Raw genomic sequence first — 115,343 nt, 5'->3', positions numbered from 1 at the left:
GCAGAAGCAGTTGTCGTGTGGACGCAGGCACCGGTGGCCCGCCTATTCAGTTGTGAGGTCCGTGCCCGGCGCGGCGGGCGAAGTCTGTTGTCAGACCTGTACCCCGCCGGCGGCAAGATCGATCTTGAGCTGCTCGATCTCCTGTGCGGTCAGTTCCACCATGGGCGCGCGCAGCGGGCCGCCGGGCAGGCCCCGCAGGGCGAGGGCGGCCTTGGTGGTCATGACGCCCTGGGTGCGGAACATGCCGGTGTAGACGGGGAGCAGCTTCTGGTGGATCTCGGTGGCCTTCTGGACGTCGCCCTCGGTGAACGCGTCCACGAGGGCGCGCAGTTCGGGGGTGACGACATGGCCGACGACCGAGACGAAGCCGACTGCCCCGACGGAGAGCAGGGGCAGGTTCAGCATGTCGTCGCCGGAGTACCAGGCGAGGCCGGAGCGGGCGATGGCCCAGCTGGCGCGGCCGAGGTCGCCCTTGGCGTCCTTGTTGGCGACGATCCGGGGGTGCTCGGCGAGGCGGACCAGTGTCTCGGTGTTGATGGGGACGCCGCTGCGGCCGGGGATGTCGTAGAGCATCACCGGCAGTTCGGTGGCGTCGGCGATGGCGGTGAAGTGGCGGTAGAGGCCCTCTTGCGGGGGCTTGTTGTAGTACGGCGTGACGACCAGCAGGCCGTGTGCGCCGGTCTCGACCGCCGCGTGCGCCAGCTCGACGCTGTGCCGGGTGTCATTGGTGCCGACCCCGGCCACGATGTGGGCGCGGTCGCCGACGGCCTCCAGTACCGCGCGCAGCAGCTCCGATTTCTCCGCGTCACTGGTGGTGGGCGACTCGCCGGTGGTGCCGTTGATGATCAGGCCGTCGTTGCCCGCGTCGACCAGGTGGGTGGCGAGCCGCTGGGCGCCGTCGAGGTCGAGCGCGCCGTCCGCCGTGAACGGCGTGACCATGGCGGTGAGGACCCGCCCGAAGGGGGTCTGCGGAGTGGAGGTCGGAGCCATGGGTTACACGCTACTCGTTGCTCATCCGTGGGTCTGCCCTCGGGGGGCGCGAAAAGTCCGGACAAAGGGGGAGCCCGGCACTGCCTGCTCGGGGGTTCAAGCAGTGCCGGACCCGTTTGATCAGGCTAGATGAACTTCACTAAATGCCGCAATACGGACACTTCATGCGGTTGAACCGCACATCTGTCCCAGCTGGTGAAACGGGTGCGCGTTACGGAGCCACACGACCGTTCGCGTTGAAGGCGGCGTGGGTCAGCGGCATGAGCCGGGCCCACTCGGCCTCCATCTTCTCGCCGACCATCTCGATCTCCCGCTGCGGGAAGGACGGGACCTTGGCCAGCTCGTGCTGGGTGCGCAGGCCGAGGAAGTGCATCAGCGAGCGGGCGTTGCAGGTGGCGTACATCGAGGAGAACAGGCCGACCGGGAGCACGGCGCGGGCGACCTCGCGGGCGACGCCCTCGGCGAGCAGCTTCTGGTAGGCGGAGTACGCCTGCTGGTAGGAGTCCGAGAGGACGTCGCGGACCGCCGCGTGCTGCGACGGCGTCCCCTCGACGAAGACGTACTTGCCGGGGCGTCCCTCCTGGACGAGCTTCCTGGACTCGTCAGGGGTGTAGAAGACCGGCTGGAGCTCGCGGTAGCGGCCGCTCTCCTCGTTGTACGAGTTGTGCACGACGATGCCGTTGGCCAGGAAGTTGTGCCAGGGGCCTTCCACGGACAGGTCGTACGTCATCTCCTCCCCGTCCGGCTCGATGGTGACGACGGGGTCCGGAACCGCCTCGGCCGCCTTGCCACCACGGCTGGCCAGAGACTGCTCCCCGCCGCTCTTGGCGGTATGGCAGGGCTCGCACGCGGGAGCGAGGTTCCGCTCGTCAAGAGCCCGGGTCAGGTCACCCGCCACCGGAACGACGTGGTCCAGTGCGAGCGCCGCACGGGGGAAGTCCTGACCGCAGAGGTGGCAGACGTCCACATCCTTGATCAACCTCTGCCGTTGCATGGACGTCCACACCCCGATACCGCGGCGCAGGCTCGGTGGGATGAGCGCTTGAGACGGCCGGGGAGCAGTTCCGGCCACCATGACCCGGTCGCCGACGCCCAGCTCCCCGGCCTTCGCCCAGCCCTCGGACGTGAGGATGGCGTGATCGACCGTGCAGCGGAGCGCCTTACCGGACGCGGTAGTGATCTTGATCAGTTGTTTGACACCCGATGCGATCACGTCGACGATCCGTGCCCGCTGCGCGAGCAGGGTCTCCTCGTCGTAACAGCGCACGTGGTTGCGTCGGACCGATTCGAGCTTGCGGATTCGCGTGCTGGGGTGCTCCTCCCTGAACTCCGCGACGGCGGACTCGGCCGCCTCGCGGTTCTCGTACAGGCCGAGATAGTGGTTGCTGGCGCCGCGCCGCACCTGTGCCATCCACTTGCCCGCCGGACTGTGCCAGGTCACCCCACCAGCGGAGTGAGGGAGGCGATCCTCGACCCCCAGATGCCAGAGCTCATGGAGTTCGGCGATGGTACGCCGCCGGAGATTGCCCGCCTCGCTCTCCAAGGTGATCTCGGTGTCTCCGGCGATGCACCAGCCCACCCGGTGCCGCATGAACTCCCGGAAGACGAAGATCGGGGCGCTGATGAAGAAGGTCATCGAGTTGTGCTCGAAGGGGCTGCCGTGCCGGTCCCGCATGAGGTAGTTGATCAGGCCCTTGGACCGCTCCGGGTCCTTGTCCAACTCGTCCAGCGAGTGCTCACCAAGAGTGGAGACCCGGGCGGCGAACAGCACGTCGGCGTCCGACGCGCTGGATTTCACCAGCTCGACGGTGACGTCGCTGCGCGTCTCGACATCGCTGTGGGAGGTCGGGTTCCGGTCGTGGTCGGCGGCGGTCACAGGGGTCCTTCCGATCGCATCGTGCGTGCGCGCCCACCTTACGGGCCTCTCCCCGGTCGGCCGGTCGTCCGTGGTGACTCGTACGGACCCCCGGAGGTGGTGGGTACGGACCCGGGTCGATAGCCTCACCGGGCACAACCCGTGGATGGAACGAGTGAGGACCAGCCGTGCCCCTGCCCTTCCTGACGGCCGACCGCGCCTTTGACGCAGCGGACGACGTCGCGTTGCCGTTCGACGACCGAGACCGCTGGCGCCGCCCCTACCGCCCGGGGCCCTGGCGGGTCGGCACCGCCGCCGTCACGCTGCTGCTCGCCTCGTACGTGCTGTTCGCGGGGGTCATCATCGCCCTGACCGGCGGCGTCTCCGGCGCGGGCCCGGTCTTCGTGATCGCCGGCCTGATGATCGTCGGGGCGCTGCGGATGCTGCGCATGGGCGTGTGGGTGAGCGCGCACGGGCTGCGCCGCGTGGGCTTCCCGCGCACGCGGACCGTGCGCTGGGACCGGGTGGTCTCGGTGCGGACGGTGCAGCAGCCGGTGCGCTGGCTGGGGATGCCGCGGACGGTGCAGGGGCAGGCGGTACTGCTGGTCGAGCGGGGCCGGTCGGGGCAGGACATGCCGCCGCTGCTGACCAGCCACAACGCCGACTTCCTGGCTCGGCCGGGGTCCTTCGACCGGGCGGCGGACTCGGTGGAGGTCTGGGCCGACGAGTACCGGCGGGGCTGAGCCCGCGGAGGTGTGACGGACAGCGAAGGGGCCGCTCGCGGTAGCGCGGGCGGCCCCTTCTGCGTCGTGTCCGGGTGCCAGGTGGTCAGACCTGGACGGGTCTGCCGTCGTGCAGGGCGATGGCGCGCTGCATCGCCCTGCGGGCGCGCGGGGTGTCGCGGGCGTCGTGGTAGGCGACGGCGAGGCGGAACCAGGTGCGCCAGTCCTCCGGCGCGTCCTCCGTCTCGGCCTTGCGGCGGGCGAAGACCTCGTCGGCCGAGTCACGGTCGATCCGCCCGCTGGGCAGGCGCCGCAACTCGTCGACGGGCAACCCGCCCTCAGCCTCCAACTCGGCGGCGAGCTGGTTGGCCCTGCGGACGAACTGGGTGTTCTTCCACAGGAACCACAGCCCGATCACCGGCAGGATCAGCACCGCGATGCCGAAGGTGACGGTGAGCAGCGTGCCGGTCCTGATGAGCAGCACGCCGCGGCTGCCGACCAGGACGAAGTAGAAGACGAGGACGGCGGCCGTGACGAGGTAGGTGATCTTCGCGCGCATGGTGACGTGGTTCCCGGGCTCGGTCGAAGCGGCTCAGTCGATGTCCAGGAAGTGCTCCAGGCCGAAGGTGAGGCCCGGAGTGGTCACCACCCGGCGGACACCCAGCAGGATCCCCGGCATGAAGCTGCTGTGGTGCAGGGAGTCGTGGCGGATGGTGAGGGTCTCGCCCTCGCCGCCCAGCAGGACCTCCTGGTGGGCGAGGAGGCCGCGCAGCCGGACCGCGTGTACGGGGACGCCGTCGACGTCGGCGCCGCGGGCGCCGTCCAGCGCGGTCACCGTGGCGTCCGGCGCGGGCGCGCTGCCCGCCCTGGCACGGGCCTCGGCGATGAGCTGGGCGGTGCGGGTGGCGGTGCCGCTGGGGGCGTCGACCTTGTTGGGGTGGTGCAGCTCGACGACCTCGACGGACTCGAAGTAGGGCGCCGCGAGCTGGGCGAACTTCATGGTGAGGACGGCGCCGATGGAGAAGTTGGGGGCGATGAGCACGCCCGTCTCCGGGGACTGGGCGAGCCAGGTCCGCAGCTGCGCGAGGCGGTCGTCGGTCCAGCCGGTGGTGCCGACGACGGCGTGGATGCCGTGCCGGACGCAGAAGTCGAGGTTGCCCATCACCGAGGCCGGTGTGGTCAGTTCGACGGCGACCTGGGCGCCGGTGTCGGCCAGTGTCTCCAGCTTGTCGCCCCGGCCGAGGGCGGCCACCAGCTCCAGGTCCTCGGCGGCCTCGACCGCCCGTACCGCCTCGGCCCCGATCCGGCCCTTGGCGCCGAGGACCGCCACGCGCAGCTTGCTCATCTTCTTCGTTCCTAACGGGAGGTACGGCAGGGGTCAGGCGACGGCGTCGTGCAGGCGGGACGCCTGGCGGTCCTTCAGCGGGCCTATGACCGACAGGGACGGCCTGCGGCCCAGGACGTCGCGGGCGACCGCGCGGACGTCGTCCGGCGTGACCGAGGCTATCCGGGTGAGCAGGTCGTCCACGGACATCTGCTCACCCCAGCACAGCTCGCTCTTGCCGATGCGGTTCATCAGCGCGCCGGTGTCCTCCAGACCGAGGACGGTGGAGCCGCGCAGCTGGCCGACGGCGCGGTCGATCTCCTCGTCGGACAGGCCGTGCTCGGCGACCTGGTCGAGTTCGTCGCGGCAGATCTTCAGCACGTCGTGGACCTGGGACGGCCTGCAGCCCGCGTAGACGCCGAACAGGCCGCAGTCGGCGAAGCCCGAGGTGTACGAGTACACGCTGTAGGCCATGCCGCGCTTCTCCCTGACCTCCTGGAACAGGCGCGAGGACATGCCGCCGCCGAGGGCGGTGTTCAGCACGCCGAGCGCCCAGCGGCGGTCGTCGGTGCGGGACAGTCCCGGCATCCCGAGGACGACGTGCGCCTGCTCGGTCTTGCGGCCGATCAGCTCGACGCGGCCCGCGGTGCGCAGGGTACGGCTGCCCGCGCGCGGGGCGATGGGCCGCGCGGCCGGGTCCTTGAGGGCGCCCGCCTTCTCGAAGGCCGCGCGGACCTGCCGTACGACCTTGTGGTGGTCGACGTTGCCCGCGCAGGCGACCACCAGGTGGGTGGGGTCGTAGTGCTTCCTGTAGAAGCGGCGGATGCGGTCGGCGGTGAGGGCGTTGACGGTGTCGACCGTGCCGAGGACGGGGCGGCCGAGGGCGTTGTCGCCGAACATCGTGTGCGCGAACAGGTCGTGCACGCAGTCGCCGGGGTCGTCCTCCGTCATCGCGATCTCTTCGAGGATGGCGCCGCGTTCGACGTCGACGTCCTCCTCACGGATGAGGGAACCGGTCAGCATGTCGCAGACGACGTCGATGGCCAGCGGCAGGTCGGCGTCGAGCACGCGCGCGTAGTAGCACGTGTACTCCTTGGCCGTGAACGCGTTCATCTCGCCGCCCACGGCGTCCAGCGCCGCGGAGATGTCGAGGGCACTGCGCCGGGCGGTGCCCTTGAACAGGAGGTGTTCGAGGTAGTGGGTGGCGCCGTTCAGGGCCGGGGTCTCGTCGCGGGAGCCGACGTGCGCCCAGATGCCGAAGGTCGCGGAGCGCACCGACGGCAGGGTCTCGGTGACGACGCGCAGGCCCCCGGGGAGGGTGGTCTTGCGGACGGTGCCGATGCCGTTGGTGCCCTTGATGAGGGTTTGGGTACGGGCGACGGCCCGCGCCTCCGAAGAGGGGCGGGCCGTCACCTTGGAGCTACGGGACGTCACTTGGCGGCGTCGTCCTTCTTGTCGTCCGAGGAAGCGTCTTCCTCGCCCTCGATCACCGGGATGAGGGAGAGCTTGCCGCGCGAGTCGATCTCGGCGATCTCGACCTGGACCTTCTGGCCCACGCCCAGCACGTCCTCGACGTTCTCCACGCGCTTGCCACCGGCGAGCTTGCGGATCTGCGAGATGTGCAGCAGGCCGTCCTTGCCCGGGAGCAGGGAGACGAAGGCACCGAAGGTGGTCGTCTTCACGACCGTGCCCAGGTAGCGCTCGCCGACCTCCGGCATGGTCGGGTTGGCGATCGAGTTGATCGTCGTACGGGCGGCCTCGGCGGCCGGGCCGTCGGCGGCACCGATGTAGATGGTGCCGTCGTCCTCGATCGTGATCTCGGCGCCGGTGTCCTCCTGGATCTGGTTGATCATCTTGCCCTTGGGGCCGATGACCTCACCGATCTTGTCGACCGGGATCTTCACGGTGATGATCCGCGGCGCGTTGGGGGACATCTCGTCGGGCCGGTCGATGGCCTCCATCATCACGTCGAGGATGTGGAGACGGGCGTCGCGGGCCTGCTTGAGGGCGGCGCCCAGGACGGAGGCCGGGATGCCGTCCAGCTTGGTGTCGAGCTGGAGGGCGGTCACGAACTCCTTGGTGCCGGCGACCTTGAAGTCCATGTCGCCGAAGGCGTCCTCCGCACCGAGGATGTCGGTGAGGGTGACGTAGTGCGTCTCGCCCTCGACCTCCTGGGAGATCAGGCCCATGGCGATACCGGCGACGGGGGCCTTCAGCGGCACACCGGCGTTCAGCAGCGACATGGTGGAGGCGCAGACCGAGCCCATGGAGGTGGAGCCGTTGGAGCTGAGCGCCTCGGACACCTGGCGGATCGCGTAGGGGAACTCCTCGCGCGTCGGCAGCACCGGCACGAGGGCGCGCTCGGCGAGGGCGCCGTGGCCGATCTCGCGGCGCTTCGGGGAGCCGACGCGGCCGGTCTCACCGGTGGAGTACGGCGGGAAGTTGTAGTTGTGCATGTAGCGCTTGCGGGTCACCGGGGAGAGGGTGTCCAGCTGCTGCTCCATGCGGAGCATGTTCAGGGTGGTGACGCCCAGGATCTGGGTCTCGCCACGCTCGAACACGGCGGAGCCGTGGACCCGCGGGATGGCCTCGACCTCGGCGGCGAGCGTACGGATGTCCGTCAGCCCGCGCCCGTCGATGCGCTTCTTCTCCTTGATCACGCGCTCGCGGACCAGCTGCTTGGTGAGCGAGCGGTACGCGGCGGAGATCTCCTTCTCGCGGCCCTCGAACTCCGGCAGGAGCTTCTCGGCGGCGAGCGCCTTGACGCGGTCCAGCTCGGCCTCGCGCTCCTGCTTGCCCGCGATGGTCAGCGCGGAGGCCAGCTCCGGGCGGACGGCGGCGGTCAGCGCCTCCAGGACGTCGTCCTGGTAGTCGAGGAAGATCGGGAACTCGGCGGTCGGCTTGGCGGCCTTCGCGGCGAGGTCGGCCTGCGCCTTGCACAGCACCTTGATGAAGGGCTTCGCGGCGTCCAGACCGGCCGCGACGACCTCCTCGGTGGGCGCCTCGGCGCCGCCCTCGACCAGCTTGATGGTCTTCTCGGTGGCCTCGGCCTCGACCATCATGATCGCGACGTCGCCGTCCTCCAGGGTGCGGCCCGCGACGACCATGTCGAAGACGGCGTCCTCGAGCTCGGTGTGGGTCGGGAACGCCACCCACTGGCCGCGGATCAGCGCGACGCGGACGCCGCCGATCGGGCCGGAGAAGGGCAGACCGGCGAGCTGCGTGGACGCGGAGGCGGCGTTGATCGCCACGACGTCGTACAGGTGGTCGGGGTTGAGCGCCATGATCGTGGCGACGACCTGGATCTCGTTGCGCAGGCCCTTCCTGAAGGACGGGCGCAGCGGGCGGTCGATCAGGCGGCAGGTGAGGATGGCGTCCTCGGAGGGGCGGCCCTCACGGCGGAAGAAGGAACCGGGGATCTTCCCGGCCGCGTACATCCGCTCCTCGACGTCGACCGTCAGCGGGAAGAAGTCGAGCTGGTCCTTGGGGTTCTTGGAGGCGGTGGTGGCCGACAGCACCATGGTGTCGTCGTCCAGGTACGCCACGGCGGAACCGGCGGCCTGCTTGGCCAGGCGGCCCGTCTCGAAGCGGATGGTGCGGGTGCCGAAGGAACCGTTGTCGATGACGGCCTCGGCGTAGTGGGTCTCGTTCTCCACTAGCGTTTTCTCCGTTACTTGTCGTCTTTTGTCCCGGGCCGCCCGTGTGGCGGGGGGACGGTGGCGGAGAAGCGCCGCTCCTGGTGCAAGCCGGTCTTCGATCGAAGCACCCGGGGTCCGTTCTTCCCGGGGGCCACTACCGAGGACCGGCGGCGGCGAGGTGCGCTTCTCCTCGTTCGTGTCGTTCGTGTCGTTCTTGTCGTTCTTGTCGTTCTTGTCGTTCGCGTTGTGCTACCACACTACAAAGGGGCGGTGACACCGCGCACGTACAGCAAAGGGAGCGGCCCCCGAACTGCGGGAACCGCTCCCTCCACGGCGTCTTACTTGGCGCCCGCCGCACCCCGGCGGATGCCGAGGCGGTCGACCAGCGCGCGGAAGCGCTGGATGTCCTTCTTGGCCAGGTACTGGAGCAGGCGGCGGCGCTGACCGACGAGGATCAGCAGGCCACGGCGGGAGTGGTGGTCGTGCTTGTGGGTCTTGAGGTGCTCGGTCAGGTCGGAGATCCGACGCGACAGCATGGCGACCTGGACCTCGGGGGAGCCGGTGTCACCCTCCTTGGTACCGAACTCGGAGATGATCTGCTTCTTCGTAGCGGCGTCGAGCGACACGCGTACTCCTCATGGTCTGGAAAGAGGCCACCGAGTGCCCCCGGTCTGTGTCTCGGGGGAGCTTCCGTGACTCGGAAGGCGGGGATCCGCTGGGCGCGGCCTCCAGGGCGCGAGGGCTCCGGGGGTGCGTACACAAACGGCCGTCACCCAGAGTACCAGCAGGTTCGCCCGCCTCTTACCGCGGCCGGAGAACGGCCCGGGCGGCGGGTGCGCGGCCACTAGGGTGACCGGTTGGACTGTACGTGCGTCTGGAAGGGGTCGCCCAGCGATGGCGGAGACGGAAGCCGAGATGAAGGCACGCAAGGAACGGGAGCGGGACGAGCTGTACGCGCTCGACATCTCCGGCGTCGAGTGGCACAGCGCGCCGGGCACCGAGGAGCACGAGGAGCGGGTCGAGATCGCCTATCTGCCCGAGGGCGCGGTGGCGATGCGGTCCTCCCTCGACCCCGACACCGTGCTGCGGTACACGGAGGCGGAGTGGCGGGCCTTCGTGCTCGGGGCGCGGGACGGGGAGTTCGACTTGGAGCCGGAGCCGGAGCCCAAGGCGGACTGAGGGCCGTAGCCGGGAAGTCGGCCGGGGCGGGACGCACGCGCGTGTGCGCCCCGCCCCGGCCGCGCCCCGCCCCGGCCGTGTACCCGCGGTGCCTCAGCCCGTCAGTGACCGCACCGACGCGTAGACGTCGAAGACCGCCAGCGCCAACGGGACCAGGGTGAGCAGGACGAAGCCCTCGGCGATCTCCAGGAAGCGGCCCCAGAAGGGGGTGAGCCCGCTGCGGGAGGCGACCAGGCCGAGGCCGGTGATCAGCGCGGCCGCCACCGCGATCGCCGCGACCAGCCAGACCGTCCGCATGTCGAGGTCGGCGCGGTCCCCCCGCAGCGCGTCGTGGACCAGGGCGCCGGGCGGGTTGAGCGCCAGACCGAGGCCGAGCGCGACCAGTGAGCCGAGCCCGGCGGCCAGCAGGGCGGCGACCTGCGCGGTGTAGCGGAACAGCTGGGCCCGCATCAGCAGGGCAACGCCGGTGGCCAGGGCGAGCAGCTGGGCCCATAGGTCGGCGGTGAAGCCGAGGACGAGGGCGGCGCCGACGGCGACCAGGGAGCAGCCGCCGACCAGGCCGACGAGGAGTTCGTGGCCGCGCCGGGCCTGGGCCTCGATGCGCTCGGCGTCCACCGGCTCGGGCGGCTCGGGGTCGGCGCCGTAGGCGCTGCGCGGGGCGGCGTCCGGGGCGTCGAAGCCGATGGGCAGCCGGGCGAAGCGCATGGACATGCCCGGCAGGAAGGCGAGCGCGCCGACGGCGACGGGGGCGCACAGGGCGGCGATCTCGGCCGGGGTCCAGTGCTTGTAGAGCGCCGCGCAGGTGGCGACCAGGCCGAGGCCCGAGGCGACGGCGAAGGCGACGAACGGGCCGTCGCCGCGCGGTGAGCACAGGGTGAGGATCACCGAGGCCACCAGCACCGCCGCGCAGGCCAGCAGGAACTGGAGCTTGCCGATGCCCTGCCCCTCGGACAGCGACAGCAGCCCCGACCCGGCCACGCCCACGTTCGGCAGGGCGCCCAGGCCCAGCGCGACGGCGGAGGCGCGGTCGTCGTAGACCCGGGCGCGGACGCAGCCGAGGACGACCAGGAGCACCCCGGCGACGCCCGCGAGGATGCCGGGCAGGCTGTGCATGTCGTGCCGGGGGTCGGCCGTCCAGGCGACGAAGGCGAGCAGCGCGGGCAGGACGCCGCCGCCGGTCAGTCCCGCGGCGCGGGTGAGGTCGGCGTGCCACAGGGCGCGGTCGCGGGTGACGGCGGAGGCGACCGCCTCGGAGACGTCGTCGAAGACGGCGGGCGGCAGCGACTCGGAGAACGGGCGCAGGGTGAGCAGTTCGCCGTCGAGGATGCGCTGCGCGGTGAAGGACCGGGAGCTGTCCAGGACGGTGCCGTCGCGGCGGACGAGGTGGTAGCCGACCGGGGCGCCCTCGGCGGCGGTCTGCCGGGAGAGCCGGAGGATCTCGGGGTAGAGGTCGGCGACCGGGATGTCGTCGGGCAGCGCCACGTCGATCCGGCTGTCCGGGGCGACGATGGTGACCCGGCAGAAGCCGAGGCCGGTGATCGCGGCGCCGGTCGTGCCCGGCGTGGCCGCCTGGCCGGGTCCGCCCGGTCCGCCGGGTCCGCCCGCGCCGGCGGCCGCCGTGGAGGCCGTGATGCTCACCTGGTGCTCCCCCTCAGTTCAGTTCCGTTGCTCGGTCGCGCTGCCGTGCCCCCGGCCCGGTGTCGCCCGGGGGATGGCGGTGTGAAGGTCCTGTGCCGCTTTACCGCCGGTGCCCGTCGCCGGGCGGGCCCGGCGTTCCGTGCCGCGCCCCACCGCGTGGAATGCCCCGTCCCTGTCCCGGGTACGTCCCGTGTCTCCGGCCGGACTCTCCTGTGCTCGCGCGAACATCCGGCACCCTACCGCCCGCCAGTGTGTGGTGGGATCAGTAGGATCGCGCGGCGGCCCCCGTTCGCCTGACACGGGGTGGCGGACGGAAACGGCGCGGGCCGACAAGGGAATTGGTGAGCAGTGAGCCAGATCGTCGTGAAGCGTCCACCGCGGGCGCTGCCGCCGGAGGTGCCCACGGGCGACGTCGTCGTACAGCCGCCGCCCGAACTGCCACGGGGTCACCAGGACAGCGTCATGATGCAGTTGCTGCCGACGCTGGGCATGGGCGGCTCGGTGGTGTTCTTCTTCACGAGCGGTCAGCCGTTCATGCGGATCATGGGCATGATCATGATCGCGTCGACGATCGCCATGTCCATCGCCATGGTGGTCCGCTTCCGTCGCGGCTCGCAGGGCCAGTTGGCCGACCTGCGCCGTGACTACCTGCGCTATCTCTCCCAGACCCGCCACGCCACCCAGGACACCGCGCGGGCGCAGCGCGACGCGCAGTACTACCTGCACCCCTCCCCCGAGCAGCTGTGGGCGCTGGTCGCCGAGGGCAGCCGGGTGTGGGAGCGGCGGCCCGGCGACGAGGACTTCGCGCAGGTCCGCATCGGCCTCGGCCCGCAGGCGCTGGCGACCGCCTTGATCGCCCCGGACCCCGGCCCCGTGGAGCAGTTGGAGCCGCTCACCGCGAGCGCGATGCGGCGCTTCGTCGCCGCCCACGCCACCCTGGACGACCTGCCGATGGCGGTGTCCCTGCGCGCCTTCTACCACGTCACCCTCAGCGGGGAGCCGGAGTCCGTACGGTCCTGCGCCCGCGCCCTGACCGGTTCGCTGGCCGCGCTGCACTCCCCCGAGGACCTCGTCGTCGCGGTCGCGGCGGGCCGGGAGTCGTGGCCGCACTGGGAGTGGGCCAAGTGGCTGCCGCACGCGCAGCTGACCGGCGTCACGGACGGCGCCGGATCGCGCCGTCTGATCAGCGCCGACCCGCGTGAGCTGGAGGACCTGCTGTCCTCCCGGCTGACCGGCCGCCCCCGCTTCCACCCCGACGCCGCGCCGCTGCCCGACACCGCGCACCTGGTCGTCGTACTCGACGGGGTGTCCCTGCCGCAGGACTCGATGCTGGCGAGCCCGGAGGGGCTGCAGGGCGTCACGGTCATCGAGGTCGTGCCGGGTGAGCAGGCGGGGGTCCGCGGGGACCTGTCGATCGCCGTACGGCCGCAGACGCTGCGGCTGGAGTCAGCGCACGGGGTGGTCTACGAGGGGACGCCGGACGGGCTGTCGCAGGAGTCGGCGGAGGCGCTGGCCCGGCAGCTCGCGCCGCTGCGGATGGCCTCCGGCGGGGACGACGACGAGCCGCTGCTGGCGAACCTGGAGTTCACCGACCTGCTGAACCTGGGCGACGCGGCCTCCATCGACACCCGGCGCACCTGGCGGCCCCGGTCGCAGGCGGAGCGGCTGCGGGTGCCGATCGGCGTCGGCGAGGACGGCCGTCCGGTGATGCTGGACATCAAGGAGGCCGCGCAGGAAGGCATGGGTCCGCACGGGCTGTGCGTGGGCGCCACCGGTTCCGGCAAGTCGGAGCTGCTGCGCACGCTGGTGCTCGGGCTCGCGGTCACGCACTCCTCCGAGACCCTGAACTTCGTCCTCGCGGACTTCAAGGGCGGCGCGACCTTCGCCGGGATGGCGCACATGCCGCACGTCGCGGCGGTGATCACCAACCTGGCGGACGACCTCACGCTCGTCGACCGCATGGGCGACTCCATCCGCGGTGAGCTGAACCGCCGCCAGGAGCTGCTGCGGGACGCGGGCAACTACGCCAACATCCACGACTACGAGAAGGCGCGCGCGGCGGGCGCCCCGCTCCAGCCGATCCCGTCGCTGCTCCTCGTCATCGACGAGTTCAGCGAGCTGCTGACGGCCAAGCCGGACTTCATCGACATGTTCGTGCAGATCGGCCGGATCGGCCGCTCGCTGGGCGTGCACCTGCTGCTGGCCTCGCAGCGCCTGGAGGAGGGCCGTCTGCGCGGCCTGGAGACCTACCTGTCGTACCGGATCGGTCTGCGGACCTTCTCCGCGGCCGAGTCCCGGGCCGCGCTCGGCGTGCCGGACGCCTACGAGCTGCCGAACGTGCCCGGTTCCGGGTTCCTGAAGTTCGGTACGGGCGAGATGCTGCGGTTCAAGGCGGCGTACGTCTCCGGCGTCTACCGTTCCGGTGCCCAGCGGTCGTCGTCGACGGACGGCGCGCTGCCGGTGGACCGGCGGCCGGTGCTGTTCACGGCGGCGGAGGTGCCGGTGGCGTTCGTGCCGCAGCAGGCGACGCGGGCCGAGGGGCCGGGTGCCGGGTCGGACGAGGTGGACGACGCGCTCGCGGACACCGTGCTGGACGTCGTCGTACGCCGTCTGGAGGCGCAGGGTCCGGCGGCGCACCAGGTGTGGCTGCCGCCGCTGGACAGCCCGCCGTCGCTGGACGCGCTGCTGCCGGGTCTGACGGCGGTGCCGGGACGCGGCCTGACCCAGCCCGGCTACGAGGGCGCGGGACGGCTGGTCGTCCCCGTCGGCATCGTCGACAAGCCGTACGAGCAGCGCCGCGACCCGCTGTGGGTGGACTTCTCGGGCGCGGCGGGCCACATGCAGGTCCTGGGCGGCCCGCAGTCCGGCAAGTCGACGCTCCTGCGCTCCCTGATCTGCTCGTTCGCGCTGACGCACACCCCGCAGGAGGTCCAGTTCTACGGCCTCGACTTCGGCGGCGGCGGTATGTCGGCGGTGGCCGCACTCCCGCACGTCGGCGGTGTCGCCTCCCGCCTGGACCCCGAGAAGGTGCGGCGTACGGTCGCGGAGGTCTACGGCATCCTGGCGCGCCGTGAGGAGTACTTCCGGGCGTCGGGCATCTCCTCCATCGCCGAGTTCCGCACCCGGCGCGCCCGTGGCGACATCTCGGTCACCGACCAGCCGTGGGGCGACGTCTTCCTGGTCATCGACGGCTGGGCCAACTTCCGCGCCGACTACGAGGCGCTGGACCAGGTGGTCCTGGACATCGCGGCGCGCGGTCTCGGCTACGGCGTCCACCTGGTGATCTCGGCGTCCCGCTCGATGGAGGTGCGGGCGGCCCTCAAGGACAACCTGCTGAACCGGCTGGAGCTGCGGCTCGGCGACACGATGGACTCCGAGCTGGACCGCAAGGTCGCCGCGAACGTGCCCACGGGCGTGCCCGGGCGCGGTCAGGCACCGCGGAAGCTGCACTTCATGGCGGCCGTGCCGCGCATCGACGGCCTCACCTCCGACACCGACCTGGCGGAGGCGACGGCGGCGCTGGCGACCGAGGTGACCCGGCACTGGGAGGCGCCGGGGGCGCCCAAGGTACGGCTGCTGCCGCGCGAGTTCCCGGCGGAGCAGCTGCCCGCGGGGGACCGTTACCCGCGCCAGGGCGTCGCCTTCGCGCTGGACGAGAACAACCTCGAACCGGTCTTCGTCGACTTCGACCAGGACCCGTTCTTCCTGGTCTTCGGCGAGAGTGAGTCCGGCAAGTCGAACCTGCTGCGGCTGCTGGTCAAGCAGCTCACGCGGCGCTACTCCGGCGACGAGTGCAAGCTGTTCGTCGTCGACAACCGGCGTTCCCTGCTGGGCGTCACCCCGGACTCCCACCTCGCCGAGTACATCCCCATGTCCAACGCCATGGAGCACCACATGGTCGCCCTGGCGGACCTGATGAAGCGCCGGACGCCGACCGCGGAGGTCACCGCACAGCAACTCCGCGACCGCAGCTGGTGGCAGGGGCCGACAGTGTTCGTCGTCATCGACGACTTCGACCTCGTCTCCACGTCCAGCGGAAACCCGCTCAGCGGCCTGACCGAGCTGCTGCCCTTCGCCCGCGACGTGGGCGTGCGCTTCATCATCGCCCGCTCGACGGCGGGCGCGAGCCGCGCCTCCTACGAGGCGTTCATGCAGCGCATCAAGGAGCTGGGGGCGCAGGGCGTCGTCCTCGCGGGTGACCCTGGCGAGGGCGACGTCCTGGGCGGGGTACGGCCCCGGCCCATGCCCGCGGGGCGCGGGGTGTTCGTGTCCCGGCGGCGGGGGCGGCCGTTGGTGCAGGTGGGGTGGGTTGCGGAGGAGAACCTCTGACCGGCGGGGATCGGGCACCGTCCGTATGACAGGCGCCTCCGCCTACCGATCCTTTCCGTGTTCCGGTACGGGGTACCACCGCGTGTCGGACACCCTCCGCAGGGGGCTCCGGGCCGTGATCCGCGACCTGGAGGCGATTCACCCGGTGCCCAGTCATGGAAAGCGGGCTCATGACATGGGACGAGTGGGAGCGATGAGAGGCGCAGCCGGTCGAACGCCAGCCATTGGGTACACGGCTGACCCCATTGCCTCCCGGCGGGGCGCCTACCGGGCGGAGTCGGGCGAGGATGCCGCGATCCGCCGGAAAAGGGCCACGCCGGACCGACATCGCGCTGGGAACGGCCCTGGCGATCGCGGTGGTGGCCTCCTGCGGTCCCACCCGCGGAGCGGGAGTATGCCGTGCCCACGAGCCTGTGCGGCGCGGGAATCCCGGTCTCTCGCCGAAACGCCGTGCTGCCTCCCGGGAAGAGAGCCAGCGATCGCGGTGCACCGCTGTCGGCTAGATGTGGACGACGAGTTCGTCTTCTCGGGCAGCATGGAGCAACGTCAGCCGACGTCTCCGCGAGTGACGTCGCGGGGACCGCGCTGGGCGTCGACGCGGGCGGCAGCAGCGCGGACAGAGGGCGCTTCATCCACTCGGCGACTGGCGCCGCAGTCCAGGACGGAGCACGACTGTCCCGTCGTAGTCGGTCTCTTGGAACGGGGAGGGCACAGACATGGCCTGGGATGAGTGGGAACTTCTGAAGACGCAGGCTGCCGAGCGCCAGACCACTGCCATGCAGTTGAATCAACTGCCCCCTGGAGACGGCAAGCAGCCTTCTATGAGGGTTCCAGCCAAGTACGGCGACCTGAACGTGAAGCAGCACGAACTGGCGAGGATCGGCGGAAACGCCTTCGACCTCTACAACGACCTCTGGGACCAGGCCCGCAAGGCAGTGCCCAGCAGCGAGAAGGCGGCACGGACGCTGACTCTGGCGAGCTTCGCCCTGGGCAGTGCTCTCCAACACGTCGCTACGCGCTGGGATGAGCAGTTGTCATCCCTCATGGACGCCTGCGCTCACATCTCCAACCACATGACGGTCACCAAGCGACTGCACGCGGATGACGACCACTACATCCGTCGGCAGATGAGCAGCATCGACCTTCTCGACGCGGGCTTCGACGAACGGGTCGGCGAGGCCGGGCCAAAGAACGAGATCTACGGCCCGGCCAACAAGCAGAAGGACCAGAACTGATGGATCTCACGGATCTCAGGGACATCGATCTCAGTCTGCTCGGTGACGCCATCGACGACTGGGCAACGGTCGTCGGCAACCTTGAGGATCTCAAGAAGGCAGCGGAAAGAGGGCTGCACGGCGCCGCCAACAAGGCCGACTGGGCGGGGGTCAATGCCATGGTGTCCAAGGAGTTCATCGGCAAGACGGCCGGTGAGTTCGCGGATGCCCACGGCCAAGCCAGAAGCATCTACCTGATTCTCAAGGACACCCGGGACGAACTGGTCAGATATCAGACACAGCTGACCGATGCCATGGAGCGCGGGCGGCAGAAGAACCTGACGGTGATCGGTTACGAAGGCGGCTTCAGCGTCACGTCGAACGTCCCGCCGGAAGGCCGCGCCGCACAGGACGAAGACAACAAGGCAGACATCACGGCACTGCGCGACGAACTCCAGGACATCGTGGAGAGAGCCACGGAGAGCGACACCTCGGCCAGTACCGTCCTCAAGGCCATCGCCGACCAGAGCAGGCTTGGCTTCTCCGACGCCCGCTACAAGGACCGGGACTCCGCCGCCGAGGCTATCGAGCAGGCCGACCAGTTGGCCGAGCTGGCGACGAAGAACCCGGAGGAGCTCACGCCCAAGGATCTTGACCGCCTCACCGCCGGTCTACGGAAGTACGCCGGAGACGGGCTGTTCGCGGAGCGTTTCGCCAGCCACCTGGGTGCCGAGGGGACGCTGAGCTTCTGGGCAGGCATCAATGACCCGCAAGTGGCGTACGCGCTGGGTCACAAGCGCGGCAACACGCATGACGAACTCCAAAAGCATCTGGGTCTTACCCTCGCCACCGCCTCACAGAGCGACTCGGCCACCATGGCCGACTGGCGGAACAAGATGGTCGACATGGTGGACAGGCCGGTCAGCCCTGGCAAAGGCTTTCCGCTCGGCGCCCAGGTGATGAGCAACCTGATGCGCTGGGGCGACTACGACGACCGGTTCCTCGTCGACTACGGCGACAAGCTGATCGCGACCGAGAAGAAGTACACGGGCAACGGCGAACACGGCGCTTGGGGGCGGGTGGGTTCCGATCCTCTTCTCAACCGCACGGGCAGTGACTCGGGCTGGGATCCAATGACCGGATACCTCAAGGCCCTGTCCAAAGCCCGGATGCCGCGACGACGTTCTTCAACGGGGAGTTCATCAACAAGAACGACGAGAACAATCCCTTCGAGCGTGACACCGACGGCAACGGCAGGAACGGGAAGGTTTCGCTCACCAACTTCCAGTACCTCTTCGAAGAACGCGCCTGGCCGCATGACTTCACGAGCGAGGGTGAGGAGAGCATCGCGGGCCGTAACACGTTGGCACTGGCGTTGGAGGCCGCTACGACCGGGCATCCGGCGGGAGAGATTCCTACGGCGGACACACCGCCGCACACCCGGGAGCAAGCCCGTCTGGTGGAGAGTCTGGTGGCATCGATCGCGGATGAACCGGAGCGGTTGACATCGCACGGCTACATGACCGACAGCATTGGCCAAATCACCTCTGAATATCTGCCGGACCTTAACCGAGCCATGACGGACGTAGAGCGAGACCCGGGTTCCGAGAAGTGGCAGGACATCGAGAAGCTCTACCCGATCGCGGGAAGCGAGGCAAGACTGGAGCATTCCGATGTGACGAAGCTCCTTTTCGCTGTCGGTCAGAACGAAGAGGGATACGCAGCCGTTGAAGTGGGACAGAAAGCCTACATGGGCAAACTGATGGAATACCATCTGAACCCTGACCTGCCCGTACATCTACGGATGTCAGAGAATTCCAGTCTTCTCGTCGAACAGATCGCGACCCAGGCTGGCGAAGTATCCGGAACGTTGGCGCTCGGCGTACAGGAGGCCCTCGGCGCCGAGGCATCGGACAAGGACAAGCAGTACGAGCACGCGATCGCCCAGCGCAAGAACTGGGTCTCTGGTGGGGTCGGCACCGTCGTCGGCGTGGGTACCTCGTTCGTCGCGACGCCGTGGGTCGGCGCGGCGATGGGTGGCGGTGCCGGGACGGTGACGAGCGTGGTTCTGGAAGCCGTCTTCCAGGACGCGGAGGGCCAGGCCCTGAGCGAGGCCCAGAGGACCGGGGGACAGTTCTGGCAGGACGGCCTGTCACGGAACGAAGCCGTTGCGGAGGACGCTGCGCGGGCAGCGGCGGACGCGTACCCGTCGATCGACGCGGGCGATGCCGGAACGGCTGCCCGTGCGTCAGCACGTCAGGGGTATTTCAACGCACGCCTGATTGTGGACGGACAGGCTCCTGGAATTCTTACGGACTACTGACGACCGCGACCGGACCCCGACCTGACCGAGAGGATCACGTGATCCATCACTCGACCACCATGCGCCCTGTGTCAGCGGCTCTCACCATCGCGTTTCTCCTTCTGACTGCCAGTGGCTGTGGAGCGGGCGAGAGTGAACGCAAGTACGCCGTTCCCGACTCACTCTGCGAAATCTCCGTCGGCGCCGACGACCTCGCTGCCTTCCTACCCTCAGGGAACAAACTGCGGGTTCAGGAAGAGGAGGTCTCGGGTATCAAGACATGCGAGGTAATCGTCGACAGGACTGTCGTCGCTTCCGCTATGCGCGCGTGGGAGGAGGAGATGAATCTGACGGCCTACGCCGTCGGACTCTCGCAGGAACCTCCTACGCGTTCAGCCAGGAACGGTAGGTTCGTGTACTCCGGCAGGTCCGGCTTCGGTAAGACACAGGGGTGCACAAGTTCCCGGTACCGGAGCGACAAGGGCGACCACGTGCTCTACACATCGATCCAGATGTGGACCTCGAAGCATCAGGACGCCGATGCCATGAAGCGCCTCATCATCAGCTACACCGAAGAGGTGGAGAAGTCGGCCGAGTGCGCCAGGTGACATGCGCCACTGGGTGAACCGCCCCCAGCACCCCCGAGAACCGGCCAAGTTGTTAGCCTGGCGAGTGCACGCCAATCGACTGGACGGGGGCAGGGAGACATGACGGAGCCTGTCGGGGAGCGGACCGTGAGCCAGGCCGGAGGGCCGGTCGGTATGCGGCTCAACCAGTACCCGGCCGATCCAGGGGGCTCGCCCGGTGGGCCCACGGGACCGGGGCTGGGCGGGCAGCCGGACTTCGGCTCCAGTCCCGCCCAGAAGAAGGCCGCCGCCAGGGCGATCGAGGAGCACATCGAGCCCGACACCAAGAAGGCCGGCGAGGTCGCGGACGAGGAGTCGAACGCCGCGGTCAAGGCGTTCGCGGCCAAGGACGGGCACGGCTGGGTCACGTCGACAGCGCTGAAGAAGGCGCACAAGACGTGGGGTGAACAGGTGCAGAACCTGATGAACCGGCTGGGGTCCGAGAAGACGGCCCTGCGCAGCACGAACACCCTGTTCCAGACCACCGACCTCGGTGTCGGGAACGGGGTGCGCAAGTCGTCCAGCCTCGACGGCTTCTGAGTCGTCGACGCCGAGCCACCGACCCTTTCCGCACCTCCTTCACCTCCTTCAGCGCGCACCAACGGGGACCCATGCCGACGTACCACGAGATCATCACGACCGACCTGGCCACGCTCACCACGGCTGCCGAAGCCTGGGACGACATGGCCAAGAAGTTCCACGAGCAGGAGACCGCGTACAAGCGGGATGTGCACGGCATCACGCTGGGACCGCTCTGGCTGGGGCTGACCGCGGACGCCGCCAGTCGGCGGTTCGACGTCACGCTCACGGAGTACCAGAACGCCCAGGTCGAGGCGAAGGCGATCGCCTCGCTGCTGCGGGACGCGCACACGCAGTTCGTCGACATGCAGGGCAGGCTCAAGACGGCCCGGCAGGAGGCGATCGACGCGGGGATGGCCGTCTCCGAGCAGGGGCGGGTGTCGTTCGACACGGCACGGCTCGACGAGGGCACCCGGACCGCGTACCACCACGACCCCGACTACCAGGACAGCGTCCGCAAGTCGGTCAGCTCCTGGCAGGCACGTATCGACGGGGTCGTCGCGGACGTCACCGACGCCGACAAGGGCGTGGAGATCGCGTTCAACGCGGTCGTCGTCGACTCCGACATCATGGACGGCACGTCCAACGGGTTCAACGGGCAGGCGCAGGGCGACATCGAGAAGTACGAGGCGGAGAACGCCGAGGACATCGCGAAGCGCCTCGCGGACGGCAAGAAGGTCTCCGCCGCGGATCTCGCCGAGCTGGACCGGGCGTTCCGGGACAACTCGGGCAACAAGGTGTTCACCCAGTCGCTGCTGACGGGGCTCGGGCCGGACGGCACCATCAAGCTGACCAACGAGCTGAACGACCTCGCCTACGACGACGACAAGAAGAACAAGGCCCAGTACCTGGAACTCCAGGGCGGCCTCGCGGACACCGTCGCCAACGCCACCCACGTGCCCGGCTCGGTCGCCGACGCGCCACCGGGGTCGCAGAAGTTCAAGGACTGGCTGGCCAGCGACGACGGCAGGTTCTACCGGCAGTTCACCGAGGGCCTCGACAAGTACGGCACCAAGAACTACGGCTCCAACACCCAGCCGATGTACGGCTACCAGTCGTTCGTCAGCATGATGCAGCACGGCGACGCCAAGTTCGACGACCAGTTCCTGTACGAGCTGGGCGACGACCTGATAGCCGCCGAGAAGAAGCAGCCCAGCATCTTCACCGAGTGGGGCGCGGGCCACGACGGCATCCGCGCGGACGCCCTCGACGGGCTCCTCGGCGTCATGAGCAAGAACCCCGACGCGGCCACCGCCTTCTTCGACCCGGCGGGCAACGGCTCCGGCTCCGACCACGTCGACAACGACCACCTGAAGTACCTGCTCCACGAGCGGGAGTGGCCGCAGCACAGCACGGTCGCCGGTCCCACCGTCATCACCATGGACGACCCGCTCAACCGCACCGGCCTCGGCGCGGCCCTGGAGGCGGCGACCACCGGGCGCGAGCCCAACTCCGAGGGTGCCGCCTTCGACCACCACACCGAGGCCCAGTCCCGGGTGATGCAGGAGACCATCACGCAGCTCGACAAGGACGGCAAGGGCGACTCCATCCCGCAGAACCTGAAGGTGCCCCTCGGCCGCGCCCTCGCCGACTACACCATGGACACCCACGCCATCCTCAGCGGCACCGAGCCGAGCAGCCCCGCGGGAGGCTCCGGCATCAACGCCAACGGCGACGACTCCAGCATCACCAACAGCAAGCACAGCCTGCTCCGGGTGATGCGCGGGGTCTCCGACGCGGCGTACGGCACGACGGCGGACGGCGAGCCCGTCCTCGTCTACGACATGCTGTACGAGAACCAGAAGGTGTACTCCGCCGAGTACCTGGACACCACCCGGGACGCCTCCCCCGAGCAGCAGGCCAACGTCGTCGGCGACTGGGACAACAAGGCCCGCCACGTCGGCGAGGTGTACGGCTCGATGACCGCCATCGGGTCCGACATGATCCTCGACGACCGGGACACCAAGGTCGGTACGATCAGCGACCAGATGCGCTACACGTACCACGGGGTCGGCGGCCTCTTCACCCAGATCCCCGTGGTCGGCGACCCCGTCCAGCGGATGGTCGACGCGGCCACCTACGAGTACCAGAAGGACGTGACGGCCGCCGCGGAGGACGCCGCCCGGTCCCAGGACAGCACCTCCACCTCCGCCGGGATCGGCGGCACGAACGCCCTCCTGGACGCCTGGGGCGGCGAGCACGGCATCAGCGGCAGCGAGGCGCACGAGCATGCCAAGGGTGAGGCGAAGCAGAGCTTCATCACGGGGCGCGAGGACGCGTACTCCGCGCTACGCACGAGGAAGTGAGATGACGAACGGAAGTCGCCGGGCCGGTCTCGGACGGAAGATCATCGCACCGGCCCTGGCGGTCGTCGTCCTGGCGGTGGGCGCGCACCTGTGGCTGAACACCAACCTCTTCGGCGACGACGACGTGTGCGGTGGGCTGGTCTCCGCCGACGCGGCCGAGGACGTCTTCTCCCACTCCGGGCGGCTCTCCGACCGGGACGGCCCGGACGACCGGCCCGGCGACCTGCTCGCCTTCACCTGCCGGGTGGAGACGTCGTCCTTCCTCCCGGGTTCCGACGACGAGCACCTGACGATTCTGGCGACCCGTGAGCGCGGCGACTTCCCGTTCACCGACGACGGCCGGTGGCCGAACCCGGCCACCGTGTCCTTCTTCTCCGGCAGCGGCACGCGTGCCACCGGCGCCATCGGCGCGGACCACGGCTGGGTCCTGCTGCCCGACGCCTGCGCGACGGCCGACGGTCCCGCCGTCATCGAGGGGTACGCCCCCGAGGGCTCCGACCCGGTCCGGTTCGCCCGGCTCCTGACCGAGGTCGCCAACCACGCCGCCGAACGGGCCGACTGCGCGTCCGAGCGGCCCCTCACCGCACCCACTGCCCTCACCTCGGCCCCGAAGGCACGCCAGGTGGACGCCGGGACGGTCTGCGGTCTGAGAGGGCTGGAGTTCCCCGGGCCGGACGGGGTGACCGGAGCGCGGGAGACGGTCCAGGACGGCACCGGTCCCACCTGGTCCTGCGCGGTCCACGACTACGCCACCTACACCGTGACCCGGGACCCGCACCTCGTCGCGGGCATCCGGTCCTCCCCCGGGTACGAGGAGCAGCCGCGGGTGGCCGGACACCAGGTGTCGGGCTTCGACCCCCGGCACGTCGTCGCCGACTGCGCGGGCACCCCGACGTACTTCTCCCTGGACGCCGGAGACGACTACCTCTCCGCCCTTGAGGAACCGGGCGCCCCGCGCCTGCGCGAGCTGTTCGAGAACTTCGTCGACGTCGCCGGAGAGCGGTTCGGCTGTACCGCACCCTGACCCCACCCCGAGAGCACCGAGGACACGAGACACGTGACACACGTACGACACCGGCTGGCGATCGCCGCCGCCCTGACGGCCGCGGCCGTCCTGATGACCGGCTGCCAGAGTGACAGTGACAGTGAGGGTGACAGCGGTGGTGGGGGTTCGGCGGCGCTGAGTCTGGACGGGCTGGTCGAGACCGCGGACGGCGTTCCGGAGGACGGCGCGGACACCTGTCCGCTGCCCTACGACATCGCGGCGGCGGCGAAGGCCGCGGGCGTGGACGGCGAGGCCGGTCCCGGCCCGGTGCGGGAGGACGCGGAGACGCCCGTCGCCACGGGTGAGGGCGGCAAGCGCGCCAAGGGCAAGGAACCGCTGGCCGAGAATCCCGGTGCGTTGGTGAGCTGCACGTTCCACATCGGTCCGGACGACGTGCGGGTGCACACCGTCGCCACGGAGGAGCGCAACGCGATCACCATCCTGGCGCCGGTGGTCTCGGAGTTGACCCGGGTGGCCATCGACGACGTGGTCGCCTTCACGAACGAGGCCGCCACGACGGAGGAGACGGGCAAGGTGGTCACCGCCGACACCGGCAATGTGGCGACGGTACGGCTTGAGCTGGACGGTGAGGGGGACGCGGCCCTGTTGGTCGGTACCGTCGACGGGGAGTCCGGGGAACCGGACGCGGCGCTGGACCGGAAGCAGCTCGCCGCGCTGACGGAGGCCCTGGCCGGGCAGGTGCAGCAGTAGGAGTAGGAGTAGGACGGCTCGTCGCCGCCCTACCGCCAGACAGCGGCAGGGTGGACACCTCCCGCGCGTGTCCACCCTGTGTGCGTGCCGCCCTGTCGCGTCGGGGCTACATGAAGTAGCTGGCGCCCTTCAGGTCGCCGCCGCGGTAGTCGCCGCCCGCGGTGTGGACGCGCTGCGAGATGTTGACCAGGGCCGTGTGGATGCCCGTGGCGTGACGGTCCCACTCCTTGGTCTTCTTGGTGAACTCCTCGTACGCCTCGCCGCCCCAGCCCGCGGCGGCGTCGAGCACGGCCTTCTTCAGGGCCTCGAGGTCCTCTTCGAGCTTCTTCGCCTGGTCGCCGAGTTCGGTGGCGAGGGCGTCCATGGTGCCGTAGGAGACAGCCAGTTCGTCGTAGTGGGCTCCGGACATGGTTTCCTCGTTTCTGGGAGGTCAGCAGGTGGTGGTCGGTGGCGCGTCGGTCTCAGGGCCTCGTCAGTAGCTGCTGAGCGCCGAGGACTTGCCGCCGAGGTCCTCCACCGAGATCTTGGTGATGTCGGCGTCGATCTGGCCTTCGAGGTTCTGCTTGTCCTTGCGGTTCAGGTCGATGCCCTGGAGGAAGTCGTCCAGCATCCGGCCGATGGCGGCCATGTGGCTGTTGATCTCCGACTGCTTCTTGTCGAAGGCGAGGGCGCCCTGGCCCGTCCAGCTCTTCTCGATCATGTCGATCGTGCCCTGGAGGCGGGCGAGAGACTGCCGGATCGAGTCGTACCGGTCGATGACGTTCGTCTGGAGCTTCTGTACCTGGGCCTCGTAGAGCTTGCGGTCCGTGGCCATGTCGGCAGTCCCTTTCGTGTGGACGGTGGGGTAGTGGGTGGTCGGTGGCGGAGTACGGGGGTCATGCCCGGCGGCGGGAGCGGGCCACGGCGACGGCGCCGCCCCCGATCACCAGCACGGCCGCGGCGGCGCCCGTGGCGACCCAGGGGGTGCTGTCGTCGGAGGAGTCCGACTCGGCCGCCGCGGAGGTCTGGCCGCCGGAGGCGTCCTTGCCGGACGGCTCGGGGGACGGGGAGGTGGAGGCGGCGGGGGTCGCCGGCTTGCCGTCCTCGTCCACGACGCCCGCGGTGTTCTCCCTGGCGAGGGGGTCGGTGTCCGCGGCGCCGGGGTTGTAGTCGCTGTCCTCCAGCACCTTGCGGGGCCGGATCAGTCCGTACCCGAGGTACGTACTCGGGTCGTCCTTGGCCCAGTCCCGTCCCGCGGTGTCGATGAGGCTGGCGAGGACCTGGTTGGCGGTCCAGTCGGGGTGCGCGGACCAGACGAGGGCGGCGGAGGCGGAGGCGATGGCGGTGGCCTGGCTTGTGCCCTGACTCTCGCAGTAGGAGCGAAGGTTCTTGTCGCACCACGTGGGCACATCAAGGCCCGGGGCGGCTAGGTCAACGTAGTTGCCGTGCTCGGAGAACCTGCCGACCGTGCCGGATTCATCGGATGCGGCGATACCAATGACGTAGGGATAGGCAGCCGGATAGCCGATAAAGTTTTTAGTCTCGGCGTCATTGCCAGTACCCGCGAACATCAACTTGCCCTTGCTGTGGGCATACGCGATTGCCTCACGGATCGCCGCGTGATCAATGCTCGTACCGAAGGACATGTTGATGATCTCAACGTCGCTGTCGGCGATGGCCCTGATGACCGCCGCCAGGTCGGGCGCCCTCTCCCGCTCGGTCTTGTTGTCGAAGTCGTCCATCGCGATCCGATAGGGCACGATCTTGGCGTCCGGGGCCAGACCCTTCAGGGAGTCGTCGGCGCCGGTTCCCGCAATCAACTCCGCCATGCTGGTGCCGTGGCCATCGTAATCTTCGGTGGCCTTGTAACTCAGATGCTGTGGGACGCCGTCAGTAGTGACCCTGCCCCGCAATGACGGGGTTTCGCTGACTCCAGTATCCACTACTGCGACCTCGACACCCTCGCCAGTGCTGACCTTCCACATCTCGCTGGCCTGCATCGCTGACAGGTACCACTGCTGCGACTGGACGTCTGTGGCTACGGCACCGGGAGCAAAACCTGCCGACAAGACGGAGGCAGCGCCAAGTGCCGCACAGATGGTCGCGGCCCTTCTCGCGCACCGCCCCGCGAGCGTGCCCGACCTGTCGCGTCGTCTGATCCCTGACACCATGCTCTGCTCGTCCTCGCTTCTGTCCTGTCAGTCGGTCGTCGGCACGTGGCCACGCCGCTCATCGCGGCGCGGACGGTTCGTACCGGACCCTCGGTTGCCTGAGGCATCACGCGGCGTGCCAGCGCCGTCAGTGGCATTACCACTCACCGCGCGCGGAGTTCGTCCGCTTGGAGTGCCCACTACACCTTTGGAGCCGCCGGTGGGACGGCGAGCAGTCGGTGCCGCGCCCAATGTGGTGGGAGGTGTTCCGATCACCCCACGCTGGCCGGGGCTCTGCGCTTTCGAACTGGAGCGTGCGCCCTCGGCGCCGACGACCGTGCCGCGCGGCAGCTTGGATCCATTGCCGCCGGGGGTGGGCCCTGCGACGGGGCGCCCGCCGACGACCCCGTTGGGCGGACGCCTAGTGCCAGCGCCACCCCGACCAGCGCCTGGCGGCGCACCAATAACCCCCTTCGGCGCGCGGGCGGCACCGTTGACGGGACCGGTTCCCTGTCCCATCGGCAGTGGCTTCCCACCGACGATGCCACGCTGCACAGGAGCAGCGCCACGGTTGCCGATAGGCGCAGGTGCGGCCGTGCGCCCCGGTTGCCCCAGTGGGCCCACAGGGCCGACCCGGCGGCCTCCCGCCTGCGCGGGAGGGGTGACACGCCCCGCCTGACTCGTAGGGCCGATACCTGGACGCCCTGTCTGGCTGGTGGGGCTCGGAGGAGCACCAGTGCGTCCCTGAGCCACGGGGGGCACCTTCGGCACGTTGATACCGCCGGGGCGTGTGGTGCGGCCGGTGGCCTGCCTGACGGCAGGCGGCGTCGTACTCGGCACCATGGGAGGGACGGGCCCCGGTGGCGTAGCGGTGGGAGCGGTCGTCGGTGGTGGCGTGACCGTAATCGGTTTCACGGCCTCTTGAGGCGGCAGCGTTCCCACGCTGTCGATCTCTGTGCCGACAGGCTGTCGCGGCGTCGTGACGTTCCCGTCGACGGTCTGCTGCGGCGCCAGAACCTCCGCCGGACGTTCCCTCTCCGCTGCAGCAGTCACCGGGGCCTGGTGGGAAGCCGACGTCTCACTGACCGACGTCAGCGAAGCCGGGGTAGTGGGGCGCTTCTTGAACTTCCCGACGCCCGGCGGCGGCTCCGGTACCCCCACGTCCGGCATCTTCGGGAACACCGGCTCCTCCGCCGACTGCATCGTCCCGGCCGACACCGTGTAGAACGACGCCAGGCGGTACATCTGGTTGATGGCCTCCTGGCGGTGGGCCTCCGCCTTGACCGCTGCCGTGTACTCGTCGTTGGAGTCGACGCGCTTGGCCTCGGGGATGTCGTCGACGGACTTGCGGTCGGCGCGGTTGTCGCGGGGCGGCATGGACTTGCGGACGGAGGCGAGGCCGGAGCCCGCGGCCATGACCTGGGTGCCGATGGTGTCGGCGTAGGCGGCGACGCCCTGGGCCGTCTTGATGAGGCTGTCGCCCCAGTCGGTGAACGCGGTGTGGGCCTCGCCCTGCCAGTCGATCTGGCCGAGGTTCTGGCTCAGTTCCTCCGCGGCGTCGTTGATCGCGTCGCGGGCGTCGACGAGGGCCGTGCCCGCGGTCTCCAGGAGTTCGGGGTTGGCGGACTCGACGATGTCGATCATCTGGTTGAGGTCGTAGCCCTCGAAGCTCGTCGAGCCGAAGTGGATGCCCCGGCTGGAGCCGAACGGGAACAGGCGGGTCATGTTCATGACCGCGTCCAGTGTGCCGTTCTGGCTCATGGCCTCCTGGCGTTCCGGCGCGTGCAGGTCCGGCTTGTTCTTGTCCCCGTGGCCGCTCATCAGTACCCCGCGTCCGTGTGGTCGGCTCGGTTGTCGCGCTTGTTGTGCTCGGTCAGCATCTCTTCACGCGCCTGGTTGACCTCGGCCCGGATCTCGTGGAACCGGTAGCGCTGCTCGTCCTCGAGGTTGTCGAAGGTCACGTCGACGCCGTGCACCGCGATCTGCATGGCCTCCAGCTGGAGGCCCAACGACTTGGACAGCGCGGTGATGCGTTCGTGGACGCGCTCGTACTCCAGGTGGAGTTGCTTGCCCTCGGGAAACGCCCCGCTGCCGAAGGCGGACTCCGGCAGGCTGTGGGACGCCACCTTGGACGCGCCGCCCGCCGAGCCCTCGAACGCGGCGAGCAGGTCGTCCACGCGCTTCTTGAAGGTCGACAGCGCCATCACGCCCCGGCGCACGTCCGCCGCCGACGCACCTCCGCCCATGTCCGCAGGAAGCACGAAGCCATCCCTCCCCGTTGTCCCCGTTAACGCCTTGGAAGCGTTCATGACGGCGGTTCATGACCGCAGTCACCCACCACTCTAGTGACTCGCACCGACAGGCCCAACTGGCATAGGGACAACCGATGCTGTCACCACTCTTTACACGACGGTACGGATGTCGCTCCGGGTTGCGGGACCCGGGTGACAATCGAGCGGCGTTCGTCACATGTCGGTGACCTACGTCGCGGCCTGGCGCTTGTGGATCCCCGCGGCGCCACGCGCACGTCTGCGCGCGTCCCGGATCGCCACCGCCGCCCCGCCCAGGCCCGCGACCAGGACCACCGCGCCGACGGCCACGTACGTCGCGAGGCGGGCGTTGCGTTCGTCGGGCGTCTCACCCCGCGGGAACGGGGCGGCGGCCGGTGCCTCGGCCCCGCCCAGGCCCTCCTGCGGGTCCGGTGACTCGACCGGCTCGGCGTCGGCCGTCAGGGCGCGCACCGGGTCGACCACGCCCCAGCCGACCAGGCGGTCGTGTGTGGCGACGGTGCGCTCCGCGGTCTGTTCGATCTGGGCGACGACCTGCCGCTGCGTCCACTTCGGGTGCTTGGCCTTGATGAGCGCCGCGACGCCCGCGACGTACGGCGCCGAGAAGCTCGTACCGTTGTCGGAGCAGTGGCCCCCGCGCGGGACGGTGGAGATCATGTCGACGCCGGGTGCCGCCACGTCGACGAAGTCGCCGGACTGGGAGAACGACGCCCGTTCGTTGTTGCGGTCGGAGGCGGCGACCGCGAGCACGCCCTCGTAGGACGCCGGGTAGGTCTTCTTGACGTTGCCGCCCAGGCCGTCGTTGCCCGCCGACGCCACCACCACGATCTCCTCGGCCAGCGCCTCGTCGACCGCCGCCTCCAGGTCGGGGTCGGGTTCGACGGCGTCCGAGGTGTCCTGGGAGATGTTGATGACGTCGGCGCCCGCGTCGACGGCGTACCGGATGGACTTGGCGAGGGTCTCGGTGGTGCCGTGGCCCTCGGCGTCGTTCTGCTGGATCGGGATGATCACCGCCTTGGGGGCCAGGCCCACGAAGCCCGTGTTCTTCGCGGGGCGCGCGGCGATGATGCCCGCGACCTTGGTGCCGTGGCCGACGGTGTCGGTGGTGCCGTCCTCCCGGCCCCGTTCGATGGGGTCGCCGTTCTCGTCCTTGAGGTTCTTGGGCAGGTAGTTGCGGCCGCTCTTGACGTCGACGGCGTCCTTCAGCTGCGGGTTCTTCACGTCGACGCCCGTGTCGATGACCGCGACGCGGACGCCCTCGCCCCTGGACTGGCTCCACAACTCGTCCAGGAGGACGCGCTGGAGGGACCAGGGGCGGCCGGGATAGCTGGCGTTGGGGTACTCGCACTGGTCGGAGAAGGAGTCCTCGGCGGCGGCCGGGGACGCCGTCAGGAGGGTCGCCGCGGCCGTCAGGCAGAGGGCGCTGAGGGCGGTCAGGCGCGTCGTCATCCCGCTCCCCCTACGAGCCCTGCGGCTGGCGTGCCGCCGCCGTCGACAGCCTCGGCCCCGTCGGCAGGAACGCCGACCAGACGTCCGGGATCGGCGCCGGGTCCACGTCGGCGTAGCCGAGGCGCGACTGGGCCTGCTGGGCCTCCTGCTCCAACTGCTTGCGCTCCTCGGGCGACATGCCGATCCCGGCGTCGTCCGTGGCGCTGTCGGAGTTGGACTGCAGGACGTAGCGCAGCCCGGTGTCGGTGACCAGGAAGACGGGGCCGTCCTTGGTCTGCTCGCCCTTGAACTGCCGGTAGAGCTGGCCGGAGCCCGGCGTGACGTAGGCGCTGGAGGAACCGGCGGGCAGGTCGGCCGGGAAGTCGGTGCCCGCCCAGGTGCTCAGGGTGGTGGTGCCGCGCGCGTCGACGCCGCGCAGGACGTTGCAGACGGTGTTGCGGCTGCCCTTGGCGTCCGACGCCTCGTTGACGGCCTCGGGGGTGCCGGTCGGCCAGCGGTGCTCGGTGCCGAAGGGCTTGCCCGGCACGATCGCGCCGGGGCTCGTCTCCAGCGCCTGACCGGCCTGCCCGACCTGCGCCAGGTCCTTGCTGAACAGCAGCAGTTGGGCGACGAACGCCGAGACCGGCGCGACCCGGCCGGGCAGGACGACGTAGTACTGCTCCTCGTTGTTGTCGAACGCCTTCAGGACCGTGCCCACCTTGTCGGCCGCGGCGCCGAGCTGGCCGGGGGCGTTCGCGGGCGCGCCCGGGGTGCCGTCGATCTCGGGGAAGGTGACCGGGTCGCCCTGGTGGAGGGTCGCCAGCCACTCGGTCGAGACCCGCTGCGGCTCGCGGCCGGAGCCGACGACCGTGCGCAGCAGGAGTTCGAGGTCGTCGCCCGTGTCGATCCTGTCGACCTGGTACGCCGTCCCGCCGGTGTCCACGATGAAGCGGTCGCCCTCCGGGTCGACGACGTAGAGCAGTTCGCCGCCGCTCAGTTTCTGCTTGCCCTGGGTCAGGTCCTGCTCGCGGTCGGCGAGGACCAGTGCGGCCTTCTGGATGGACCGGCCGCCCGCGCTCGGGCGTTCGCACACGGCCCACCGCTTGGCGGCGCCCGCCTCCTCGGCGGAGGGGAGCCGGTCGGGGGCGTAGGGGATGCCGATGGTGACGCCGTGCGGGATATCGCCGTTGTCCAGGAGCGACTCGCTGACGGTGACCACGTCGCCCTTGCCGGGGGCGAGGAGGAGTTTGGCGGACGCCATGTTGAGTACGGGGTGCAGCTGGACCTCGTCGCCGGTCTTCAGGATGACGTACCGGGTGGTCGACTTGCTGGCGATGATCACCTTCTCGGCCGGGGTGTCCCAGCCGGAGGGCGCGGTGGGCCGGAACATGCCCCAGGCGCCGAAGACGGCCATGACGATGACGCCGATGATCAGCCCCGGCACGATCCCGCGCAGCGGGCGCGGCGCGCCCTCCTCCGAGCCGTGCGGGGACGACAGGACGAAGGCCGCCAGCAGGCGGCGCTTCGCGAAGGTGTAGGCGTTGAGCTGGTCCCGCCGAGATGCCATGGGTCCGTGTCTCTCCCCGTTGTTCGCGGTTGTCCGTGCCTCGTCCGCGTCGTTCACTTGGTGCGCGGGGCCGTCGTCCCCCGACCGCCGTTGTCAGACCGGGCCCCTACTATGCCTGGTGTCGGAGGTGGCGCGCGGAGCGGGTAGGGTGCCTGGGCCCTCAAGGGCCGGTGCGGTGCTGGGACGACCGCGAGTTGTGAGCGAACTGGGGGGATCGAGTGATGGCTTCCGCGACGCGGACCACGGGTCGGGGCCGGACCCGGGCACGCGGCTCGGCCGAGCCCGGCGGGCGGGCGGCACGGCAGCCGGCCGCGCGCGGCGCCCTCCACCTCAAGGTGCGCGGAGGGCGGCCCGGTTCGTCCCGGCTGCAACGGATCGTGCTGGTGGAGCTCGCCGCCGCCGTCCTCGTCACGGGCTGGGTGATCGGCACGCTCGCGATGGTGCCCGCCGCCGCCGTCGCCGTGCTCCTGGTCCTCCTGGCCTTCGTACGACGCCGGGGCCGCTCCCTGCCCGAGTGGATCGGCACGGCACGGGCCCTGCGCGCCCGGCAGAAGCGCGCCGCGGACCGCGTGGTGCCGCCGGGTACGGAACCGGGGCTGGCCCCGGCCGTGGAGTGTGACCCCAGCCTGCGCACCTACGCCTACGGCGGCCGGGAGCGGCGCCCGGTCGGCATCATCGGGGACGGCACCTTCGTCACGGCGGTGGTGCAGGTGGAGGCCGACGCGACCGCGCTCCGCGCCGAGCGGGGCAGGCGCCCACTGCCGCTGGCCCTGGTGCGCGACGCCCTCGAAGTGGACGGCATCCGGCTGGAGTCGGCGCAGGTCGTGCTGCACACCCAGCCCGCGCCCGCGCTGCACCTGCCGCGGCAGTCCGTCGCCGTCACCAACTACGCGCCGTTGCAGGAGCAGACCGGTGCCCCCGCGGTGCGCATCACCTGGATCGCGCTGAAGCTGGATCCCGAGCTGTGCCCGGAGGCGGTGGCGGCGCGCGGGGGCGGGCTGACGGGCGCCCAGAAGTGCGTGGTGCGCGCCGCCGACCACCTCGCCAGCAGGCTGACCGGCGCCGGGTTCCGCACCACGGTGCTGGACGAGGAGCAGCTGACCGCCGCCCTCGCCACCTCCGCGTGCGCCAACCCGCTGGTGACGGCGGAGGCCGGGCGGACCGACCGGCAGGAGCGGCGCACCGAGGAGTCCAGCCGCAGCTGGCGCTGCGACAACCGCAGGCACACGACGTACTGGATCCGCAAGTGGCCCCAGCTGGGCGGTGACCGGGCGCCGTCGCTGCCGCAGTTCGTCGCGCTGGTCACGGCGATACCGGCGCTCGCGACCACCATCAGTCTCACCCTCGCGCGCGCCGACCGGCAGGAGATGTCCCTCACCGGGCACCTCCGGGTCACGGGGCGCAGTGCCGAGGAACTGACCGCCGCCCGGCGCGCGCTGGAGGGTGCCGCCCGGCACGCGGGCGCCGCCCTGGCCCGGCTGGACCGGGAGCAGTTGCCGGGCGTCCTGGCCACTCTGCCCCTCGGAGGTGTCCGGTGACGGCCATGACCACCCACACGGCTGACGGACCGGGCGGCGGACGCGGCCCCGGGTACGGCACACCGGCGGGCACCACCCCAGGGGGTGTCCCGGACTCGGCGGGGCGCCGCGCCGCCGACCTGTTGCGCACCGGCTTCGGCCTGCTCGGCCCGCGCCACGGACGGCACGTCCTGCCCGCGGCCGAACTGGACACGCTGGCGCTGCCCATCGGGGACGACGGCGTCGTCATCGGTGTGGACGCCGATGGCCAGCCCGCCGTGCTCGGGCTGAACCGTCCCACGCCGTACGACGTCGTCCTCATCGGCGGTCTGTGGACGGCGCAGGTGCTCGCGCTGCGGGCCGCGGCGACGGGCGCGCGGGTGGCCGTGGAGACGGGCCGCGCGCAGGCCTGGACGCAGATGGTGCACGCCATGGGCGGCGGGCAGAACGGGCTCGCGGTGTACGACGTGGGGCGCGTGCCCCCGCAGGGCGCCTCGGCCGGTACACCGGTGCTGGTGGTGCGGGACTGCGGGATGCGGCCCCCGCGCGGGCGGGTGGTGTCCGGTCCCTGGCAGTCGGTGCTGACGCTGCTGCCGTACCTCAGCCCCGTCGCGCCCCGGCTGGTGCGGCAGGCGCGACTGGTGGGCGTCCAGCGGATATCGCCGGACGAGGCGGCGGAGCTGGGGCGCACGATGGCGCTGCCGCGGGCCGACATGGACTCGCTGCCGACGCTCGCCGACGGCGTCACGCTGTGGTGCGCCGACCGCGACCGGCAGTACGTGATGACCCAGCCGACCGACGCCGAGGTCGGGTTGCTGGGCACGCCGCGGCGGATGGACTGAGTTCCGGACTGGCTCCTTTCGTCACACCCGGCGGTGGATGGGCCTGCCGGGGTGCCGGTGGTGATGACTAGTCTGGGAGCGGGGGCGCGTCGCCAGAACCCGTGGACCGGGCGTCGACGTCCCGAGAGGGCCCCGGGCGCCTCGAACGACTACGGACGACAACACATGGTCACCACCGGCACGGCATGAGGGTGCTCGACCACACCAGGAGGAATTGTGAGCAGCGATCGGGACGGGATCCGCGGGGGCTGGGCGACGCCCGGCGACGACCAGCCCGACGCGGAGTCCTCCGTCGAGGCGACGGGCGAGTTCACCATCGACTACGCGCCGCCCGCCTGGTACACGCAGAACTCCTCGGGCGGGGCGGAACCGGGGGCGGCACCACCCGCGCCGCCGGCGGGTCCGCCGGTCGCCGTGCCCAGGCTGCCGGCGGGCAGCGAGTTCGAGCCGCAGCCTTCCGGGGAGGCCGGGGGCACCGGGGGTGCCGGGGATGTTCCGTCCGGTGAGCCTTCCACGCCGGTCGCCCCGCCTGCGGCACCGGCGGTTGCCGCGCCCGTCGCTCCGCCGGTCGCCACCCCTGTCGCGCCGCCGGTCGCCGCGCCCGCCCCTCCGCCCGTCGCCGCGCCGGTGGGTCCCGCTGAGGACGGTGACTCCGAGGGTCCCGGCAACGGGGATCTGGAGAGCGGTGCGACCATGCGGTTCTCCGCGGTCGCCCTGAAGCGGGAGATCGCTGAGCGTACGGCGGAGGCGGAGGCGGAGGCTGAGGCGGCGGCACGGACCGAGGCCGACGAGACGGACGACGCGGACGGTACCGACGAGACGGACGAGGCGGACGCCCCTGCCGCCGAGGAGCCCGGCGGTGACGACGCCGTCGCCGAGACGCCGGAGGTGGCGGACGCCGAGGCTGGGGCCACCGACGACACCGAGGGCGCCGACGACGCCGTAGCGCCGGAGGTGGGCGTTCCGTCCGACGACACCGCCGGGGCCGCGGACGTGGCGCCGGATGCGGTGAGTTCCGAGGAGAGCGCGCCGCAGGACGCGTCGTCCGGCTGGGCCGCGCCACCGCAGGGTGTGCCGCCGCTGCCGCCGTCGTACCAGCCCGCCGCCCCGGCACCGGCGGCCCAGTGGCCCGCCCAGCCCCAGACACCGGTACAGCCCCAGCCGCCCGCGCAGCCCGAACCGCCCGCACCACAGCCGGTGGCACCCGCGCAGCCGGTGGCCACCGCCCAACCCGAAGCAGCGCCCGCCCAACCCGAGGCCCCCGCCCAGCCCGTGGCGCCCGCGCCGGTCCAGCCGCCCGTGCCCCCGCAGCAGCCGGCCTTCCAGGCCCAGGCGCCGCACCCCGCGCCGACGGCGTGGCAGCAGAGCCCGGCCGTCCCCCAGCAACCGCAACCGCAGCCGCAGCCCAGCGGATACGGCTTCCCCCAGCAGGGCCCCGCCCCGACGCCTCCGGCACCCCAGGCGCCCCAGGCCCCCGCCCCCCAGCCCGGCTACGGCTTCCCGCAGCCCCCGGCGCCCGCCCCGGACGCCCAGCCCGGCCCCACTCCTCCGGCGCAGCCGGTCAGTTACGGCTACCCGCACCCCGCAGCACCGCAGGCCCAGCCGCGACACCAACCGCAGCCGCAGCCCCAGGCGCAGCCCCAGGCACCACAACAGCACCCCCAGCAGCCGCCCGTGGACCCCCGTACCGGTGCCGCCTGGCCGCAGCCCATCCAGCACGACCAGCGGCAGCCGACCAACCCCGGTGCCGCGCCGCTCGGTTACACGGCGGCCGTGGAGCTGTCCTCCGACCGGCTGCTCAACAACAGGAAGCAGAAGGCGAAGAGCGGACGGCCCGCCGCCGCCTCCTCCCGCTTCAAGCTGGGCGGCAAGAAGGAGGAGGCCGAGCGGCTGCGGAAGCTGGAGCTGATCCGCACCCCGGTGCTGTCCTGCTACCGCATCGCCGTCATCAGCCTCAAGGGCGGCGTCGGCAAGACCACGACGACCACGGCCCTCGGCTCCACCCTCGCCAGCGAGCGGCAGGACAAGATCCTCGCGATCGACGCCAACCCGGACGCCGGTACGCTCGGCCGCCGGGTGCGCCGCGAGACCGGGGCGACCATCCGGGACCTCGTCCAGGCGATCCCGTACCTGAACTCGTACATGGACATCCGGCGCTTCACCTCGCAGGCGTCGTCCGGGCTGGAGATCATCGCCAACGACGTCGACCCGGCCGTCTCGACGACGTTCAACGACGAGGACTACCGGCGCGCGATCGACGTGCTCGGCAGGCAGTACCCGGTCATCCTCACCGACTCCGGCACCGGTCTGCTCTACAGCGCCATGCGCGGGGTGCTCGACCTCGCCGACCAGTTGATCATTATCTCCACGCCGTCCGTGGACGGCGCGAGCAGCGCCAGTACGACGCTGGACTGGCTGTCCGCGCACGGGTACGCGGATCTCGTCTCGCGCTCGCTCACCGTCATCTCCGGGGTCCGGGAGACCGGCAAGATGATCAAGGTCGATGACATCGTGGCGCACTTCCAGACCCGGTGCCGGGGCGTGGTCGTGGTGCCGTTCGACGAGCATCTGGCCGCCGGTGCGGAGGTCGACCTCGACATGATGCGGCCGAAGGTGCGGGAGGCGTACTTCAACCTGGCGGCGCTGGTCGCGGAGGACTTCGTCCGCCACCAGCAGGCGCACGGCCTGTGGACGTCCGACGGCAACCCGCCCCCGGTCGCCGCCCCGCCCCTCCCGGGCCAGTCCTACCCCGGCCAGGGCCACCCCGGCCAGCCGATGCCGGGCGCCCAGCCCATGCCGGGCCAGCCCTCCGTCCCCGGCCAGGGCCCCCAGCCCGGTCAGCCCGGTCAGCCCGGCCAACCACCCATGCCGGGTCAGTACGCGCCCGCGCCGGGCCAGCCGCCCCAGCCCTACCCCGGCCAGCCCTACCCGCAGCAGCACCCGGGGCAGCCGTACCCGGGGCAGCCGTACCCGCAGCCGGACGGCACCCAGCCCCCGCAGCACTAGGGCGTGTGGCGGAAGTCCCGCCTGTCGCCCGACGTCTGGCACTCCCCCAAGCTCTTCGAGCAAGGGGGACGCCCATGACGCCGCTCGGCCCGCCCCGCGGGCGGACGGCGGGGCTTTCCCCAACACGCCCGAGGACACGAAGAGACACGAACGCGGCCGGTGCCCGCAGGCACCGGCCGCGCTGTCGTCACCCGCGCCCGGGGACTACTGAGCGGACTCCGCGGACTCCCCGGACGCCGCCACCAGCTCCCGGCACTTCCGCACATCGTCGCCCATCTGGTCCAACAGCGCCTGGAGCGTGTCGAACTTGGCCTGCCCGCGCACGAAGGCGAGGAAGTCCACGGCGACGTGCAGGCCGTACAGGTCCAGCCCCACCCGGTCGATGGCGTACGCCTCCACGGTCCGCTCGGTGCCGTCGAACTGCGGGTTGGTGCCGACGGAGATCGCCGCCGGCATCGCCTCCCCCGCGACGTGCAGCCAGCCCGCGTACACCCCGTCGGCCGGGATCGCGGTGTGCGGCAGGGTCTCCACGTTGGCGGTCGGGAAACCGAGTTCACGCCCCCGCTGCGCGCCCCGCACGACCACGCCCTCCACCCGGTGCGGACGGCCGAGGATCTCGGCGGCGCCCTCGACGTCGCCCTCGCCCACCAGGCGCCGGGTCATGGTCGAGGAGAACGGCTCGCCGCCGCCCGCCGCGCCGGTCACGTACAGGTCGACGACCTCGACCTCGAAGTCGTACACCTTGCCCTGCTCGGTGAGGAACTCCACGTTGCCCGCCGCCCGGTGGCCGAAGCGGAAGTTGGGGCCCTCGACGACCGCCTTGGCGTGCAGCTTGTCGACCAGCACCTTGACGACGAAGTCGGCCGGGGACAGCTTGGAGAACTCGGTGGTGAAGGGCAGGATCAGCACCGCGTCCACGCCCAGCTCCGCCATCAGTTCGGCGCGGCGGTGGTGCGGGGCGAGCAGCGGCGGGTGGCTGCCGGGGCGGACGACCTCGCTGGGGTGCGGGTCGAAGGTGACGACGACCGCGGGGACGCCCAGCTCGCGGGCGCGGTCCACGGCGTGCCGGATGATCAGCTGGTGTCCACGGTGGACTCCGTCGTAGGAGCCGATGGTGACGACGCTGCGCCCCCAGTCCTGGGGGATGTCCTCCAAGCCACGCCAGCGCTGCACTGTGACCGCTCCTCGAACCCGTGTCGGTACTTGCCGTCTGCCTGTTATGCAGGACTAAGGGTGCCATGCCGGGTGCCGTCGCCCCGCATCGGCGTCCTGAGCTGTGATCCGGCGCACGCGCCGCCCACGCCCCCGCAGCCCGACGCCCTCACGCGGGTACCCGTACCCCCGCCAGGTTCTCGATCATCCGGCGCGCGCTGGGCCCGACCACCGCGGCCCACTCCCCCGGTTCCCGCACCAGCCACCCGGCGAGCCGGACCGCGAACCCGGCGTCCCCGCGGGCCAGCTCGACCAGCACACGGTCGTACCGCGCCGCACCCCGAGGAGTGCGCACGAGCAGCAGCCCCACCCGGCGGACGAGGTCAGACAGCGCCTCACCACCGCCCGCCCCCTCACACCGCGCGGCCTCCCGCAGCACGGTCTCCAGCACGGCCGGGGACTCCTCCCGCGCCAACAGGGCCCCGCACAGCTCCCGGCGCAGCGCACGCGAGCCCTCCCCCGTCCCCACCAGCACCCTCGCCAGCGCGCACCGCAGCGCCTCCGGAGTCCAGTCGTCCAGCAACCCGCTGACCAGTGCCGGGATCCCGGCGAGTGGCCCGTCGTCGAGGCGCCGGTCGACGTACGCGGCGACGGCCCCGGCGATCTCCGCGCGCCGCGCCACCGCCTCCCGCACCAGCCCCACCGCCCGCCACTCCGCCCCGGGCACGAGCGCGTCCAGCACCACGCCCAGCACCCCGTCCACGTCGGCCCGGTCCCCCGAGGCCAGCCGGGCGCGGAAGGCGTCCAGAACCGGCTCGGGGTGCGTGGCGAGGGCGCTGACCAGCGCGCGGGGCGGCACCTGTGGATCACCCGCCGTGAAGTGGCCGAGGGTGCGCGGCAGATGGCGCTCACGGGTGCGCGGGTCCCGGACGAGGAGGGCGAGCGCGCCCCCGTGCAGGCTGGCGTCGGCGGGGCGGGCCAGCAGCGCGAGGGCGGCGCCCCGCAGCAGTTCACGGTCGGTCTCGGCACGCGCGTGCGGCGCGGCGCGCAGCCCGTACGCGACGGCCGCCACCCGCCGCGCGGGCCGCTCGTCCCGCGCCCACCGGTCGACGGCCCGGCACACGGCGGACGGCTCCTCCTCCGCGAGCGTGGCGAGCAACTCCTCGGCGTGCCGGTGGGCGCTGTCCACCAGAGCCTCCGCCAGGTCGTCGACGGCCCGGTGCCGGTGGGTGTGCAGCAGCGCCTGCGCGGCCGTCGCCACGGTCGCGTCCGGGGCCGCGGGCAGCGGCGTCGCGTCCGGGAACCACCGCACGAGGTGCGGCTGTACGGCGATGGGGTCGGTGTCGAGCAACCGCGCCACGGCGTCCAGATAGCGCGGGCCGCGGGCGTGCGGCGGCCCGTCGGCCACGACCAGGCGCCCGAGCAGGGCGCAGCGGTCGCCGACGGGCAGCGCGAGGCCCGTCCAGAAGTCCGGCCCGAACTCCTCCGCGCCGTGCGCCCGCCCGGCGGCGACGACACCGGCGAGCGCCCCCAGCACGTCCGTGTACGGCGTCGCGTCCGCCAGCCGCCGCAGCGTGCCGGACAGCAGCCGCGCCGCCCACCAGGAGCCCGGGTCGGCGGCCAGGGCCCGCACCAGCTCGGCCAGCCGGGCGGCGAGCCGCTCGGGCCCGCCGTGCGGTGGCCGGGCGAGCAGCAGCAGCGCCTCGACGACGGGGCCGACGCGGTGCCTCGGCACGGGCACCGGACGGCCGCTGGGACGGTGGACCAGGGCGCGCAGGGCCGCGTCCAGATCGAGGTGCAGGCCCTGGAGCCAGTCGGCCAGCTCCTCGTGGGCGAAGCGGTAGCCGCCGCCCGCCGGGACGAGCAGGCCCTCGGCGAGGACGGCGGACGCCCAGCCGGTGCCGCCGCCGAGCCGCGCCGGGGCGGTCCCCCACGGGAACACCGCCTCGAACGCCTCCCGGTCGAGCCCGCCCTGCCCGGGGCCGAGGCTGCGCCGGGCCGCCTCGTGGACCTGCCCGGCGACCTTCGCCGCGAGACGGCGTACGGCGGTGCCGCGCAGGCCCCGCACGGCGGCGAGGCGGACGGCGATCCGCAGGCACACCAGGTCCAGGTGGGCGGAGAAGACGTCGTAGCGGTCGGGCCGGGACACGCCGCCCGGCCCACCGGGCAGGGCGGCCCGCACCTCGGAGGCCAGCCGGAGGGTGAGGGGGTGCCGGGCGTCCCGTGGGTCCAGGTCGAACTCGGTGAGGCCGTAACGCGCGCGTGCCGCGCGGGCCTCCTCCTCACTGAGATCCCCGAACGGCACACAGCCGGACCCGCGTCCCCCACTCCCGCCCCACAGCGCCTCCCCCGAGAACCCCGCCCTCTCCCAGTGCTCCCCCCGGCACGCCACCACCAGCCGTACGCCGTTCTCCCGCAGCCACCTCGCCGTGCCCCCGGTCCAGTCGGCCAGCCGGTGGGCGAGTACCGGCGGCATCTCCTCGGGGCCGTCCAGGAGCAGCAGCAGGGGACGGCCGACGGAGCGGGCGAGGCGGGCGACGCGTTCGGGAGCGAGGTCACGGGGCTCGACGGCGGCCGGGGTGTGGGGCGAGGCGGCGAGGACCAGGGCCGCGCGGTGCAGTGCCCGGCGCACGGCGTCGGCCACGGAGGTGTCGTCGTCCCGCAGGTCCGCGCCGCGCAGCCACAGCGTGGGCGCCGGTTCCGCACCCCGGGCGCGGCGGGCGGCGAGGGCGGCGAGTTCCGTCGTACGGCCGCTGCCGGGCGGGCCGACGAGTCCGAGCACGACGGCCGGTCCCGTGACCGGCCCCTCGGCGAACGACGCCAACTCCCGTGCCGGTCCCGGCCGCTCGACCGGCGCCACCGCCCCCGGTTCCGGTACGCCGTCGCAGCCCAGGGAGGTGGCCGTCACCTCCAGCACCCCGGCGAGGTTGAGGTCGGCGCCGTACGCGGGGACGGTCGCGGCGTTGCGGGCGAACAGCTCGGCGAGCGGCCCCGCACCCGCGCAGGACACCGACAGCGGCACGGCGAACCCCCCGTGGCGCTCCCCTGACCCCGGGTCGGTCCCCAGCACGCCGACCACCGCACCGGTGGCGGCGTCCACCACCGGCCCGCCGGCCACCCCGGCGCCCCCCACCCGCAGGGCGTCCCGCGCGGCGGTGCCCATGGCCAGCTCCAGCACGGCGTCGGGCAGGTGGTGGCCGCCCGCGGCCATCCCCAGCACCCGGGCCTCCCACCACCGCCCCGCGAAGAACCGCACGTACCGGCCGGGCTGGGGGACGCCCTCCCGGACGCTGACGGGCAGCGGGTCGCTCCCGAGGCCGTCGGTGCGGACGAGGGCGAGACCGAGGCCGGGCAGCGCGGTGACCGCGTCGGCGGTGACGGTACGGGTACGGCGGCCGGCGGCGGCACACAGCGTCAGCCGGGGCAGCCCGTCGACGGTCTCCCGACCGGTGAGGACGGTGCCGAGGTGGTCCACGGCGAACCCGGTGCCGCGCGGCCGACCGGCGGGGTCACGGACGTACACGAGGGCCTCGTCGGCCACCATGGTCGAACCCCCTGCCCCGCACCCGTACACCGTGCCGCGTCCTCGACGTCATCGACTGTCTCCGACGTTAGGCACCGGATGATCAGGGCGACAGATCGCCGGGCGAACGCGCCCCCTTCCGCTCCCTCGGTTCACTCCGAGCGCCTGCCCGGACGGGTGAATGGGCGGTGGGCGATGGATACACCTTAGGGGTGGGGGAACCGAGGGGGGACCGTGGAGCGGCGACAGGCGAACCCCGTGATCGCCGCTCCACGGGCACAGCGCGACAGAGCCTCAGGCGAACACCGCGAGGCTCTTGGCCTTACCCCGCTGCTCCTCGACGAGGGCCAGCAGGGCGCCGTCGGGGTCGAACACGGCCACCGGGCCGCCGCCCGCGTACTCGTCCGGCATCTCCAGCCGAACCCCGTTGGTCAGCAGCCGGGCGCGCCGCTCGTCGACGTCCCAGCGGCGGAACGCGGCACCGGCGGCCTCCGCGACCGGCATCACGGTCAGCTCCTCCTGGAGCTGGTCGAGGGTCCGCGCGGCGTCCAGCCCGTACGGTCCGACCCGCGTCCGGCGCAGCGCGGTGAGGTGGCCGCCGACGCCGAGGTCGGCTCCCAGGTCGCGGGCGAGGGCGCGGATGTAGGTGCCGGAGGAGCAGACCACCGACACCACCAGGTCGAGCACGGGGGTGCCGTCGTCGGCGACGGCGTCCCTGACGTCGTACACCGCGAAGGACGAGACGGTCACCGGCCGGGCGGGGATGTCGAAGTCCTCGCCGTCCCGGGCCCGCTTGTACGACCGCACGCCGTTGATCTTGATGGCGCTGACCTTGGACGGCACCTGCATGATGTCGCCGGTCAGCTTGGCGATACCGGCGTCGACGGCGTCCCGGGTGACCCGGGAGGCGTCGGCGGAGGCGGTGATGTCGCCCTCGGCGTCGTCGGTGACCGTGGTCTGGCCGAGCCGGATCGTGCCGAGGTACTCCTTCTCGGTGAGGGCGAGGTGCCCGAGGAGCTTGGTCGCCCGCTCCACCCCGAGGACGAGGACGCCGGTCGCCATCGGGTCGAGGGTGCCCGCGTGGCCGACGCGGCGGGTGCGGGCGATGCCGCGCATCTTGGCGACCACGTCGTGCGAGGTGAAGCCCGACGGCTTGTCGACGATGACGAGGCCGTCGGGCGTGGTGTGCTGCTGGGTCATGCGGTGCTGTCGTCCGTCTCGTCGGAGTCGCCGGCGTCGGCCGCGCCGTCGCCGTCTTCCTCGGCGCCCGGCTTCCGGTACGGGTCCGGCTCACCGGCGTAGCGGGCGCCCGCGGACGCCTCGCGCACCTTGGCGTCGGACTGCCGCGCCTTGTCGAGGAGGTCCTCGATGGTGCGGGCGGTGTCCGGGAGGGCGTCGGCGACGAAGGTGAGGGTGGGGGTGAACTTCACCCCGGCCGCCCGGCCGACCTCGGAGCGCAGGACGCCCTTGGCGCTCTCCAGGCCCGCGGCGGCTGCTGCGCGCTCCTCGTCGTCGCCGTACACCGTGTAGAAGACGGTCGCCTCCCGCAGGTCGCCCGTCACCCGGGTGTCGGTGATGGTGACGTGCGAGCCGAGCCGCGGGTCCTTGATCCCGCGCTGCAGCTTCTGGGCCACCACCTCTCGGATGAGGTCCGCCAGCCTCTTAGCCCGCGCGTTGTCGGCCACTGGTCCGTCTCCCGTTCTTTCCTGTCATTGCGTTCTGTGGTCAGTCGTCGTGGTCGCCGTGGAAGCGGCGTCTCACGGACAGCAGCTCCACCTCGGGGCGCCCGGCGACCAGCCGTTCACACCGGTCGAGCACGTCGGTGAGGTGCCCGGCGTCAGCGGACACCACCGCCAGCCCGATGCCCGCGCGGCGGTAGAGGTCCATGTGGTCCACCTCGGCCGCGCTGACCGCGAACTTCCGCTGGAGTTCCGCGACGATCGGGCGGACGACGGAGCGCTTCTCCTTCAGCGACCGTACGTCGCCGAGGAGGATGTCGAAGGACAGTGTCCCCACGTACATGTGTGCCCGGTTCACCCGCCGGTACGGGATCGATGGCCCCGCCATCCACGGGCGGGGGCACCAAGAACGGTACCGTGCGCCCGCCGGGGGCTCGACCGGGTTTTCCACCGGCCACCGGCAACCGGCCGGCACCCGGCCCGCAACGCGCGGTGCCTGGCCCGGCGGGGACGGATCCCCGCCGGGCCAGGCACCGGACCGCTGGCCTTACGACCGCGGCTTCTCGCGCATCTCGTACGTCGCGATGACGTCGTCGACCTTGATGTCGTTGAAGTTGCCGAGGTTGATACCGCCCTCGAACCCTTCGCGGATCTCGGTCACGTCGTCCTTGAAGCGACGCAGGCCCTCGATGTTGAGGTTCTCCGCGATGACCTTGCCGTCGCGGATGAGGCGCGCCTTGGTGTTGCGCCGCACCTCGCCGGAGCGGATGAGCACACCCGCGATGTTGCCCAGCTTGGACGAGCGGAAGACCTCGCGGATCTCCGCCGTGCCCAGCTCGACCTCTTCGTACTCCGGCTTGAGCATCCCCTTGAGGGCTGCCTCGATCTCCTCGATCGCCTGGTAGATGACCGAGTAGTAGCGGACGTCCACGCCCTCGCGCTCGGCCATCTGCGCCGCGCGGCCGGCCGCACGGACGTTGAAGCCGATCACGATGGCGTCCGAGCCCATCGCCAGGTCGATGTCGGACTCCGTGACCGCACCGACGCCGCGGTGCAGGACGCGGATGTCGACCTCTTCGCCGACGTCGAGCTGGAGCAGCGAGGACTCCAGGGCCTCGACCGAACCAGAAGCGTCACCCTTGATGATCAGGTTCAGCTGCTGGACCTCACCGGCCTTCAGCACCTTGTCCAGGTCCTCCAGGGACACGCGGCGCGTGCGCTTCGCGAAGGCCGCGTTGCGCTCACGGGCGGCGCGCTTCTCCGCGATCTGGCGGGCCGTACGGTCCTCGTCGACCACGATGAAGTTGTCACCGGCGCCGGGCACGTTGGTGAGACCGAGCACCTGGACCGGGGTGGACGGACCGGCCTCGGCGACGTTGTTGCCGAGGTCGTCGTGCATGGCACGCACGCGGCCGTAGGCGTCGCCCACCACCATCGTGTCGCCCACGCGGAGGGTGCCTCGCTGCACGAGGACCGTCGCCACGGCGCCACGGCCGCGGTCCAGACGGGACTCGATCGAGATGCCCTGCGCGTCCTGGTGGGGGTTAGCCCGCAGGTCGAGCGACGCGTCGGCGGTCAGGACGACCGCTTCCAGCAGGTCGTCGATGTGCAGCCCCTGCTTGGCGGAGATGTCGACGAACATGGTGTCGCCGCCGTACTCCTCGGCCACCAGGCCGTACTCGGTCAGCTGACCGCGCACCTTGGTCGGGTCCGCGCCCTCGACGTCGATCTTGTTGACCGCGACGACGATCGGGACCTCGGCCGCCTTGGCGTGGTTGAGCGCCTCGACCGTCTGCGGCATGACGCCGTCGTTGGCCGCGACGACCAGGATCGCGATGTCGGTCGACTTCGCACCACGCGCACGCATGGCGGTGAACGCCTCGTGACCCGGGGTGTCGATGAAGGTGATCTTGCGCTCTTCGTCGTTGACCTCGGTCGCGACCTGGTAGGCACCGATGTGCTGGGTGATGCCGCCCGCCTCGCCCGCGATGACGTTCGTCTTGCGGATGGCGTCCAGGAGCCGGGTCTTGCCGTGGTCGACGTGACCCATGACGGTGACGACCGGCGGACGGACCACCAGGTCCTCCTCGTCGCCCTCGTCCTCGCCGAACTCGATGTCGAAGGACTCCAGCAGCTCGCGGTCCTCCTCCTCCGGGCTGACGACCTGAACCGTGTAGTTCATCTCGTCGGCGAGGAGCTGGAGCGTCTCGTCGGAGACCGACTGCGTGGCCGTGACCATCTCGCCGAGGTTCATCATGACCGCGACGAGCGACGCCGGGTTGGCGTTGATCTTCTCCGCGAAGTCCGTGAGCGACGCGCCGCGGGAGAGACGGATGGTCTCGCCGTTGCCGCGCGGCAGCATCACGCCGCCGACGCTCGGGGCCTGCATGGCCTCGTACTCCTGGCGCCGCTGCCGCTTCGACTTGCGGCCACGGCGCGCGGGACCGCCGGGACGGCCGAAGGCGCCCTGCGTGCCACCACGGCCACCGGGACCGCCGGGACGGCCGCCGAAGCCGGGACGGCCACCGCCGCCACCGCCGAAACCGCCGCCACCGGGACGACCGGCGAAGCCACCGCCGCCGCCCGGACGGGCGCCACCGCCGCCGCCACCGGGACGACCGGCGAAGCCGCCACCGCCACCGGGACGACCGCCGCCGGGGCGACCGGCACCGGCCGGACCACGGCCGCCACCGCCGCCGGGGCCGGGACGCGGACCCGCGGCCGGACGCTGCGGCATCATGCCCGGGTTCGGACGCGGACCGGCGCTACCGCCGCCGGGACGCGGACCGCCGCCCTGCGGACGCGGCATCGAGCCGGGGCTCGGACGGCCGCCGCCCGGAGCCTGGGGACGCGGACCGCCGCCCTGGGCGCCAGGCGCCTGCGGACGGGGACCGCCGCCGGGAGCACCGGGACCGCCGGGACGCGGAGCGCCCTGCGGACGCGGCGCCTGCGGACGGGCCATACCGGTGGAGCCACCGGAGGTGAAGGGGTTGTTACCGGGGCGCGGACCGGCCGGACGGCCACCGGGACGCGGCGCGGCACCGCCGGGACGCGCGCCCTGGCCACGGCCCTGACCGCCGCCGCCCTGCTGGCCCTGGCCGGGACGGCCACCGGGCTTGGGGGCGCCGGGGCGCGCGCCGGGACGCGGCGCGGCCGGAGCCGGGGACGACGCGGCGGGAGCCGACGGCGGGGCCGTGAACTCGGGGGTGGTCGGCGTCGCCGGAGCCGGACGCGGCGCGGGCGCGGGCTTGGGGCCCGGCGTCGGACGCGGACCGGGGGACGCCGCCGGCGCGGCCGGGGCCGCGGGCTGCTGGGCCGCCGGGGGCTGCGCCGCCGGAGGCTTGGGAGCGCCCGGCTTGGGACCAGCCGGACGTGCCGCCTGCGCCGGAGAGGGCGCGGCGGGCCTGGGAGATGCCTTCCGGGGGGCGGGCTTCGCACCGGACTTGCCGTTGCCGCTGCCCGCCTGGAAGGCGTCGGTCAGTTTGCGTACTACGGGCGCCTCGATCGTCGAAGACGCCGATCGGACGAATTCACCGAGTTCCTGGAGCTTGGCCATGACGACCTTGCTCTCCACACCGAACTCCTTGGCGAGTTCGTATACCCGGACCTTAGCCACTTCGCTCCTTTGAGGTCCGGGTTGCGGCCGGACCGTCGCTAGTTCATGGGCGTACTCATCGCGTACTCATCGAGTGCTCATCGCAATCTCGACCTGCTTTCGACTCGCGAGGTACCAGACCGCACGGGGTTCCGTACGGCATGTCTTTCTACCGTGTTGCCTGCTCGGCAACTGTTGTCCGCTCGACGTACTGGCGCAACGCCTTTGTGTCGAGCGCTCCCGGGGCGCGCAGTGCCCTCGTGAACGCCCGGCGGCGCACCGCCTGGTCGAGACAGACCGGGGCCGGGTGCACGTAGGCACCCCGGCCGGGCAGCGTACCGCGAGGATCAGGGACACATGCGTCCTCGATCGCCACGATGCGCAGCAGCTCCGTCTTGGCCGCTCGCTCCCGGCATCCCACACAGGTACGTTCCGGGCATAGGCGGGCCTGCGTCCGGCCAGACACTCCTTAGTCTACCTCCCCGCACCGACCTCACCCCTTTGGGGCAAGAATCGAACGGTTGTTGTCAGGGGGTTGTCGTGATCTCAGCGCCGTGCGGCCGGGATCTATTCCCCCGCCCTGTTCCCGGACCGCTCCCCCGCCCCGTCACCCGACCGGTCGGCGGGGCCGTCACCAGCCGGTTCGGTGTCCGGCCGGATGTCGATCCGCCAGCCGGTGAGCCGGGCCGCGAGCCGGGCGTTCTGGCCTTCCTTGCCGATCGCCAGGGACAGCTGGTAGTCCGGGACCGTCACCCGCGCGGAGCGGGCCGCCAGGTCCACGACCTCCACCTTCGAGACCCGGGCGGGGGAGAGCGCGTTCGCCACCATCTCGGCCGGGTCGTCCGACCAGTCGACGATGTCGATCTTCTCTCCGTTGAGTTCGCCCATGACATTGCGGACTCGGCCGCCCATCGGGCCGATGCAGGCGCCCTTGGCGTTCAGCCCGGAACGGGTGGAGCGGACCGCGATCTTCGTACGGTGACCGGCCTCACGCGCGATGGCGGCGATCTCCACCGACCCGTCGGCGATCTCCGGCACCTCCAGGGCGAAGAGCTTCTTCACCAGGTTGGGATGGGTACGGGAAAGCGTGACCGAGGGACCGCGTACGCCCTTCGCCACCCGGACGACGTACGACCGCAGCCGCAGACCGTGCGGGTAGGTCTCGCCGGGGACCTGCTCCTGCACCGGCAGGATGGCCTCCAGCCTGCCGATGTCGACGAGCACGTTCTTCGGGTCGCGGCCCTGCTGCACCACGCCGGTGACGATGTCGCCCTCGCGGCCCGCGTACTCCCCGAGGGTCGCGTCGTCCTGGGCGTCGCGCAGTCGCTGGAGGATGACCTGCTTGGCGGTGGTCGCGGCGATCCGTCCGAACCCGGACGGGGTGTCGTCGAACTCGCGCGACTCCTGCCCCTCCTCCAGGTCCTCGGGGTCCTCCTTGGCCCACACGGTCACGTGCCCGGACTCCCGGTTCAGCTCCACGCGCGCGTGGCGGCGGCTTCCCTCGGTGCGGTGGTACGCGATGAGGAGGGCCGATTCGATCGCCTCGACCAGCAGGTCGAAGGAGATCTCCTTCTCCCGCACCAGGCCCCGCAGGGCGCTCATGTCGATGTCCACGGCTACGCCTCCTCCTCTTCCTTGTCGTTCTCGCTGCTCTTGCTGCTGCTCTTGTCGTCCCTGCGGCCGAACTCGACCTGGACCCGCGCCCTGGCGATGTCCTCGAAGGTGAGTCTGCGGGCCGTGGGCTTGCGCCCCTTCACCCCGGGCACCTCCAGGTCGACGCCCTCGGCGTCGACGGTGAGGATCCTGGCGACCAGTTCCCCGCCCTGGGCCAGCTGGAACCTGGCCAGCCGTCCGGTGGCGCGTTCGTAGTGCCGCGGTTCGGTGAGGGGGCGCTCCGCGCCCGGGGTGCCGACCTCAAGGGTGTACTCGCCCTCGCCCATCGCGTCCGTCTCGTCCAGCTTCGCCGAGAGCGCGCGGCTCACATCGGCGATCTGGTCCAGGTCCGCACCGGTGTCGGAGTCGACGACGACGCGCAGCACCCGCTTGCGTCCGACCGAGTCCACCGCGATCTCTTCAAGATCCAGGCCCTGAGCGCTGACGAGCGGTTCCAGCAGTTCTCGCAGCCTCTCGCTCTGGGTGGTGCTCATCCGGGTGACTCCTCGGCCGCGTGTGCTGTTGTGGGATGGGTCGTGTGCCTGGCTCAAAGGGTATCCGGTCCCGGGGGGTGTTGCCGTCCACCCGGTGCCCGCCGGTGGGTGCGCCGGACGGGGGCGCGGGTACGGTGATCACGGGCGTGCCGCCCGACCCCGCATCCGTACGAGCCCTCCGAGGACGTCCGCCGTGCCGTTTTCCCCACCGCAGCGCACCCCCTCGGGGCCGCGCAGAAGGAGCCTGCTCGCCTCGGCGGCGGGCGCCGCCCTCCTCGTCGGCTGCTCCGGCGGGGACGAGGACCCCGCAGCCGGGGGCGCGGGGAGCGACCGCCCCTCGGCCGCCGACCTGGCACGCGCGCGTGCGGCACGGGAGAGCCACGCGCTGGCGGAGCGGTACGACGCCGTCCTGGCCGCCCATCCGGCGCTGGCCGGGCGGCTGCGCCCGCTGCGGGAGGAGGTCGTCCGGCACGTGAGGGCGTTCGGGGGCGTACCGCGCGCGACGGCGTCCGCGTCACCGTCCGTATCGGCGTCCGCGTCACCGTCCGTATCAGCGTCCGCGTCGGCCACCGGGCGGCCCGCCGTCCCCGGCACCGAGAAGGCGGCCCTCGCCGAGCTGGCCGCCGCCGAGCGGACGCTGGCGGACCGGCACGCGGAGGCGCTGCTTGAGCTGCCGGGCGAGACGGCGCGGCTGCTGGCCTCCGTGGCGGCGGCCGGGTCGGCGCACGCGTATCTGCTGACCGGGACGCCGAAGGAGGACGACGCCGGATGAGCGGGGCGGCGAAGGAGGGGAAGGACCGGGAGCTGACGGCGCTCCAGGCCGCGCTGGCCGCCGAGCACGCGGCGGTGTACGGCTACGGGGTGGTCGGCGGCCGGATCGGGGAGGACCGGCGCGCCGAGGCGCAGTCGGCGTACGACGCCCACCGGGCGCGCCGGGACGCGCTGACGCGGGACCTGCGGGACCTCGACGCCGAGCCGGTCGCGGCCTCGGCCGGGTACGCGCTGCCGTTCCCGGTGCCGGACGCCGCCGCGGCGGTACGGCTCGCCGTGGTGCTGGAGGAGCGGGTCGCCGGGGTCTACTCGGACCTGGTGCGGGCGGCGGGCGGCGCCCAGCGGGCCGCCGCGGTGGCGGCGCTGCGGGAGGCGGCGGTGCGGGCGGTGCGGTGGCGGGGCGGCAGCGTAGCCTTCCCTGGTCTCGCCGAGCGGTCCGCGGCCTCGGCGTCGGCGGGGCCGCCCGGGTGACGACCCCGTACCCGTGGGACCTCATGAGAAGGGAACGACTCGCGCATGGCTTTCGAACCGCCGCGGCGTCTGGTCAGGGCGCTCGGTGAGACGGCACCGGACGGTGACGACTGGTTGGAGAAGCTGCCGGAGGCGGTCCACCAGGCCGCTTCGCTACGCGGGTTGACCGTCGAGCGGGTGCAGGTGCCGGGCGGCCGGAGCAGCCTGGTGGCGCTGGTGCGGCAGGCGGACGGCACGCCCGCCGTGCTGAAGCTGGCGCCGCCGCGGGCCCGTCCGGCGAGCGAGCGGGCGGCGCTGGCGCACTGGGGCGGGCGGGGTGCCGTACTGCTCCTCGAACCGGTCGCCGAGGACGGGGCGCTGGTGCTGGAGCGGCTGCATCCGGACGTGTCGGTGCGGTCGCTGCCGGAGGCGAAGGCGCTGCTGGAGGCGGCGGGGACGCTGCGGCGGCTGTGGGTCGAGCCGCCCGAGGGCCCCGTCTTCGAGACGGTCGACGGGCGGACCGGGCGGCAGGCGGCGGCCATGCGCGCGGACGCCGACGCCTACCCCGAGCTGCGTCCGCTGGTCGACGCGGCGCTGGCGGCCCGTGACGAGCTGCTGGCGGCGCCGCCGGAGCACCGGCTGCTGCACGGCACGTTCCGGCAGAGCAAGGTGCTCGGCGGGGAGCGGATGCCGTGGCTGGCGGTGGGTCCGGACCCGGTGGTCGGCGAGTGCGCCTTCGACCTGGCGCGGCTGGTGCGGGACCGGGTGGAGGACCTCATCGCCTCCCCGTCCGGCGCGTCGACGACCCGCCGCCGGGTCAGGCGGCTCGCGGAGTCCCTGGAGGTGGACCGGGAACGCCTCCGCGGCTGGACCCTGTTCCGCGCGGTGGAGTCGGGCGTCCGCGCCCGCCGGGTGGGCCGCCCCCAGGACGCGGAACTGCTCCTGGAGTTCGCGAGCTGGCTGTAGCCCCACACCGGGGCCGAGTCTGCCCCGCGGCGGCGCGGGCCCCGGGCCCAGGCGGGCCCTGCGGCCAAGCGGGTCCCTGCGGCCAGGCGGGCCCGCGGCCCGGGCAGCGAGCCCGGGACCGTGATCAGGCGCGTACCCGCGGGCGCCCCGGGGTGCGCCCGCAGGAGAAGGGCCCGCGATCGGCGGCTGGCCGCCGGGCCACCCCGCGGGCGCCCCTCGGAACCGCGGCACCCCCGGCACACCGCGACGCCCTGTAGGCGCGCCCCGGCGGTCCGGGGGCGTCCACAGGGCGTTGGGGCGTCCGGGGGGGGTGCGCGGCCGGGCCGCGCCGCGTCGCGGCTACGCCGTGAGGCGGGCGATCGCCTCGGCGACCGGGAGTTCCTCGCGGTCGCCGGTGCGGCGGTCCTTCAGTTCGACGACGCCCTCGGCGGCGCGGCGCCCGGCGACGAGGATCTTCGGTACGCCGATCAGTTCCGCGTCGGTGAACTTCACGCCCGGCGAGACGCCCGCCCGGTCGTCGACCAGGACGCGCACCCCGGCGGCGGCCAGCTGGCCGGAGACGTCGAGGGCCAGCTCGGTCTGGAGGGCCTTGCCCGCGGCGACCACGTGCACGTCGGCCGGGGCGACCTCCTTGGGCCAGCACAGGCCCTTGTCGTCGGCGCTCTGCTCGGCGAGGGCGGCGACCGCGCGGGACACGCCGACGCCGTAGGAGCCCATGGTGACGCGGACCGGCTTGCCGTTCTGGCCGAGGACGTCGAGCTTGAGGGCGTCGGCGTACTTGCGGCCGAGCTGGAAGATGTGGCCGATCTCGATGGCGCGGTCCAGCTTCAGACCGGTGCCGCAGACGGGGCAGGGGTCGCCCTCCTCGACCACGACGACGTCGACGTACTCGTCCACCTCGAAGTCACGGCCGGCGACGACGTTCCTCGCGTGCGTGTTCGCCTTGTTCGCGCCGGTGATCCAGGACGTGCCGGGCGCCACGCGCGGGTCGGCGAGGTACCGGACCTTCTCCAGGCCCTGCGGGCCGACGTAGCCGCGGACCAGGTCGGGGCGGGTCGCGAAGTCCGCCTCGGTGACCATCTCGACGGCGGCGGGGGCGAAGTGCGCCTCGACCTTGCCCAGGTCGACCTCGCGGTCACCGGGCACCCCGACGGCGACGATCTCACCGTCCACCTTCACCAGCAGGTTCTTCAGGGTGGCGGAGGCCGGGACGCCGAGGGAGGCGGCCAGGGTCTCGATGGTGGGGGTGTCGGGGGTGTCGATGTCCTCGGCGGCGGGGACGTCGGCGGCCTCCACCGGCTTCAGGGCGTACGAGATGGCTTCGGTGTTGGCGGCGAAGTCGCAGTTCGGGCAGTCCGCGAAGGTGTCCTCGCCCGCCTCGGCGGGGGCCAGGAACTCCTCCGACTTGGAGCCGCCCATCGCGCCCGCGGTCGCCGCGCAGATGCGGTAGTCGAGGCCGAGGCGCTCGAAGATCCGCTGGTAGGCCGCGCGGTGCAGGGCGTAGGACTCGGCGAGGCCCTCGTCGGCGGTGTCGAAGGAGTAGGAGTCCTTCATCAGGAACTCCCGGCCGCGCAGGATGCCCGCGCGGGGCCGGGCCTCGTCGCGGAACTTGGTCTGGATCTGGTAGAGGATCACCGGCAGGTCCTTGTACGAGGACGCCTGGTCCTTCACCAGGAGGGTGAAGATCTCCTCGTGGGTGGGGCCGAGGAGGTAGTCGCCGCCCTTGCGGTCCTGGAGGCGGAACAGCTCGGCGCCGTACTCGTCCCAGCGGCCGGTGGCCTCGTAGGGCTCGCGCGGCAGCAGGGCGGGGAGGCTGACCTCCTGGGCGCCGATGGCGTCCATCTCCTCGCGGACGACCCGCTCCACGTTGGCGAGGACCTTCTTGCCGAGCGGCAGCCAGCTCCAGATGCCGGCGGCGGTACGGCGTACGTAGCCCGCGCGGACGAGCAGCTTGTGGCTGAGCACCTCGGCGTCCGCCGGGTCGTCGCGCAGCGTCTTCGCCATCAACTGGGACATGCGCTGGACCGGTGCGTTCGCCATGGTTGTCGTATCTCCTGCTGCGTGAGTGTGGTGCCAAGGAGGTTAGCCGGGCGGTGCGCGGCGGCGGAAATCGGTTATCGCGCTCCGCCGCGGTGGCGCAGCGGCAGGGGGGCGCCCATCACGGCGTACGGCTGGGGGGCGCTGGGGAACAGGACGCGGCGGGCGAGGTCCTGGTAGCCGAGGGAGTGGTAGAGGCCGCGGGCCGGGCTGTCGGTGTCGATCGCGGAGAGGATCGAGCGGGGCTCGGTCGCGGTGTCCGTGATGGTGGTGATCAGGGCACGGCCGATACCGCGGTTCTGGTAGCCGGGGTGGACGTGCAGCTCGGTGATGACGAAGGAGTCGTCGAGCCAGGCGTCGTGGCCCGCCGCGCGGAGGTACGGCTCCACGACGGTGGACCACCAGTGGGCGCGGCTGTTGGGCATCCCGTAGACGAACCCGACGAGGGCGCCGTCGGCGGTGGTGGCGCCGTAGGCCCGCGCCCCGGGGTAGGTCATGTGGCGCAGGACGATCTGGCGGCGGACGGCGATCTCGTCGGCACCGAGACCGAAGGCCAGGGCCTGCACGGTGAGCGCTTCGTCGACGTGGGTCGGCAGATCGAGGGTGCTGATCACGGTCTCGCGAAGCATGTGGGGAGCCTACAGGGGCGTTCTCGTTGTTCGCCGGGTGTCGCGCGAGTGTGGCTGGTCAGAGCGGTCGATCAGAGCTGCCGACCAGGGCCCGTCGGTCAGAACAGCACGCTCATGAACGCGCCGACCTCCCGGAAGCCCACCCTCTGGTACGTCCGGCGGGCCGCCGTGTTGTAGTCGTTGACGTAGAGGCTGGCCACGGGGGCGACGTCCGCGAGGGCGTAGCGCAGGACCGCCGCCATGCCGGGGGCGGCGATCCCCTTGCCGCGGTGTTCGGGGGCGACCCAGACGCCCTGGATCTGGCAGGCGCGGTCGGTGGCGGCGCCGATCTCCGCCTTGAAGACGACCTTGCCGTGTTCGTCGAAGCGGGCGAACGAGCGGCCGGAGCCGACCAGTTCGGCGACGCGGGCCTGGTAGAGCAGTCCGCCGTCACCGGCGAGCGGGGAGACGCCGACCTCCTCGGTGAACATCGCCACGCACGCGGGCATGATCGTCTCCATCTCGTCCTTGCGCACGCGGCGGACGTAGGGGTCCGGGGCGACGGCGGACGGCAGCCGGTCGGTGACCATCAGGGGCTGGCGGGCGCGGACCTCGCGCGGCGGGCCCCAGTGCGGTTCGAGGAGCCGCCACAGCAGGGCGGTGGACTCGGCGGGGCCGACGACGGAGGAGCAGCGCCGCCCGGCCCGGCGGGCGCGGTCGGCGAAGGCGCGCACGGCGCGCGGTCCGGCGCAGATGGGGACGAGGTTGGCACCCGCGTAGCACAGGGACGTGAGCATCCCGTGTTCGTAGAAGCCCCACATCTCGCCGCCGAGGCGCCACGGGTCGAGACCGGCGATCTGGACCCGGGAGGCCACGAAGGCGTTCGCGACCGGCTCGCGGTCGAGGACGGCGAGCGCGGCGTCCAGGTCGCTCGGTTCGAGGACCCGGGAGGTCGTCTGGGTCAACACGGTGCGGGGCCTCACAGGGGAATCTGCAGATCCCCGCACTGTACCTGCCGACCTTGTGCGGCGTCGTCCCGGAGGCCCGGCTCCCGCTTCCCGGCGTCCGCGGGAGTCCTGCCCGCGCTCAGCCCGCGACGGACACCGAGGGCTCGCCGGAGGCGGTTCCGGCGGCCTCCATCTGCTCGGCGAGCTTCATGGCCTCCTCGATGAGGGTCTCGACGATCTTGGACTCGGGAACGGTCTTGATGACCTCGCCCTTGACGAAGATCTGGCCCTTGCCGTTGCCGGAGGCGACGCCGAGGTCGGCCTCGCGGGCCTCGCCGGGGCCGTTGACGACGCAGCCCATGACGGCGACGCGCAGCGGGACCTCCATGCCGGTCAGGCCGGCGGTGACCTCCTCGGCCAGCTTGTAGACGTCGACCTGGGCGCGACCGCAGGACGGGCAGGAGACGATCTCCAGGCCGCGCTCCTTGAGGTTCAGCGACTCCAGGATCTGGATGCCGACCTTGACCTCCTCGGCGGGCGGCGCCGACAGGGAGACGCGGATGGTGTCGCCGATGCCCTGGGAGAGCAGCGCGCCGAAGGCGACGGCCGACTTGATCGTGCCCTGGAACGCCGGGCCCGCCTCCGTCACGCCGAGGTGCAGGGGGTAGTCGCACTGGGCGGCGAGCTGCTTGTACGCCTCGATCATGATGACCGGGTCGTTGTGCTTGACCGAGATCTTGATGTCCCGGAAGTCGTGCTCCTCGAAGAGGGACGCCTCCCACAGGGCGCTCTCGACCAGGGCCTCGGGGGTCGCCTTGCCGTACTTCTGGAGCAGGCGGCGGTCCAGGGAGCCCGCGTTCACGCCGATGCGGATCGGGGTGCCGTGGTCCTTGGCGGCCTTGGCGATCTCCTTGACCTTGTCGTCGAACTGCTTGATGTTGCCGGGGTTCACGCGGACCGCGGCGCAGCCCGCCTCGATCGCGGCGAAGACGTACTTGGGCTGGAAGTGGATGTCCGCGATGACCGGGATCTGCGACTTGCGGGCGATGGTCGCGAGCGCGTCGGCGTCGTCCTGCGTGGGGCAGGCGACGCGGACGATCTGGCAGCCGGAGGCGGTGAGTTCGGCGATCTGCTGGAGGGTGGCGCCGATGTCCGACGTGCGCGTCGTGGTCATCGACTGCACCGACACCGGGGCGTCGCCGCCGACCGCCACGGTGCCGACCTGGATCTGCCGACTCTTGCGGCGCTCGGCGAGCTTGGTCGGAACGGACGGCATACCGAGAGAAATCGCAGTCATCTGCTGTGCAACCCCAAGTCGTGGATCAAGGTCCGGTTCCGTCAGCGGCGGACTCCGGAGTCCGAGATTACGGCACGGACACCTCGCCGGGCACATCACGCCCCGCGAAACCCACTCGATGGAAGACGGCCCGGACACCGAGGGTGCCGGGCCGCCTGGAACGCCGTACGGCTAGGAGATCTTCACCGGGTTCACCACGTCCGCGATCAGCACCAGGATGGTGAAGCAGACGAAGATCCCGGCGACCACGTAGGCGACCGGCATGAGCTTCGCCACGTCGAAGGGGCCGGGGTCGGGGCGGCGCAGCACCCTGGCGACGTTGCGCCGCAGCGACTCCCACGCCGCGCCCGCGATGTGCCCGCCGTCGAGCGGGAGCAGCGGGAGCATGTTGAACAGGAACAGGGAGAGGTTGAACCCGGCGACCAGCATCAGGGCCATGGCCAGCTGCTGGGTGGGCGGGATGTCGAGGGTGAAGATCTCACCGCCGACGCGGGCCGCGCCGACCACGCCCATCGGGGAGTCGGGCTTGCGTTCGCCGCCGTCGAAGGCGGCGTCCCACAGGGCGGGGATCTTGCCGGGGAGGGCGGCGAGGGCGTCGGCGGCCTCGCCGACCCGGTCGGTCATCCAGACCACGGAGTCCCCGAAGTCCTGCTTGACGACGCCGGTGGCGGCGCTGAAGCCGAGGAAGCCCGCGGTGACGTACTCGCCCTCGACGACCTGGCCGTGGGAGTCCTTCTTGGCGACCTGGTTGGTGGCGATGGTCGCGTCCAGGGTGCGCTCCCGGCCGTCACGGTCGACGACGATCGACACGGCCTCGCCGGGGTGGGCGCGGATCAGGTCGGAGAGGTCGTTCCAGTCGTCGGTGCGGACGCCGTCGAAGGCGACGATCCTGTCCCCGGCCTTGAGGCCCGCGGCGGCGGCCGGGGAGGCGGGGTCACTGTCCCGGCACTTGTCGCGGTTCTCGCTCTGGGAGATGACGCACTGGGAGACCGAGCTGACGGCGGTGGTCTGCTGGGAGATGCCGAAGCCCATCAGGACGGTGAGGAACAGCGCCACCGCGAGGACCAGGTTCATGAACGGGCCCGCGAACATCACGATGACCCGCTTCCACGGCTTGCGGGTGTAGAAGAGCCGGGTCTCGTCGCCGGGGCACAGTTCCTCGAAGGCGGCCGAGCGGGCGTCCTCGATCATGCCGCGCCAGGGGGAGGTGGAGCGGGCCTCGATCTTGCCGTCCGGGCCGGGCGGGAACATGCCGATCATGCGGATGTAGCCGCCGAGCGGGACGGCCTTGACGCCGTACTCGGTCTCGCCCTTCTTGCGGGACCAGAGGGTGGGGCCGAAGCCGACCATGTACTGGGGCACGCGGATGCCGAAGAGCTTGGCCGTGGAGAGGTGCCCCAGCTCGTGCCAGGCGATCGAGAACAGCAGGCCGACCGCGAAGACGACTATGCCGAGGACCATCATCAAGCTCGTCATGCACGCGCCTCCACCGTCAGTGCCGTCAGTTCCCTGGCCCGGGTGCGGGCCCAGGTCTCCGCTTCGAGGACGTCCGACACGGTCAGTGAAGTTCCCGTGCCGGGGGTGCCGTGCTCCTCCACCACCCGGGTCACGGTCTCCATGATCCCGTTGAAGGGCAGTGCACCGCGCCGGAACGCGTCCACGCACTCCTCGTTGGCGGCATTGAACACCGCCGGGGCGGTGCCCGCGAGCGTGCCGACGTGCCGGGCGAGTTCGACCGACGGGAAGGCGTCGTTGTCGAGAGGGAAGAACTCCCAGGTGGAGGCGGTACTCCAGTCGAAGGCTGGCGCGGCGCCGGGGATCCGTTCCGGCCAGCCGAGACCGACGGCGATCGGCCCGCGCATGTCGGGGGGCGTCGCCTGGGCGAGGGTGGACCCGTCGGTGAACTCGACCATCGAGTGGACGTAGGACTGCGGGTGCACGACGACCTCGATGCGGTCGAAGGGGATGTCGTACAGCAGGTGCGCCTCGATCACCTCCAGGCCCTTGTTGACGAGGGTCGCGGAGTTGATGGTGATCACCGGGCCCATCGCCCAGGTGGGGTGGGCGAGGGCGTCCTCGACGGTGACGTGCGCGAGGTCCGCCTTGGTACGGCCGCGGAAGGGGCCGCCGGAGGCGGTGACGACCAGTTTGCGGACGTCCGCTCGGGTGCCCGCGGCCAGCGCCTGGAAGAGCGCGGCGTGCTCGGAGTCGACCGGGATGATCTGGCCGGGCTCGGCGAGCGCCTTGACCAGCGGGCCGCCCACGATGAGCGACTCCTTGTTGGCGAGCGCGAGGGTGCGGCCCGCCTCCAGGGCGGCGAGGGTGGGGGCGAGTCCGATGGAGCCGGTGATGCCGTTGAGGACGGTGTGGCACTCCGAGGCATCCGCGGCGGCCAGTCGGGTGGCCGCGTCGGGGCCCGCGAGGATCTCGGGCAGCGGCTCCCCGGCGCCGTACTCGGCCCGCAGGGCTTCCCGGAGGTCCGGTACGACGTCCTCGCGGGCGACGGCGACGGTCCGCGCCCGCAGCCGGTACGCCTGCTCGGCGAGGAGGGCGACCCGGCCGCCGTTGGCGGAGAGTCCGGTGACCCGGAACCGGTCCGGGTTGCGCAGCACCAGGTCGATGGCCTGGGTGCCGATCGACCCGGTGGACCCGAGGATCACCACGTCCTTCGGGCCGCCGCCCGCTACGGGGTCGTAGACGAGATGCGGGTCGGCGAGAGGGGATGGGCTGTCGCTCATCCCCCCATTGTGGCCGCAAGGACGGTGTGCACCGGACAGGGCGTCCCCTCTCACGTCACCTGATCGGGCGGTGCACGTTCTCCTTCGTGGCGGGTCCCGGGGTGGCGTCGGCGATCCAGGGGCCGTCGTCCGAGGGGTCGACGACGCCGTGCTCCAGCCACGCGTAGGTGCCGGAGAGGACGCCCTTGACGACCTTGCGGTCCAGGTCGTCGGTGTTGGTCCACAGTCGGCCGAAGAGTTCCTCGACGCGGATGCGGGCCTGCTGGCAGAAGGCGTCGGCGAGCTGGTACGCCTCGCGGCCGTGGTCGCCCCGGGAGCGCAGCAGCTCCGCCCGGACGCAGGCCGCGCTCATCGCGAACAGCTCGGCGCCGATGTCCACGACCCGGCCGAGGAAGCCCTGCTTGGTCTCCATCCGGCCCTGCCAGCGGGACATCGCGTAGAAGGTGGAGCGGGCCAGCTTGCGGGCGGTGCGTTCGACGTAGCGCAGGTGCGCGGAGAGGTCGACCTCCCGTTTGAACTCGGCGTACGACGTCGGGAGCTGGCCGGGGCCCGCGATCAGCTTCGGCAGCCACCTGGCGTAGAAGACGCCCGCCTGGGCGCCCGCCCTCGCCTTGTCCTGGAGGGACTTGTCGGGGTCGATGAGGTCCCCGGCGACGGAGAGGTGGGCGTCGACGGCCTCGCGGGCGATCAGCAGGTGCATGATCTCGGTGGAGCCCTCGAAGATGCGGTTGATGCGCAGGTCGCGCAGGATCTGTTCGGCGGGTACCGCGCGTTCGCCGCGGGCGGCGAGGGAGGCGGCCGTCTCGAAGCCCCGGCCGCCGCGGATCTGGACCAGTTCGTCGGCCATCAGCCAGGCCATCTCGGAGCCGTAGAGCTTGGCGAGGGCGGCCTCGATGCGGATGTCGTTGCGGTCCTCGTCGGCCATCTGGGAGGACAGGTCGAGCACCGCCTCCAGGGCGAAGGTGGTGGCCGCGATGAACGCGATCTTCGAGCCGACCGCCTCGTGCAGCGCGACCGGCTTGCCCCACTGCTCACGGGCGGCCGACCACTCACGGGCGATCTTCAGACACCACTTCCCGGCGCCGACGCACATCGCGGGCAGCGACAGGCGGCCGGTGTTGAGGGTGGTGAGGGCGATCTTGAGACCGGCGCCCTCGGGGCCGATGCGGTGGGCGGCGGGCACCCGGACCCGGTGGAAGCGGGTGACGCCGTTCTCCAGGCCGCGCAGGCCCATGAAAGCGTTGCGGTTCTCGACGGTGACGCCCTCCGAGCCCGCCTCCACCACGAACGCGGTGATGCCGCCCTTGTGGCCCTCGGACTTCGGCACCCGCGCCATGACCACCAGCAGGTCGGCCACGACCCCGTTGGTCGTCCACAGCTTCACCCCGTCGAGGACGTAGTCGTCCCCGTCGGGTACGGCGGTGGTGGCGAGCCGCGCGGGGTCGGAGCCGACGTCCGGCTCGGTGAGCAGGAAGGCGGAGATGTCGGTGCGGGCGCAGCGGGGCAGGAACGTGTCCTTCTGCTCCTGGGTGCCGAACATCTTCAGCGGCTGCGGGACGCCGATCGACTGGTGGGCGCTGAGCAGCGCGCCGACGGCGGGGCTGGCGGAGCCGACCAGGGCGAGGGCCTTGTTGTAGTAGACCTGGGTGAGACCGAGGCCGCCGTACTTGGTGTCGATCTTCATGCCGAGGGCGCCGAGTTCCTTGAGGCCGTCGACGACCTCGTCGGGGATCCGGGCGTCCCGCTCGATGCGGGCCGGGTCGATCTCGGTCTCGCAGAAGTCGCGGAGTTTGGCGAGGAACTCCTCGCCGCGCTGGACGTCCTCGTCGGGCGGGAGGGGGTGGGGGTGGATGAGGTCGAGCCGGAAGCGGCCGAGGAACAGTTCCTTGGCGAAGCTGGGCTTGCGCCAGTCCTGTTCCCGGGCGGCCTCCGCCACCTGGCGGGCCTCACGTTCGGTGACGGTGGGTCGGGTGGACGGAGCTGCGGACATGAGGCTCACCTCGCCGCGAATCGGGATCATGGGCCGTTTTGGCTACCGACGGGTGCTACCCGATCGTATGTACCCGATCCCGGGCGGGGCCACCACCCCGCGCGCGGCCGTTCGGCGGATACGGCGCGGATGTCCGGCCGTGCGCCTACTTTGAGGAGCGCGGGGCGCGTCGGAGGAGAGAAAGTCATCGAAGCGCTTCGACACCTATGGACACCCACCCCCACTGAAGCTACTGTCGAACCACCCTCACCGCCCCCTTGTCGGCAACGCGCCACTGTCGAAGCGCTTCACAACCCTTGGAGAGCCGGATGGTCACCCTCGCCGAGGTCGCCCAGCACGCCGGAGTGTCGGCGAGCACGGTGAGCTATGTCCTCAGCGGCAAGCGGTCCATCTCCGCGACCACCCGGCTGCGGGTCGAGCAGAGCATCCGGGAGCTGGGCTACCACCCGAACGCCGGTGCCCGTGCCCTGGCCAGCAGCAGGTCGAACATCATCGCGCTGATGATCCCGCTGCGTACGGACCTGTACGTGCCGGTGATGATGGAGATCGCCATCGCCGTCGCCACCACCGCCCGCACCCACGGCTACGACGTCCTGCTGCTGACCGGCGAGGAGGGCCCGGACGCCGTGCGCCGGGTCACCGGCAGCGGGCTCGCCGACGGCATGATCCTGATGGACGTGGAACTGGACGACGAGCGGCTGCCCCTGTTGCGGGATGGGGGTGCCCCCGGTCGAGCGAAGCCGGGAGTGGGGGACGACCAGCCGTCGGTGCTCATCGGGCTGCCCGCCGACACCACCGGGCTGACCTGCGTGGACCTGGACTGGTCGGCCACCGGGGCGCTCTGCGTGGCGCACCTGGCGCGGCTCGGCCACCGCGACATCGCCGTCATCGGCGAGGCCCCGGCCGTCTACGAGCGGCATACCGGCTTCGCGGAACGCACCCTCGACGGACTCCGCTCCCAGGCCCGCGAGCTGGGCGTCCGGCTGCTGCACCGGCCCTGTGAGGGCGGGTACGACGCGATGGCCGTGACGCTCGCCCGGGTCCTCGACGAACGGCCCGGCACCACCGGGTTCGTGGTGCAGAACGAGTCGGCGGTGGAGCCGCTGCTCGCGCTGCTGCGCCAGCAGGGCCGGGCCGTGCCGGAGGACATGTCGGTGGTCGCGATCTGCCCCGACCAGGTCGCCACCCAGGCGTCGGTGCGGCTGACGTCGGTCGCCATCCCCGCGCAGGAGATGGGCCGCAGCGCCGTGGAGCGGCTGGTCGCCAAGCTCGACGGCCGGGGCACGGACGAGGTCACGCTGATCACGCCCGAGCTGACGGTCCGGGCCAGCTCGGGCCCGGCGCCGACCACGCCCTGAACCACACCCATCCCCGCTGTCGTACGGCCCTCCCGGGCCGCGCGCTGCCCTTTTCAGGAGCACCCACGTGAACCAGCCCCAGGTCAGCCTCGCCCAGTCGTCCCCCACCGTCGGCACGCTCCGGGAGCGGGACGGCGCGCTGGAGTGGAGCGGCCGTCAGGAGACCGTACGCGTCGAGCCCTGGGGTCCGGACGCGGTCCGGGTGCGGGCCCGGCTCGGCGGCCCCGTGCTCGACGGACTGCCGGGCGCGCTGCTGGCCGAGGCGCCGCCGACCGGGTCCACCGTGAAGGTCGAGGACGGCGCCGGGCGGCTGACGGTCGGCGCGCTGACCGTCACGGTCGACGCCGAGGGCATGGTCCGCTTCCTGCGCACGGACGACGGCGGCGAACTCCTCGCCGAGGAGCGGGCGCACTTCTGGTGGCCGGGCCCGCGCCTCTACACGGCCGTCGGCAACGGCCACCACCGCCTTGAGCAGCGGTTCGCCGCCTACGACGACGAGAAGCTGTACGGCCTCGGCCAGCACCAGCACGGGCGCCTGGACCAGAAGGGGCTCGTCGTCGACCTGGTGCAGCGCAACGCCGAGGTGTCCATCCCGGTGCTGACGTCCAGCCGTGGCTACACGCTGCTGTGGAACAACCCGGCGATCGGCCGCGTGGAGCTGGCCCACAACGGGACGCGGTGGGTGGCGGACTCGGCCCGCCAGATCGACTACTGGGTCACCGCGGGCGCCCCCGCCGACGCCCAGCGCCGCTACAGCGCGGTGACCGGCCGCACCCCGATGCTGCCGGAGTGGGCGGCGGGCTTCTGGCAGTGCAAGCTGCGCTACCGCACCCAGGACGAACTGCTCGCCGTGGCCCGGGAGTACAAGCGGCGCGGGCTGCCGATCTCCGCGATCGTCTGCGACTTCTTCCACTGGACCCACCTCGGCGAGTGGAGGTTCGACCCGAAGGAGTGGCCCGACCCGGCGGCGATGGTCCGTGAGCTGGAGGAGCTGGGCATCAAGCTCGTCGTCTCGGTGTGGCCGTCCGTCTCCCCGCTCTCCGAGAACCACCCGGTGATGGAGCAGCGCGGCTACTTCATCGGCACCCAGTACGGCCCGCTCGCGCACGCCGACTGGCCGGACAAGGAGGTGGCGTCCACGGTCCAGGTGGCCTTCTACGACGCCACCAACCCGGAGGCCAGGGAGTTCGTGTGGTCCAAGATCAAGGAGAACTACCTCGACCCGTACGGCATCACCGCGTTCTGGCTGGACGCCTGCGAGCCGGAGCTGAAGCCGGGCTTCCCGGAGAACCTGCGCTACTGGGCGGGCCCCGGCCTGGAGGTCGGCAACCTCTACCCGGCCGACAACGCCCGCACCTTCGACGAGGGCCTGCGCGCGTCCGGCGTCGACGAGGTGATCACCCTCAACCGCTCGGCGTGGGCGGGCAGTCAGCGCCACGGCGCCGCGCTGTGGTCCGGTGACATCGGCACCGACTTCGCGACCCTGCGCCGCCAGCTGGCGGCCGGGCTGAACACGGCCCTGTCCGGCATCCCCTGGTGGAACACGGACATCGGCGGCTTCCACGGCGGCGACCCGGACGACGAGGCGTACCGCGAAGTACTCGTCCGCTGGTTCCAGTTCGGCGCGCTGTCCCCGCTGATGCGGCTGCACGGCTTCCGCGAGCCGGGGATGCCGCTGGGCCCGGAGATGACCGGCGGCCCGAACGAGGTGTGGTCCTACGGCGAGGCGGCGTACCCGGTCCTGGAGAAGTACCTCCGGCTGCGCGAGCGCCTGCGGCCGTACGTCCTCGACGTGATGCGCGAGGCCCACGAGCAGGGGCTGCCGGTGATGCGCCCGCTGTTCCTGGAGTTCCCGGACGACCCCGCCGCCTGGCGGGTCGACGACGCCTACCTCCTGGGCCCCGACCTCCTGGTGGCCCCGGTCCTGACGGCGGGCGCGACCACCCGCACGGCCTACCTCCCGGCGGGCGCGCGCTGGACGGACGCGTGGACGGGAGAGTCGTACGAGGGCGGTACGACGGTCACGGTCGACGCGCCCCTGGACCGCATCCCCCTGTTCCTGCGGGACGGGGCGCGGTTGCCGGTAGTCACCCGGTAATCACAGCAGATGGTCAGCCTTGCCTGCCTTGATATCGGTGATGAGGGTGCGCAGGGCTTCGAGGGAGTCGGTGAGGTAGCGGTCCTCTTGGCCGTTGACGGCTATGTAGCCGTTGCCGTCGGCGTCGGTGCCGAGGCGGAAGCAGGAGCTGCCTTCGGCGCAGAAGGGGGTTTCCCAGGTGATGTCGGGCACGAGTACTCCTCACAGTTGGCGTGCGATTTCACGAATGAAGTCTCGGGACTGCACGGGGGGCAGTGCTAGATCTTCCAACAGATCAAGTTGTGCCCGGTATTTCGCCAACTGCCCATCGGCGTGCAGGAACATGGGCCCGTGGGAGCTGTCCACCTGCACTGTGTCGAGCTGCGGTACGGGTCCTTCCATGTAGACGACGGTCTGCCCCGCTCCAGGGAAGGCGCCGAGAGCGAAGGGGACGGCGAGCACAGTGACGTTGTCCCGCTCGGAGACCTCCAGCAGGTATTCCAACTGAGCACGAGCCACGTCGGTGCCGCCGAACCGCATCCGCAGTGCGGCCTCGTGGATGACGGCGACGTAAGGGATCGCAGCGTCACCGGTGATCACCTGCTGGCGTTCCGTACGCAGCGCGAGGCGCAGGGCGACCTCGTGCTCGGGCAGGGCCGGGACCGCCGCTCGAAAAATGGCCATCGCCTGTTCTGATGTCTGGAGTACGCCCGGCACGTGCACGGTGTTGGCGCCACGCATCCGTACGGCACTGTGCTCCAATTCCGCGATGTCCAGCAGACCTTGAGGCAGGGTCCCGCGATAACGCTCCCACCAGCCCGTACGGGACTCGGCCATCTCGACGAGCGCCTCTACATATGTTTCATCGGTCACATCGCAGTTGCAGGCCAGTGTGCGTAGACGCTCGGCGCTGATACCACGGATGCCTGACTCGATGTTGGAGATCTTTCCCCGGTCCACGCCCAGCAAGCCCGCCGCGAATTCTGCGGACACGCCTGCCACCGTTCGGATGCGCCGCAGCTCACTCCCGAGTCGCTTCTGCCGTTCCGTGGGGGTTGTCCTTGGAGCCATGGTCCCTCCCACCCGCAGTGGTGATTTTCCTTGGACGCGTGGAAAATTTACCACCCACTGCTCTACTGTCAGTATCGCGCACGCTACACACCGCAACGCCGGAAGCGCACCGCGCGAACGTGCCCGTCCGCCCTGGGACGGGTGTGTCCGCGACCAGGGCGGCAGGCCACCGGCGACCTCAAACCCCGCACAGAGTCGTGGAGTTCGCCATGCCCGAGATCCCCCTCGTCCCTGCCCACTGGCACTTCCCCGCCCATCCCGCCTCCGTACGACGGGCCCGGCACGCTGTCGCCGAATCCCTCCCGGACGTCCTTCGGCCCCATCTTGCAGACGACCTGAAACTGTTGACCTCGGAACTGGTCACCAACGCAATCCGTCACGGCACCTGCGGGAAGGACGGGGACCTCGTGGAACTCGTACTGTGGCCAGCCGACGGTCACTACTGGCTGGCCGTCTCCGACCCAGGCACCGGCAAGCCCGTTCTGACCCACCCGGACGCCGATTCCGAGAGCGGCCGAGGCCTCCTCCTGGTCGAAAACCTCTCTACCGCCTGGACTGTCCGGCCCCGCCCCAAGCGCGGCACGTCCGTGATCGCAGGGCTCTCGTTCGACCAGGAAGGTTGACCCGGGGGGAGCGGTCGGCAGGGAGGAGACGAAGGGGCGGGCGGGCCAGGCCCCGTCGTCGCCAATGTTCTCCTCCCGACGGATCAGCCGCCAGGCCGGGATGAGGTGGGGCTATTCCCGACGCTTCCCGGTGATCAGGTAGGTGACGTCGCAACACTATGTGTCGAAAGATGGTGAGTTGGGCGGGCCAGGTTGAGGCACATGTTCTGGGTCAAGGCAGGCTGGTCCACGCGAGGGCGGTACCGCACTCCGTTACGCCGCTGGTGGGTGAGCCAACCCTTGCAGTCACGTAACGTCTTGACGCGAGGAACCACGCCTCGAACTCTCGGTTCGCCAGCCCCACGGCGACAAGCGCAAATCAAACGCTAGCTAAGACTCAAGGACTCCAAATACGCCGCGCAGCGCTTCCGCAAGATCTATAGCGTCACTTCGCACCATGCGATCAGGGAACCACTCTACGAAGACCTCGTACGTGCCTTTACGGCCATCATATCGCCTCGCTCTACTCTTCTCGGTTGACAGCGCTTGCTCCACCCTGCGATTGAGTATCTTCCGCATCCTCTCGTTCTTTACGTTCTCAAGAGATGCGCGACTCGTCGACTCAAGACGAAGGATGAGAAGTGGGGCAAATGATTTACCCCTAGGCTTCTCTTTCCATTCGATCGACGCCTGCCAGCCTCCAGAAGCATTAGTGAACGATGTGACGTCCTCCCGTCGCTGAATTTCATGCGTCAACTGATAGATGACTTCGTTGATATATTGAGACTTCGTCAACAGCTTCTCAAGATCAGTATGCTCAAGCTCCGATCCAATCTCCCTCAATCGTGAAACAATTTCTGAAAATTCCTGAATTCGCTCTCTAGGCTCAAACTTGGCACAGCCTTCATAGAGAGCCACGAGTTTTACAACTGTCTCATTTGGGCAAACTGCACCCATCTTGCGGGACAGCGTCTCAGCATTTCCCGTGATGTTAAGAGGGTCAGGGTCACGGTCAGCAAAGCAGAAAAACATCAGCTGACCAAAGGAGAAGACGTCAAGAGTGGGATTACGACTGTGCGCAGCTCTAGGATCAAAGGAAATATATTGTTCAGGGGCGGCGTAATAGACAACACCCATTGCACTTTTCGTAGCCCTTTGGGTTTGAGTACTAAACCATGCAAGATCGAAATCTGTTAGATACGGGCGATAGATGCCCTCCTCTGAGTACCTGCATACAATGTTCTCGGGTTTGATGTCGCGATGGATAACCCCGTGATCGTGGGCATGTTCGATCGCTTCCGCCGCTTCCAGAAGAAGATTCACAATATCTCCCGGATTCATGAACGTGGCCGGGCGCAGCTTCCGCAAATCACTTCCATCAACGTAGTCCATGACAAATCCCGTTGGACATGTACTGTAGCGGGATACTTTCACAATGCGCGGGTGCGAAAGAAGCTTCATAGCTTCGTAGCCGTTTCGGAAGCGCTTCACCTTCTCACGGTCGTGGAGTTCGTAAGGATGATAGACCTTGTAAGCACAGGCATTCCCTTCCTCGATCCGAACCTTCCACACAGTCCCGAATCCGCCCGCACCAATCTGAGACTCAACTACTCCTTCCCTCATTTTGGTGCCCACCTCAATCAACCCTAGCTCCGTCTGATACCTGGTCAGCGTATCGCGAGCTTGTTTGTAGAGAGGGCGGGTAGGGAGCCCTTGAATGCGGTCTTTCTCGTCGAACCAGTTTGAAATGTTCTCCAGCCTTCGCGACGCGGCATAGTGCCCATCTGTCCGCCATGAGGAGATATCATAGCTGGCCTTGAAGCGATTGTAGTCATCCAAGAACTCTCGCGCCTCCGCCTCAAATCTTGCGTACTCGGATTCGATCCTCGGAGGCGCCAATTGGGGAGTGAAGTCTCGTCCAATCACCAACTCCCCTTGGACTCTCCCACCGAATACTGGATGCTGCTCTCTACCTTCCCTCTCAGACATTCCTCGCGAAATAACGCTATAGACACTGTGAGCAGTCACCAACCCTGCATGATCGGCTGCGGCGCCAGCCAAGGCTGAGATTAAGTAATAGGTGAATACGCCGTGCCCCAAATTGTTAACTTCCCAGGCGACTTGGTTTTCAGTGCAAGCCGCTATAACGGCCGACGAAGGGTTCGCCTGCCGTACCGCCTGAGTAACTTCAGAGTTCTTCAAACTTTCCACACGGAGAGCGGAATTCTCCTTTCCCGTAAGGGCCCCTCCCGCGTGACAGCAGTCCAAGAGAATGAGCACCTGCGTCTTGGACTCTTCTAAGGGCTCCAATATCCTAAGGATGTCTGACAATGGAATACCTTCATCGAATTCCTTGTTATCGAAGGTAACTAGAAAGTTCCCAAGATCAGTGGAAGCTCCATGCCCAGAGAAGTAGAATAGGATTTTATCTGCGCCGGAGTTTCGAGCTTCGAGCAGCCATCGGAGAATGGATGACTTAGTGGCTTCTCCGTTCACCAGGCGACTGACCGAAAAATCGTATTCCGGCATTGTGAGTATCTCTGCCACCTGGTCCACGTCGTGCTCGGCACTAGGGAGAGACGTCCACCGGTCACGATAAGCAGTAATACCAACTGTCAGTGCTAGCGCAAGCCCCACTGGCCCTCCTTACGTAGGTCACTGAATCTTAGCGCTGTCTCGACATGGCCACAGCAGTTGCTACAGGTTTACTCAAGGTCATCTTCTAGCAGGGTCTCCCGAATCTGGGGCCTGGCCACGCCATATCAAATCGGATGTTGAGGCACAATCAGGCAGAGAGGCTCTTCTTCGATCAAGGGATTCAGAGTTCACTACAAGCCAACCGCTGGGCGGAGCTCCCCTTTCCCGACACCAGTTACTCAGGTTGAACTCGTGGAGTCCGGGGGTCCGTGACGGTTCTTGATCGTTGCGGTACGACGTCGTCATGCGGTACGCGCATGGGGGCGGGCTGACGCCCAAGGAGCAGGAAGAGCGGGAGCGGGTGCGCCTTGAGGCGGCCGGGCGGTTCGCCTGTGGTGCGAAGACCGAGACCGTCGCGAGGGAGTCTCGGGTGACGTCGCGGTCGGTGCGACGTTGGCGGCGGGAGTGGGAGGAGGGTGGTGCGGACGCCCTGCGCTCGAAGGGGCCCGCCTCGGCGGAACGGCTGAGCTCCCGGCAAGGGGAGCGGCTGGAGCGGGAGTTGAAGCGGGGCCCGCTCGCGCACGGCTGGGACGACGAGGTCCAGGGGTGGACGCTGAAGCGGGTCAAGCTGCTGATCGGGCGGATGTTCCACGTCGGGTACACGATCCAGGGCGTGTGGAAGCTGTTGCGGCGGCACGGCTGGTCCGCGCAGGTGCCCCTGCGGCGGGCGATCGAACGCGACGACGAGGCGATCGAGGTGTGGAAGGCCGAGGTGTGGCCGCAGGTAAAAGGACCGCGGCGGACCTGGGCGCCCACATCTGCTTCGAGGACGAGGCAGGCCAGGGGCTGAGGCCGCCGAAGGGACACACCTGGGCACCGCGCGGAGCCCGGCCGGTGGTGCGGGTGCGGGTGCGCGGCCGCAACCGGGGACGGGTCAACATCGCCGGCGTGGTCTGCTACCGCGCCGGATGCCGCTCCCGGTTCTTCTTCAAGCTGCACATCTAGCACGGGCGCCGGGGCGAGCCGAAGGCGTTCTCCTGGCGCCAGTACCGCGACCTGATCGTCATGACCCACATCCAGCTCGGCACCCCGGTGGTGTGGTGCTGGGACAACCTGAACGTGCACCTGGTGAAGGAGCTGGCCGACTTCGCAGAGGATCACAAGGACTGGTTACAGATCTTCCAGATGCCCTCCTACGCACCGGAGCTGAACCCGGCCGAGGGAATCTGGTCGCTCCTCAAGCGGCACCTGGCCGACTTCGCCGCCGCCGACCTCACGCACCTCACCCGCGTGATCAAGCGGAAGCTGAAGAAGATCCAGTACCGGCCCCACCTGGTCGACGGCTGTCTGCCACCCACCGGTCTGACCATGGACGATGACGCGATCAGACCGCCGGACTCCACGAGTTCAACCTGAGTAAGGTCCTCGTGTGGAAAGGAGCCGCCCCGTGACCACCGTCCCCCGCCCCCTCGCCCTGGCCAACGTGCTGGTGCGTCCGATGTTCCGGTCCCGTCGTGACCCCGACCAGGTCTTCGACCGGCTGCTCGCGGAGGCGGGGCGGACCGTGCGGAGGGAGGCCGGGCGGACGCTCGGGGAGGAGCCCGGGGGTGACGAGGAGTTCACCGAGGGGTTCCGGCTGCTGCTGCGGCACTGGGCGGCGGCGCCGGACCTGACGCCCGTGGGCTGGCAGTCCGCGCAGGCGCACGTGCGCAGGCACCTCACCAACCGGGCCCGCGTGCGGCGGCTGGTCGCCGAGCACCCGGCGATCGAGCGGGAGCCGGTCGAGCGGCCGGTGTTCGTGGTGGGGCTGCCGCGCACCGCGACGACGCTCACCCACGGCGTGCTGTCGCTGGCGGAGGGGCACCGCGGCCCGCTGCTGTGGGAGCTGCTCACCCCCGACCTGCACACCACGCCGGTGCGGCAGCGCAAGGCGGTCACGACGGCACGGCGGATGGTGCGGGGCACCGAGCTGTTCGTGCCGCGCTTCCGGGACATCCACCCGATGGTCGCGGAGGGCCCCGAGGAGTGCACCTTCGCCCTGCCGCACGCCCTGATGCCGCTGTCCCAGGCGCACATACCAGCGTACCAGCAGTGGCACTGCGGACGCGACTTCACCGCGGACTACCAGCACCTCAAACGGGTCTACCAGGTGCTCCAGTACGGCCGTCCGCGGCGGCGCTGGGTGTTGAAGTCGCCGATGCACCTGGAGAACCTGGACGCGCTGCTGCGGGTGTTCCCGGACGCGACGGTGGTGTGGACGCACCGCGACCCGGTCACCGTCCTGGCGTCGTTCTGCTCGCTGGTCGAGCACGGCATGGCCGCCAGCACCCACCCCGTCGACCCGCACGCCGTCGGCGCCACCTGGCTGGAACTGCTGGGCCGGGCCATGCGCCGGGCACTCACCGCGCGGGCCGCGATCCCGCCGGAGCAGCTCGTGGACGTGCCGTACTCCTGGCTGGGCACCGACCCGGCCGCGGGCGCCCCGAAGCTGTACGCCGCCGTCGGCGCCCGCTGGACCGACGCGGACGCCGCGCGGCTGCCGGAGGTGGTGGCCCGCCCCAAGGGCGCCCGGCCGCACGGCTACGAGCTGGCCCGGTACGGCCTCGACCGCGCGGAGGTCGAGGCGGTGTTCGCCGACTACAACGCCCTGCGGGCCGAGGTCGACCGGGCCTGAGCTGCGCGCTCAGCCGCCGCTGACCGTGAGGTTGTCGGTGCGGAAGTCCAGGCCGCCCGAGGACGAGGTGATCTCGTAGCCGAACTGGACGTCACCGATGGTCTCGTTGCCCATCCAGCCCTTGGTGTCCTTGATCCACTTCAGGATCGGGAGGATGTTCACCGTCCCCGAGCTGGAGTCCGAGGTGCGCAGGAACGAGAAGACCTCGTTGTTGCCGTTGCTGCCCTTGTAGACGTTCCAGGTGTGGCCGCCGAGGCTGACGCTGCCCTGTGCGGTGCCGAGCGGGCCGACCGCGCCGTTGTGGTTGACCCACAGCATGATCTCGTAGTCGTAGTCCGTGTCCCAGATGTCGTACGAGGTGTTGTACGCGCCCGCCGACGGGACCGTGACGTTGTAGCTGCTGGTCAGGGAGGTCAGGGAGGTGATCGGCTTGTTGATCACCTTCTTGGCGTTGGGGTAGGACTTGATGCCGCCGGTGTTGGGGTGGTTGGCCCACACGCCCCAGCTGGTGCCGGAGTTGGCCCAGACGCACTGGGCGCCCGCGCCGGAGCCCCAGATGTTGTTGTAGAGGGTGTAGCCGTTCAGGGTGGTGTTGCCCCACTGGTCGCAGGTGCTCCAGATCGCGGCGTGCGCGGGCGCGGAGGCCAGGCCGACCGTCGCGCCGAGCGCGAGCGCCGGGGCGAGCAGGGCCTTGGCGGCCTTGCCGAGGGTGCTGGTTGCCATGGTGTCCCTTCCATGGGTGGGGGGATGGTGCGGGGGTTACCACGCCCCGAGGGTCAGGACGCGGTCCTCCCCGGCGACGAGGTCGAGCGGCTCGGCGCCGGAGGAAGTCCTGAGTTCGACGCGGTGGGTGCGGCGGGGGCGGACCACGGCCGTGGCGCCGTCCGGGCGCCAGGTGAGGTCGACCTCCGCGCCGAAGCGGGTGCGGATCCCGTGCAGGGCCCCGCGCGGGCACGGCGGCGCGGGCAGCAGCACCAGCCGGTCCGGGGTGGACTGGACGAGCGCCTCGACGAGCAGCGCCGGGAGGGTGTGCGCGGCGTCGGCGTTGTAGACGTCGCGGTGCGGGTAGTGGGCGCTCATCAGGGAGGCGTGGAAGAAGTCGCCCTCCAGGACACGGGCCAACGCCTGCGCCACCCGGGCGCGGTCGCGCAGCCGGGACGCGATCAGGGCGTGGTGGAGGTGGCCGTGCGCGGAGTCGTTCTCGGGGCCGCGCAGGGTCAGGGCCCGGTGGGCGGCTGCCGCGAGGTCCGGGGTGTCGTAGGGGTTGATCTCCTCCAGCGGCCAGACGCCGTAGAGGTGGCTGAGGTGCCGGTGGTCGTAGGAGTCGTCGAGGCCGGGCCACGCCCACTCCGCGAGGGCGCCGTCGGCGTTGACGCGGTGCGGGGGGAGCCGGTCGGCGAGGGCCAGCCAGCGGTCGGCGCGCTCGGGGTGGTACGCGGCGGCGGTGCGCAGGGCGTGCCGGGCGGCGGACAGGTCCATGGCCGCGTTGACCGCGCCCCAGCTGGCGTTCGCGGGCCGGTTCTCGGGCGAGTAGGAGGGGACGACGACGAGGTGGCCGTCGCGGTCGGTGCGGGTGAGGAAGTCCTCGTAGAACTCCGCGACCTCGGCGAGGGCGGCGGCGGTGCGCGGGTCACGCTCCCCTCGGGTCTCGTCGTGGTCGACGAGGGGTTTGAGCAGCCAGTCGGCGCCCGCGGTCCACAGGTGCAGCGGGTACGCGCGGCTGAAGTGGTACGAGTGTCCCGACTCGCCGTCGCTGTGGCCGGGCGCGACCGCGCCCCGGGTGCCGAAGACCTCGCGGGCGTTGTCCCGCCAGTCCGGGAGCTGGCGCTGGACGAGCGCGGCGTGCGCCTCGGTCACCTCGGGGAGGGCGGCAGCGGCGGCGGAGGCGGTCTGGAGGTTGAGGTTGGCGTCGTAGGTGAAGGCGCCGGACCAGGCGGTGTCCCACTCGCCGGTCCACAGTCCGGTGAGCCGGGGCGGGTGGTGGCCGCTGGCGGAGAGCAGGTGGTAGCGCCCGGCGGCGAAGAGGCGTTCGAGGAGCGCCGGGCTCCACGGGCGCTTGAGCAGCTCCGAGCCGGGCAGGGCGCGTTCGGCGGGGTCGGCGGCGAGGTCGAGGGCGACCCGGGCGTAGGCGGTGCGGTGGGCGGTGAGGTGCCGGTCGAGGAGCGTGTCGTACGGCGCCGTCAGCGCGCGCAGGGCGTGGGTCTCGGCGACCACGTCCAGCTCGCCGGTGTGGCGCCGCACCCGGGTGAGCAGCAGCACCTTCCGGGCGCCGGTGACGTGCACGGCGGGCGGCGTGAGGGTGGTTTGGCCGCCGGTGACCTGGGCGAGGGTGACGCCGGTGTACGCGAGGTCGCTCTCCGGGTACCCGGCGCGCAGGCTCAGGACGGCGCCCTCGGGGGTGCGCAGCACGCCGCTGCCGACGCTCAGCGTGAGCGGCACCCCGGCGAGCTGGTGGTCGAGGCGGATCCTGAGGTCGAGTCCGGGCCCGGCGATCTCGTGCACGACCACGTCGTCCGCGCGGGAGACGACGAGGCGGCTGGTCCAGTCGCCGGTGCGGGCGGTGGCCTCGCCGGAGGTGAAGTCGACGGCGCGGCGGTAGTCTCGGGGCTCTCCGTCGGGGCGGTCGAGGCGGAGCTGGAAGGCGGGGTGGAAGGGGCGCACCCATCGCAGCTCCCGCCCGTCCGTGAACTCCTCGGCGGCCGTGGTGTCCCCGGCCAGCAGCCGGTCCTGGAGGCCGGGCAGCCGCTCGGCGAGCCGCGGGGGTCCGGGGTGCGGGCCGTGGGGGCGTACGAGGGTGTGGTGCGTGACGATGACACGGTCAGCGTTCGGGTCACCGGACACCAGGGCGCCGTGGTGGCCGTTGCCGCTCAGGAAGGCGTCCTCCCAGCGGGCGGCGGGGTGCGGCTCCCAGGTGCCGTGCACGGGTGACGACGTCATGGCCGCAGCACCGCCACTCCGAAGCGCGCGAGCCGTAGCCCGTCGCGGACGTCCGCGCCGGTCAGCAGCTCCCGGTGGGTTCCGGGCACGGCGACGGTGACCGGCTCCCGTCCGTGGTTGAGGACGAACAGCAGCTCACCGCGGCGTACCGCCTCCACGCCCTCCGGCAGCCCGTCGAGCACCGGTCGCACGCCCGCCCCCGCGGCGATCCGGGCGAGCAGCGCGCGCAGCGCGTCGGGTTCCGGGAGGGTGGAGAGGTACCAGGCGCGCCCCCGGCGCAGCACGGCGGGCAGCCCGTCGAGTTCGCCGCCCCGGTAGTCGATCCGCTCGTCGACGTCGTCGGCGGCCTCGATCTCCTCCGACCAGAGCGTGCCGCGGAAGCCGTCGCAGTCGGCGGTCTCCCCCTCGTCCAGCGGCCACCACTCGTGCAGGGTGCGGACGCCGAACAGCTCGCGCAGCCGGGGGTCCATGCCGCCGGGGCGCACCCGGTCGTCCCGGTCGGCGACGCCGGTGAGGAAGCCGCAGACGAGGGTGCCGCCGCCGGCGGCGTACGCGCGCAGGTTGTCGACGGCGGCGTCCGTCAGGAGGTAGAGCTGCGGGACGACGACCAGTTTCCGCCCGGTCAGGTCGTGCTCGGGGTGGGCGAAGTCGGTGGTGAGACCGGCCTCCCAGAGCGCCCGGTGCCAGGCCGTCAGCAGGGTCGGGTGGTCGGCGCGGGCGGAGAGGCGGCCGTCCTGCTCGGCGGCCCACCAGGCGTGCCAGTCGTGCAGGACGGCGACCTCGGCGGCGACGTCCCGGCCGACGACCTCGCCGCCGACCCGCTCCAGCTCGGCGCCGAGCTGTCTGACCTCCTGGAACGTCCGCCCCCGCTCACCGGCGTGGCCGAGCATCCCGGAGTGGAACTTCTCGGCGCCCTGCCGGGACTGCCGCCACTGGAAGTAGCAGACGGCGTCCGCGCCCCGGGCGACGGCCTGCCAGGACCAGAGCCGGTTCAGGCCGCGTGGCTTGGGGTGGTTCACGCCCCGCCAGTTGACCGCTCCCGCCGCCTGCTCCATCAGCATCCACGGGCCGCGTGCCTGCGACCGGGTGAGGTCCTGCACCAGAGCGCCCCCGTGCGCGCCCCCGACCGGGTCACGCGGGTCGGGATAGAGGTCCACGGAGACGACGTCCTCCTCCTCGGCCCAGCGCCAGGCGTCCTGGCCGAAGAAGAGCGGCATGAAGTTGGTGGTGACCGGCAGGTGCGGGGTGTGGCGCCGGACGATGTCCCGCTCGGCGGTGAAGCACTCCAGGAGCATGTCGGAGGTGAAGCGCCGGAAGTCCAGCACCTGGGCGGGGTTCTTGAGGTAGTGGGTGCGCCGGGCGGGCAGGATCTCCGCCCAGTTGTCGTAGCCCTGGCTCCAGAAGGCGGTGCCCCAGGCGTCGTTGAGGGCGTCGACCGTCCCGTACCGCGCGCGCAGCCAGTCGCGGAAGCGGGCGGCGGCCTCGTCGCCGTGGTCGGGGGTGCAGTACTCGTTGTTGATGTGCCACAGGGTGAGCGCGGGGTGGTCCGCGTACCGGGCGGCGAGGTCCTCGGTGATGGCGGCGGCGTGCCGCCGGTAGACGGCGCTGGAGTGCGAGAAGTGCTGCCGCCCGCCCCACCACTCCACCCGTCCGTCGGCGTCCCGGGGGAGCGTCTCCGGGTGCAGCCTGCCGAGCCAGGGCGGCGGCGCGGAGGTGGGCGTGGCGAGGACGACGCCGACGCCGTGCGCGTGCAGCAGGTCGAGGAGCCGGTCGAGCCAGCCGAACTCCCGCGCCCCCGGACGGGGTTCGAGTCGCGCCCAGGAGAAGACGCCGACGGTGACGGAGTTGACCCCGGCGTCCTTCATCAGCCGGACGTCCTCGTGCCAGGTCTCCTCCGGCCACTGCTCGGGGTTGTAGTCCCCGCCGAAGAGCAGCCGCCCGCGTGTGGCGTCGCCGAGTCCGGGCATCAGACCGGCTCCCCGTACTGGATGCCGCGCCCGTTGGTGCCGAGGTAGACCCGGCCGTACACGCGCGGGTCGCCGGTGATGACCTCGCCGGTCCAGTCCCACTGGTGCCGGTCGTCGTTGATCCGGGTCCAGCTCGCGCCCGCGTCGTCGGAGCGCAGCACGGCGGTGACCGCGTCGGTGGCGCCGACCTGGTAGACGGCCGGGTAGTCGGCGGCGCCCTTGCCGAAGCCGAGGGTGTACGACGCCCAGCAGCTCGTCCGTTCGCTGCAGCCGACGCCGCCGTCCGTGGACCGGTACAGCCCGTTCCACTTGGTGCTGAGCCAGAGGTCACCGACGCGTCCGGGCGCGGCAGCCACCTTGGACTGGTCGTCGCCGGACGGCAGTCCACTGGCCCCCGGGACGGGGGTGCGCCCGGCGCCGGTGCTGGCGTGCAGCGTCCCGGCGTCGGGGTCGTAGGCCGGTGCGGCTCCGGGAAGCGGCAGCGCGGAAACGGCGGCGGCTCCGGCCAGAACGGTGCCTCGCGCCGGTTTGAGCGTGTGCATGACATACCTCGCCTGATAACTGGGAGGGAGTGGAATGAGTCAGGAGCGCGGGACCGTGTCGATACGCGGCTCCGCCGCGTGGGCGCGACGGGCCGCAACGAGCCCACGGCCGAAGTCAGCCCTTGACCGCCCCCGTCAACATCCCCTTCTTGAAGTGCCGCTGCACGAACGGCGACAGCACCGCCACCGGCAACAACGCCATCACCATCACGGCCATCTGCACCGCCAGCCCCGACAACTGCCCCGTCTTGATCGCCTGCCCGAGCCCCACCGGCGCCTCCTGCTTCTGCACCAGCTGGATCATGACGTTCTGGAGCGGCATCATCTCCTGGTCGTTCAGGTACAGCGACGCGTTGAACCAGGCGCTCCAGTACCCGACCGCGTAGAAGAGCGTGATCACCGCGATCACCGCGCGGGACAGCGGCAGGACGATCTGCCACAGGATCCGGAAGTCCCCCGCGCCGTCGATCCGCGCGCTGTCGGTCAGTTCCGACGAGATGCCCATGAAGAACCCGCGCAGCACCAGGATGTTGAAGACGCTGATCGCGCTCGGCAGGATCAGCGCGAGATAGCTGTCCGTCAGCCCGAGCGTCTGCACCAGCAGGTACGTCGGGATGAGACCGGCGCTGAAGAACATCGTCGCCAGCAACGTCATCAGGATCCAGCGGTGGCCCAGCGACCCGGTGCGGGACAGCCCGTAGGCGCACAGCACGGACACCGTCATGGAGAACGCCGTACCGACGACCGTGACCAGCACGCTGACGATCGCCGCGTGGGTGACCTGGCCGCCGCTGAGCAGTTCCTGGTACGCCACGAAGGTGATGTCCTTGGGCACCATCACCAGGCCGCCCGCCTCGTCGATGGTCTGCCGGGGGGACAGCGAGGTGACGACGACGATCCACAGCGGGAACAGGATGGCCAGGCAGGCGAGGCCGAGGACGAGGCCCTTGGCCGCGAGCCCCGGCTTCCCGGGCGGCTCCTCCCAGACCGGGCGGGGCGGCGCGGCCCAGCGGGAAGGTCGGCGCGCGGGTCTTTCGGTCACGGTGGTCACTTCTTGTACACCCCCTGCTCGCCCATCAGATGGGCCACCTTGTTCGCGGCCAGGACGAGGCCGATGCTGATGACGCCCTTGACCAGTCCGGCCGCCGCCGCGTAGCCGAAGTCCTGGTTGCGGACGCCGTTCCACCACACGAAGGTGTCGAGGACCTCCGCGGCGCCCGGTCCGACGGCGTCCCGTTGCAACAGGATCTGTTCGAAGCCGACGGTGAGGGCGTCCCCGACGCGCAGCACCAGCAGCAGGGCGATCACCGGCCGCAGCGCGGGCAGGGTGACGTGCCACATCCGGCGCCAGCGCCCGGCGCCGTCCATCGCGGCGGCCTCGTACAGGTCGGGGCTGACCGAGGCCAGCGCGGCGAGGAAGACGATGATCCCCCACCCGGCGTCCTTCCAGACGCTCTGCGCGGTGAGCAGGAAGGGGAAGGTGTCCGGGTTGGTCATGATGTCGAGGCCGTCGTAGCCGTTCTCCCTGAGCAGTTGGGAGAGCATCCCCGCGCCGCCGAACATCTGCTGGAAGACGGCGATGACCAGCACCCAGGAGAAGAAGTGCGGCAGGTACAGCACGGCCTGGGCGACGGCCCGCACCCGGGGCCTGACCACGCTGTTGATGAGCAGCGCGAGCAGGACGGGGACGGGGAAGAACAGCACGAGCTGGAGGAAGAAAAGGACCAGTGTGTTCCGCACGGCCTGCCAGAACGCGGAGTCCTCGAAGATCCGCTCGAAGTTCTCCCCGCCCACCCAGAGGCTGTGCAGCATGGAGACGACGCCGTTGTCGCTGATGTACGGGTCGTAGTCCTGGAAGGCGACGACGTTGCCGAGGATCGGCACGTAGTTGAAGAGCAGGAGCAGGACGACGGCCGGCAGGGTCATCAGCAGCAGCACGCGGTCGCGCCGGAACCGGTGCCGCAGGCTGAGCCTGGCCGCGGGTGGTCGCGCCCCCGGGCCGGGGGCACCCTCGGACGCCCCCGGGTTCTGCTGCGTCGTCTCGGCCTCGGACCTGCTCCGAGGCACCGTGCTGTGGGACACGGCCGTTCTCCTTGCCTCGCCTCGATGCCGGTCAGTTGGCCGCGGAGCCGTTCTCGTCGAGGATCTTCTGGTACCAGTCGCGGAGCTTGTCGCCACCCTTGCTCTTCCAGTCGGAGACGGCCTGCTGCATGTCGCTGATCTTCCTGCGGCCGCGGGTGATGTCGTCCTCCAGCTGCTCGAAGTCGGAGGAGAGGTTGGCGTACCGGCTGGGCTCGGTGATCTGCATTCCGAAGAACGGGGTCTTCCTGGTGAAGGCGCCCATCCGCTGCTGCCACTCGACCTGGCCCTTGGCCACCGCGGGGAAGTCGGGGTGGGCGACGGTCGGGGCCGGGCTCGCCACCATGACGTAGGCGTTCAGCACGTCGAGGTTGCCCTGGTCGGTCTTGGTGGGGACGCCGTCCTTGACGGTGTAGTGGGTGCCCTCCACGCCGTAGTTGGTCATCATGTACTCCTTGGTGCCGTACGGCGCCGCGGTGACGTTGGCGACGGCGAGCACCTCCCGGATGACCGACTCGGACGCCTTCCTGTTGACGAAGGCCCAGATACCGGCGGGCTGTTCGGCCCACAGCCGCGGGTCGCCGCCGTCATGGGCGAAGATGTCCATGCCCCAGACCCTGAAGTCGGGGTTCTGGGTGGCCTGCTCGGCGGTGCGGCTCCACCACTGGCTCATGTTGTTGGCGTAGACGAGGAACTCGCCCTTGGCGAACTTCGGGCCGGGGTCGGTGGCCTGGCTCTTGCCCAGTTCGGCGTCGGGGTGGACGACACCGGCGGCGAAGAGCTTGCGGGTCCACTCCAGCGCCTCCAGGAACTCCTCGGTCTCGACGCGGTTGACCAGCTTGCCGTCCACGAGGTTCCAGCCGAGCGGCTTCTCGTTGCCGGACAGGACGCCGAACGCCTGGAAGGCCGTCCACTTCATGTCCATGCACGCCCAGCGCTTGGCGCGGGCGTTGGTGGCGTCCTTCGCCCAGGCCATGAACGCGTCGGCGGAGGTGGGGACGTCGTACCCCTCCTTCTCGAAGATGTCCTGGCGGTAGAGCGGGACGATGCCGGTGACGATCGGCTGCGGCATCGGCAGGCCGCGCAGCGCGCCGCCGAAGATGGAGCGCTGCCAGGCGTCCGTGGGGATCGCCGCGAGGTTCGGGAACTCCTTGACCGCGTCGCCGGACAGGTAGGGGCCGAGGTCGGCGAACTTGCTGATGACGGCGCTGGGTATGCGGCCGTTGAGGTTCCAGCTGGGGACGACCACCACGTCCGGGACGTCGCTGGAGGCGAGCACCGCGCCGAGCTTCTGCTCGTAGGTGTTGCCGTCCTGGTTCTGCCAGTGGACGTCGGTGCCGATCAGGTCGTTCATCGCCCGGTAGTAGGCGTTGTCGCTCTTGGGCGGCGAACCCCAGAACGGCGACATGATCGTCACCTTGCCGCCCTTGCCGAGCTTCTCCGGCACCGAGGTCCTCAGGTCGGCGATGGCGAGCTTGCGGGTGAACCCGGCCGCCGAGCCGTTCTTCGCGGGGATGTCGGGCGCGACCACGTTGCTGGCCACGAAGGCGGGCAGGATCTTCTTCGCGTCCTTGCCCGAGGTGGTCCCCTCTCGCGAACCGCTGTCCGAACCGCCGCAGGCGGCGAGCAGCGGAACTCCCCCGCCGACCGCGACGGCGGCGACCGCCGTGGAGGCGAGGAAGCTTCTCCGGCTGGGAGCGGAGGAGGCGGAAGCGGCGTTCGGCGTCATTGCGTCAACCCTTCGTGGCGCACCGGGACACCCGGCGGTGGAGCCGTCGGCTGAGGTGTCTTCAGTGGAACTGGCCGATCCGAAGCGACTGTCGGAGAACTCTGCCGAATCTTCTGCGAACTCCGCGGAACTCTGTCGAAGCGCTTCGATGTTGCTGCGAGGTTAAGTGAACGCCGAGGGGTGCACAAGGGTCGATCGCGAGATTCCTCGGAGGTTTGGCGGCACGCACGCCGATCCGGTAGGGCTCGCGCGGGCCTTTGAATGACGGTGCGGACACAGAGTTGTTGCGACGGGATGACTTGACACCCACCCTTCCGTCGAACCAGCATCGAAGCGCTTCGAAAGCGTCTCGCCGCTCCACCACAAGGGGAATCCCACGTGACCGCTGAACCGCCGTCCACGCCGCCGCCCAGCCACCCTTTCCGTGACCGGACCCTGCCGTTCGCGAAGCGCGTCGACGACCTGCTGTCGCGGCTCACCCTCGACGAGAAGGTGTCCTTCCTGCACCAGTTCGCCCCGGCCGTCGAGCGGCTCGGCGTCGCCGCGTTCCGCACCGGGCAGGAGGCCCTGCACGGCGTGGCGTGGATGGGCCCCGCGACGGTGTTCCCGCAGGCGGTGGGCCTGGGCGCGACCTGGAACCCGGACCTCGTGCGCCGGGTCGGCGACGCCGTGTCGAAGGAGGCCCGCGCGATGCGCGCCCACGACGACCGCGTGGGCCTGAACGTCTGGTCCCCGACCGTCAACCTCCTCCGGCACCCGCTGTGGGGCCGCAACGAGGAGGGCTACTCCGAGGACCCGAAGCTGACGTCGGCGATCGCGACGGCGTACACCCGGGGCCTGCGCGGTGATCATCCGACGTATTGGCGCACCGCGCCCGTCCTGAAGCACTGGCTCGCCCACAACAACGAGACCGACCGCGACACCTCCTCCGCCTCGGTCCGCCCCCGCGTCCTGCGCGAGTACGACCTGCGGGCCTTCCGCGAGACGGTCGAGGCGGGCGCGGTCGCCGGGGTGATGCCCGCGTACAACCTGGTCAACGGCCGCCCCAACCACCTCTCCCCGTACCTGCGCGAGCACCTGCGCACCTGGACCGACGAGTCCCTGCTGGTCTGCTCCGACGCCGGCGCGCCGTCCAACCTGGCCGACTCCGAGCACTACTTCGACACCCACGAGGAGGCCACCGCCGCCGCGCTGCTCGCGGGCGTCGACAGCTTCACCGACCACGGCACGGACAGCTCGAAGATCGTCGCCCGGGTGCGCGGCGCCCTGGAGCGCGGTCTGCTCACCGAGGCGGACCTGGACACCGCCGTCCGCCACCAGCTCTCCGTCCGCTTCCGCCTCGGCGAGTTCGACGACCACGACGAGCCCGGCGCCTTCGACACCCCCGAACACCGCGCCCTCGCCCTGGAGACGGCGGAACAGGCGATCGTCCTGCTGAAGAACGACGGCCTGCTGCCGCTGGCCCCCGGCACCCGCGTCGCGGTGGTCGGACTCCTCGCCGACGAGTGCAAACTCGACTGGTACAGCGGCTCCCTGCTGCACCGCAGCACGCCGCTGGAGGGTGTCCACGAGCGCTTCGGCACCGACCACGTCACGTTCGCGGAGGGCGTGGACCGGGTCCGCCTGCGCACCCCGGACGGCACCTACCTGCACGTCCCCGCGGGGGACGCGACGGACGCCCCGCCGGACGCCGTGGCCGCCCTCGACCCGGCGCTGGTCGCGGGCCGCACCGACCTGCCCCCGCTGACCCACGACCCGGTCGGCACCGAGCTGGCCCTGATCGACTGGGACGGCGGCGTCCTCACCCTGCGCGCCCCCGACGGCCGCTACCTCTCGGTCGCCGAGGACGGCTACGTCCGCGCCTCCGCCGACCAGCCCGGCGGCTGGGTGGTGCGGGAGACGTTCCGCCTGGAACCCCACGGGGACGGCCACCTCCTCAGGCATCTCGGCACGGGCCACCACGTCCAGGTCGCCGCCGACGGCGTGAAGGTTGCCGAGGCGGACCCGGCGGTCTTCGAGCTGGTGGTCGCCGAGCGCGGCGAGGACGCGGTCGCCCGGGCCGCGGCGGACGCCGACGTGGTCGTGGTGGTCGCGGGCAACGACCCGCACCTCAACGGGCGCGAGACGGAGGACCGCGCCAGCCTGCGGCTGCCCCCGCACCAGCAGCGCCTGCTGGACGCCGCCCGGACCGCCAACCCCCACACGGTCCTGACCCTGGTCTCCGCCTACCCCTACGCCCTGGACCCGGCCCCGTTCCCGGCGGTCCTGTGGACCGCCCACGGCGGCCAGGCCGCGGGCACCGCCCTCGCCCGGGTCCTCGCCGGTGACGTCTCCCCGTCCGGCCGCCTCCCGCAGACCTGGTACGCGGACGACGGCGACCTGCCCGACCTCCTCGACTACGACATCATCGGCTCCCGCCAGACGTACCTGTACTTCGAGGGCACCCCGCTGTACCCCTTCGGCCACGGACTGTCGTACGTGCCCTTCGGGTACGCCGACGCGGGGGCGGAGGTGGAGGGCGACTCGGTGCGGGTGGCCTTCACGGTCACCAACGCGGGCGACCGACCGGCGGCGGAGGTGACGCAGCTGTACGCCCGGGCCGCGGCGGCGTCACCGACCCCCCGCCCGCGCCGGGAACTCCTGGCCCACGAGAGGGTGGCCCTGTCCCCGGGCGAGACGCGGAAGGTGACCTTCGACGTCCCGCTGGCGGCCCTCGCGTTCTGGGACGTCGCCCACTCCCGCTGGCGCCTCGCGCCCGGCCCCCACGACCTCCTGGTCGGCGCCTCCAGCGAGGACGTCCGCCTGCGGATGGCGGTGACCCTGGACGGCGATCCGGGCGCCCCCCGCCCGGTCCGGGAACGGGGCCTGTCCGCCGCCGACTTCGACGAGCAGAGCGGCGTCGAGATCGTCGACCGCACCAAGGTGTCCGGCGACGCGGTGACCCCGGCGGGTGACGGCACCGCCGAACTGCTCTACCGGGACTGCGACTTCGGCGACGGCGTCACGGCGCTGACGCTGACGGTGGCGGGCGGGGGCGAGGCGCGGGTGGCCCTCGACGGCTCCGGCCCCTGGGCCTCCCTCACGGCCGCCCCGACCTCCGGCCCGTACGACTACACCACGCTCACCGCCGCCTTCACGGCCGAGGGCGTCCACGACGTGCGCCTCAGACTGCGCGGCCCGCTGCGGCTCGCGCACGTCGGCTTCTCCGGCTGAGGGTCCGGAGTCAGGCCGACGCCGAGGGGCCCGGCACCGCGCGTACGCCGGTGCCGGGCCCCTCACCCGTCCGTCGGGGTCAGAGCGCGAGACCGGTGAGCACCAGCACCCGCTCGTAGGTGTAGTCGTCCATCGCGAACCGCACGCCCTCGCGGCCGACGCCGGACTGCTTGGCGCCGCCGTACGGCATCTGGTCGGCCCGGTAGGACGGGACGTCGCCGATGACGACACCGCCGACCTCAAGGGCGCGGTGGGCGCGGAAGGCGGCTTGGAGGTCGTGGGTGAAGACGCCCGCCTGGAGCCCGTACCTGGAGTCGTTGGCGGCGGCGAACGCGGCCTCCTCGCCGTCCACCCGCTGCACGCTGAGGACCGGCCCGAAGACCTCCTCGCAGGCGAGGGTGGTACCGGCGGGCAGGCCGGTCAGCACGGTCGGCGCGTACGAGGCGCCGTCGCGCTTGCCGCCCGTGTGCAGCGTGGCGCCCGCGTCCACGGCCTCCTGGACCCACGCCTCGACGCGCCGGGCGGCGTCCTCGCTGACCAGCGGGCCGACGTCGGTGGCGTCGTCGTTCGGGTCGCCGGTGACCTGGGCCTCGACGGCGGCGACGATCCGCGGCAGCAGCCGGTCGTACACGGACGCGTCGGCGATGACCCGCTGCACGGAGATGCAGGACTGGCCGCCCTGGTAGTTGGAGAAAGTGGCGATGCGCCGCGCCGCCCAGTCCAGGTCGGCGTCGCTGGCGTAGTCGGCGAGGACGACCGCCGCGCCGTTGCCGCCCAGCTCCAGGGTGCAGTGCTTGCGCGGCACCGAGTCCATGATCGCGTAGCCGACCTTCTCGGAGCCGGTGAAGGAGATCACCGGCAGCCGCTCGTCCTGGACGAGGGCGGGCATCCGCTCGTTGGAGACCGGCAGGACGCTCCAGGACCCGGCGGGCAGCTCGGTCTCGGCGAGCAGTTCACCGATGAGCAGGCCGGACAGCGGAGTGGCCGGGGCGGGCTTCAGGATGATCGGGGCTCCGGCGGCGATCGCCGGGGCGACCTTGTGGGCGCACAGGTTGAGCGGGAAGTTGAACGGCGCGATGCCGAGGACGACGCCCTTCGGGAAGCGCCGGGTGAGGGCGAGCCGTCCCTGGCCGCCGGGGTCGGTGTCCAGGCGCTGCGCCTCGCCGCCGTTGAAGCGGCGGGCCTCCTCCGCCGCGAACCGGAACACGGACACCGCCCGGCCGACCTCACCGCGCGCCCACTTGACCGGCTTGCCGTTCTCCGCCGAGATCAGCCGCGCGATCTCCTCGGTCCGCTCCGCCAACCGGCGGCTCACGTGGTCGAGGGCCGCGGCACGCACATGCGCGGGCGTCGCGGCGAACGCGTCCCGGACGGCGTACGCGGCGGCCACCGCCTCCTCCACCTGGGCGTCCGTCGGCACACTGACCGTGCCGACGAGGCGGCCGTCCCACGGGGAGGTGACATCGATGCTGTCCTCGCCGGTGGCCTGGCGCCCGGCGAGCCAGAAGGCGTGGGTGGAGGTCATGGGATCCCGGCCCTTCCGCGTTGGAGGAGTGCTGCTGTGCTGGTCCCACGGTAGGCGCGGCGGGCGAGGGCGTCGGTTGTCCGATCCGTAGCAGTGGGGGGCGGGAGCACGCCGGATCGGCGCTCTTTCCGAGGGGGGGCGAAAACTCCTGAAGGGCCAGCGCAAGGGGGGTTTGCGCTGGCCCTTCAGTGGGCGGCGCCGAGGCGGCCGTCCGGATCGGAGCGCCGCGCGCCCCGGGGGGTCTGGGGCGGGCGACTGTCCGATCGGTGAGGAGACCCGGAGCCGACAGCCCCGGTTGTGTGCGCGAGGCACGACCAGGTCGAAGCTGGGGAGGCCCCGGCCTGATGCCGCTCACGGTGCCCCGTGAGCGGGTGTATCTCTCATCTGGGAAGAACCTACGGCAGGGGGTGGACCCAGCACAGCCGGATCGGCGTCCTGCCATCTACCCCGCACACGTTCTTCACACGCTCCGCAAGGAACGCGCCTGCTCAGACGCGGGCGAGCGCCTCCTCCAGGATGTCGAGGCCCTCGTTGAGCAGGTCCTCGCCGATCACCAGCGGGGGCAGGAAGCGCAGCACGTTGCCGTACGTGCCACAGGTGAGGACCAGCAGGCCCTCGGCGTGGCACGCCTTGGCGAGGGCGGCGGTCGTCTCGGCGGCGGGCTCCTTGGTGGCGCGGTCCTTGACCAGCTCGATGGCGATCATCGCGCCGCGCCCGCGGATGTCCCCGATGACGTCGTACTTCTCGGCCATGGCGGTGAGCCGGGCCTTCATCGTCGCCTCGATGGCCCGGGCCCTGGCGTTGAGGTCCAGTTCCCGCATCGTCTCGATGGCGCCGAGCGCACCGGCGCAGGCGACCGGGTTCCCGCCGTAGGTACCGCCGAGGCCGCCGGAGTGGGCGGCGTCCATGATCTCGGCGCGGCCGGTGACGGCGGCGAGCGGCAGCCCGCCCGCGATGCCCTTCGCGGTGGTGATCAGGTCCGGGACGACGCCCTCGTCCTCGCAGGCGAACCACTGGCCGGTGCGGCAGAAGCCGGACTGGATCTCGTCGGCGACGAAGACGATGCCGTGGGCGGAGGCGAACTCGCGGATCGCGGGCAGGAAGCCCTTCGCCGGCTCGATGAAGCCGCCCTCGCCGAGCACCGGCTCGATGATGACCGCGGCGACGTTCTCGGCGCCGACCTGCTTGCTGATCTGGTCGATGGCCTGCGCGGCGGCCTCGGGTCCGGCGTTCTCCGGGCCGGTCGGCCAGCGGTAGCCGTAGGCGACGGGGACGCGGTACACCTCGGGCGCGAACGGGCCGAAGCCGTGCTTGTACGGCATGTTCTTCGCCGTGAGTGCCATGGTGAGGTTGGTGCGGCCGTGGTAGCCGTGGTCGAAGACGACGACCGCCTGGCGCCTGGTGTAGGCGCGGGCGATCTTGACGGCGTTCTCGACGGCCTCGGCACCGCTGTTGAACAGCGCGGACTTCTTGGCGTGGTCACCCGGCGTCAGCTCGGCCAGCGCCTCCGCGACCGCCACGTACCCCTCGTACGGCGTGACCATGAAGCAGGTGTGGGTGAAGTCGGCGAGCTGCGCGGCGGCGCGGCGTACGACGGCCTCGGCGGAGGCGCCGACGGAGGTCACGGCGATGCCGGAGCCGAAGTCGATGAACCGGTTGCCGTCGACGTCCTCGACGATGCCGCCGCCCGCGCGCGCGGCGAACACCGGCAGCACGGAGCCCACGCCCTGGGCGACCGCGGCGGTACGGCGGGCCTGCAGCTCCTGCGACTTCGGCCCGGGGATGGCGGTGACGACGCGGCGCTCCTGCGGAAGTGCGGTCATGCGGGGCTCCTGGGGGTGTTACGGACGCTTGCTTCCTCTTTCCGCAGGTTAGGGCGGGCGGTGGGGGGTGGGGATGCTCCATCTGGGTGTTGTCTGGGGGGTGGGTTGTCCGTGGTGGACATAGCGAGCGCGGGCAGCGGACGACGCGTCGCGGCGAGTGCCGGTGAACTCACCCTGCGGGGACGTTAGATTGGCCGCTGACGGTGGACGGAACGGCTGGCCAGGGGGCAGGGCGATGAACGGCGACGGCGAGCGGGACGGGCACGGCACCCCAGCGCACCCTGTGCAGCGGCCCGCGGTGCCGCCGATGCCGCCCACGGTGCCGCCCACGGTGCCGCCAACGAGGGTGCCCAGCGCGTCGCCGGTGCCCCCGCAGGTGTCCCACGCCACCTCCGCCACGACTGCCTGGCTCGACGCGGACCGGCCAGCCGCCAAGCCCGGAATCTGGCGGTTCGGGTATCAGGCGCCGAGGAAGCCCACGCCCAAGATCGCACCCGTCACCGTCGCGGGCATGTTGATCCCCCTCGCCCTGGCTATCGCCGTGTGGTCGTACTGGCGCCGTGGCGTCTTCCCCTACCAGGCCACGCTCCTGCGTATGTTCACGCCGGACGACTGGTGGTGGGCGGGCACAGTGAACGACCCGAAGCCGGTGGAGGGCCGGACGGTATCCCCGGGCTGGCATGCCATGACGGTCCAGGACGGCATCGCCTTCGCAGGGCTCGTCTTCGCGGTGTCGGTACTGGGCAGCTGGCCCCGGATCGCGCGCTACTACGTGAGTCGCCGACCGCAGCCGATCCGCGCCCTGGTCGCCGCGTTGCTCGCCCTCGTAGCCCTCAGCTTCGTCTTCCCCGACGCCTTTCCGGTCATCGACTGGCCCCGTCTGCCCGTCATCGCGCCGCTGCTCTCCCTGACCGTGCTGATCACCGACAGCTACTCCTGGATGACCTCGCTCGTGTACACGTACTCGCTGTACACGGTCGTCACGCTCCTCGTGCTCTGGCCGTTCGCCCGCCTCGGGGACTGGTTGCCCTATCTGAGCCAACGACGGGCGACGCGCCGTGGCACCGGCGAGCCCGGCCTCCCCGCGCCCGTCCGCCCCCGCTCCCAGTGGCCCGCCCTCCGCGACTGCGGTGAGCACCAGGCGGCCGAGACGCTGACCGCCGAGGTCGCCGGGGGTCGGATGAACGACGTGGACTGCACGCGGGTCGAGCACGCTTTCGACCGAGCGCGGCGCGACGGCACGCTCGACACCTTCCGCGCCACCGTCCTGCGGGACGGCGGCGCGTCCTGGAGCCACCCGTCCGGCGCCCGGGACCTGCGTCGCCGCGTCGCCTGCCACGACCTGCTCGCCGGGCAGGTGCGCATCGGCCGCTGGGTGGCCTCCGAGAAGACCCCGAGGCCGTATCACGCCGCCGGGGCGGCCCTCGGCACGGAGGCGCTCGGCACCTCGTTGCTCGCCATCGGTCCGTCCGGCTCCGGCAAGACCCGCACGCTCGTGGAACCGGTGACCGAGGCTCTCGCGCTCCAGGCGCTCACCGGGTGCTGTGCGGTCGTGGCGGTCTCGTCGGCCGGACGGCCGCTCGGTGCGGACGACGCCTTCGACGTGATCGTGCGGATGGGAGACCCGTCCTCCGCGTACGACCTCGACCCGTACGCCGAGTCCGACGACCCCGACGAGGCGGCGGCGATCCTCGCCGAAGCGCTGGTGGGTGACCTCGACCGAGTCAGCGGACAGGGGGCGGCGACCGCGCTGGCCCAGTTCCTCGGCCCCTTCCACTCGGTGCACGGCCGCTTCCCGTCCCTGCTGGAGCTGCACGACCTGCTGGAGGGGGAGGAGGGGGCGCTCACCCTGCTACGGACAGCCCTGGCGGCCAGCGGGGACGAGGTCATGCGACGTGAATTGGAAGGACGCGTCCGGCAACTGAGCACCCCGGGTGACGTGGGTCGCGCGTTGGCCGACCGGCTGGCGCTGCTGAACCGTCCGGCCTTCGCCGCCTTCTTCGGCGGCGGTGGTTCGAGTCGGCCGTTCTCCCTGCGGGCGATCGCCCACCATCCCCTGCGGGTCCGCGTCGACCTGCCCGAGCACGGTCATGAGGAGGTCGGCCGACTGGTGACCCGGCTGGTGCTCGCACAGTTCCAGTCCGTGGTGCGGGCAGGTCGGCGCGCGCACTTCGCCGGTCTCGTCCTCGACGACGCCACAGGCGCGGTCACCGCGGAGTCGGTGCGCCGCATCCAGCGGCTGCGCTCGCAGAACGCCGGGGTGCTGCTCACCCTGCGCAGCATCGGCGACATCCCCGAGTCGCTGCATGGGCCGCTCTTCGCGGCCGTGGGCTGCCGTATGGCCTTCTCCGGCGTCACCACCTGGGACGGCAGCCGGTTCGCGCAGGCGTGGGGCACCGAGTGGGTGGAGACGACGGAGATCGCACAGCACACGGTCTTCGCCGACCAGCCGATGACGCGGATGCTGCACGCCTTGCGCAAGAAGGTGACGGGCCAGGCCGTGACGACAGAAGCGGTGACGGTGCGCCAGGAGGAACGGGAACGGTGGACGGCGTCCCAGTTGGCCCACGAGGTGCCGCCCGGTCATGCCGTGCTCTCCCTGACCGACGTGACGGGCGAGCACGCCCCACCCCTGCTGGTGGATCTCCGGGACAACCGGGTGTGACCGTGGCCGGTAAGTGACGCTCGGGTGGGTTCGTGGTCTCGGGTGGACCGTACGGTGAGGCAGAATCGGGTCAGGTCGTTCATACACGGCGGCCAAAGGATCACTCCGACCTGAAGGCCCCATGCCCCCCACGCTCGCCTCCCTCGTCCACCACTCCGCGCTCAAACTGACGGTGCGGGCGGGCGAGGACCGTCTGGACGTGCCCGTGCGCTGGGCGCACGTCAGCGAGCTGGCCGACCCCGTGCCGTACATGGAGGGCGGGGAGCTGCTGCTGATCACCGCGCTGAAACTGGACGCGGAGGACCCGGAGGCGATGCGGCGGTACGTACGGCGCCTGGTGGGCGCGGGCGTGGTCGGCCTCGGCTTCGCGGTCGGCGTCACCTACGAGGACATCCCGGCGGCACTGGTCGAGGCGGCCCGGTCGGAGGGCCTCCCCCTCCTTGAGGTACCGCGCCGCACCCCCTTCCTCGCCATCAGCAAGGCGGTGTCGGCCGCGATCGCCGCCGACCAGTACCGGGCGGTGACCGCGGGCTTCGCCGCCCAGCGCGAACTGACCCGGCAGGCGCTCGCCGAGGGCCCGGAGGGCCTGCTCACCGCGCTCGCCGCGCAGGTCGACGGCTGGGCGGCGCTGTACGACGCCTCGGGCGCCGTCGTCGCCACCGCCCCCGAGTGGGCGGGCCGCAGGGCGGCACGGCTGACGGGCGACGTCGAACGGCTCCGTGAACGCCCGGCCCCGGCCTCCTCCGTGGTCGGCGGCCCCGACCACGAGGACCGCGTCGAACTCCACTCCCTCGGCGCCGGCCGCCGCCCCCGCGCCGCGCTCGCCGTCGGCACGGCCGCCGCCCTCGGCACGGCCGAGCGCTACGCCGTGCACTCGGCCATCGCCCTGCTCACCCTGACCACGGAACGCTCCCGCTCCCTGCACGCCGCCGAGCAGCGCATCGGCGCGGCGGTCCTGCGGATGCTGCTCGCCGGACAGCAGGACCACGCCCGCGCCGTCGCCGGTGACCTGTACGGCGGACTGCTCGACGCGCCCTTCCGGATCATGGTCGCGGAGAGCGACGCCGCCCAGGCGGGCCTGGTCACGCTCACCGAGGCGGTGGAGGCCGCCGCGGCCCGTGCCGGTGAGGCGGTGCTGGTGGTGCCCGAGGGCGAACGCCTGGTGGTGCTGGCCGCGGACGGCGGCGCGGTGGTGGCGTCCTGCGGCGAGTACGCGGCCGACCGGGAGGCCGCCCGCAAGGCCACGACCGAGGAGGACGACGTCGTCCTCGGCCTCTCCGCCCCGTCCGGCCCGATCGCCGCGGCGGCCGCCTACAAGCAGGCCGAACAGTCCCTGTCGGTGGCCCGCCGCCGGGGCCGCGTCCTGGTCGAGCACGAACAGCTCGCCGCGGGCTCGGTCCTCCCCCTCCTCGCCGACGACGCGGTCCGCGCCTTCGCGGACGGCCTGCTGCGCGCCCTGCACGAACACGACGCCACCGGCCGCGGCGACCTCGTCGCCTCCCTGCGCGCCTGGCTCTCCCGCCACGGCCAGTGGGACGCCGCCGCCGCCGACCTCGGCGTCCACCGCCACACCCTCCGCTACCGGATGCGCCGCGTGGAGGAGATCCTCGGCCGGTCACTGGACGACCCGGACGTACGGATGGAGCTGTGGCTGGCGTTGAAGGCCACGGGGTCGGAGTAGCCCGGACACGCCCGCGGGGGCCGCTACCCTCCTGGGAGAGCGCCGCCGACGGACGAGGAACGCGCGATGAACGACGTACCGCCGGGGGCGACGGTCACGGCCCGCAGGGTCACCGGCGTCGCCGCCGTGCTGTTCGCCCTCGTCACCTGGCAGGTCGCCGTCGACGGCCCGCTGCTGGGCGTCGACGAGCGCCTCGGGCGCGGGTTCGTGCGGCGTGGCTGGCTCGCCGAGTTCTTCGCCGACCTCGGGGCGGTGTACGTGGCCGGGCCCGTGCTGGTCGGCGTGGCCGGGTGGGCCGCCTGGTGGGCGCGGCGGCGGGGGGTCGCCCGGTGGTGGGTGCCCGGGAGTGCGGCCGTGGGGATGATGGCGCTCGTGCCTGTCGTCGTCGTGCCGTTGAAGGAGTGGTTCGACCGGCCGGGGACGGCGGTGACGCCCGGGAACGGGTTCTATCCGTCCGGGCACACCGCCACCGCCGCCGTCGCCTACGGCTGCGCCGCCCTGTTGGTGCTGCCCTGGTGGCGCGGCCGTCGGCGGGTGCTCGTCGGAGCGTGTACGGGCGTCAATCTCGGGGTCGGGGTCGGGCTCGTGCGGCAGGGCTACCACTGGCCCCTGGACGTCGTGGGCAGTTGGTGTCTGGCTGTCGTGCTGCTCTGCGGCTACCTGGGGGTCGTCAGCCGAAGTACGCGTCGAACGTCCGCTGGAACTCCCAGCCTCCGAAGCGGTCCCAGTTGACGGACCAGGTCATCAGGCCGCGCAGGTCCGGCCAGGTGCCGTGGGTGGCGTAGGAGCCGCAGTTCTGCTTCCTCGTCAGGCAGTCGAGGGTCTTCACCACCTCGGCGGGGGCCACGTGGCCGTTGCCCGCGTTGGTCGTCGCGGGCATCCCGATGGCTATCTGGTCGGGGCGCAGCGGCGGGAAGACGTTGTCGGCGTTGCCCGCCACCGGGAAGCCCGTCAGCAGCATGTCGGTCATCGCGATGTGGAAGTCCGCGCCGCCCATGGAGTGGTACTGGTTGTCCAGGCCCATGACCGGGCCGGAGTTGTAGTCCTGGACGTGGAGCAGGGTCAGGTCGTCGCGCAGGGCGTGGATGACCGGCAGGTAGGCGCCCGCCCTCGGGTCCTGGCCGCCCCAGGGGCCCGTGCCGTAGTACTGGTAGCCGAGCTGGACGAAGAAGGTCTCCGGGGCCATCGTCAGGACGAAGTCGTCGCCGTACCTGGCCTTGAGGGTCTTCAGGGCCGCTATCAGGTTCACGATCACCGGCGTCCTCGGGTTCCTGAAGTCGGTGTCGTCGGCGTCCAGGGAGAGGGAGTGGCCCTCGAAGTCGATGTCCAGGCCGTCCAGGCCGTAGGTGTCGATGATGTGCGAGACCGAGGACACGAAGGTGTCCCTCGCCGCCGTCGTCGTCAGGCGGACCTGGCCGTTCTGGCCGCCGATCGAGATCAGGACCTTCTTGCCCGCCGCCTGCTTCGCCCGGATCGCCGCCTTGAAGTCCGCGTCGCTCTCCACGCCCGGGCACTCCGTCGCCGGGCAGCGGTGGAAGCGGATGTCCCCGGAGGTGACCGAGGTGGGCTCGCCGAAGGCGAGGTCGATGACGTCCCAGCTGTCGGGGACGTCGGCCAGGCGGGTGTAGCCGGAGCCGTTGGCGAAGCTGGCGTGGAGGTAGCCGACCAGGGCGTGGGGCGGGAGGTCCGAGGAGCCGCCGCCTCCCGGGCCCGGGGGCGTCGTCGCCGTCACCGTCGCCGAGCGCGCGGACTCCCCCGCGTCGTTCAGCGCCGTCACCTGGAACGCGTACGACGTCTGCGGGGTCAGGCCGGTCACGGTCGTGGACGTGCCGGTGACCGTGCGCAGGCGGGTGCCGTCGCGGTAGACGGCGTAGCCGGTGGCGCCCGGGACCGGCAACCAGGACAGGGCGGCGCTGGTCGACGTGACGGTGCCGGTGGTCAGGCCGGTGGGCGGGGCGGGGGGCTGGCCGGGGTCGGCGGACGGGCCGACCAGGGAGACGTCGTCGGCGTGGTAGGCGCCGGTGCCGTACCAGCCGTGGGTGTAGACGGTGACCCGGGTCGTGGCCGGGCCGGTGCGGAAGGTGGTCGTCAGGGGCTGCCAGGACGGGGCCGACTGGGTCCAGGTGGAGACGTCGGTGGTGCCGGTGCCGGTCGCGCCGAGGTAGACGTAGGCGCCCTGGACCTGGGCGGTCAGGGTGTACTGGGCGTCGGGGCGTACCGTCACGGTCTGTGCGCACCGGGCGTGGTCGCTGCCCGCGGGCGTGGCCCGCAGCGCCGCCGTGCCGGTGTGGACGGGGGAGGTGACCGTGGTGGCGGACGTGCAGGTCCAGCCGTCGAGGCCCGTCTCGAAGCCGCCGTTGCGGACGAGGTCCGCGTCGGCCGCACGGGCGGCCGACGAGAGCGCGGTGAGGCCGGGCACGGCCAGGACGGTTGCCGTGAGCAGGGCGAACAGGGGTCTGCGCTTCACAAGTGCCTCCGGGCATGGGGGAAATGGAGGACTGAGCGCTCACAGCTTGGTCCAGACCAATTTAGTGGTCAAGACCTCCGTCGTCCTCGGCCCGGCCGCCTTCCCCGCGGGTTGCCAGGCCCGCCGCCGCCTCGTGCATCGCCAGCTCCAGCAGCGCGGGGTCGGTGAGGGTGCCGGAGCCGTCCGGTGGGACGAGCCAGCGCACCCCGCCGGTGGAGCGGCCGGGATACGGCACGACGATCCAGGTCCCCGGCCCGGCCGCGCGGATACCGGTGCCCAGCCAGCGGGCCGCGGTGCCCGGCGGCACGAAGAAGCCCATGCGGGCGTCGCCGAAGTCGACGAGCACCGGGCCCGGCTGGCCGAGGAAGCGGGTGAGGACGTCGAGGGTGGGGTAGCCAAGGTCGCCCGGCAGGATCAGTACGTCCCAGGCCCGGCCCGCGGGCAGCAGCACCACCCCGTGGGGGTTGCGCTGCCACTCCCAGCGGCAGCCCTCCGGGTCCGGCGCTACGGACACCAGCCACTCGACGGCCGTCTTCGCCCCTGTCATAGGGGACCTCCCTTTCTCTCCGTGGGCGCGGCGGTCGCGCCGGGAGGGAGAGGGAGGCCCCGCGGGGTGCATTACGCGGGTTCTCCGCAGAGGTGGCGTAGGTCACATATGGGTCAGCTGTCGAAGCCCAGGCCCAGGCGGTCCATCGTGCGCAGCCAGAGGTTGCGGCGGCCCTGCCGGGCGTCCGCGCGGGCCAGCGACCACTTGGTGAGGGCGATACCCGTCCAGGCGAACGGCTCCGGCGGGAACGGCAGCGGCTTGCCGCGGACCATCTCCAGCGCGGTGCGCTCGGTGCGCTCCCCCGCCAGCAGGTCCAGCATCACGTCGGCGCCGAACCGGGTGGCGCCGACGCCGAGCCCCGTGTAGCCCGCGGCGTAGGCGACCCGGCCGCCGTGGGCGGTGCCGAAGAACGCCGAGAAGCGGGAGCAGGTGTCGATCGCGCCGCCCCAGGCGTGCGAGAAGCGGACGCCCTCCAACTGCGGGAAGCAGGTGAAGAAGTGCCGGGCCAGCCTGGCGTAGGTCTCCGGCCGGTGGTCGTACTCGGCGCGCACCCGGCCGCCGTAGGGGTAGACCGCGTCGTAGCCGCCCCAGAGGATCCGGTTGTCGGCGGAGAGGCGGAAGTAGTGGAACTGGTTGGCGCTGTCGCCGAGGCCCTGCCGGTTCTCCCAGCCGACCGACGCCAGTTGGGCGTCCGTCAGGGGCTCGGTCATCAGGGCGTAGTCATAGACCGGGACGGTGTAGGGGCGGACCCGGCGGACGAGGCTGGGGAACACGTTGGTGCCGAGGGCGACCTGGCGGGCGCGGATGCGGCCGTAGGGGGTGGTGACGGCCATGGCGGCGCCGTACGCCTTCAGGGTGAGCGCGGGGGTGTGCTCGTAGAGGCGGACGCCGAGGCGCAGGCAGGCCCGCTTCAGGCCCCAGGCCAGCTTCGCCGGGTTCAGCATGGCGACGCCGTCGCGGTCGTACAGGCCCGCCTGGAAGGTGGGTGAGGCGACCTGGGCGCGGACGGCGTCGGCGTCCAGGAACTCGACGCCGTCGGCGAGGCCGTGGCGGCGCGTCTCCTCGTACCGGTCGCGCAGTTCGCGGGCCTGGTAGGGCTCGGTGGCGACGTCGATCTCGCCGGTGCGTTCGAAGTCGCAGTCGATGCCGTGCCGGGTGACCGCCGCCTCGATGGCTTCGAGGTTGCGGGCGCCCAGCTCCTCCAGCCGGTGGATCTCCCCGGGCCAGCGGGTGAGCCCGTTGGGCAGCCCGTGGGTGAGGGAGGCGGCGCAGAAGCCGCCGTTGCGGCCGGAGGCGGCCCAGCCCACCTCGCGGCCCTCGACGAGGACCACGTCCCGCCCGGGGTCGCGCTCCTTGGCGTTGAGCGCGGTCCACAGCCCGCTGTAGCCGCCGCCGACGACCAGCAGGTCGCAGCTCTCGGTGCCGGTGAGCGCGGGTTCGGGGCGAGGCCTGCCGGGGTCGTCCAGCCAGTACGGGACCGGTTGGGCGTCGGCCAGGGACGTCGTCCAGTGGTGCGGTGCGTTACGGCTCATCTCACGCGTTCTGTCTGTTGCGGCGGTTGCCGACGACCATGGAGACCACGACCAGCAGGACGGCGATCAGGAACATGGCCGTGCCGACGACGTTGATCTGCACGGGCGTGCCGCGCTGCGCCGAACCCCAGACGAACATGGGGAACGTGACGGTCGCGCCCGAGTTGAAGTTGGTGATGATGAAGTCGTCGAAGGAGAGCGCGAAGGCGAGCAGCGCGCCCGCGGCGATGCCGGGCGCCGCGATCGGCAGGGTGACCCGCAGGAAGGTCTGCACGGGACCGGCGTACAGGTCCTGCGCGGCCTGCTCCAGGCGCGGGTCCATCGACATCACGCGCGCCTTGACGGCGACGACGACGAAGCTGAGGCAGAACATGACGTGGGCGATCAGGATCGTCCAGAAGCCGAGCTGGGCGCCCATGTTGAGGAAGAGGGTGAGCAGCGAGGCCGCCATCACGACCTCCGGCATCGCCATCGGCAGGAAGATCAGCGAGTTGATCGGGCCGCGGGCGCGGAACCGGTAGCGGACCAGCGCGAAGGCGATCATCGTGCCGAGGAGGGTGGCGCCGAGGGTCGCCCAGAAGGCGAGCTGGAGGCTGAGCGTGAGCGAGTCGCACAGGCCGGAGACCCCGCACGGGTCCTTCCAGGCATCGAGGGAGAACTCCTGCCACTGGTAGTTGAAGCGGCCCTTCGGGTTGTTGAACGAGAAGACCGTCACGACGACGTTCGGCAGGAGCAGGTAGCCGAGCGTGCCCAGGCCGGCGATGACGACGAGATGGCGCTTGAGCCAGTTGACGAAGGGCATTTAGACCAGGTCCTCCGTTCCCGACCTGCGGATGTAGAGCGTGACCATGACGAGGATCGCGAACATCAGGATGAAGGAGAGCGCCGCCGCCGTCGGGTAGTCCAGGATGCGCAGGAACTGCGACTGGATGACGTTGCCGATCATCTTGGTGTCGGTGGAGCCGAGCAGGTCGGCGTTGACGTAGTCACCGGTGGCCGGGATGAAGGTCAGCAGCGTGCCGGAGACGACGCCGGGCATGGACAGCGGGAAGGTGACCCGGCGGAAGGTGGTGGCGGGGCGCGCGTACAGGTCGTGCGCGGCCTCGTGCAGCCGGGGGTCGATGCGCTCCAGGGAGGTGTAGAGCGGCAGGATCATGAACGGCAGGAAGTTGTACGTCAGACCGCAGACGACCGCCAGCGGGGTGGCCAGCACCCGGTCTCCCGCGGTCATGCCGAGCCAGCTGGTGACGTCGAGGACGTGCAGGCTGTTCAGGGCGCCGACGACCGGGCCGCCGTCCGCGAGGATCGTCTTCCAGGCGAGGGTGCGGATCAGGAAGCTGGTGAAGAACGGCGCGATCACCAGGATCATGACCAGGTTCCGCCAGCGGCCCGCGCGGAAGGCGATCAGGTAGGCCAGCGGGTAGCCGAGCAGCAGGCAGAGGAAGGTCGCGGTCCCGGCGTAGAGCACCGAGCGCAGGAACTGCGGCCAGTAGTCCGTCAGGGCGTCCCAGTAGGTGGCGAAGTGCCAGGTGACCTCGTAGCCCTCCTCCAGGGAGCCCGTCTGCACGGACGTGGAGGCCTGGTAGATCACCGGCAGGGCGAAGAAGACCAGCAGCCAGAGGATGCCGGGCAGGAGCAGCAGGTAGGGCGTCCAGCGGCCCCGCCTGCGGGGCGGTTCGCGGTCCGGCGCGGTGGGGCTGAGCGGCGGTGGCGCCTCGGTGAGGGTCGTCGTCATCACACCGCCTCTTCCACTCCGGCCGCGCCCTCTTTGCCAGCGAGGACGGACTGGCTGGCGTCCAGGCCGAAGGTGTGCGCCGGGCTCCAGTGCAGGACGACGTCGGCGCCGGGCACGAGGCGGGCGTCGCGGTCGACGTTCTGCACGTAGACGGCGAGTCCGGCACCGGCCGGGCTGTCCACGACGTACTGGGTGGAGACGCCGATGAAGCTGGCGTCAACGATCTTCCCGGTGACGCGGTTGCGGCCCGCGGGGATCTCGCCCGCGTCGTCGGCGTGGGTGAGGGAGATCTTCTCCGGGCGTACGCCGACCAGGACCTTGCCGCCGGTCGCGGTGGGCGCGGCGCAGCGGCCGGTGGGCAGGGTGAGCTTGCCGCCGCCCGCCTTGAGGACGATCTCGTCGCCGCCGGTGGTGTCGGTCTCGGCCTCGATCAGGTTGGAGGTGCCGAGGAAGTTGGCGACGAAGGTGGTGGACGGGTTCTCGTAGAGGTCGGCGGGGGCGCCGAGCTGCTCGACGCGGCCCGCGTTCATCACGGCCACGCGGTCGGCCATGGTCATGGCCTCCTCCTGGTCGTGCGTGACGTGGATGAAGGTGATGCCGACCTCGGTCTGGATGCGCTTGAGTTCGAGCTGCATCTGGCGGCGCAGCTTCAGGTCGAGGGCGCCGAGGGGCTCGTCGAGGAGGAGCACCTTGGGGTGGTTGATCAGGGCGCGGGCCACGGCGACGCGCTGCTGCTGGCCGCCGGAGAGCTGGTGCGGCTTCTTGCGGGCCTGCTCGCCGAGCTGCACCAGGTCGAGCATCTCCTCGACCTGCTTCTTCACGCTCTTGATCCCCCGGCGGCGCAGCCCGAAGGCGACGTTCTCGAAGATGTCGAGGTGCGGGAAGAGCGCGTAGGACTGGAAGACGGTGTTCACCGGCCGCTTGTACGGCGGCAGCCGGGTCACGTCCTGGTCGCCGAGGTGGACGGTGCCCGAGCTGGGCTCCTCCAGACCGGCGATCATCCGCAGGGTGGTGGTCTTGCCGCAGCCGGAGGCGCCGAGCAGGGCGAAGAACGAGCCCTGCGGGACGGTCAGGTCGAGCGGTTGCACGGCGGTGAAGGCGCCGTAGGTCTTGCTGATACCGGAGAGGCGGACGTCGCCGCTGTTGTCTGTGGTCGTCATCTCGTCACGCCCCTGTGAGCTTCGCGAACTTCTCTTCGTACGCCGTCTCTTCCTTCGCGCCCAGGGAGCGGAAGGAGCGGGACTTGGCGGCCATGTCCTGGTCCGGGAGGATCAGCGGGTTGTTCGCCGCGTCCTCGTCGATCTTCGCCAGCTCGTCCTTCACCCCGTCGACGGGACACACGTAGTTGATGTACGCGGCGAGCTGCGCGGCCGGGCCGGGCTCGTAGTAGAAGTCGATGAGGCGTTCGGCGTTGGTCTTGTGCCGGGCCTTGTTGGGCACCAGCAGGTTGTCCGTGGACGTCATGTAGCCGCTGTCGGGGATGAGGAAGTCCACGTCGGGGCTGTCCGCCTTGAGCTGGACGACGTCACCGGCCCACGCGAGACAGGCGGCGAAGTCGCCCTTGGTGAGGTCGGCGGTGTAGTCGTTGCCGGTGAAGCGGCGGATCTGGCCCTTGTCGACGGCCTTCTGGAGGCGGGCGACGGCCGCGTCGAAGTCGTCGTCGCCGAACGTGCCGGGGTCCTTGCCCATGTCGAGCAGCGTCATGCCGACGCTGTCGCGCATCTCGGAGAGGAAGCCGACCCGGCCCTTCAGCCTGGGGTTGTCGAGCAGGTCGGAGACCGAGGTGACCTCGACGCCGTCGAGCGCCTTCTTGTTGTAGGCGATGACCGTGGAGATGCCGGTCCACGGGTAGGAGTACGCCCGTCCGGGGTCCCAGTCGGGGCTGCGGAACTGCTGGGAGAGGTTGGCGTAGGCGGTCGGCAGGTTGGAGGGGTCCAGTTTCTGGACCCACCCGAAGCGGATCAGCCGGGCGGCGAGCCAGTCGGTGACGCAGATCAGGTCGCGGCCGGTGTCCTGGCCCGCGGCGAGCTGCGGCTTGATCTTGCCGAAGAACTCGACGTTGTCGTTGATGTCCTCGGTGTACCTGACCGTGACGCCGGTCCGCTGCCGGAACGCGTCGAGCGTGGGGTGGTGCTTCTCGCTCTCGTCGACGTCCATGTACTCGGTCCAGTTGGAGAAGTGGACGGTCTTCTCCTTCTCCGAGTGGTCCTCCGCGGAGACGCCGCCCTGCGACTGCCCCGCCGCGGGGATGCCGCAGGCGCTCAGCGCGCCCAGGCCGCCGACCGTGAGCGCGCCGCCAGCGGAGGCGCGCAGCAGCGAACGGCGGGTCAGGGAGGCCCTGCCACGACGGAAACCGCGCCGCATGGCGGCCACTTGGGCCGGGGACAGGCGGTCGGGCTCGTACTGCTCCATACCGTGGTGCCCTTTCGGGAGGGTAGGCGGCCGTGGGTCGGACGGCCTGAGGTGCTATCGGTCCCCGAAGATCGTGCGGTGCCAGTCCTTCCTGGCGACCGCCGTGTTGTCGTACATGACGTGCTTGGTCTGGGTGTACTCCTCGAAGGAGTAGGCGGACATGTCCTTGCCGAAGCCGGACGCCTTGTACCCGCCGTGCGGCATCTCGCTGATGATCGGGATGTGGTCGTTGATCCACACGCACCCCGCCCTGATCTCGCGCGTGGCGCGGCCCGCCCGGTAGACGTCCCGGGTCCAGGCGGAGGCGGCGAGGCCGTAGGGGGTGTCGTTGGCGAGCGCGAGGCCCTCGTCGTCGCCGTCGAAGGGGAGGACGACGAGGACCGGGCCGAAGATCTCCGACTGGACGATCTCGCTGTCCTGGGCGGCGTCCGCGACGAGGGTGGGCCGGTAGTAGGCGCCGTCCTTCAGGCCGCCCTGCGGTGCCTCGCCGCCGGTGACCACGCGCGCGTAGCCGCGTGCCCGGTCGACGAAGGCGGCGACGCGGTCCCGCTGGGCGTGCGAGATCAGCGGGCCGAGGTCGGTGCCGGGCGCGAACGGGTCGCCGAGCCGGACCGTCTCCATGAGCGCGGCGGTCCGCTCGACGAAGGCGTCGTAGAGGGGGCGCTGTACGTACGCGCGCGTGGCGGCCGTGCAGTCCTGCCCGGTGTTGATGAGCGCGCCCGCGACCGCGCCGTGTACGGCGGCCTCCAGGTCGGCGTCGTCGAAGACCACGAAGGGTGCCTTGCCGCCCAGCTCCAGGTGGAGGCGCTTGACGGTGGCGGTGGCGATCTCGGCGACGCGCTTGCCGACGGCGGTGGAGCCGGTGAACGAGGTCATGGCGACGTCGGGGTGCCCGACGAGGTGCTCCCCGGCCTCCCTGCCCGTCCCGGTGACGATGTTGACGACGCCGTCCGGGATGCCGGCGTGGGTGGCGGCCTGGGCGAAGAGCAGGGAGGTGAGCGGGGTCAGCTCGGCCGGCTTGAGGACGATGGTGTTGCCCGCGGCGATCGCCGGGAGGATCTTCCAGGCGGCCATCTGGAGGGGGTAGTTCCAGGGCGCGATGGAACCGACGACGCCGATGGCCTCCCGGCGGACGTAGGAGGTGTGGTCGCCGGAGTACTCACCGGCCGACTGCCCCTGGAGGTGCCGGGCGGCGCCCGCGAAGAACGCGGTGTTGTCGATCGTGCCCGGGACGTCGAACTCGCGGGTCAGCTTCAGCGGCTTGCCGCACTGGAGGGACTCGGCGCGGGCGAAGTCCTCGGCGCGGTCGGCGAGGACGGCGGCGAACCGGTGCAGGGCGTCGGAGCGCTCGCCCGGGGTCACCCCGGACCAGCCCGGGAACGCCGCGCGGGCGGCGGCGACGGCCGCGTCCACGTCGGCGGTTCCGGCGAGTTCGTAGACGTACGCCTCCTCGCCGCCGGCCGGGTCGACGACCGCGTGGGTACGGCCGGAGGAGCCCTGGGTCAGGCGTCCTCCGACGTACTGGGCGCCAGCCGCGAAGCGCTCCTGTGCGGGGAACCGTTCCGGGGGCGCTGTGCCCGGGTTGTGCATGTTCGCTCTCCTCCGCCGTTGCCCGTGTCCGAGGGTGGATGGCGTAGCTCCGGCTCGATTTGAGTGCCGATCCTGACAGAGGAACCGCACACCAACAAGGGATTCCGTTGTTGCCTTTTGGTTACGCGACGGAATCTGTCGACCAGGTGTCGAGTGAGGGAGGAAAAGGAGGGACGGACTGTCAGTGGCGCCTGCCACACTCGGCTGCATGGAGGAGATCGATTCCCGGGAGTCCCTGGTCAGGGCGGTCCGGGCGGGGGCGGGGGTCAGGTACCTGCACTTCTGGGGACACCGGCCGACCGCCGACGGGCGGGTGGGCGCGAGCTGTCTGAGCCAGTGGTGGCCGTCGCCGTTCGAGGTGGACGGCGTGCGGTACGCGACGGCGGAGCACTGGATGATGGCCGCGAAGGCGCGCCTCTTCGGCGACGCGGAGGCGGAGCGGGCGGCGCTGGCGGCAGGCCACCCCGCGGAGGCGAAGAAGGCGGGGCGGCTGGTGCGCGGCTTCGACGAGGCGGTGTGGCGGCGCGAGCGCTTCGGCGTCGTGGTGGAGGGCAGTGTCCACAAGTTCACGGCCCGGTCCGAGCTGCGGGAGTACCTGCTGCGCACCGGGGACCGGGTGCTGGTGGAGGCGAGCCCGATGGACCGGGTGTGGGGCATCGGGCTCGCCGCCACGGACGAGGGCGCCTCGGACCCGGAGCGGTGGCGGGGGGAGAACCTGCTGGGGTTCGCGCTGATGGCGGCGCGGGAGAGACTGCGGGAGGGCTAGGCCTGCCGTGAGGTGAAGTCGGTCGGGTCCGGGGCGCGCAGGAGGCGGCGCGGCCCCGCCGCCCCGACGGCCACCGGCGCACGCGTCTGCCCATGCCGCCGCCCCCAGGGGTCGCCCGTGTCCGGGCACGGACCATCGTCCCCGGCGCGGCGGGGGGCGTCATGAGTGGCCGTACTCAGGGAAGGAAGACCACTACCGCGCCCAGGCCCACCGCCAGCACCATGCCGACCGCGCCGCAGATGATCCCGGCGAGGGCCTGGCCGCCGTTGTCGGCCTCGCCCCGCGCCGCCTTCTTGCGGCCGATCGCGCCGAAGACGACGGCGAGCAGCCCGAGGATGAAGGCCAGCGGCCACAGACAGAAGAGGACCGAGGCGACGATGCCCAGCACGAGACCCGCCGTGCCCATCCCGTTGCTGAGCACCGGGGGCATACCGGGCCAGCCGGGATAGCCCGGGTACCGGGCGGAGTACCCGGGCCCGGTCGGGTACGGCGCCCCGGGCCCGGGCACGGCGGGGTAGCCGGGGAGGGACTGGCCGGAGGGGGCGGCCGGGTAGCCGTACGCGCCGGGATAGCCGTACCCCGGACCCGCGGGGCTCCCCGGGCCGCCGGGGGCGACGGGCGGCGGTGGGACCGGCGCGTCGTGCGCGGGGGGCGCGAAGGGGTTGGCGGGACCGGACGGCGGGGGATGGCCCGCTCCCGTACCGCCGACGCCTGGCATCGACGTGACCGTCTGCTGGTCGTGGACGGAGGGCGGCACCGGGCCACGGGGCGGGGCGTCCTCCGCGGGCGGCGCCCAGGGGTCCGGACCGGCCCCCGGTCCCTGCGGGGAAGGGCCGTCGGCGGGCGGCCGCGGGTCATCGGACATACGTGGGGCCCCCTCTGTCATCGGTGCCGACAGCTTACGGCGCGGCACGGCGGCGGGCGGGCGCGGCCTACGATGACCCGGAGTCACCGATCAGCCGATCATCCGCGTCGCCCGGCCGTCCCGACGACGGCGGCGGCGCCGTTCCCGGGGAGGGACCTTGACCGACCGTCTCGTAGACCCGCGTGTCCCGCGCGACCTGCACGCCTTCATCGCCGGGCTGCCCAAGGCCGAGCTGCACGTGCACCACGTCGGCTCCGCCTCCCCGCGCATCGTCTCCGCCCTGGCCGCCCGGCACCCCGACTCCAAGGTGCCCACCGACCCCGAGGCCCTGGCGGACTACTTCACCTTCACCGACTTCGCCCACTTCATCGACGTGTACCTGTCGGTGGTCGACCTGATCCGCACCCCGGAGGACGTCCGCCTGCTGACGTACGAGGTGGCGCGGGAGCTGGCCCGGCAGCAGGTGCGGTACGCCGAGCTGACGATCACGCCGTACTCCTCCACCCGGCGCGGTATCGACGAGGCGTCCTTCATGGACGCGATCGAGGACGCCCGCAAGGCGGCGGAGGCCGAGTTCGGGACCGTGCTGCGCTGGTGCTTCGACATCCCCGGCGAGGCCGGTCTGGAGGCGGCCGAGGAGACGACGCGGCTCGCGACCGACGACCGGCTGCGCCCGGAGGGCCTGGTCTCCTTCGGGCTCGGCGGGCCGGAGATCGGCGTACCGAGGCCGCAGTTCAAGCCGTACTTCGACCGGGCGATCGCGGCGGGGCTGCGGTCGGTGCCGCACGCCGGTGAGACGACCGGCCCGGAGACGGTGTGGGACGCGCTGACGCACCTGCGGGCCGAGCGCATCGGCCACGGCACCAGTTCCGCGCGGGACCCGAAGCTGCTGGCCCACCTGGCCGAGCACGGCATCGCCCTGGAGGTCTGCCCGACGTCGAACATCGCCACCCGCGCGGTGACCGACCTCGACCGGCACCCCGTCAAGGAGTTCACGCGGGCCGGGGTCCTCGTCACGGTCAACTCGGACGACCCGCCGATGTTCGGCACCGACCTCAACAACGAGTACGCGGTCGCCGCCCGGCTGCTGGAGCTGGACGAGCACGGTCTCGCCGAGCTGGCGAAGAACGCCGTGACGGCGTCCTTCCTGGACGAGGCGGGCAAGGCGCGGCTGGCCGCCGAGATCGACGCCTACACCAAGGACTGGCTGACCGTCTGATGCCCGTACGCACGCTGACCGCGGTGGGCCACCGCGGCGACCCCTACCGCTTCCGCGAGAACACCCTCGCCTCCCTGGCCTCGGCGATCCGCCGGGGCGCGGACGCCGTGGAGATCGACGTACGGCTCACCCGGGACGGCGTACCGGTGCTGCTCCACGACCGCACGCTGAGACGGCTGTGGGCGCACGACAGTCCGCTGGCGGCGCTGTCCGCCGCCGAGGTGGACGGCCTGACGGCGGGCGGGGTGCCCACCCTGGCGGACGCCCTCGCGGCGACGGAGGGGCACCGGGTGATGGTCGATCTGCCCGGCGCGCCCGACCCGCGGGCGGTCCGACGGATCGTGGGCGCGGTGCGCGACGCCGGGGCGGCGGACCGCGTCTACTACTGCGCGGGCGCCGAGGCGATGCTCGCGGTCCGCGCCGCCGACCCGGCCGCCGAGATCGCCCTGACCTGGACGACCCTCGCCCCGCCCCGCCCGGCCCTGCTGACGGCGGTCCGCCCCCGCTGGCTCAACTACCGCTTCCCGCTGGTGGACCGGGAGTTGGCCGCCCAGGTCCACGCCGACGGCTACCTGCTCTCCGTCTGGACCCCGGACACGGCCCGCGCGATGCGCCGCCTGGTCGCGACGGGCGTCGACTCGGTCACCACCAACCGGGTCGACGTCCTGAGCGCCCTGCGGGACCGCCTCACCGCCCGGCCCTGAAGCCGCGCAGCCGCAGCGAGTTGCCCACCACGAAGACCGAGGAGAAGGCCATGGCCGCTCCGGCGATCATCGGGTTGAGGAGGCCCGCGGCGGCCAGCGGCAGGGCGGCGACGTTGTAGGCGAAGGCCCAGAACAGGTTGGTCCTGATGGTGGTCAGGGTGCGGCGGGCGAGGCGGATCGCGTCGGCCGCCGCGCGCAGGTCGCCGCGGACCAGGGTGAGGTCGCCCGCCTCGATCGCGGCGTCCGTGCCGGTGCCCATGGCGAGGCCGAGGTCGGCCTGGGCGAGGGCGGCGGCGTCGTTGACGCCGTCCCCGACCATGGCGACCGTGCGGCCCTCGGCCTGGAGGTTCCTGACGACCGCGGCCTTGTCCTCGGGCAGCACCTCCGCGATCACCTCCTCGATGCCGGTCTCGGCGGCGACCGCCTCCGCGACGGTCCGGTGGTCGCCGGTGAGCAGGACCGGGCGCAGACCGAGCGCCTTCAGCTCGGCGATGGCCTGCGCGCTGGTGTCCTTGACCGCGTCGGCGACCTCCAGGACGGCGCGGGCGCGGCCGTCCCAGGCGACCGCGATGGCGGTGCGCCCGGCGCGTTCGGCCGCCGTCTTCGCCGCCGCGAGGTCGGTGGGCAGCTCGATCGCCCACTCCGTGAGCAGCTTCTCGCGGCCGACGAGGACGGCGTGCCCGTCGACGACGCCCTGCACGCCGAGCCCGGGGACGTTCACGAAGTCCTCCGGCGTGGGCAGCGCGGAGCCGGTGCGCTCCAGGGCGCCGGTGGTGACGGCGCGGGCGATCGGGTGCTCGGAGGCGTGCTCCAGGGCCCCGGCCAGGCGGAGCACCTCGGTCTCGTCCTCGCCGTCGGCGGTGTGGACGGCCAGCAGGGTCATGCGGCCGGTGGTGACGGTGCCGGTCTTGTCGAGGACGACCGTGTCGACCCGGCGCGTCGACTCCAGCACCTCCGGGCCCTTGATCAGGATGCCGAGCTGGGCGCCGCGCCCGGTGCCCACCAGCAGCGCGGTCGGCGTGGCCAGGCCGAGCGCGCACGGGCAGGCGATGATCAGTACGGCGACCGCCGCCGTGAACGCCGCGGTGAGCCCGGCGCCGTTGCCGAGCCAGAAGCCGAGCGTGCCGAGGGCGAGCGCGATGACGACCGGCACGAAGACGCCGGAGATCCGGTCGGCGAGGCGCTGGGCCGCCGCCTTGCCGTTCTGCGCGTCCTCCACCAGCCGGGCCATCCGCGCCAGCTGGGTGTCGGCGCCGACCCGGGTGGCCTCGACGACCAGGCGTCCCCCGGCGTTGACCGTGGCGCCGGTGACCGCGTCGCCGACGCCGACCTCGACGGGGACGGACTCGCCGGTCAGCGTCGAGGCGTCGACGGCGGAGGAGCCCTCGACCACCGTGCCGTCGGTGGCGATCTTCTCGCCGGGGCGGACCAGGAAGCGGTCGCCGACGGTCAGCCCGGCTATGGGGACGCGCGTCTCGGCGCCGTCCCGCAGCACGGTGACCTCCTTGGCGCCCAGCTCCAGCAGCGCCCGCAGGGCCGCGCCCGCCCGGCGCTTGGAGCGGGCCTCGAAGTACCGTCCGGCCAGGATGAACGCGGTCACCCCGGCCGCGGCCTCCAGGTAGATGTTCCCGGCGCCGTCGCCGCGGGCGATGGTCAGCTCAAAGGGATGGGTCATGCCGGGCGTGCCCGCGGTGCCGAGGAACAGCGCCCACAGCGACCAGAGGAACGCCGCCGAGGTGCCGACCGAGATCAGCGTGTCCATCGTCGCGGCGCCGTGCCGGGCGTTGGTCCAGGCGGCGCGGTGGAAGGGCCAGGCGGCGTAGGTCACGACGGGCGCGGCGAGGGTGAGGGAGAGCCACTGCCAGTACTCGAACTGGAGCGCCGGGACCATCGCCAGGGCGATCACCGGGACGGCCAGGACGACGGCGGTGACCAGGCGCTCGCGCAGGGGCCTCAGGTCGTCGGGCTCCGCCGCCGGGTCCGGGGGTGCCGTCCGCTCGGGTTCCGGTGCGCGCGCGGTGTAGCCGGTGGCCTCGACGGTGGCGATGAGGTCGGAGACGGCCACCTCCCCGCCGTGGGAGACCTTCGCCTTCTCCGTCGCGTAGTTGACGGTGGCGGTCACGCCGTCCATGCGGTTGAGCTTCTTCTCGACGCGGGCCGCGCAGGAGGCGCAGGTCATGCCGCCGATGGCCAGCTCCACCTCGACGGCGGCGGCGGGGGTGGCGGCGGGGGCGCTGGTCACTGCCTCATCACTCCTCATCAGTCCTCCTCTTCACTTCATACCCCGGGGGGGTATAAGCTGCGGTCATGTATACCCCCTCTGGGTATGCGGTGCAAGTGATCCCGGCCGCCAGGCAGACCCCAGGAGCCCGCCATGAACTCGCTCACGAAGATCGGCGCCTTCGGCACCGCGCTCGCCGCGACCTTCGCCGCCGCGTACGGCGTCGGCAGCGCCGTCTCGCCCGTGGACACCGCCCCGGAGCAGGCGTCCCACGCCTCGTCCGGGCACGGCGCCACGGACAGGGACCAGGAGCCCGCGGCGACCGACACCCCCGGCGGGCTCCAGATCGCCGCGGACGGCTACGCCCTGGACCTCGGAACCCCCCGGGTACGGGCGGGTGAGAGGACCGGGCTGCGGTTCGTGATCCGGGACGCGGACGGGCGTCCGGTCACCGACTACCGGCGCGAGCACGAGAAGGAGCTGCACCTCATCGTGGCCTCCCGCGACCTCACCACCTACCGCCACCTGCACCCCGTACGCGCCGCCGACGGCACCTGGAGCACCGCCACCACGCTGCCCGACCCCGGCGGCTACCGCGTCCTCGCCGACTTCACGCCCGCCGCCGGAGGGGACGGCCTGACGCTCGGCGCCGACCTCGCCGTCTCCGGGGCGTACGCACCGGCCGCGCTGCCGCCCGCGTCCGGGACGGCCACCGTGGACGGCTACACCGTGGAGCTGGACGGCGAGCTGAGCGCGGGCCGGGAGAGCGACCTGACCTTCACCGTCCGGCGCGACGGCCGCCCCGTCACCGACCTCCAGCCCTACCTGGGCGCCTACGGCCACCTCGTCGCCCTGCGCTCCGGCGACCTCGCCTACCTGCACGTCCACCCGCACCGGGAGGCCCACGGCGACGCCACCTCCGGACCCCGGGTCGCCTTCGCCAGCAGCACGCCCAGCGGCGGGAGCTACCGGCTCTTCCTGGACTTCAAGGTGGACGGCGAGGTCCGCACGGCCGCCTTCACCGTCCACGTCGGGGACACGGGGCAGCCGCACGAGGAGGACACTCCCGGGGCCGCCCACGGCCACTAGCGGTATCGACCCGCAGGGTTGTGCACACGGCTGAGGGGTGGCTGGCCGCCTTCGACCACGGCCACCCGGCGCAGATCACCGACGGCGCGCTGTCGGTGGCGGCGCCGGTACGCGGGCCCGGCGGGCCGGTCGTGGCGGCGGTGTCCGTGGTGGTGCCGGTGGACGGCGCCCGGGTCCCGGCGATGGCCCCCGCCGTCCGGCTCACGGCCGGCGGCGTCTCCCGCGGACTCGGCTGGCGCCCGAGGCACCCGAAGCGGCCGGACCGGCCGGACCGGCCGGACCGGCCGGACCGGCCGGACCGGCCGGGTCGACAGGTCTAGGAACTCAGCGGCGGCAGATCCGCGTGGAAGCGGCGCTCCCCCATCAGGTACGCGGAGTGCGGTGCCAGGTAGGAGCGCGCGCGGCGGCCGTGCACGATGTCCTCCGCCGTCGCCACCAGGACCCCGCTCTCCGACGGGTCCGCGGCCAGCGCCGTCAGGGCGTCCCGCAGGCGCACCGCCTCGGCGGTGTCGAGGCCCAGGTCCCACACGTCGAAGAGCCGGACCACCCGGTATGGCCGCCCCGGCACCCGCAGCGGGCCGTCCACCACCTGCCGTACGTGGGTGAAGTGCAGGCGTTCGATGCCGGTGGCCAGCTCCGGGTGGCCGATCTCGCCCAGTTCCTCGGCGAGTTCACGGCGCACGCACTCCAGCGCCGACTCCCGGTCCCGCTGCCGGTCCAGCCAGCGGACGAACGCGGGCAGCGCCCGGCCCGGCAGGAAGCCCCGCAGGTCGCCGCGCATCCGCTGGTCCACCCTCAGCTCCTCGCGGAACCCCAGCCGGTCCAGGGCCGCGCGGGCCGCCGGGTGGTACTTGACGACGCCGCCGGGCGGGCCGTAGGAGTCGGGGCGGTAGGGCGAGTGCACCAGCACGTACCGGTCGTCGTCCTGGACGCGCAGCAGCGACGCCACGGAGACGCGTACGTCACCGAACAGCCGCAGGGCGGCGAACAGGACGGGGAGTCGCCCCCGGTTGTTCCACAGCACCGAGGCGACCCAGCCCAGCAGCGCCACCAACAGGCCGGTCCAAATGGCTTCCAGCACCCGCGTCCCCGTCCCCCCGTGCCCCCGTGACCAACCGCGATGCCAAAGTACAGTGAACCGACTCTTCTGGGGGGTGGGCAACAGGTGGAGGCGTTCATCCCGCTCGACTGCGGCATCCCCGCCGAGGAGCGGGCGAGGGTCGAGTGGCTGCTCACCACCATCGGCACCGGTGAGGGCCCGGGCCGCCTCCCGGCCCCCGTCCACCGCGTGGAGGTCGTACGGCAGCTCCCCGGCGGGCGCAGCGGCGCGCGGGTGCTGGAGGTCAAGGTCCTGTGCGGCACCCCGGAGTCCGAGGTGTGGTACGTCGTGAAGCTCCAGGACGCCCGGGAGGCGCGGGCCGAGTGGCGGGCCTACGGCGCCCACATGACGGAGCTGAAGGCCGCGTACCTCACCGAGATCACCGCCGTGAGCCAGTCCCTCCTGGACGACGGCGACCTCCGCGCCGGGGACCTCGCCGCCGTCGTCTACCTGCACGTCAGCGAGCGGATGGGGGAACCGGGACTGCCCCTGGTCACCCTGGAGCAGCTCGCCCGCGAGGCGGTGGCGGGCTCGCCGGAGGCCGCGCGCCGCGCCGGGGTGCTGATCGACCGGCTGCTGCGGCGGCTGCGCGCGACGCTCTCCCGTTCGGCCCGCCCGCACCCCACGAGCCGGTACCTGCGGCGGCTCAATCCCCGGCTCGGCGCCGACCTGGTGGTGGAGCTGGACGAGGACGCCGACCCCGGCGACGCCGTGCGGGACGTGTTCCCGGCGGACCTGCTCACCGCGTCCTGCGCGTCCGGTACGGGCACCGACGACCCCCGCTTCGCCGTCGGCTCCTGGATCTCCGTACCCGTGGGGCGGGCCCAGCGCAGGGACGGGGCGCTCCTGGTGTACCCCTCGGGGGACACCAGGATCGAGGTGCGACCGCTGAAGGAGGCCGTACGGCGGTTAGGGGTCTCCGAGCCGGACGACCAGGGGATGTGCCGGGTGACCGGGCCGCTGCGGGCCCGGGTGGTGACCACCCGCGTCCTGGCCCACTGGGACCTCGTACGGGAACTCCTCGGTGACGAGGCGGTGGTGGAGGCGCGCGGGCTGCGCCTCGCGGGGCAGTTCCTCGGACACCCGTTCGCCCGGCTGCGGTCGGTGCTGTGCGACGACGCGGAGGGCTGGGTGTCCGCCACCGTCCACGACGACCTCAACCCGCGCAACGTGCTCACCGCCGACGACACGGGCGACGGGCGCGGAGGGCCGCGGGCCGACGAGCCGTTCCTCATCGACCACGCGCGCGCCGACGACGGCCTGCCGCTGCTGGGCGACCCCGCCTGGCTGGAGGTCAACCTGCTGCGCGCGGTGGTGGCGCCGGTGCTGGACCGGGCGGAGCTGGTGCGGCTGTGCCGCCGCCTCGCGGTCGCCTGCCGCCACGGCGAGGCCGCCGCGGCGGGGGCGCCGGACGGCGGGGAGCCGGACGCCTTCCGGGTGGCGTTCGGGCTGCTGTGGCGGGTGCGGGCCGCCGCCCGGGACGGCTATCCGGCCGACGGACGGCAGCCCTGGTGGCGGGAGTACCTGGCGCAGCTGACGCTCGCGGCCTGCCGCACCCTGAAGTGGTCTCCCCCGGACCAGGACGCGCACAGCGTGGCGGCGGCGCTGGTCGCGGCGGGCGTGGCCGGCGAGTTCCTGGGCGGGGAGGCGGACCGCTTCGCCTACTGGCCGTCCGGCGAGCTGCACGAGGTGGCCGCGCGGGTGCTGCCCGTCCTCGACCCCGGACGCCCCGACGAGCTGGGGCTGTTGCTGGAGGTCCTCACCGCCCTCGACCAGCGGCCGGGTGGCCGTGCCCAGGCCACGGTGCGGGAGGCGGTGCGGTCGGCGTGCGACCGGGCGGTACGGGAGCTGTGCGCCACGGCCGGGGAGCAGCGGCTGCACCGGCTGCTGCGCGGCAGGACGGCGTACATCGCGCTGCACGGTTCCGTGTCCGGGGACACGGCGGCGGGTGCCGCCGAACCGCCCGGGGACGCCCTGCGGCTGGCCGCCGCGTACGAGTCGGTGACCGTGGTCGGCCGGGCCGGGGCCGGGAAGTCGACGCTGCTCGGCGAACTGGAGTACCTGTACGTCCGCGCCGTCACCGGTGAGACCACCGACCCCGCGCTGCCGCCCCGGATGCCGCTGTCCACGCACGCCGCGGACCTCGCGGCGGCGCTCGGCACGCCCGACGGGTACGGCGCGGTCCTGGCCCGCGCCTGCACCGCCGGGTCCCGGCTCGGCGCCGACACCTGCGGGCGGCTGCTGGTACTGCGCGGCATCCAGCTCCTGGTGGACGGCCTGGACGAGGTGCCGCCGGAGGGGCGTGCGGCCGTGCTGCGGTGGCTGCGGGAGCTGCGCACCGCGCACCGCGACACCCCGGTGGTGCTGTGCCAGCGGACCTCGGCGTACGCCACCGCGTCGGCGGCCGGTCCGCTGCCCATGCCGGTGATCACCCTGCACGCCGTCACCACGGAGCAGGCGCGGCGCTACGCGACCGAGCGGCTGCCGGACGGGACGGCCGCCCCCTGGTTCGCGTCGCTCCTCGACGGCGGACAGCGGGGCGGCGGCACGGGTGAGGCCCCGACCGGCTCCGGGGTGCCGGAGCTGCTGCGCACACCCCTGTTCCTGTGGATGGCCGTCGAGGCCCACGGCCTGGACCAGGCGCCGCCACGCACGGCCGGTGACCTGTTCGCCGTCTTCACGACGTGGTACCTGACAGAGCGGCACCACCGGCAGCAGACGGGCGCGGAACCGGCGTCCCGGTTCACGGCGGAGGAGAGACTCGACGTGCTGGAAGCGGTCGCCGAACAGCTCGTCGAGCACGGCCCGGTGCCGCTCGCTCGGATGGCGCCCCGGCTGGCCGAGGTGCGCCCGGACTGGCGGGACGTCCTGGACGAGGTCGTCGCGACCCAGTTCGTCGAGGTGTCCCACGGGCTGGTGCGGTTCCGGCACGAGCTGTTCCAGGCGTACTGCGCGGGCCGCGTCCTGGCCCGGCTCGCCACCCGGGACGAGGCCGGACTGCTGCGCCGGGTGCTGCGGTTCGAGTGGCAGGAACCGGCGCGCATGATGGTCGGCCTCCCGGACGTCGACGCGGACGTCCGCACCCGGGTCTGGCAGTGCGCCGCCCGCGCGGACGCCCGGTACGCGGCGTGGCTGATGCGGGAGGCGCCCACGGTGCCGGAGGACTGGGCGCGGGCGTTCCTCGACCGGCAGCGCGAGGTCCTCGGTACGGCGTCGGCGGCGGCCGAGGAGTGGGACCGCGCCGCCGTCGCGCTCACCCTGCTGCGCGCGGACGCCGCCTGGGCGGCGCTGGGCGAGGTGGCCGCGTCCGCCGACGTCGCGCCCGGGGCCGCGGTGGCGTGTCTGCGGGCGATGGGCGCGGCCGTGCGCGGCGACGGGGCCGGACCCGGGCGGGCGGGCGGCGGGGACGCGGCGCGGACGGCGCTGCGCGGTGCCGTCGTGGCGGTGCTGGAGCGGGCGGCGCCGGTGGCGGTGGAGGCCGCCGCGGTGCGCGCGATCGGGCAGGCGCGGCTGGCCCCGCTCTCCGGCTATCTGACCGAACGCGTCGACGCCGGGCGCCCCTGGCCGGTCGTACGGGAGGCCGCGGCGGCGCTGGAGGCGCTCGACGTCGCCCTCACCCCGGGCGCCCGCGCGGCCCGGGACGCCGCCTGCCGCGCCCGGCTCGCCGCCGCGGACGCGGAGGCGTGGGAGGCGACCCGGCTGACCGACGGGACGGCCCTGGCGCGGGAGCGCGGGGAACTGCTCGCCGTCGTCGCGCGGTCGGGCGGTCCGGACGCCCTGGAGCTGCTGCTGGAGCACCGGTTCCGGCCCGGCCTCGCCGATCTGCCGCACTGGTCGGACCTGTTGTCCGGCGCGGCCCGCGAGCGCCGGGCGACCGCCGACGACGACCGCCTCGCCGCGCTGCTGCTCACCGGTACCCGGGGGGACGGTCAGGAGCGGGCGCTGGCCGCGTTCGCCGAGGGATCGGACCGGGAGGCGGTGGCCGCCGCCCACCGGCTGCTGTCCGACGGCGAGGTCCCGCCGCGGCACCTGCTGGACCTCGTCAGCCCCGACTCCTCCGGGCCCCGGCTGCTCGCCGCCGCGGCCGTGGTGGAGGGCCTCGCCGCCTCGGAACTGGCCCTGGCCGAGAGCCTCGTGCGGGGGCTGGTCGACCGGCCGCGGGCCGAGGACCCGCAGTGGCTGGAGGGGCTGGCCGCGCTCATCGGGGCGGTGGGGCAGCAGTCGCGGGTCCTGCGCGTCCGGCTGCTGCACGCCGCGGCCCGGGTGGTGGAGGCGGGCGGCGCGGAGCGGGCGATGCGCGGGCCGTGGGCCCAGGTGTACTACGCCGCCGACATCGACCACGACGTGCTGACCGCCCTCCTGGAGCAGGACGACGAGGACGGCCACCAGCTCGCGCTGGACTACATGAGCGGCATGGACTTCCTGCTCACCGCCGTCGGCCGCCCGGAACCCCTGACGCTCTCCCCCGGGGCCCGCGCCCGCGTGCTGGCGTACCAGCCGGACTCCCCGGCCGCCTCCCCCGCCGACGTGCTGCGCTTCGTGCAGGCCGTGGCCTACGCCGGGATGACCGAGGCGCTGCCCTTCGTCGAGGCGGTGGCCGGGTCGGAGGAGGCCGCGGGGACGCTGGTGACGTTCGGGCACTCGCACCACGGGGTCGTGGAACTGGCGCTGTCCGCGCACGCCGTCACCGCCGTGGGCTGGTTCGGGCGGCTGGCGGGGGAGCGGCGGCGACCGGACGCCCTGCGGCAGGCCCACACCTGGCTGCGGCAACTGGACACCCGGGGCGGCCACCCCAGCGTGGAGCGGGCCCGGCTGGTCGGGCTCGGGCTGCTGGGCGACTGGCTGCCCGTCCTGCGCGGACTGGAACCCGGGGACCCGGTCCTGCACGAGGCCGCCACGGCCGTCGTGCTGCACTGGCTGCCGGTGCCCTGGAGGACGAGCCCGCCGGACGACCCCCGCAGCGTGGCCGCCTGGCTCACCGAACGGCTCGCCTCCGGCGAGGTCACCAGCGGCGAGGTCAAGGACGTCCTGGCGGGCATGGTGACGGCGCTGAGCAGACGGCTCGGCCGGTACCTGGAGGAGCCGTCGGCGCCCGCCGGGGACGGACGGTGGTCGTGGTGAGAGACGACCCGCCCACGGTGAGCGGCACGATGACGGACCGTACGGGCCTGCGCGTCGCGTCCGAGGTGGTCGACGTGCTGCTGGCGGACTCCGTCCTCGCCAGCCACGGGCCCGCGCTGGCCGTCGAACTGCCCGCCTACCTAGGGCAGTCAGTCGCCGTCGCCGTCCCACGCCAGGCGTCCCTGCGCGGGGGCCTCCTCGCCCTCGCCCGGACCTGTATGAAGCAGCCCTTCGGACTGACCGACCTGGTGGGCGGCCTGG

Annotated in this window: 85 protein-coding genes and 5 pseudogenes (1 of these 90 running past the window's edge); 34 read left to right on the top strand and 56 right to left on the bottom strand. The window is 71.8% G+C overall.

Going from position 1 to position 115,343, the window contains the following annotated elements; translation table 11 throughout:
- Positions 1-90: 90 nt before the first annotated feature.
- The 4 genes and pseudogenes from dapA to ABZ659_RS01475 all read right to left on the bottom strand — a co-directional run.
- Positions 91-990, bottom strand: a complete 900-nt coding sequence (gene dapA, locus ABZ659_RS01490) for a 4-hydroxy-tetrahydrodipicolinate synthase (protein WP_360212264.1) — start codon at positions 988-990, stop codon at positions 91-93.
- Positions 991-1,201: 211 nt separating this feature from the next.
- A pseudogene (gene thyX / locus ABZ659_RS01485) lies at positions 1,202-1,651 on the bottom strand (FAD-dependent thymidylate synthase); the annotation flags it as partial.
- A 3-nt stretch (positions 1,652-1,654) separates the two neighbouring features.
- Positions 1,655-2,401: pseudogene (locus ABZ659_RS01480) on the bottom strand (HNH endonuclease); the annotation flags it as partial.
- 159 nt (positions 2,402-2,560) lie between these two features.
- Positions 2,561-2,866, bottom strand: a pseudogene (locus tag ABZ659_RS01475) (FAD-dependent thymidylate synthase); the annotation flags it as partial.
- Between the two features lie 167 nt (positions 2,867-3,033).
- On the opposite strand from ABZ659_RS01475, the gene ABZ659_RS01470 reads away from it, so the two are divergent.
- Complete coding sequence (locus ABZ659_RS01470; RefSeq protein ID WP_360212262.1) at positions 3,034-3,588, top strand: hypothetical protein; 555 nt, start codon at positions 3,034-3,036, stop codon at positions 3,586-3,588.
- Positions 3,589-3,673: 85 nt separating this feature from the next.
- Here the strand turns inward: ABZ659_RS01470 and ABZ659_RS01465 are convergent, their stop codons facing one another.
- The 5 genes from ABZ659_RS01465 to rpsO form a co-directional block, all read right to left on the bottom strand.
- Positions 3,674-4,126: a hypothetical protein gene (locus ABZ659_RS01465; RefSeq protein WP_360212260.1), complete on the bottom strand. Its 453-nt coding sequence runs from the start codon at positions 4,124-4,126 to the stop codon at positions 3,674-3,676.
- Between the two features lie 33 nt (positions 4,127-4,159).
- On the bottom strand, positions 4,160-4,912 hold the full coding sequence (dapB, locus tag ABZ659_RS01460; RefSeq protein WP_360212258.1) for a 4-hydroxy-tetrahydrodipicolinate reductase: 753 nt from the start codon (positions 4,910-4,912) through the stop codon (positions 4,160-4,162).
- Positions 4,913-4,945: 33 nt separating this feature from the next.
- Positions 4,946-6,325, bottom strand: coding sequence for a pitrilysin family protein (locus tag ABZ659_RS01455; protein ID WP_360212256.1), 1,380 nt, complete (start codon positions 6,323-6,325; stop codon positions 4,946-4,948).
- The gene (locus ABZ659_RS01450) at positions 6,322-8,547 is read right to left on the bottom strand and encodes a polyribonucleotide nucleotidyltransferase (RefSeq protein ID WP_360212254.1); all 2,226 of its coding nucleotides are present in this window, start codon (positions 8,545-8,547) and stop codon (positions 6,322-6,324) included. The genes ABZ659_RS01455 and ABZ659_RS01450 overlap by 4 nt, the downstream gene beginning before the upstream one ends.
- 320 nt (positions 8,548-8,867) lie before the next feature.
- Positions 8,868-9,155, bottom strand: a complete 288-nt coding sequence (gene rpsO, locus ABZ659_RS01445) for a 30S ribosomal protein S15 (RefSeq protein ID WP_030041128.1) — start codon at positions 9,153-9,155, stop codon at positions 8,868-8,870.
- Between the two features lie 268 nt (positions 9,156-9,423).
- Between rpsO and ABZ659_RS01440 the strand changes: the two genes are divergently transcribed.
- On the top strand, positions 9,424-9,708 hold the full coding sequence (locus tag ABZ659_RS01440; protein ID WP_360212251.1) for a DUF397 domain-containing protein: 285 nt from the start codon (positions 9,424-9,426) through the stop codon (positions 9,706-9,708).
- Between the two features lie 93 nt (positions 9,709-9,801).
- Here the strand turns inward: ABZ659_RS01440 and eccD are convergent, their stop codons facing one another.
- Positions 9,802-11,346: a type VII secretion integral membrane protein EccD gene (gene eccD / locus ABZ659_RS01435; protein WP_360212249.1), complete on the bottom strand. Its 1,545-nt coding sequence runs from the start codon at positions 11,344-11,346 to the stop codon at positions 9,802-9,804.
- 348 nt (positions 11,347-11,694) lie between these two features.
- On the opposite strand from eccD, the gene eccCa reads away from it, so the two are divergent.
- From eccCa to ABZ659_RS01390, 9 genes are all read left to right on the top strand, one after another.
- A complete protein-coding gene (gene eccCa / locus ABZ659_RS01430; RefSeq protein ID WP_360212247.1) occupies positions 11,695-15,675 on the top strand; it encodes a type VII secretion protein EccCa in 3,981 nt (1,326 codons plus the stop codon).
- Between the two features lie 716 nt (positions 15,676-16,391).
- Entirely contained in the window at positions 16,392-16,910 is a 519-nt protein-coding gene (locus ABZ659_RS01425; RefSeq protein WP_360212245.1) for a hypothetical protein, read from the top strand.
- Positions 16,910-18,394 (top strand): hypothetical protein, encoded by a 1,485-nt coding sequence (locus ABZ659_RS01420; protein WP_360212243.1) that lies wholly within the window; start codon positions 16,910-16,912, stop codon positions 18,392-18,394. Before ABZ659_RS01425 ends, ABZ659_RS01420 begins: the two co-directional genes overlap by 1 nt.
- The gene (locus ABZ659_RS01415; protein ID WP_360212241.1) at positions 18,361-19,212 is read left to right on the top strand and encodes a hypothetical protein; all 852 of its coding nucleotides are present in this window, start codon (positions 18,361-18,363) and stop codon (positions 19,210-19,212) included. The genes ABZ659_RS01420 and ABZ659_RS01415 overlap by 34 nt, the downstream gene beginning before the upstream one ends.
- 68 nt (positions 19,213-19,280) lie before the next feature.
- Entirely contained in the window at positions 19,281-19,799 is a 519-nt protein-coding gene (locus tag ABZ659_RS01410; protein WP_360212239.1) for a hypothetical protein, read from the top strand.
- 99 nt (positions 19,800-19,898) lie between these two features.
- Positions 19,899-20,357 carry a hypothetical protein gene (locus ABZ659_RS01405; RefSeq protein WP_360212237.1) on the top strand — a complete coding sequence of 153 codons (459 nt, stop codon included), beginning with the start codon at positions 19,899-19,901 and terminating at the stop codon, positions 20,355-20,357.
- A 71-nt stretch (positions 20,358-20,428) separates the two neighbouring features.
- Positions 20,429-22,702, top strand: coding sequence for a hypothetical protein (locus tag ABZ659_RS01400; protein WP_360212235.1), 2,274 nt, complete (start codon positions 20,429-20,431; stop codon positions 22,700-22,702).
- Position 22,703: 1 nt separating this feature from the next.
- A complete protein-coding gene (locus ABZ659_RS01395) occupies positions 22,704-23,726 on the top strand; it encodes a hypothetical protein (RefSeq protein ID WP_360212233.1) in 1,023 nt (340 codons plus the stop codon).
- Positions 23,727-23,759: 33 nt separating this feature from the next.
- On the top strand, positions 23,760-24,458 hold the full coding sequence (locus tag ABZ659_RS01390; protein WP_360212231.1) for a hypothetical protein: 699 nt from the start codon (positions 23,760-23,762) through the stop codon (positions 24,456-24,458).
- A 106-nt stretch (positions 24,459-24,564) separates the two neighbouring features.
- Here the strand turns inward: ABZ659_RS01390 and ABZ659_RS01385 are convergent, their stop codons facing one another.
- The 7 genes from ABZ659_RS01385 to eccB all read right to left on the bottom strand — a co-directional run bounded on the left by ABZ659_RS01385 (position 24,565) and on the right by eccB (position 31,870).
- Positions 24,565-24,867, bottom strand: a complete 303-nt coding sequence (locus ABZ659_RS01385; RefSeq protein ID WP_360212229.1) for a WXG100 family type VII secretion target — start codon at positions 24,865-24,867, stop codon at positions 24,565-24,567.
- A gap of 63 nt (positions 24,868-24,930) precedes the next feature.
- On the bottom strand, positions 24,931-25,272 hold the full coding sequence (locus tag ABZ659_RS01380; protein WP_360212227.1) for a WXG100 family type VII secretion target: 342 nt from the start codon (positions 25,270-25,272) through the stop codon (positions 24,931-24,933).
- A 61-nt stretch (positions 25,273-25,333) separates the two neighbouring features.
- The gene (locus tag ABZ659_RS01375; RefSeq protein WP_360212225.1) at positions 25,334-26,437 is read right to left on the bottom strand and encodes a S8 family serine peptidase; all 1,104 of its coding nucleotides are present in this window, start codon (positions 26,435-26,437) and stop codon (positions 25,334-25,336) included.
- A 198-nt stretch (positions 26,438-26,635) separates the two neighbouring features.
- Complete coding sequence (locus ABZ659_RS01370; RefSeq protein ID WP_360212223.1) at positions 26,636-28,408, bottom strand: hypothetical protein; 1,773 nt, start codon at positions 28,406-28,408, stop codon at positions 26,636-26,638.
- Complete coding sequence (locus ABZ659_RS01365; RefSeq protein ID WP_360212221.1) at positions 28,408-28,848, bottom strand: hypothetical protein; 441 nt, start codon at positions 28,846-28,848, stop codon at positions 28,408-28,410. The genes ABZ659_RS01370 and ABZ659_RS01365 overlap by 1 nt, the downstream gene beginning before the upstream one ends.
- Positions 28,849-29,067: 219 nt before the next feature.
- Positions 29,068-30,324: a type VII secretion-associated serine protease mycosin gene (gene mycP, locus ABZ659_RS01360; protein ID WP_360212219.1), complete on the bottom strand. Its 1,257-nt coding sequence runs from the start codon at positions 30,322-30,324 to the stop codon at positions 29,068-29,070.
- A 10-nt stretch (positions 30,325-30,334) separates the two neighbouring features.
- Positions 30,335-31,870: a type VII secretion protein EccB gene (gene eccB, locus ABZ659_RS01355; protein WP_360212217.1), complete on the bottom strand. Its 1,536-nt coding sequence runs from the start codon at positions 31,868-31,870 to the stop codon at positions 30,335-30,337.
- 221 nt (positions 31,871-32,091) lie between these two features.
- On the opposite strand from eccB, the gene eccE reads away from it, so the two are divergent.
- From eccE to ABZ659_RS01340, 3 genes are all read left to right on the top strand, one after another.
- A complete protein-coding gene (eccE, locus tag ABZ659_RS01350; protein ID WP_360212215.1) occupies positions 32,092-33,408 on the top strand; it encodes a type VII secretion protein EccE in 1,317 nt (438 codons plus the stop codon).
- Between the two features lie 5 nt (positions 33,409-33,413).
- A complete protein-coding gene (locus tag ABZ659_RS01345) occupies positions 33,414-34,229 on the top strand; it encodes a hypothetical protein (protein WP_360212213.1) in 816 nt (271 codons plus the stop codon).
- 216 nt (positions 34,230-34,445) lie between these two features.
- On the top strand, positions 34,446-37,235 hold the full coding sequence (locus ABZ659_RS01340; protein WP_360212211.1) for an SCO5717 family growth-regulating ATPase: 2,790 nt from the start codon (positions 34,446-34,448) through the stop codon (positions 37,233-37,235).
- 204 nt (positions 37,236-37,439) lie between these two features.
- Here ABZ659_RS01340 and ABZ659_RS01335 read toward each other — a convergent pair whose 3' ends face one another.
- From ABZ659_RS01335 to rimP, 9 genes are all read right to left on the bottom strand, one after another.
- Positions 37,440-38,408 (bottom strand): bifunctional riboflavin kinase/FAD synthetase, encoded by a 969-nt coding sequence (locus tag ABZ659_RS01335; RefSeq protein WP_360212209.1) that lies wholly within the window; start codon positions 38,406-38,408, stop codon positions 37,440-37,442.
- A 148-nt stretch (positions 38,409-38,556) separates the two neighbouring features.
- Positions 38,557-41,931, bottom strand: a complete 3,375-nt coding sequence (locus ABZ659_RS01330; protein ID WP_360212208.1) for a serine protease — start codon at positions 41,929-41,931, stop codon at positions 38,557-38,559.
- 273 nt (positions 41,932-42,204) lie between these two features.
- Positions 42,205-43,110 carry a tRNA pseudouridine(55) synthase TruB gene (gene truB / locus ABZ659_RS01325; RefSeq protein WP_360212206.1) on the bottom strand — a complete coding sequence of 302 codons (906 nt, stop codon included), beginning with the start codon at positions 43,108-43,110 and terminating at the stop codon, positions 42,205-42,207.
- A complete protein-coding gene (gene rbfA, locus ABZ659_RS01320; RefSeq protein WP_360212204.1) occupies positions 43,107-43,595 on the bottom strand; it encodes a 30S ribosome-binding factor RbfA in 489 nt (162 codons plus the stop codon). Before rbfA ends, truB begins: the two co-directional genes overlap by 4 nt.
- 40 nt (positions 43,596-43,635) lie before the next feature.
- A complete protein-coding gene (locus tag ABZ659_RS01315; RefSeq protein ID WP_360212202.1) occupies positions 43,636-43,932 on the bottom strand; it encodes a DUF503 domain-containing protein in 297 nt (98 codons plus the stop codon).
- 204 nt (positions 43,933-44,136) lie between these two features.
- The gene (gene infB / locus ABZ659_RS01310) at positions 44,137-47,205 is read right to left on the bottom strand and encodes a translation initiation factor IF-2 (RefSeq protein ID WP_360212200.1); all 3,069 of its coding nucleotides are present in this window, start codon (positions 47,203-47,205) and stop codon (positions 44,137-44,139) included.
- A 148-nt stretch (positions 47,206-47,353) separates the two neighbouring features.
- Positions 47,354-47,650, bottom strand: a complete 297-nt coding sequence (locus ABZ659_RS01305) for a YlxR family protein (RefSeq protein ID WP_360212198.1) — start codon at positions 47,648-47,650, stop codon at positions 47,354-47,356.
- Between the two features lie 101 nt (positions 47,651-47,751).
- Positions 47,752-48,798, bottom strand: coding sequence for a transcription termination factor NusA (gene nusA, locus ABZ659_RS01300; RefSeq protein WP_360212196.1), 1,047 nt, complete (start codon positions 48,796-48,798; stop codon positions 47,752-47,754).
- 2 nt (positions 48,799-48,800) lie between these two features.
- The gene (gene rimP, locus ABZ659_RS01295) at positions 48,801-49,331 is read right to left on the bottom strand and encodes a ribosome maturation factor RimP (protein WP_360212194.1); all 531 of its coding nucleotides are present in this window, start codon (positions 49,329-49,331) and stop codon (positions 48,801-48,803) included.
- A 193-nt stretch (positions 49,332-49,524) separates the two neighbouring features.
- On the opposite strand from rimP, the gene ABZ659_RS01290 reads away from it, so the two are divergent.
- The 3 genes from ABZ659_RS01290 to ABZ659_RS01280 are packed head-to-tail and all read left to right on the top strand — an operon-like array spanning position 49,525 to position 51,518.
- Positions 49,525-50,103 carry a hypothetical protein gene (locus ABZ659_RS01290; RefSeq protein ID WP_360212192.1) on the top strand — a complete coding sequence of 193 codons (579 nt, stop codon included), beginning with the start codon at positions 49,525-49,527 and terminating at the stop codon, positions 50,101-50,103.
- On the top strand, positions 50,100-50,573 hold the full coding sequence (locus ABZ659_RS01285) for a ferritin-like domain-containing protein (protein WP_360212190.1): 474 nt from the start codon (positions 50,100-50,102) through the stop codon (positions 50,571-50,573). The genes ABZ659_RS01290 and ABZ659_RS01285 overlap by 4 nt, the downstream gene beginning before the upstream one ends.
- Positions 50,574-50,618: 45 nt before the next feature.
- Positions 50,619-51,518: an aminoglycoside phosphotransferase family protein gene (locus ABZ659_RS01280; protein ID WP_360212188.1), complete on the top strand. Its 900-nt coding sequence runs from the start codon at positions 50,619-50,621 to the stop codon at positions 51,516-51,518.
- A gap of 339 nt (positions 51,519-51,857) precedes the next feature.
- On the opposite strand, the gene ABZ659_RS01275 is transcribed toward ABZ659_RS01280, so the two are convergent.
- From ABZ659_RS01275 to ABZ659_RS01245, 7 genes are all read right to left on the bottom strand, one after another.
- A complete protein-coding gene (locus ABZ659_RS01275) occupies positions 51,858-53,558 on the bottom strand; it encodes a proline--tRNA ligase (protein ID WP_360212186.1) in 1,701 nt (566 codons plus the stop codon).
- A gap of 74 nt (positions 53,559-53,632) precedes the next feature.
- The gene (locus ABZ659_RS01270; RefSeq protein WP_360212184.1) at positions 53,633-54,184 is read right to left on the bottom strand and encodes a GNAT family N-acetyltransferase; all 552 of its coding nucleotides are present in this window, start codon (positions 54,182-54,184) and stop codon (positions 53,633-53,635) included.
- 98 nt (positions 54,185-54,282) lie between these two features.
- Entirely contained in the window at positions 54,283-55,131 is an 849-nt protein-coding gene (locus ABZ659_RS01265) for a GNAT family N-acetyltransferase (protein ID WP_360212182.1), read from the bottom strand.
- Positions 55,132-55,249: 118 nt separating this feature from the next.
- On the bottom strand, positions 55,250-56,407 hold the full coding sequence (ispG, locus tag ABZ659_RS01260) for a flavodoxin-dependent (E)-4-hydroxy-3-methylbut-2-enyl-diphosphate synthase (RefSeq protein ID WP_360212180.1): 1,158 nt from the start codon (positions 56,405-56,407) through the stop codon (positions 55,250-55,252).
- A 171-nt stretch (positions 56,408-56,578) separates the two neighbouring features.
- A complete protein-coding gene (locus ABZ659_RS01255) occupies positions 56,579-57,871 on the bottom strand; it encodes a site-2 protease family protein (RefSeq protein WP_360212289.1) in 1,293 nt (430 codons plus the stop codon).
- 8 nt (positions 57,872-57,879) lie between these two features.
- Complete coding sequence (gene dxr, locus ABZ659_RS01250) at positions 57,880-59,145, bottom strand: 1-deoxy-D-xylulose-5-phosphate reductoisomerase (protein ID WP_360212178.1); 1,266 nt, start codon at positions 59,143-59,145, stop codon at positions 57,880-57,882.
- A 55-nt stretch (positions 59,146-59,200) separates the two neighbouring features.
- Positions 59,201-61,135, bottom strand: a complete 1,935-nt coding sequence (locus ABZ659_RS01245) for an acyl-CoA dehydrogenase family protein (RefSeq protein ID WP_360212176.1) — start codon at positions 61,133-61,135, stop codon at positions 59,201-59,203.
- Positions 61,136-61,443: 308 nt separating this feature from the next.
- Here ABZ659_RS01245 and ABZ659_RS01240 point away from each other — a divergent pair, with 308 nt between their 5' ends.
- Positions 61,444-62,493, top strand: a complete 1,050-nt coding sequence (locus tag ABZ659_RS01240) for a LacI family DNA-binding transcriptional regulator (protein WP_360212174.1) — start codon at positions 61,444-61,446, stop codon at positions 62,491-62,493.
- A 67-nt stretch (positions 62,494-62,560) separates the two neighbouring features.
- The gene (locus ABZ659_RS01235; RefSeq protein WP_360212172.1) at positions 62,561-64,591 is read left to right on the top strand and encodes a glycoside hydrolase family 31 protein; all 2,031 of its coding nucleotides are present in this window, start codon (positions 62,561-62,563) and stop codon (positions 64,589-64,591) included.
- Here ABZ659_RS01235 and ABZ659_RS01230 read toward each other — a convergent pair whose 3' ends face one another.
- Both ABZ659_RS01230 and ABZ659_RS01225 read right to left on the bottom strand, forming a co-directional pair.
- Positions 64,592-64,783 carry a hypothetical protein gene (locus ABZ659_RS01230; protein WP_360212170.1) on the bottom strand — a complete coding sequence of 64 codons (192 nt, stop codon included), beginning with the start codon at positions 64,781-64,783 and terminating at the stop codon, positions 64,592-64,594. It lies immediately after the preceding gene.
- A gap of 9 nt (positions 64,784-64,792) precedes the next feature.
- Positions 64,793-65,641 carry a helix-turn-helix transcriptional regulator gene (locus tag ABZ659_RS01225; protein WP_360212168.1) on the bottom strand — a complete coding sequence of 283 codons (849 nt, stop codon included), beginning with the start codon at positions 65,639-65,641 and terminating at the stop codon, positions 64,793-64,795.
- A gap of 209 nt (positions 65,642-65,850) precedes the next feature.
- On the opposite strand from ABZ659_RS01225, the gene ABZ659_RS01220 reads away from it, so the two are divergent.
- Positions 65,851-66,264 (top strand): ATP-binding protein, encoded by a 414-nt coding sequence (locus ABZ659_RS01220; protein ID WP_360212166.1) that lies wholly within the window; start codon positions 65,851-65,853, stop codon positions 66,262-66,264.
- A 369-nt stretch (positions 66,265-66,633) separates the two neighbouring features.
- On the opposite strand, the gene ABZ659_RS01215 is transcribed toward ABZ659_RS01220, so the two are convergent.
- The gene (locus ABZ659_RS01215) at positions 66,634-68,880 is read right to left on the bottom strand and encodes a caspase family protein (protein WP_360212164.1); all 2,247 of its coding nucleotides are present in this window, start codon (positions 68,878-68,880) and stop codon (positions 66,634-66,636) included.
- Positions 68,881-69,184: 304 nt separating this feature from the next.
- On the opposite strand from ABZ659_RS01215, the gene ABZ659_RS01210 reads away from it, so the two are divergent.
- From ABZ659_RS01210 to ABZ659_RS01200, 3 genes are all read left to right on the top strand, one after another.
- Positions 69,185-69,730 carry a winged helix-turn-helix domain-containing protein gene (locus tag ABZ659_RS01210; RefSeq protein WP_360212162.1) on the top strand — a complete coding sequence of 182 codons (546 nt, stop codon included), beginning with the start codon at positions 69,185-69,187 and terminating at the stop codon, positions 69,728-69,730.
- 215 nt (positions 69,731-69,945) lie between these two features.
- Complete coding sequence (locus ABZ659_RS01205; protein ID WP_360212160.1) at positions 69,946-70,296, top strand: transposase; 351 nt, start codon at positions 69,946-69,948, stop codon at positions 70,294-70,296.
- A 31-nt stretch (positions 70,297-70,327) separates the two neighbouring features.
- On the top strand, positions 70,328-71,554 hold the full coding sequence (locus tag ABZ659_RS01200; protein WP_360212158.1) for a sulfotransferase: 1,227 nt from the start codon (positions 70,328-70,330) through the stop codon (positions 71,552-71,554).
- Positions 71,555-71,563: 9 nt separating this feature from the next.
- Here ABZ659_RS01200 and ABZ659_RS01195 read toward each other — a convergent pair whose 3' ends face one another.
- From ABZ659_RS01195 to ABZ659_RS01165, 7 genes and pseudogenes are all read right to left on the bottom strand, one after another.
- Positions 71,564-72,277, bottom strand: a complete 714-nt coding sequence (locus ABZ659_RS01195) for a hypothetical protein (RefSeq protein ID WP_360212156.1) — start codon at positions 72,275-72,277, stop codon at positions 71,564-71,566.
- Between the two features lie 36 nt (positions 72,278-72,313).
- Positions 72,314-74,491 (bottom strand): glycoside hydrolase N-terminal domain-containing protein, encoded by a 2,178-nt coding sequence (locus ABZ659_RS01190; protein ID WP_360212154.1) that lies wholly within the window; start codon positions 74,489-74,491, stop codon positions 72,314-72,316.
- The gene (locus ABZ659_RS01185; protein ID WP_360212152.1) at positions 74,488-76,458 is read right to left on the bottom strand and encodes a beta-galactosidase; all 1,971 of its coding nucleotides are present in this window, start codon (positions 76,456-76,458) and stop codon (positions 74,488-74,490) included. Before ABZ659_RS01185 ends, ABZ659_RS01190 begins: the two co-directional genes overlap by 4 nt.
- Positions 76,458-76,916 (bottom strand): annotated as a pseudogene (locus ABZ659_RS01180) (1,4-beta-glucanase); the annotation flags it as partial. The pseudogene ABZ659_RS01180 and the gene ABZ659_RS01185, both read right to left, overlap by 1 nt.
- A 199-nt stretch (positions 76,917-77,115) precedes the next feature.
- Entirely contained in the window at positions 77,116-78,051 is a 936-nt protein-coding gene (locus ABZ659_RS01175; RefSeq protein WP_360212150.1) for a carbohydrate ABC transporter permease, read from the bottom strand.
- Positions 78,048-79,082, bottom strand: coding sequence for an ABC transporter permease subunit (locus ABZ659_RS01170; protein WP_360212148.1), 1,035 nt, complete (start codon positions 79,080-79,082; stop codon positions 78,048-78,050). The genes ABZ659_RS01175 and ABZ659_RS01170 overlap by 4 nt, the downstream gene beginning before the upstream one ends.
- 31 nt (positions 79,083-79,113) lie before the next feature.
- On the bottom strand, positions 79,114-80,808 hold the full coding sequence (locus tag ABZ659_RS01165) for an extracellular solute-binding protein (protein ID WP_360212146.1): 1,695 nt from the start codon (positions 80,806-80,808) through the stop codon (positions 79,114-79,116).
- 378 nt (positions 80,809-81,186) lie between these two features.
- Between ABZ659_RS01165 and ABZ659_RS01160 the strand changes: the two genes are divergently transcribed.
- Positions 81,187-84,021, top strand: coding sequence for a glycoside hydrolase family 3 C-terminal domain-containing protein (locus tag ABZ659_RS01160; protein WP_360212144.1), 2,835 nt, complete (start codon positions 81,187-81,189; stop codon positions 84,019-84,021).
- A 79-nt stretch (positions 84,022-84,100) separates the two neighbouring features.
- Here the strand turns inward: ABZ659_RS01160 and ABZ659_RS01155 are convergent, their stop codons facing one another.
- Entirely contained in the window at positions 84,101-85,546 is a 1,446-nt protein-coding gene (locus ABZ659_RS01155) for an aldehyde dehydrogenase family protein (protein ID WP_360212142.1), read from the bottom strand.
- A 488-nt stretch (positions 85,547-86,034) separates the two neighbouring features.
- Positions 86,035-87,369 (bottom strand): 4-aminobutyrate--2-oxoglutarate transaminase, encoded by a 1,335-nt coding sequence (gabT, locus tag ABZ659_RS01150; RefSeq protein WP_360212140.1) that lies wholly within the window; start codon positions 87,367-87,369, stop codon positions 86,035-86,037.
- A gap of 235 nt (positions 87,370-87,604) precedes the next feature.
- On the opposite strand from gabT, the gene ABZ659_RS01145 reads away from it, so the two are divergent.
- From ABZ659_RS01145 to ABZ659_RS01135, 3 genes are all read left to right on the top strand, one after another.
- Positions 87,605-90,034, top strand: coding sequence for an ATP/GTP-binding protein (locus tag ABZ659_RS01145; protein WP_360212138.1), 2,430 nt, complete (start codon positions 87,605-87,607; stop codon positions 90,032-90,034).
- A 121-nt stretch (positions 90,035-90,155) separates the two neighbouring features.
- Positions 90,156-91,715, top strand: a complete 1,560-nt coding sequence (locus ABZ659_RS01140) for a PucR family transcriptional regulator (RefSeq protein WP_360212136.1) — start codon at positions 90,156-90,158, stop codon at positions 91,713-91,715.
- Positions 91,716-91,781: 66 nt separating this feature from the next.
- Positions 91,782-92,447: a phosphatase PAP2 family protein gene (locus tag ABZ659_RS01135; protein WP_360212134.1), complete on the top strand. Its 666-nt coding sequence runs from the start codon at positions 91,782-91,784 to the stop codon at positions 92,445-92,447.
- Here ABZ659_RS01135 and ABZ659_RS01130 read toward each other — a convergent pair.
- The 8 genes from ABZ659_RS01130 to ABZ659_RS01095 form a co-directional block, all read right to left on the bottom strand.
- On the bottom strand, positions 92,386-94,182 hold the full coding sequence (locus ABZ659_RS01130; RefSeq protein ID WP_360212132.1) for a glycoside hydrolase family 18 protein: 1,797 nt from the start codon (positions 94,180-94,182) through the stop codon (positions 92,386-92,388). The two genes, ABZ659_RS01135 and ABZ659_RS01130, sit on opposite strands and share 62 nt — an antisense overlap.
- A 61-nt stretch (positions 94,183-94,243) precedes the next feature.
- Positions 94,244-94,729: a hypothetical protein gene (locus ABZ659_RS01125; protein ID WP_360212130.1), complete on the bottom strand. Its 486-nt coding sequence runs from the start codon at positions 94,727-94,729 to the stop codon at positions 94,244-94,246.
- Between the two features lie 113 nt (positions 94,730-94,842).
- The gene (locus ABZ659_RS01120) at positions 94,843-96,261 is read right to left on the bottom strand and encodes an FAD-dependent oxidoreductase (protein ID WP_360212128.1); all 1,419 of its coding nucleotides are present in this window, start codon (positions 96,259-96,261) and stop codon (positions 94,843-94,845) included.
- Between the two features lies 1 nt (position 96,262).
- Complete coding sequence (locus ABZ659_RS01115; RefSeq protein WP_360212126.1) at positions 96,263-97,063, bottom strand: ABC transporter permease; 801 nt, start codon at positions 97,061-97,063, stop codon at positions 96,263-96,265.
- Complete coding sequence (locus tag ABZ659_RS01110; RefSeq protein ID WP_360212124.1) at positions 97,064-97,996, bottom strand: ABC transporter permease; 933 nt, start codon at positions 97,994-97,996, stop codon at positions 97,064-97,066.
- Entirely contained in the window at positions 97,996-99,156 is a 1,161-nt protein-coding gene (locus ABZ659_RS01105) for an ABC transporter ATP-binding protein (protein WP_360212122.1), read from the bottom strand. Before ABZ659_RS01105 ends, ABZ659_RS01110 begins: the two co-directional genes overlap by 1 nt.
- Before the next feature lie 4 nt (positions 99,157-99,160).
- Complete coding sequence (locus tag ABZ659_RS01100) at positions 99,161-100,408, bottom strand: extracellular solute-binding protein (RefSeq protein ID WP_360212120.1); 1,248 nt, start codon at positions 100,406-100,408, stop codon at positions 99,161-99,163.
- A 54-nt stretch (positions 100,409-100,462) separates the two neighbouring features.
- The gene (locus ABZ659_RS01095) at positions 100,463-101,998 is read right to left on the bottom strand and encodes a gamma-aminobutyraldehyde dehydrogenase (protein ID WP_360212118.1); all 1,536 of its coding nucleotides are present in this window, start codon (positions 101,996-101,998) and stop codon (positions 100,463-100,465) included.
- Between the two features lie 208 nt (positions 101,999-102,206).
- On the opposite strand from ABZ659_RS01095, the gene ABZ659_RS01090 reads away from it, so the two are divergent.
- On the top strand, positions 102,207-102,764 hold the full coding sequence (locus ABZ659_RS01090) for an NADAR family protein (protein ID WP_360212116.1): 558 nt from the start codon (positions 102,207-102,209) through the stop codon (positions 102,762-102,764).
- Positions 102,765-102,939: 175 nt separating this feature from the next.
- Here the strand turns inward: ABZ659_RS01090 and ABZ659_RS01085 are convergent, their stop codons facing one another.
- Entirely contained in the window at positions 102,940-103,629 is a 690-nt protein-coding gene (locus tag ABZ659_RS01085; RefSeq protein WP_360212114.1) for a DUF4190 domain-containing protein, read from the bottom strand.
- Between the two features lie 157 nt (positions 103,630-103,786).
- Here ABZ659_RS01085 and ABZ659_RS01080 point away from each other — a divergent pair, with 157 nt between their 5' ends.
- Together ABZ659_RS01080 and ABZ659_RS01075 are read left to right on the top strand one after the other, a co-directional pair.
- Positions 103,787-104,848 (top strand): adenosine deaminase, encoded by a 1,062-nt coding sequence (locus ABZ659_RS01080; RefSeq protein WP_360212112.1) that lies wholly within the window; start codon positions 103,787-103,789, stop codon positions 104,846-104,848.
- A complete protein-coding gene (locus ABZ659_RS01075) occupies positions 104,848-105,552 on the top strand; it encodes a glycerophosphodiester phosphodiesterase (protein ID WP_360212110.1) in 705 nt (234 codons plus the stop codon). Before ABZ659_RS01080 ends, ABZ659_RS01075 begins: the two co-directional genes overlap by 1 nt.
- Here ABZ659_RS01075 and ABZ659_RS01070 read toward each other — a convergent pair.
- On the bottom strand, positions 105,536-107,794 hold the full coding sequence (locus tag ABZ659_RS01070; protein WP_360212108.1) for a heavy metal translocating P-type ATPase: 2,259 nt from the start codon (positions 107,792-107,794) through the stop codon (positions 105,536-105,538). The genes ABZ659_RS01075 and ABZ659_RS01070 overlap by 17 nt on opposite strands.
- Positions 107,795-107,926: 132 nt before the next feature.
- Between ABZ659_RS01070 and ABZ659_RS01065 the strand changes: the two genes are divergently transcribed.
- Together ABZ659_RS01065 and ABZ659_RS01060 are read left to right on the top strand one after the other, a co-directional pair.
- A complete protein-coding gene (locus ABZ659_RS01065) occupies positions 107,927-108,862 on the top strand; it encodes a hypothetical protein (protein ID WP_360212106.1) in 936 nt (311 codons plus the stop codon).
- Between the two features lie 71 nt (positions 108,863-108,933).
- A pseudogene (locus ABZ659_RS01060) lies at positions 108,934-109,182 on the top strand (hypothetical protein); the annotation flags it as partial.
- Here the strand turns inward: ABZ659_RS01060 and ABZ659_RS01055 are convergent.
- Positions 109,179-109,943, bottom strand: a complete 765-nt coding sequence (locus ABZ659_RS01055) for a hypothetical protein (RefSeq protein ID WP_360212104.1) — start codon at positions 109,941-109,943, stop codon at positions 109,179-109,181. The pseudogene ABZ659_RS01060 and the gene ABZ659_RS01055 sit on opposite strands and share 4 nt — an antisense overlap.
- 84 nt (positions 109,944-110,027) lie before the next feature.
- On the opposite strand from ABZ659_RS01055, the gene ABZ659_RS01050 reads away from it, so the two are divergent.
- Together ABZ659_RS01050 and ABZ659_RS01045 are read left to right on the top strand one after the other, a co-directional pair.
- Positions 110,028-115,082 (top strand): hypothetical protein, encoded by a 5,055-nt coding sequence (locus ABZ659_RS01050; RefSeq protein WP_360212102.1) that lies wholly within the window; start codon positions 110,028-110,030, stop codon positions 115,080-115,082.
- Positions 115,079-115,343, top strand: the beginning of a protein-coding gene (locus tag ABZ659_RS01045) for a hypothetical protein (RefSeq protein ID WP_360212100.1). The gene runs 1,235 nt beyond the window's last position; the window shows 265 of its 1,500 coding nt (coding positions 1-265); its start codon is at positions 115,079-115,081; the stop codon falls past the right edge of the window. The genes ABZ659_RS01050 and ABZ659_RS01045 overlap by 4 nt, the downstream gene beginning before the upstream one ends.

This window comes from Streptomyces sp. NPDC006997 (assembly GCF_040635175.1).
Taxonomy (GTDB): domain Bacteria; phylum Actinomycetota; class Actinomycetes; order Streptomycetales; family Streptomycetaceae; genus Streptomyces.
The sequence above is the reverse complement of the archived record's forward strand: the minus strand, read 5'-3'. Positions and strand labels throughout refer to the sequence as shown.

Bases quoted from the DNA above. Each gene is read 5' to 3' on its own strand.
- dapA (WP_360212264.1), bottom strand. From the start codon at position 990: ATGGCTCCGACCTCCACTCCGCAGACCCCCTTCGGGCGGGTCCTCACC.
- ABZ659_RS01465 (WP_360212260.1), bottom strand. From the start codon at position 4,126: ATGCGCGCGAAGATCACCTACCTCGTCACGGCCGCCGTCCTCGTCTTC.
- dapB (WP_360212258.1), bottom strand. From the start codon at position 4,912: ATGAGCAAGCTGCGCGTGGCGGTCCTCGGCGCCAAGGGCCGGATCGGG.
- ABZ659_RS01440 (WP_360212251.1), top strand. From the start codon at position 9,424: ATGGCGGAGACGGAAGCCGAGATGAAGGCACGCAAGGAACGGGAGCGG.
- ABZ659_RS01425 (WP_360212245.1), top strand. From the start codon at position 16,392: ATGGCCTGGGATGAGTGGGAACTTCTGAAGACGCAGGCTGCCGAGCGC.
- ABZ659_RS01420 (WP_360212243.1), top strand. From the start codon at position 16,910: ATGGATCTCACGGATCTCAGGGACATCGATCTCAGTCTGCTCGGTGAC.
- ABZ659_RS01405 (WP_360212237.1), top strand. From the start codon at position 19,899: ATGACGGAGCCTGTCGGGGAGCGGACCGTGAGCCAGGCCGGAGGGCCG.
- ABZ659_RS01400 (WP_360212235.1), top strand. From the start codon at position 20,429: ATGCCGACGTACCACGAGATCATCACGACCGACCTGGCCACGCTCACC.
- ABZ659_RS01395 (WP_360212233.1), top strand. From the start codon at position 22,704: ATGACGAACGGAAGTCGCCGGGCCGGTCTCGGACGGAAGATCATCGCA.
- ABZ659_RS01385 (WP_360212229.1), bottom strand. From the start codon at position 24,867: ATGTCCGGAGCCCACTACGACGAACTGGCTGTCTCCTACGGCACCATG.
- ABZ659_RS01380 (WP_360212227.1), bottom strand. From the start codon at position 25,272: ATGGCCACGGACCGCAAGCTCTACGAGGCCCAGGTACAGAAGCTCCAG.
- ABZ659_RS01375 (WP_360212225.1), bottom strand. From the start codon at position 26,437: ATGCAGGCCAGCGAGATGTGGAAGGTCAGCACTGGCGAGGGTGTCGAG.
- ABZ659_RS01370 (WP_360212223.1), bottom strand. From the start codon at position 28,408: ATGAGCGGCCACGGGGACAAGAACAAGCCGGACCTGCACGCGCCGGAA.
- mycP (WP_360212219.1), bottom strand. From the start codon at position 30,324: ATGACGACGCGCCTGACCGCCCTCAGCGCCCTCTGCCTGACGGCCGCG.
- eccB (WP_360212217.1), bottom strand. From the start codon at position 31,870: ATGGCATCTCGGCGGGACCAGCTCAACGCCTACACCTTCGCGAAGCGC.
- eccE (WP_360212215.1), top strand. From the start codon at position 32,092: ATGGCTTCCGCGACGCGGACCACGGGTCGGGGCCGGACCCGGGCACGC.
- ABZ659_RS01345 (WP_360212213.1), top strand. From the start codon at position 33,414: ATGACCACCCACACGGCTGACGGACCGGGCGGCGGACGCGGCCCCGGG.
- ABZ659_RS01330 (WP_360212208.1), bottom strand. From the start codon at position 41,931: ATGGTGGCCGACGAGGCCCTCGTGTACGTCCGTGACCCCGCCGGTCGG.
- truB (WP_360212206.1), bottom strand. From the start codon at position 43,110: ATGACCCAGCAGCACACCACGCCCGACGGCCTCGTCATCGTCGACAAG.
- ABZ659_RS01315 (WP_360212202.1), bottom strand. From the start codon at position 43,932: ATGTACGTGGGGACACTGTCCTTCGACATCCTCCTCGGCGACGTACGG.
- rimP (WP_360212194.1), bottom strand. From the start codon at position 49,331: ATGAGCACCACCCAGAGCGAGAGGCTGCGAGAACTGCTGGAACCGCTC.
- ABZ659_RS01285 (WP_360212190.1), top strand. From the start codon at position 50,100: ATGAGCGGGGCGGCGAAGGAGGGGAAGGACCGGGAGCTGACGGCGCTC.
- ABZ659_RS01280 (WP_360212188.1), top strand. From the start codon at position 50,619: ATGGCTTTCGAACCGCCGCGGCGTCTGGTCAGGGCGCTCGGTGAGACG.
- ABZ659_RS01275 (WP_360212186.1), bottom strand. From the start codon at position 53,558: ATGGCGAACGCACCGGTCCAGCGCATGTCCCAGTTGATGGCGAAGACG.
- ABZ659_RS01270 (WP_360212184.1), bottom strand. From the start codon at position 54,184: ATGCTTCGCGAGACCGTGATCAGCACCCTCGATCTGCCGACCCACGTC.
- ispG (WP_360212180.1), bottom strand. From the start codon at position 56,407: ATGACTGCGATTTCTCTCGGTATGCCGTCCGTTCCGACCAAGCTCGCC.
- ABZ659_RS01255 (WP_360212289.1), bottom strand. From the start codon at position 57,871: ATGATGGTCCTCGGCATAGTCGTCTTCGCGGTCGGCCTGCTGTTCTCG.
- dxr (WP_360212178.1), bottom strand. From the start codon at position 59,145: ATGAGCGACAGCCCATCCCCTCTCGCCGACCCGCATCTCGTCTACGAC.
- ABZ659_RS01245 (WP_360212176.1), bottom strand. From the start codon at position 61,135: ATGTCCGCAGCTCCGTCCACCCGACCCACCGTCACCGAACGTGAGGCC.
- ABZ659_RS01240 (WP_360212174.1), top strand. From the start codon at position 61,444: ATGGTCACCCTCGCCGAGGTCGCCCAGCACGCCGGAGTGTCGGCGAGC.
- ABZ659_RS01225 (WP_360212168.1), bottom strand. From the start codon at position 65,641: ATGGCTCCAAGGACAACCCCCACGGAACGGCAGAAGCGACTCGGGAGT.
- ABZ659_RS01220 (WP_360212166.1), top strand. From the start codon at position 65,851: ATGCCCGAGATCCCCCTCGTCCCTGCCCACTGGCACTTCCCCGCCCAT.
- ABZ659_RS01210 (WP_360212162.1), top strand. From the start codon at position 69,185: ATGCGGTACGCGCATGGGGGCGGGCTGACGCCCAAGGAGCAGGAAGAG.
- ABZ659_RS01205 (WP_360212160.1), top strand. From the start codon at position 69,946: ATGACCCACATCCAGCTCGGCACCCCGGTGGTGTGGTGCTGGGACAAC.
- ABZ659_RS01195 (WP_360212156.1), bottom strand. From the start codon at position 72,277: ATGGCAACCAGCACCCTCGGCAAGGCCGCCAAGGCCCTGCTCGCCCCG.
- ABZ659_RS01190 (WP_360212154.1), bottom strand. From the start codon at position 74,491: ATGACGTCGTCACCCGTGCACGGCACCTGGGAGCCGCACCCCGCCGCC.
- ABZ659_RS01185 (WP_360212152.1), bottom strand. From the start codon at position 76,458: ATGCCCGGACTCGGCGACGCCACACGCGGGCGGCTGCTCTTCGGCGGG.
- ABZ659_RS01165 (WP_360212146.1), bottom strand. From the start codon at position 80,808: ATGACGCCGAACGCCGCTTCCGCCTCCTCCGCTCCCAGCCGGAGAAGC.
- ABZ659_RS01155 (WP_360212142.1), bottom strand. From the start codon at position 85,546: ATGACCTCCACCCACGCCTTCTGGCTCGCCGGGCGCCAGGCCACCGGC.
- gabT (WP_360212140.1), bottom strand. From the start codon at position 87,369: ATGACCGCACTTCCGCAGGAGCGCCGCGTCGTCACCGCCATCCCCGGG.
- ABZ659_RS01145 (WP_360212138.1), top strand. From the start codon at position 87,605: ATGAACGGCGACGGCGAGCGGGACGGGCACGGCACCCCAGCGCACCCT.
- ABZ659_RS01140 (WP_360212136.1), top strand. From the start codon at position 90,156: ATGCCCCCCACGCTCGCCTCCCTCGTCCACCACTCCGCGCTCAAACTG.
- ABZ659_RS01135 (WP_360212134.1), top strand. From the start codon at position 91,782: ATGAACGACGTACCGCCGGGGGCGACGGTCACGGCCCGCAGGGTCACC.
- ABZ659_RS01125 (WP_360212130.1), bottom strand. From the start codon at position 94,729: ATGACAGGGGCGAAGACGGCCGTCGAGTGGCTGGTGTCCGTAGCGCCG.
- ABZ659_RS01120 (WP_360212128.1), bottom strand. From the start codon at position 96,261: ATGAGCCGTAACGCACCGCACCACTGGACGACGTCCCTGGCCGACGCC.
- ABZ659_RS01115 (WP_360212126.1), bottom strand. From the start codon at position 97,063: ATGCCCTTCGTCAACTGGCTCAAGCGCCATCTCGTCGTCATCGCCGGC.
- ABZ659_RS01110 (WP_360212124.1), bottom strand. From the start codon at position 97,996: ATGACGACGACCCTCACCGAGGCGCCACCGCCGCTCAGCCCCACCGCG.
- ABZ659_RS01105 (WP_360212122.1), bottom strand. From the start codon at position 99,156: ATGACGACCACAGACAACAGCGGCGACGTCCGCCTCTCCGGTATCAGC.
- ABZ659_RS01100 (WP_360212120.1), bottom strand. From the start codon at position 100,408: ATGGAGCAGTACGAGCCCGACCGCCTGTCCCCGGCCCAAGTGGCCGCC.
- ABZ659_RS01095 (WP_360212118.1), bottom strand. From the start codon at position 101,998: ATGCACAACCCGGGCACAGCGCCCCCGGAACGGTTCCCCGCACAGGAG.
- ABZ659_RS01090 (WP_360212116.1), top strand. From the start codon at position 102,207: ATGGAGGAGATCGATTCCCGGGAGTCCCTGGTCAGGGCGGTCCGGGCG.
- ABZ659_RS01085 (WP_360212114.1), bottom strand. From the start codon at position 103,629: ATGTCCGATGACCCGCGGCCGCCCGCCGACGGCCCTTCCCCGCAGGGA.
- ABZ659_RS01075 (WP_360212110.1), top strand. From the start codon at position 104,848: ATGCCCGTACGCACGCTGACCGCGGTGGGCCACCGCGGCGACCCCTAC.
- ABZ659_RS01065 (WP_360212106.1), top strand. From the start codon at position 107,927: ATGAACTCGCTCACGAAGATCGGCGCCTTCGGCACCGCGCTCGCCGCG.